Annotated in this window: 107 protein-coding genes, 3 tRNA genes and 4 pseudogenes (2 of these 114 only partly in view); 85 read left to right on the forward strand and 29 right to left on the reverse strand. The window is 69.1% G+C overall.

From position 1 onward, the window contains the following. Both menD and N803_RS07175 read left to right on the forward strand, forming a co-directional pair. Window positions 1–1,632, forward strand: the 3' portion of a protein-coding gene (menD, locus tag N803_RS07170) for a 2-succinyl-5-enolpyruvyl-6-hydroxy-3-cyclohexene-1-carboxylic-acid synthase (RefSeq protein ID WP_035903788.1). 87 nt of this gene lie to the left of the window's left edge; 1,632 of the gene's 1,719 nt are visible here — the last part of the coding sequence; its start codon lies beyond the left edge, outside the window; it ends in the stop codon at window positions 1,630–1,632. 25 nt (window positions 1,633–1,657) lie between these two features. Further along, entirely contained in the window at window positions 1,658–2,890 is a 1,233-nt protein-coding gene (locus N803_RS07175; RefSeq protein WP_035903789.1) for a geranylgeranyl reductase family protein, read from the forward strand. A 470-nt stretch (window positions 2,891–3,360) separates the two neighbouring features. Here the strand turns inward: N803_RS07175 and N803_RS07185 are convergent, their stop codons facing one another. Together N803_RS07185 and N803_RS07190 are read right to left on the reverse strand one after the other, a co-directional pair. Then, window positions 3,361–3,636, reverse strand: coding sequence for a type II toxin-antitoxin system RelE family toxin (locus N803_RS07185; RefSeq protein ID WP_035903996.1), 276 nt, complete (start codon window positions 3,634–3,636; stop codon window positions 3,361–3,363). Then, on the reverse strand, window positions 3,629–3,898 hold the full coding sequence (locus N803_RS07190; RefSeq protein ID WP_035903791.1) for a type II toxin-antitoxin system Phd/YefM family antitoxin: 270 nt from the start codon (window positions 3,896–3,898) through the stop codon (window positions 3,629–3,631). Before N803_RS07190 ends, N803_RS07185 begins: the two co-directional genes overlap by 8 nt. Before the next feature lie 86 nt (window positions 3,899–3,984). On the opposite strand from N803_RS07190, the gene N803_RS07195 reads away from it, so the two are divergent. Beyond that, window positions 3,985–4,350, forward strand: coding sequence for a VOC family protein (locus N803_RS07195; protein WP_035903792.1), 366 nt, complete (start codon window positions 3,985–3,987; stop codon window positions 4,348–4,350). Here the strand turns inward: N803_RS07195 and N803_RS18860 are convergent. The 3 genes from N803_RS18860 to N803_RS07205 all read right to left on the reverse strand — a co-directional run bounded on the left by N803_RS18860 (window position 4,331) and on the right by N803_RS07205 (window position 6,404). Further along, window positions 4,331–4,789 carry a SanA/YdcF family protein gene (locus N803_RS18860; RefSeq protein WP_245617064.1) on the reverse strand — a complete coding sequence of 153 codons (459 nt, stop codon included), beginning with the start codon at window positions 4,787–4,789 and terminating at the stop codon, window positions 4,331–4,333. The genes N803_RS07195 and N803_RS18860 overlap by 20 nt on opposite strands. A gap of 48 nt (window positions 4,790–4,837) precedes the next feature. Further along, on the reverse strand, window positions 4,838–5,044 hold the full coding sequence (locus N803_RS18865; protein ID WP_245617066.1) for a hypothetical protein: 207 nt from the start codon (window positions 5,042–5,044) through the stop codon (window positions 4,838–4,840). 61 nt (window positions 5,045–5,105) lie between these two features. After that, on the reverse strand, window positions 5,106–6,404 hold the full coding sequence (locus tag N803_RS07205) for an isochorismate synthase (RefSeq protein WP_035903793.1): 1,299 nt from the start codon (window positions 6,402–6,404) through the stop codon (window positions 5,106–5,108). Window positions 6,405–6,467: 63 nt separating this feature from the next. Here N803_RS07205 and N803_RS07210 point away from each other — a divergent pair, with 63 nt between their 5' ends. The 19 genes and pseudogenes from N803_RS07210 (at window position 6,468) to N803_RS07295 (ending at window position 26,935) form a co-directional block, all read left to right on the forward strand. Then, on the forward strand, window positions 6,468–7,163 hold the full coding sequence (locus N803_RS07210) for a demethylmenaquinone methyltransferase (RefSeq protein ID WP_035903795.1): 696 nt from the start codon (window positions 6,468–6,470) through the stop codon (window positions 7,161–7,163). A 171-nt stretch (window positions 7,164–7,334) separates the two neighbouring features. Continuing rightward, window positions 7,335–8,597 (forward strand): NAD(P)/FAD-dependent oxidoreductase, encoded by a 1,263-nt coding sequence (locus tag N803_RS07215; RefSeq protein WP_052112000.1) that lies wholly within the window; start codon window positions 7,335–7,337, stop codon window positions 8,595–8,597. Beyond that, complete coding sequence (locus N803_RS07220) at window positions 8,597–8,959, forward strand: NADH-quinone oxidoreductase subunit A (protein WP_035903998.1); 363 nt, start codon at window positions 8,597–8,599, stop codon at window positions 8,957–8,959. The genes N803_RS07215 and N803_RS07220 overlap by 1 nt, the downstream gene beginning before the upstream one ends. Before the next feature lie 37 nt (window positions 8,960–8,996). Then, the gene (locus tag N803_RS07225) at window positions 8,997–9,593 is read left to right on the forward strand and encodes a NuoB/complex I 20 kDa subunit family protein (RefSeq protein WP_035903796.1); all 597 of its coding nucleotides are present in this window, start codon (window positions 8,997–8,999) and stop codon (window positions 9,591–9,593) included. Next, entirely contained in the window at window positions 9,590–10,396 is an 807-nt protein-coding gene (locus N803_RS07230; RefSeq protein ID WP_035903797.1) for an NADH-quinone oxidoreductase subunit C, read from the forward strand. Before N803_RS07225 ends, N803_RS07230 begins: the two co-directional genes overlap by 4 nt. Beyond that, complete coding sequence (locus tag N803_RS07235; RefSeq protein WP_035903799.1) at window positions 10,396–11,790, forward strand: NADH-quinone oxidoreductase subunit D; 1,395 nt, start codon at window positions 10,396–10,398, stop codon at window positions 11,788–11,790. The genes N803_RS07230 and N803_RS07235 overlap by 1 nt, the downstream gene beginning before the upstream one ends. Next, window positions 11,790–12,596, forward strand: a pseudogene (gene nuoE, locus N803_RS19165) (NADH-quinone oxidoreductase subunit NuoE); the annotation flags it as partial. The gene N803_RS07235 and the pseudogene nuoE, both read left to right, overlap by 1 nt. A 375-nt stretch (window positions 12,597–12,971) precedes the next feature. Further along, window positions 12,972–13,124 carry a sunset domain-containing protein gene (locus N803_RS19220; protein WP_483790088.1) on the forward strand — a complete coding sequence of 51 codons (153 nt, stop codon included), beginning with the start codon at window positions 12,972–12,974 and terminating at the stop codon, window positions 13,122–13,124. After that, window positions 13,121–14,434: an NADH-quinone oxidoreductase subunit NuoF gene (gene nuoF / locus N803_RS07245; protein WP_035903801.1), complete on the forward strand. Its 1,314-nt coding sequence runs from the start codon at window positions 13,121–13,123 to the stop codon at window positions 14,432–14,434. The genes N803_RS19220 and nuoF overlap by 4 nt, the downstream gene beginning before the upstream one ends. Beyond that, window positions 14,431–16,923, forward strand: a complete 2,493-nt coding sequence (locus N803_RS07250; protein WP_035903803.1) for an NADH-quinone oxidoreductase subunit G — start codon at window positions 14,431–14,433, stop codon at window positions 16,921–16,923. The genes nuoF and N803_RS07250 overlap by 4 nt, the downstream gene beginning before the upstream one ends. Then, complete coding sequence (gene nuoH / locus N803_RS07255) at window positions 16,920–18,365, forward strand: NADH-quinone oxidoreductase subunit NuoH (RefSeq protein ID WP_084764208.1); 1,446 nt, start codon at window positions 16,920–16,922, stop codon at window positions 18,363–18,365. Before N803_RS07250 ends, nuoH begins: the two co-directional genes overlap by 4 nt. Further along, window positions 18,337–18,978, forward strand: a complete 642-nt coding sequence (gene nuoI / locus N803_RS07260; protein WP_052112032.1) for an NADH-quinone oxidoreductase subunit NuoI — start codon at window positions 18,337–18,339, stop codon at window positions 18,976–18,978. Before nuoH ends, nuoI begins: the two co-directional genes overlap by 29 nt. 76 nt (window positions 18,979–19,054) lie before the next feature. After that, window positions 19,055–19,915 carry an NADH-quinone oxidoreductase subunit J gene (locus N803_RS07265; protein WP_084764210.1) on the forward strand — a complete coding sequence of 287 codons (861 nt, stop codon included), beginning with the start codon at window positions 19,055–19,057 and terminating at the stop codon, window positions 19,913–19,915. Further along, on the forward strand, window positions 19,912–20,211 hold the full coding sequence (nuoK, locus tag N803_RS07270; RefSeq protein ID WP_035903805.1) for an NADH-quinone oxidoreductase subunit NuoK: 300 nt from the start codon (window positions 19,912–19,914) through the stop codon (window positions 20,209–20,211). Before N803_RS07265 ends, nuoK (N803_RS07270) begins: the two co-directional genes overlap by 4 nt. Before the next feature lie 12 nt (window positions 20,212–20,223). Beyond that, on the forward strand, window positions 20,224–22,176 hold the full coding sequence (nuoL, locus tag N803_RS07275) for an NADH-quinone oxidoreductase subunit L (protein WP_035903806.1): 1,953 nt from the start codon (window positions 20,224–20,226) through the stop codon (window positions 22,174–22,176). Further along, on the forward strand, window positions 22,176–23,729 hold the full coding sequence (locus N803_RS07280; RefSeq protein ID WP_035903807.1) for an NADH-quinone oxidoreductase subunit M: 1,554 nt from the start codon (window positions 22,176–22,178) through the stop codon (window positions 23,727–23,729). The genes nuoL and N803_RS07280 overlap by 1 nt, the downstream gene beginning before the upstream one ends. Beyond that, window positions 23,726–25,300 carry an NADH-quinone oxidoreductase subunit NuoN gene (gene nuoN, locus N803_RS07285; RefSeq protein WP_035903809.1) on the forward strand — a complete coding sequence of 525 codons (1,575 nt, stop codon included), beginning with the start codon at window positions 23,726–23,728 and terminating at the stop codon, window positions 25,298–25,300. The genes N803_RS07280 and nuoN overlap by 4 nt, the downstream gene beginning before the upstream one ends. Continuing rightward, a complete protein-coding gene (locus N803_RS07290; RefSeq protein WP_035903810.1) occupies window positions 25,297–26,283 on the forward strand; it encodes a polyprenyl synthetase family protein in 987 nt (328 codons plus the stop codon). The genes nuoN and N803_RS07290 overlap by 4 nt, the downstream gene beginning before the upstream one ends. Window positions 26,284–26,287: 4 nt before the next feature. Next, complete coding sequence (locus N803_RS07295) at window positions 26,288–26,935, forward strand: aspartate/glutamate racemase family protein (RefSeq protein WP_035903811.1); 648 nt, start codon at window positions 26,288–26,290, stop codon at window positions 26,933–26,935. 22 nt (window positions 26,936–26,957) lie between these two features. Here the strand turns inward: N803_RS07295 and ilvA are convergent, their stop codons facing one another. Together ilvA and N803_RS07305 are read right to left on the reverse strand one after the other, a co-directional pair. Continuing rightward, window positions 26,958–28,496 carry a threonine ammonia-lyase, biosynthetic gene (gene ilvA, locus N803_RS07300; RefSeq protein ID WP_035903814.1) on the reverse strand — a complete coding sequence of 513 codons (1,539 nt, stop codon included), beginning with the start codon at window positions 28,494–28,496 and terminating at the stop codon, window positions 26,958–26,960. 45 nt (window positions 28,497–28,541) lie between these two features. Further along, window positions 28,542–29,897, reverse strand: coding sequence for an MFS transporter (locus tag N803_RS07305; RefSeq protein ID WP_084764212.1), 1,356 nt, complete (start codon window positions 29,895–29,897; stop codon window positions 28,542–28,544). A 71-nt stretch (window positions 29,898–29,968) separates the two neighbouring features. Here N803_RS07305 and N803_RS07310 point away from each other — a divergent pair, with 71 nt between their 5' ends. From N803_RS07310 to N803_RS18255, 5 genes and pseudogenes are all read left to right on the forward strand, one after another. After that, window positions 29,969–30,946, forward strand: a complete 978-nt coding sequence (locus tag N803_RS07310) for a GlxA family transcriptional regulator (protein ID WP_211253472.1) — start codon at window positions 29,969–29,971, stop codon at window positions 30,944–30,946. Further along, window positions 30,943–32,112: an amino acid deaminase/aldolase gene (locus N803_RS07315; protein WP_052112003.1), complete on the forward strand. Its 1,170-nt coding sequence runs from the start codon at window positions 30,943–30,945 to the stop codon at window positions 32,110–32,112. The genes N803_RS07310 and N803_RS07315 overlap by 4 nt, the downstream gene beginning before the upstream one ends. After that, a complete protein-coding gene (locus tag N803_RS07320; RefSeq protein ID WP_035903816.1) occupies window positions 32,109–33,431 on the forward strand; it encodes a D-arabinono-1,4-lactone oxidase in 1,323 nt (440 codons plus the stop codon). The genes N803_RS07315 and N803_RS07320 overlap by 4 nt, the downstream gene beginning before the upstream one ends. A gap of 228 nt (window positions 33,432–33,659) precedes the next feature. Beyond that, window positions 33,660–33,707, forward strand: a pseudogene (locus tag N803_RS19170) (hypothetical protein); the annotation flags it as partial. 153 nt (window positions 33,708–33,860) lie between these two features. Next, window positions 33,861–34,526 carry an endonuclease domain-containing protein gene (locus N803_RS18255; protein WP_245617068.1) on the forward strand — a complete coding sequence of 222 codons (666 nt, stop codon included), beginning with the start codon at window positions 33,861–33,863 and terminating at the stop codon, window positions 34,524–34,526. 105 nt (window positions 34,527–34,631) lie between these two features. On the opposite strand, the gene rarD is transcribed toward N803_RS18255, so the two are convergent. The 3 genes from rarD to N803_RS07340 all read right to left on the reverse strand — a co-directional run bounded on the left by rarD (window position 34,632) and on the right by N803_RS07340 (window position 38,600). Next, complete coding sequence (gene rarD / locus N803_RS07330; protein ID WP_245617070.1) at window positions 34,632–35,633, reverse strand: EamA family transporter RarD; 1,002 nt, start codon at window positions 35,631–35,633, stop codon at window positions 34,632–34,634. Beyond that, complete coding sequence (locus N803_RS07335) at window positions 35,605–36,663, reverse strand: 2-oxoacid:ferredoxin oxidoreductase subunit beta (protein ID WP_035904008.1); 1,059 nt, start codon at window positions 36,661–36,663, stop codon at window positions 35,605–35,607. The genes rarD and N803_RS07335 overlap by 29 nt, the downstream gene beginning before the upstream one ends. A 68-nt stretch (window positions 36,664–36,731) precedes the next feature. Further along, entirely contained in the window at window positions 36,732–38,600 is a 1,869-nt protein-coding gene (locus tag N803_RS07340; protein ID WP_035903817.1) for a 2-oxoacid:acceptor oxidoreductase subunit alpha, read from the reverse strand. A 317-nt stretch (window positions 38,601–38,917) separates the two neighbouring features. Here N803_RS07340 and N803_RS07345 point away from each other — a divergent pair, with 317 nt between their 5' ends. The 17 genes from N803_RS07345 (at window position 38,918) to htpX (ending at window position 56,683) form a co-directional block, all read left to right on the forward strand. Next, a complete protein-coding gene (locus N803_RS07345) occupies window positions 38,918–39,145 on the forward strand; it encodes an LppA family lipoprotein (RefSeq protein ID WP_169743061.1) in 228 nt (75 codons plus the stop codon). A gap of 74 nt (window positions 39,146–39,219) precedes the next feature. Then, window positions 39,220–39,579, forward strand: a complete 360-nt coding sequence (locus tag N803_RS07350) for an NADH-quinone oxidoreductase subunit A (protein WP_035903818.1) — start codon at window positions 39,220–39,222, stop codon at window positions 39,577–39,579. Continuing rightward, window positions 39,576–43,451: a Pls/PosA family non-ribosomal peptide synthetase gene (locus N803_RS07355; RefSeq protein ID WP_035903820.1), complete on the forward strand. Its 3,876-nt coding sequence runs from the start codon at window positions 39,576–39,578 to the stop codon at window positions 43,449–43,451. The genes N803_RS07350 and N803_RS07355 overlap by 4 nt, the downstream gene beginning before the upstream one ends. Then, the gene (locus N803_RS07360) at window positions 43,433–44,773 is read left to right on the forward strand and encodes a M1 family metallopeptidase (protein WP_245617072.1); all 1,341 of its coding nucleotides are present in this window, start codon (window positions 43,433–43,435) and stop codon (window positions 44,771–44,773) included. The genes N803_RS07355 and N803_RS07360 overlap by 19 nt, the downstream gene beginning before the upstream one ends. A gap of 106 nt (window positions 44,774–44,879) precedes the next feature. Further along, window positions 44,880–45,470, forward strand: a complete 591-nt coding sequence (locus N803_RS07365) for an NADH-quinone oxidoreductase subunit B (RefSeq protein ID WP_035904011.1) — start codon at window positions 44,880–44,882, stop codon at window positions 45,468–45,470. Further along, entirely contained in the window at window positions 45,470–45,880 is a 411-nt protein-coding gene (locus tag N803_RS17435; protein WP_052112008.1) for a YrdB family protein, read from the forward strand. Before N803_RS07365 ends, N803_RS17435 begins: the two co-directional genes overlap by 1 nt. A 195-nt stretch (window positions 45,881–46,075) precedes the next feature. Further along, a complete protein-coding gene (locus tag N803_RS07375; protein WP_245617074.1) occupies window positions 46,076–47,101 on the forward strand; it encodes an SGNH/GDSL hydrolase family protein in 1,026 nt (341 codons plus the stop codon). A 101-nt stretch (window positions 47,102–47,202) separates the two neighbouring features. Next, window positions 47,203–47,751, forward strand: a complete 549-nt coding sequence (locus tag N803_RS07380; RefSeq protein WP_035903828.1) for an NADH-quinone oxidoreductase subunit C — start codon at window positions 47,203–47,205, stop codon at window positions 47,749–47,751. Window positions 47,752–47,945: 194 nt separating this feature from the next. Next, the gene (locus tag N803_RS07385) at window positions 47,946–48,902 is read left to right on the forward strand and encodes a complex I subunit 1/NuoH family protein (RefSeq protein WP_035903829.1); all 957 of its coding nucleotides are present in this window, start codon (window positions 47,946–47,948) and stop codon (window positions 48,900–48,902) included. Continuing rightward, the gene (locus N803_RS07390) at window positions 48,899–49,471 is read left to right on the forward strand and encodes a 4Fe-4S binding protein (RefSeq protein ID WP_035903831.1); all 573 of its coding nucleotides are present in this window, start codon (window positions 48,899–48,901) and stop codon (window positions 49,469–49,471) included. The genes N803_RS07385 and N803_RS07390 overlap by 4 nt, the downstream gene beginning before the upstream one ends. Beyond that, a complete protein-coding gene (locus N803_RS07395) occupies window positions 49,468–50,088 on the forward strand; it encodes an NADH-quinone oxidoreductase subunit J family protein (protein WP_245617076.1) in 621 nt (206 codons plus the stop codon). Before N803_RS07390 ends, N803_RS07395 begins: the two co-directional genes overlap by 4 nt. After that, the gene (gene nuoK / locus N803_RS07400; RefSeq protein WP_052112011.1) at window positions 50,085–50,417 is read left to right on the forward strand and encodes an NADH-quinone oxidoreductase subunit NuoK; all 333 of its coding nucleotides are present in this window, start codon (window positions 50,085–50,087) and stop codon (window positions 50,415–50,417) included. Before N803_RS07395 ends, nuoK (N803_RS07400) begins: the two co-directional genes overlap by 4 nt. After that, window positions 50,414–52,282, forward strand: a complete 1,869-nt coding sequence (locus tag N803_RS07405) for an NADH-quinone oxidoreductase subunit 5 family protein (protein WP_035903833.1) — start codon at window positions 50,414–50,416, stop codon at window positions 52,280–52,282. The genes nuoK (N803_RS07400) and N803_RS07405 overlap by 4 nt, the downstream gene beginning before the upstream one ends. Further along, the gene (locus tag N803_RS07410) at window positions 52,273–53,772 is read left to right on the forward strand and encodes a complex I subunit 4 family protein (protein WP_035903834.1); all 1,500 of its coding nucleotides are present in this window, start codon (window positions 52,273–52,275) and stop codon (window positions 53,770–53,772) included. The genes N803_RS07405 and N803_RS07410 overlap by 10 nt, the downstream gene beginning before the upstream one ends. Next, window positions 53,769–55,223 (forward strand): NADH-quinone oxidoreductase subunit N, encoded by a 1,455-nt coding sequence (locus tag N803_RS07415; protein WP_035903835.1) that lies wholly within the window; start codon window positions 53,769–53,771, stop codon window positions 55,221–55,223. The genes N803_RS07410 and N803_RS07415 overlap by 4 nt, the downstream gene beginning before the upstream one ends. Next, window positions 55,223–55,738 (forward strand): GNAT family N-acetyltransferase, encoded by a 516-nt coding sequence (locus tag N803_RS07420; protein WP_035903838.1) that lies wholly within the window; start codon window positions 55,223–55,225, stop codon window positions 55,736–55,738. The genes N803_RS07415 and N803_RS07420 overlap by 1 nt, the downstream gene beginning before the upstream one ends. A 54-nt stretch (window positions 55,739–55,792) precedes the next feature. After that, on the forward strand, window positions 55,793–56,683 hold the full coding sequence (htpX, locus tag N803_RS07425; RefSeq protein ID WP_035903840.1) for a zinc metalloprotease HtpX: 891 nt from the start codon (window positions 55,793–55,795) through the stop codon (window positions 56,681–56,683). Window positions 56,684–56,892: 209 nt separating this feature from the next. Here htpX and N803_RS07430 read toward each other — a convergent pair whose 3' ends face one another. Continuing rightward, on the reverse strand, window positions 56,893–57,303 hold the full coding sequence (locus N803_RS07430; protein ID WP_052112017.1) for a type II toxin-antitoxin system VapC family toxin: 411 nt from the start codon (window positions 57,301–57,303) through the stop codon (window positions 56,893–56,895). Then, the gene (locus N803_RS07435) at window positions 57,300–57,548 is read right to left on the reverse strand and encodes an AbrB/MazE/SpoVT family DNA-binding domain-containing protein (RefSeq protein ID WP_035903842.1); all 249 of its coding nucleotides are present in this window, start codon (window positions 57,546–57,548) and stop codon (window positions 57,300–57,302) included. Before N803_RS07435 ends, N803_RS07430 begins: the two co-directional genes overlap by 4 nt. A gap of 134 nt (window positions 57,549–57,682) precedes the next feature. Between N803_RS07435 and N803_RS07440 the strand changes: the two genes are divergently transcribed. Both N803_RS07440 and pepN read left to right on the forward strand, forming a co-directional pair. Beyond that, on the forward strand, window positions 57,683–58,249 hold the full coding sequence (locus N803_RS07440) for an NADPH-dependent FMN reductase (protein ID WP_035903843.1): 567 nt from the start codon (window positions 57,683–57,685) through the stop codon (window positions 58,247–58,249). 76 nt (window positions 58,250–58,325) lie between these two features. Beyond that, window positions 58,326–60,782 (forward strand): aminopeptidase N, encoded by a 2,457-nt coding sequence (gene pepN, locus N803_RS07445; protein WP_035903844.1) that lies wholly within the window; start codon window positions 58,326–58,328, stop codon window positions 60,780–60,782. A gap of 81 nt (window positions 60,783–60,863) precedes the next feature. Here the strand turns inward: pepN and N803_RS07450 are convergent, their stop codons facing one another. Both N803_RS07450 and N803_RS07455 read right to left on the reverse strand, forming a co-directional pair. Continuing rightward, window positions 60,864–61,748: an SGNH/GDSL hydrolase family protein gene (locus tag N803_RS07450; RefSeq protein ID WP_035903845.1), complete on the reverse strand. Its 885-nt coding sequence runs from the start codon at window positions 61,746–61,748 to the stop codon at window positions 60,864–60,866. Window positions 61,749–61,957: 209 nt separating this feature from the next. Next, window positions 61,958–62,452, reverse strand: a complete 495-nt coding sequence (locus N803_RS07455) for a YajQ family cyclic di-GMP-binding protein (RefSeq protein ID WP_035903848.1) — start codon at window positions 62,450–62,452, stop codon at window positions 61,958–61,960. A 94-nt stretch (window positions 62,453–62,546) separates the two neighbouring features. Here N803_RS07455 and N803_RS07460 point away from each other — a divergent pair. Together N803_RS07460 and N803_RS07465 are read left to right on the forward strand one after the other, a co-directional pair. Next, window positions 62,547–62,627: transfer RNA gene (locus N803_RS07460), tRNA-Tyr, on the forward strand. A 95-nt stretch (window positions 62,628–62,722) separates the two neighbouring features. Then, complete coding sequence (locus tag N803_RS07465) at window positions 62,723–64,060, forward strand: Fic family protein (RefSeq protein WP_084764219.1); 1,338 nt, start codon at window positions 62,723–62,725, stop codon at window positions 64,058–64,060. A 30-nt stretch (window positions 64,061–64,090) separates the two neighbouring features. Here N803_RS07465 and N803_RS07470 read toward each other — a convergent pair whose 3' ends face one another. Next, window positions 64,091–65,230, reverse strand: a complete 1,140-nt coding sequence (locus N803_RS07470; RefSeq protein ID WP_035904018.1) for a zinc-binding dehydrogenase — start codon at window positions 65,228–65,230, stop codon at window positions 64,091–64,093. A 123-nt stretch (window positions 65,231–65,353) separates the two neighbouring features. Here N803_RS07470 and N803_RS07475 point away from each other — a divergent pair, with 123 nt between their 5' ends. The 9 genes from N803_RS07475 to N803_RS07515 all read left to right on the forward strand — a co-directional run bounded on the left by N803_RS07475 (window position 65,354) and on the right by N803_RS07515 (window position 75,451). Continuing rightward, window positions 65,354–66,943 (forward strand): choice-of-anchor I family protein, encoded by a 1,590-nt coding sequence (locus N803_RS07475; protein WP_035903849.1) that lies wholly within the window; start codon window positions 65,354–65,356, stop codon window positions 66,941–66,943. Between the two features lie 27 nt (window positions 66,944–66,970). After that, window positions 66,971–67,555 (forward strand): nucleotidyltransferase family protein, encoded by a 585-nt coding sequence (locus N803_RS07480; RefSeq protein ID WP_035903850.1) that lies wholly within the window; start codon window positions 66,971–66,973, stop codon window positions 67,553–67,555. 113 nt (window positions 67,556–67,668) lie between these two features. Further along, window positions 67,669–68,550 (forward strand): AAA family ATPase, encoded by an 882-nt coding sequence (locus tag N803_RS07485; RefSeq protein ID WP_035903851.1) that lies wholly within the window; start codon window positions 67,669–67,671, stop codon window positions 68,548–68,550. After that, complete coding sequence (locus N803_RS07490) at window positions 68,513–69,664, forward strand: vWA domain-containing protein (protein WP_245617078.1); 1,152 nt, start codon at window positions 68,513–68,515, stop codon at window positions 69,662–69,664. The genes N803_RS07485 and N803_RS07490 overlap by 38 nt, the downstream gene beginning before the upstream one ends. Continuing rightward, entirely contained in the window at window positions 69,657–70,772 is a 1,116-nt protein-coding gene (locus N803_RS07495) for an XdhC family protein (RefSeq protein ID WP_035903853.1), read from the forward strand. The genes N803_RS07490 and N803_RS07495 overlap by 8 nt, the downstream gene beginning before the upstream one ends. A 102-nt stretch (window positions 70,773–70,874) precedes the next feature. Further along, complete coding sequence (locus N803_RS07500; protein WP_035903855.1) at window positions 70,875–71,393, forward strand: (2Fe-2S)-binding protein; 519 nt, start codon at window positions 70,875–70,877, stop codon at window positions 71,391–71,393. Then, window positions 71,390–73,879 carry a xanthine dehydrogenase family protein molybdopterin-binding subunit gene (locus N803_RS07505; RefSeq protein WP_035903856.1) on the forward strand — a complete coding sequence of 830 codons (2,490 nt, stop codon included), beginning with the start codon at window positions 71,390–71,392 and terminating at the stop codon, window positions 73,877–73,879. Before N803_RS07500 ends, N803_RS07505 begins: the two co-directional genes overlap by 4 nt. Further along, window positions 73,876–74,730, forward strand: a complete 855-nt coding sequence (locus tag N803_RS07510) for an FAD binding domain-containing protein (RefSeq protein WP_035903857.1) — start codon at window positions 73,876–73,878, stop codon at window positions 74,728–74,730. Before N803_RS07505 ends, N803_RS07510 begins: the two co-directional genes overlap by 4 nt. 7 nt (window positions 74,731–74,737) lie before the next feature. Then, the gene (locus tag N803_RS07515) at window positions 74,738–75,451 is read left to right on the forward strand and encodes an SRPBCC family protein (protein WP_035903858.1); all 714 of its coding nucleotides are present in this window, start codon (window positions 74,738–74,740) and stop codon (window positions 75,449–75,451) included. A 38-nt stretch (window positions 75,452–75,489) separates the two neighbouring features. On the opposite strand, the gene N803_RS07520 is transcribed toward N803_RS07515, so the two are convergent. Next, complete coding sequence (locus N803_RS07520) at window positions 75,490–75,687, reverse strand: hypothetical protein (protein ID WP_035903861.1); 198 nt, start codon at window positions 75,685–75,687, stop codon at window positions 75,490–75,492. Between the two features lie 90 nt (window positions 75,688–75,777). On the opposite strand from N803_RS07520, the gene N803_RS07525 reads away from it, so the two are divergent. The 3 genes from N803_RS07525 to N803_RS07535 all read left to right on the forward strand — a co-directional run bounded on the left by N803_RS07525 (window position 75,778) and on the right by N803_RS07535 (window position 80,207). Then, entirely contained in the window at window positions 75,778–76,734 is a 957-nt protein-coding gene (locus N803_RS07525; RefSeq protein ID WP_035903862.1) for a helix-turn-helix domain-containing protein, read from the forward strand. A 69-nt stretch (window positions 76,735–76,803) separates the two neighbouring features. Next, window positions 76,804–77,517: a response regulator transcription factor gene (locus N803_RS07530; protein WP_035903864.1), complete on the forward strand. Its 714-nt coding sequence runs from the start codon at window positions 76,804–76,806 to the stop codon at window positions 77,515–77,517. Next, entirely contained in the window at window positions 77,514–80,207 is a 2,694-nt protein-coding gene (locus N803_RS07535) for a DUF4153 domain-containing protein (RefSeq protein ID WP_035903866.1), read from the forward strand. The genes N803_RS07530 and N803_RS07535 overlap by 4 nt, the downstream gene beginning before the upstream one ends. Before the next feature lie 158 nt (window positions 80,208–80,365). Here the strand turns inward: N803_RS07535 and N803_RS07540 are convergent, their stop codons facing one another. Next, window positions 80,366–81,106, reverse strand: coding sequence for a VOC family protein (locus N803_RS07540; RefSeq protein WP_035903867.1), 741 nt, complete (start codon window positions 81,104–81,106; stop codon window positions 80,366–80,368). Between the two features lie 95 nt (window positions 81,107–81,201). Continuing rightward, window positions 81,202–82,836, reverse strand: a complete 1,635-nt coding sequence (locus tag N803_RS07545; protein WP_035903868.1) for an alpha/beta hydrolase — start codon at window positions 82,834–82,836, stop codon at window positions 81,202–81,204. A 159-nt stretch (window positions 82,837–82,995) separates the two neighbouring features. Between N803_RS07545 and aroQ the strand changes: the two genes are divergently transcribed. From aroQ to icmF, 5 genes are all read left to right on the forward strand, one after another. After that, window positions 82,996–83,451, forward strand: a complete 456-nt coding sequence (aroQ, locus tag N803_RS07550; RefSeq protein ID WP_035903869.1) for a type II 3-dehydroquinate dehydratase — start codon at window positions 82,996–82,998, stop codon at window positions 83,449–83,451. Further along, window positions 83,444–84,463: a phosphotransferase gene (locus N803_RS07555; RefSeq protein ID WP_035903872.1), complete on the forward strand. Its 1,020-nt coding sequence runs from the start codon at window positions 83,444–83,446 to the stop codon at window positions 84,461–84,463. The genes aroQ and N803_RS07555 overlap by 8 nt, the downstream gene beginning before the upstream one ends. 11 nt (window positions 84,464–84,474) lie before the next feature. Further along, the gene (locus N803_RS18260; protein ID WP_156969685.1) at window positions 84,475–84,648 is read left to right on the forward strand and encodes a hypothetical protein; all 174 of its coding nucleotides are present in this window, start codon (window positions 84,475–84,477) and stop codon (window positions 84,646–84,648) included. 60 nt (window positions 84,649–84,708) lie between these two features. Beyond that, entirely contained in the window at window positions 84,709–84,879 is a 171-nt protein-coding gene (locus N803_RS18265; protein WP_156969686.1) for a hypothetical protein, read from the forward strand. A 96-nt stretch (window positions 84,880–84,975) separates the two neighbouring features. Next, complete coding sequence (gene icmF, locus N803_RS07560) at window positions 84,976–88,218, forward strand: fused isobutyryl-CoA mutase/GTPase IcmF (protein WP_035903873.1); 3,243 nt, start codon at window positions 84,976–84,978, stop codon at window positions 88,216–88,218. Between the two features lie 11 nt (window positions 88,219–88,229). On the opposite strand, the gene N803_RS07565 is transcribed toward icmF, so the two are convergent. Further along, window positions 88,230–89,663: a hypothetical protein gene (locus tag N803_RS07565; protein WP_156969687.1), complete on the reverse strand. Its 1,434-nt coding sequence runs from the start codon at window positions 89,661–89,663 to the stop codon at window positions 88,230–88,232. A 146-nt stretch (window positions 89,664–89,809) separates the two neighbouring features. Here N803_RS07565 and N803_RS19005 point away from each other — a divergent pair. The 4 genes and pseudogenes from N803_RS19005 to N803_RS17920 all read left to right on the forward strand — a co-directional run. Continuing rightward, window positions 89,810–89,914 (forward strand): annotated as a pseudogene (locus N803_RS19005) (methylmalonyl-CoA mutase family protein); the annotation flags it as partial. A gap of 154 nt (window positions 89,915–90,068) precedes the next feature. Then, window positions 90,069–90,356, forward strand: a complete 288-nt coding sequence (locus N803_RS19010) for a methylmalonyl-CoA mutase family protein (protein WP_035903875.1) — start codon at window positions 90,069–90,071, stop codon at window positions 90,354–90,356. Window positions 90,357–90,532: 176 nt separating this feature from the next. Next, window positions 90,533–90,808 (forward strand): type II toxin-antitoxin system TacA family antitoxin, encoded by a 276-nt coding sequence (locus N803_RS19175; RefSeq protein ID WP_425402402.1) that lies wholly within the window; start codon window positions 90,533–90,535, stop codon window positions 90,806–90,808. Between the two features lie 122 nt (window positions 90,809–90,930). Continuing rightward, window positions 90,931–91,317 (forward strand): GNAT family protein, encoded by a 387-nt coding sequence (locus N803_RS17920; protein WP_211253473.1) that lies wholly within the window; start codon window positions 90,931–90,933, stop codon window positions 91,315–91,317. On the opposite strand, the gene N803_RS18270 is transcribed toward N803_RS17920, so the two are convergent. Both N803_RS18270 and N803_RS19180 read right to left on the reverse strand, forming a co-directional pair. Further along, window positions 91,289–92,404 carry a hypothetical protein gene (locus N803_RS18270; RefSeq protein ID WP_156969688.1) on the reverse strand — a complete coding sequence of 372 codons (1,116 nt, stop codon included), beginning with the start codon at window positions 92,402–92,404 and terminating at the stop codon, window positions 91,289–91,291. The genes N803_RS17920 and N803_RS18270 overlap by 29 nt on opposite strands. A 457-nt stretch (window positions 92,405–92,861) precedes the next feature. Further along, a pseudogene (locus N803_RS19180) lies at window positions 92,862–93,589 on the reverse strand (IclR family transcriptional regulator). 541 nt (window positions 93,590–94,130) lie between these two features. Here N803_RS19180 and N803_RS07580 point away from each other — a divergent pair. Continuing rightward, window positions 94,131–94,571: an SRPBCC family protein gene (locus N803_RS07580; protein WP_035903878.1), complete on the forward strand. Its 441-nt coding sequence runs from the start codon at window positions 94,131–94,133 to the stop codon at window positions 94,569–94,571. A gap of 111 nt (window positions 94,572–94,682) precedes the next feature. Further along, entirely contained in the window at window positions 94,683–96,128 is a 1,446-nt protein-coding gene (locus N803_RS07585; RefSeq protein WP_035903879.1) for a vanadium-dependent haloperoxidase, read from the forward strand. A gap of 100 nt (window positions 96,129–96,228) precedes the next feature. On the opposite strand, the gene N803_RS07590 is transcribed toward N803_RS07585, so the two are convergent. Continuing rightward, window positions 96,229–96,417 (reverse strand): DUF6767 domain-containing protein, encoded by a 189-nt coding sequence (locus N803_RS07590; protein ID WP_035903880.1) that lies wholly within the window; start codon window positions 96,415–96,417, stop codon window positions 96,229–96,231. Between the two features lie 364 nt (window positions 96,418–96,781). Next, the gene (locus tag N803_RS18710; RefSeq protein WP_211253476.1) at window positions 96,782–97,192 is read right to left on the reverse strand and encodes a hypothetical protein; all 411 of its coding nucleotides are present in this window, start codon (window positions 97,190–97,192) and stop codon (window positions 96,782–96,784) included. Window positions 97,193–97,355: 163 nt separating this feature from the next. Here N803_RS18710 and N803_RS18715 point away from each other — a divergent pair, with 163 nt between their 5' ends. The 3 genes from N803_RS18715 (at window position 97,356) to N803_RS07600 (ending at window position 98,951) form a co-directional block, all read left to right on the forward strand. Continuing rightward, window positions 97,356–98,027, forward strand: a complete 672-nt coding sequence (locus tag N803_RS18715; RefSeq protein WP_211253477.1) for a phospholipase D-like domain-containing protein — start codon at window positions 97,356–97,358, stop codon at window positions 98,025–98,027. A 129-nt stretch (window positions 98,028–98,156) separates the two neighbouring features. Continuing rightward, on the forward strand, window positions 98,157–98,318 hold the full coding sequence (locus N803_RS18275) for a hypothetical protein (protein WP_156969689.1): 162 nt from the start codon (window positions 98,157–98,159) through the stop codon (window positions 98,316–98,318). A 159-nt stretch (window positions 98,319–98,477) separates the two neighbouring features. After that, on the forward strand, window positions 98,478–98,951 hold the full coding sequence (locus tag N803_RS07600) for an Hcp family type VI secretion system effector (protein ID WP_035903883.1): 474 nt from the start codon (window positions 98,478–98,480) through the stop codon (window positions 98,949–98,951). Here the strand turns inward: N803_RS07600 and N803_RS07605 are convergent. The 3 genes from N803_RS07605 to N803_RS18870 form a co-directional block, all read right to left on the reverse strand. Next, on the reverse strand, window positions 98,938–101,253 hold the full coding sequence (locus N803_RS07605; RefSeq protein ID WP_084764231.1) for a DEAD/DEAH box helicase: 2,316 nt from the start codon (window positions 101,251–101,253) through the stop codon (window positions 98,938–98,940). The genes N803_RS07600 and N803_RS07605 overlap by 14 nt on opposite strands. 255 nt (window positions 101,254–101,508) lie before the next feature. Further along, window positions 101,509–104,310 carry an ATP-binding protein gene (locus N803_RS07610; protein WP_245617080.1) on the reverse strand — a complete coding sequence of 934 codons (2,802 nt, stop codon included), beginning with the start codon at window positions 104,308–104,310 and terminating at the stop codon, window positions 101,509–101,511. Then, a complete protein-coding gene (locus N803_RS18870; RefSeq protein ID WP_245617082.1) occupies window positions 104,256–104,936 on the reverse strand; it encodes a GNAT family N-acetyltransferase in 681 nt (226 codons plus the stop codon). Before N803_RS18870 ends, N803_RS07610 begins: the two co-directional genes overlap by 55 nt. Window positions 104,937–105,041: 105 nt before the next feature. Between N803_RS18870 and N803_RS07615 the strand changes: the two genes are divergently transcribed. From N803_RS07615 to N803_RS07630, 4 genes are read left to right on the forward strand one after another with little or no spacing between them, the layout of a single operon-like run. After that, window positions 105,042–105,803 carry an SDR family NAD(P)-dependent oxidoreductase gene (locus N803_RS07615; protein WP_035904022.1) on the forward strand — a complete coding sequence of 254 codons (762 nt, stop codon included), beginning with the start codon at window positions 105,042–105,044 and terminating at the stop codon, window positions 105,801–105,803. Window positions 105,804–105,814: 11 nt separating this feature from the next. Beyond that, on the forward strand, window positions 105,815–106,675 hold the full coding sequence (locus N803_RS07620; protein ID WP_035903885.1) for a serine hydrolase: 861 nt from the start codon (window positions 105,815–105,817) through the stop codon (window positions 106,673–106,675). Window positions 106,676–106,687: 12 nt separating this feature from the next. After that, the gene (locus N803_RS07625; RefSeq protein ID WP_035903887.1) at window positions 106,688–107,341 is read left to right on the forward strand and encodes a class I SAM-dependent methyltransferase; all 654 of its coding nucleotides are present in this window, start codon (window positions 106,688–106,690) and stop codon (window positions 107,339–107,341) included. Between the two features lie 9 nt (window positions 107,342–107,350). Beyond that, complete coding sequence (locus N803_RS07630; RefSeq protein ID WP_035903889.1) at window positions 107,351–108,121, forward strand: helical backbone metal receptor; 771 nt, start codon at window positions 107,351–107,353, stop codon at window positions 108,119–108,121. A 29-nt stretch (window positions 108,122–108,150) separates the two neighbouring features. Here the strand turns inward: N803_RS07630 and N803_RS07635 are convergent, their stop codons facing one another. Beyond that, window positions 108,151–108,729 carry an ASCH domain-containing protein gene (locus tag N803_RS07635; RefSeq protein WP_084764236.1) on the reverse strand — a complete coding sequence of 193 codons (579 nt, stop codon included), beginning with the start codon at window positions 108,727–108,729 and terminating at the stop codon, window positions 108,151–108,153. Window positions 108,730–108,778: 49 nt separating this feature from the next. On the opposite strand from N803_RS07635, the gene N803_RS07640 reads away from it, so the two are divergent. The 7 genes from N803_RS07640 to N803_RS07670 all read left to right on the forward strand — a co-directional run bounded on the left by N803_RS07640 (window position 108,779) and on the right by N803_RS07670 (window position 112,488). Next, window positions 108,779–109,822 carry a zinc-dependent alcohol dehydrogenase family protein gene (locus N803_RS07640; RefSeq protein ID WP_035903890.1) on the forward strand — a complete coding sequence of 348 codons (1,044 nt, stop codon included), beginning with the start codon at window positions 108,779–108,781 and terminating at the stop codon, window positions 109,820–109,822. A gap of 140 nt (window positions 109,823–109,962) precedes the next feature. Next, window positions 109,963–110,035 (forward strand) — tRNA-Thr (locus N803_RS07645). A gap of 44 nt (window positions 110,036–110,079) precedes the next feature. Next, window positions 110,080–110,153 (forward strand) — tRNA-Met (locus N803_RS07650). A gap of 123 nt (window positions 110,154–110,276) precedes the next feature. Beyond that, window positions 110,277–110,444 carry a 50S ribosomal protein L33 gene (rpmG, locus tag N803_RS07655; RefSeq protein ID WP_009776014.1) on the forward strand — a complete coding sequence of 56 codons (168 nt, stop codon included), beginning with the start codon at window positions 110,277–110,279 and terminating at the stop codon, window positions 110,442–110,444. Between the two features lie 90 nt (window positions 110,445–110,534). Continuing rightward, window positions 110,535–110,990, forward strand: a complete 456-nt coding sequence (locus tag N803_RS07660; RefSeq protein ID WP_035903892.1) for an FAS1-like dehydratase domain-containing protein — start codon at window positions 110,535–110,537, stop codon at window positions 110,988–110,990. 2 nt (window positions 110,991–110,992) lie between these two features. After that, on the forward strand, window positions 110,993–111,415 hold the full coding sequence (locus tag N803_RS07665; protein WP_035903893.1) for a MaoC/PaaZ C-terminal domain-containing protein: 423 nt from the start codon (window positions 110,993–110,995) through the stop codon (window positions 111,413–111,415). After that, window positions 111,415–112,488 carry a UDP-N-acetylmuramate dehydrogenase gene (locus tag N803_RS07670; RefSeq protein ID WP_035903894.1) on the forward strand — a complete coding sequence of 358 codons (1,074 nt, stop codon included), beginning with the start codon at window positions 111,415–111,417 and terminating at the stop codon, window positions 112,486–112,488. The genes N803_RS07665 and N803_RS07670 overlap by 1 nt, the downstream gene beginning before the upstream one ends. Window positions 112,489–112,671: 183 nt before the next feature. On the opposite strand, the gene N803_RS07675 is transcribed toward N803_RS07670, so the two are convergent. Next, window positions 112,672–113,187 (reverse strand): helix-turn-helix domain-containing protein, encoded by a 516-nt coding sequence (locus N803_RS07675; protein ID WP_035903895.1) that lies wholly within the window; start codon window positions 113,185–113,187, stop codon window positions 112,672–112,674. 330 nt (window positions 113,188–113,517) lie between these two features. Continuing rightward, window positions 113,518–113,875 carry the final stretch of an adenosine deaminase gene (locus N803_RS07680; protein WP_425402401.1) on the reverse strand. 704 nt of this gene lie beyond the right edge of the window, so 358 of the gene's 1,062 nt are visible here — the last part of the coding sequence; its start codon lies off the right edge, out of view; the stop codon is at window positions 113,518–113,520.

The raw sequence follows: 113,875 nt of genomic DNA on the forward strand, positions 1-113,875 counted from the left end.
CGCTCCGCGCCCTTGGCGTATGCCGTCCAGCAGGCCGAGCGCGAAGGTCGCCTCCGACTGCACGTCCGGGTGGACGAGCGCACCGCAGGATTCCTGGCGCTGGGACTCGCAAAGGGTTCTCGCACACCGGTTCCCGTCATCACGACCTCCGGGACCGCCGTTGCGAACCTGCACCCGGCGGTGCTCGAGGCACATCACACGGGTGTACCGCTCGTCGTGCTGTCGGCGGACCGCCCGGCTGAGTTACGGGGGACGGGGGCGAACCAGACGACGGTGCAGCCCGGGATGTTCGGCGGGGCCGTGCGGTGGTCGGCGGACCTGCCCGCGCCCGAACTCGTCGAGTCCGTCGGCGCCTTTCACCGCTCGACGGTCTGCAGGGCCCTCGTGGCAGCCCGAGGAACAGCCGCGGATGGCCGCCCCGGCCCGGATGCTGGCCCGGTCCACCTCAATGTCTCGTTCCGCGACCCCCTGACCCCGGACCTGGGCGATGCCTCGGACGTCCATGCCGGGCGTGCCGACGGAGAGCCCTGGGTTCGCAGCCCCTTGGGTGGCTGGTTCGGCGAATCCAGCACTGGTGGTGTCGCGCACGTCCCGCGGACGCTCGTCGTCCTCGGCGACCTCTCACGGTCGCCCGTCTCCTCGGCGCAGGTCGTGGAGTGGGCCGTGTCCCGCGGCTATCCCGTCGTCGCAGAACCCTTCGGCGTGCATGACCGGACGGCCGTCGTGCCGCACGGGCCACTCCTCCTCACCGCGGGTGACTGGCTCGCTGCCCACGTTCCGGAGCGTGTCCTCGTCGTCGGCCGCATCACCCTGTCGCGCGCCGTGGCCGCATTGCTGCGCACGAAGGGCCTGCGCGTCGAGGTGTTCACGGGGGCGCCGCAGTGGCCCGATCCCGGCCACGTCGTCCATGAAGTGCATCCCCTGATGACCTTCGCCGGCGAATCCCCAGACGCGCCAGACCGACAGTGGTTGCAAGGTTGGGTCGGCGCCGGATCGGTTGTGGCACAGGCTGTTCGGGGGCAGAGTGCTCCCTGGGGGACGGGCCTCGCCGTGGCCTCTGTTGTCGGGGAGTCACTACCCGAAGGCGCTCAGCTCTTCGTCGGGTCCTCCAACCCGGTGCGGGACCTTGACCTCGGTATGAGCCGCGAGTCAGCCATCTCCGTCGTCGCCAATCGCGGACTCGCCGGCATCGACGGTTGCCTCTCGACGGCGATCGGGCTCGCCCTGACGACGGATGCACCGAGCTACGCGTGGGTCGGCGACCTCACCTTCCTGCACGATTCCAACGCTCTCGCCATCGGTCCTGACGAGCCGCGACCCGACCTGACGATCCTCGTCGGCAACGACGGTGGGGGCGGGATCTTCCGCACCCTCGAGCACGGCGCCCCCGAGCGGGCCGACGACTTCACCCGTATTTTCGGCACCCCGACGGGAACTGACATCGGGGCACTGTGCCGAGCACACGGCATACGCCATCTCGTCGCGGACTCGCGCGAAGCGGCAGCCGACGCGCTGTCCGCGCGGCCCGAGGGGATCACCGTCGTCGAGGTGCCGCTCGACCCCGAGTCGCACCGCGCCGCGCACGAGGGGCTGCGCGATCTCGCGCGGGAAGCCCTGGCGATTTCGGGCTGACGACGCGGCTTGCGAGAATGGCGGGGTGACCCAGACCCCCGCGCGCACCGATGTCCTCGTCGTCGGAGCCGGCCCCGCCGGTTCTGCTGCGGCTGCGTGGGCGGCGCGTGCCGGGCGTGAGGTCGTCCTCGCCGACGCGGCAGTCTTCCCTCGGGACAAGACCTGCGGTGACGGACTGACTCCCCGAGCCATCGCCGAGCTGCAGCACCTCGGCCTCGAGGAGTGGGTGCGCGGCCACACCGTCAACAACGGTCTGCGCGCGCACGGCTTCGGCCAGACGCTCGAGCTGCCGTGGCCCGGTGGCTCGCTGCCGAGCTGGGGTTCGGCCGTGGCGCGGACCGAGCTCGACGACCATCTCCGCACGACCGCGCTGAAGTTCGGTGCGGTCGGCGTGGAGGGCGCCAAGGCCGTGGACGCGCGCGTCGAGGGTGGGCGTGTCCGCGGGGTGACGTTCCAGCGCGACGGTGAGACCTTCGAGATCGAGTGCGAGCGGCTCGTCGTCGCCGACGGTGTGCGCTCGGGCCTCGGCAAGGTGCTCGGCCGCGAGTGGCACAAGGACACGGTCTATGCGGTGGCGGGTCGTTGCTATGTCGACTCCGACCGCTCGGATGATCCCTGGATCAGCTCGCACCTCGAGCTGCGCGGTGAGGAGGGCGAGATCCTCTCGGGCTACGGCTGGATCTTCCCGCTCGGCGGCGGTCAGGTGAATGTCGGCGCAGGGACTCTCGCCACGACGAAGCGTCCCGCCGAGGTGGCCGTCAAGCCGCTCATGGCGCGCTACGTCGAAGAGTGCCGCGAGCAGTTCGGCCTGCGTGGTGAGGCGCGCATGGCGACGAGTGCGCTGCTGCCCATGGGTGGCGCGGTGAGCGGTGTGGCTGGTCGGAACTGGGCGCTCATCGGGGACGCCGCGGCATGCATCAACCCGCTCAACGGCGAAGGCATCGACTACGGCCTCGAGACCGGGCGCCTCGTCGTCGAACAGCTCGACACCGACCTGTCGGTCACGTGGCCCGCACTGCTCAAGGAGCACTACGGCGAGGCGTTCTCGATCGCCCGCCGCCTCGCCGGCATCGCGACCGTGCCGCGGGTGCTGCCCGCGCTGGGGCCGATCGGCATGCGTTCGGACTTCGCCATGACATTGGCTCTGCGCTGGATGGGCAACTTCGTCACAGACGAGGACCGCGACCGCGCCGCCCGCGTGTGGCGCTGGGCCGGTCGTCGCTCCATCGCGATCGACGCCCGCCCGCCCTTCAGCTGACCATGGAATCTCGACCGGTGGAGTGGCGGGGGGTTGCACAACTCGGGCCGTGCGAGATGAAGGTGTACGCCATGAGCGTCGCTGGCACAGAATGCCCAGAGGCGCTGGACCGTGCCGCGCGCACACTCACGGCGAAGTTCGCTGCGTCGACTCCCGGCAGCGGTGTCGGCTATCTCCTGCTGCACCGTGCCCGGCCCGCGCACTTCGCACTGGCTCACGTGTGGGACGGGGTTGACCTCATCCAGTCCTACTGGACCTCGCCGCTGGATCGTCCCGCCGACTTGGGCCCTCATCGTGCAGGCGGTCGGGTGTGTGTGGGAACTCGAGGTCCTCGCCTTCGAGAGCTTCCTCTGGTCTGACTGTTACGGATTCGTTGACGCCAACGCCCGCTACCTTCGGCGGGACTTCGGTCGACGCGGCCAGGGCGTAGGGGACGGACCGCCAGCCGTGCCCGCCGTCGGTGGCCCTGATCAGGAGCGGTAGGCGTCCCGGCGGTGCTCTATCCGGAGCACCACCACTTCGCCGGCTTCGTCGTTGATCCGATACGGCACCCGATAGGTGCCACGACGTGCCGAGTGGATGCCTTGGAGTTCGCCCCTGAGCGGCTTGCCGACCCGGCGAGGATTGTCCGTGAGGCCCTCCGTCATGAACTCGATGACGGCGGCAGCCACCGCCTCGGGCAGGGCTGTCTGGAGTGCGCGGACCGCGGGTGGAGTGAGGATGAGTTCGTATGGCGCTTCAGCCACGTCGCAGAGCCCGGACCGCGTCGGCGCCTCGAACGACATCGCCGGACGCGTAGGCCTGGTCGGCCTCCCGGATGTCCGCAAGTGCCTCCGGGTCACTGAGCGCCGCGAGCGTCTCCTCAAGCTCACTCAGATCGTCGACGCTGAGGATGATGGCGGCCGCTCGGCCATTCCTGGTCACGATCACTCGCTCATGCTCGTTCTCGACCCTGTCGATGACGTCGCTGAAGTGGTTCCGGACGTCGCGGAGAGGTTCGATGCTCATGCACACAATTGTGGCGCTTTGTTCGGGTGGCCGCAAGTGTGCCGATACTTGACCTTCTGTGCACCTGAGGTTGCAGGGTGTTCTGCATGAACGAGACGCTGCGGATTGAGCTGTTCCCCTCCGATGTCGAGAGGTCGGCGGCGTTCTGCGCCTCGTTGGGCTTCGCAATCTCCGGGCTCGGTGACGAGCCGGTTGCGTATGCCGTGGCGCGGCTCGGTGCCGTGAGCATCGGTCTCTGCCGTGCGCAGCCCGTCAACCCGGCTGCCCGAGCCGTGCCTTCGGGAACCGAGATCGTCATCGACGTCGACGACGTGGACGCGACGTGGAATGCGGTCGTGGCCAGGGGCGTCGACCCGGCGGAGGATCTTGTCGACCGGCCTTGGGGTCTGCGTGACTTCCGAGTGCACGACCCCGACGGCTACTACCGACGCTTCACCAACCGGCGTGGGTAATTCCAGCCCGTGGTCGATCAGGAGGCGGGGGCCAGAGCGTCGCGCACTCCGGTCTCCTGCTGGCCGAGGACCGGATCGCGGCCAGTGACGACATCGCCGACGGCCTTGATGTTGGCGAGCTTCTCGCGGGTCCAACCGATCCACCAGTCGCGCGGGTATCGCCTCGCATCAGGGTGTCTCCCACCCCGGTGGTCGTCATGCCCGCGGCACGACACAGAGCGACGGCGCGCCCGACGTGGTACTTCTGCGAGATGACGGTGACCTCGTCGACGCCGAAGATCCGGTGGGCTCGCTGGCACGAGTCGTAGGTGTCACGCCCGGCGAAGTCGAGGACGATCGCCTCGGTCGGGACTCCGTGCTCCACGAGGTAGTCACGCATCGCCGTCGGCTCGTCGTACGCGTGTGTCCGGTTGTCGCCCGAGACGAGCAGGACCTTCACCGTGCCGGCGTCGTACAGCGCCTTGGCTGCGTCAAGGCGTGCCGCGAGCTAAGGGCTGGGCTGGCCACCCTGGAGGCCGGCACCCAGGACCAGCGCGACCGGCGCTTCCGGCGCGTCGGCCACGTCCGACGCGTCATGGACACGTCCGACCGACGCGATGAGAATCCACGCCCACGGCAACAACACCGCGAGCAGGCCGAGGACGACAGGTACCGACACCAGACGGACCCAGCGGCGCCCCCACAGTCTCTTCACGCACTCAGTGTGCGGGCCGGCATACCGGCGTGTCATGTCCCTAACCCGGGAATTGGGTGAGTCAGGGGCGCGGGGAGGTGAGTGCGTCGCGCATGGGGATGAGCTTGGCGTCCGACTCGGCCACCTCGGACTCGGGCTCGGAGCCGGCGACGATGCCGCAGCCGGCGTAGAGCGACATGCGGTGGTCGTCGTCGTGGTGGACGGCGCCGCAGCGCAGGGCGATGCCCCATTCGCCGTCGCCGCGCGCGTCCATCCAGCCGACCGGCCCGGCGTAGCGCCCGCGGTCCATGTGCTCGAGTTCGGAGATCAGTTCGTTGGCCACGGGGGTGGGTGTGCCGCACACGGCAGCGCTCGGGTGCAGCGACGCGGCGAGGGCGAGCGAGGTCGTGTCGTCGGTGAGGACGCCGGCCACGTCGGTCGCGAGGTGCATGACGTTGGAGAGGTGGAGCACGAACGGCGACTCGGGCACGTTCATCGAGGAGCAGTGCGGGGCAAGGGCGTCGGCGACCGAGCGCACGGCGTACTCGTGCTCCTCGAGGTCCTTCGACGACCGCGCCAAGGAGGCAGCCAACGCCAGGTCGTGTTCGTCGTCACCGGTCCGGCGGATCGTGCCCGCGAGGACGCGCGACGTCACGAGCCCTTTCTCGCGGCGGACGAGCATCTCGGGCGTCGCGCCGACGAGGCCGTCGACGGCGAAGACCCACGTCGATTCGTAGTTCTCGGCCAGCCGCGACAGCAACCAGCGCACGTCGATCGGCTCACTCGTGCGCACGTCGAGGTCGCGGGCAAGGACGACCTTGTCGAGTTCGTCGTTCTGGATGCGGGTCACGGCTTCGGCGACGGCGCCGGCCCACTCGGTCGGCGACAGCGACCCGTCGGCGAACGCCACCTCACCGGGTGCAGTCACGTCGTCGACCGCGGCCGGCAGCACCGACGGCGGCAACGCGTCCGTGGACGTCGTCGTCACCCACCACTGGTCGCCGCGACGACCGATGACGACCGACGGCACGACGAGAGTGGCACCGACAGGCGACTCAGCGGCATACGAGATCGATCCGAAGGCGACCGGCCCGGTGCCGGGGAGGTCGACCTCGTCGCGCACCACGGCCGAGGAGGACACGGAACGCCACCACGCCTCGAGCGCGGCGAAGCGATCGGCGCCGTGCGCTGTCACGGAGGCGGCGCGGCCCCAACCGACGAGGCCCTCTCCGCGGCGCACCCATGACGTGGTGTCGCGCGGGCTCGTCGCCGGCAGCAGTGCCAGCAGGGCCGCGCCGTCCTCGGGGGAGAGGGAGACGGTACGGGTGACGAGCGGCGCGAGAGGCGCGGAGTCCTGATCGGACGTGGGCAGGGACGTCATCACCGGTGAGCGTAACCCCGAGGGGCGCACGTCGCTGAATGGGTGCGGTGAGAGGATGACGACATGAGCCGCGCCTCCCTCGACAAGGACCCCCGCGACGTCGCCGCGATGTTCGACGACGTCGCCGAGAGGTACGACGTCACCAACGACGTCCTCTCCCTCGGCCAGGACCGCCTGTGGAGGCGCGCCGTCCTCAAGGCCGTCGACGCCAAGCCGGGAGAGCAGGTCCTCGACATCGCCGCCGGCACGGGTACGTCGAGTGAGCCGTTCGCCGACAACGGCGTGCACGTGGTCCCCGCCGACTTCTCGCTCGGCATGCTCCGGGTCGGCAAGAAGCGTCGCGACGACCTCGGATTCACCGCTGCCGACGCGATGCGGCTGCCGTTCGCGGATGCCAGCTTCGACGCGGTGACGATGTCGTTCGGGCTGCGCAACGTCGCGGACATCGACCTGGCCCTGCGCGAGTTCGCCCGCGTCACGAAGCCGGGTGGGCGGCTCGTCGTGTGCGAGTTCAGCCAGCCGGTCAACAAGGCGTTCCGCAAGGTCTACAGCGAGTACCTCATGGAGGCGCTGCCCCGCGTCGCCCGCAAGGTGAGCTCCAACCCGGAGTCGTACGTGTACCTCGCCGAGTCGATCCAGGCCTGGCCGGACCAGCGCGCGCTGGCGCAGCGGGTGGCCGACGCAGGGTGGGGCGAGGTGGCCTGGCGGAACCTCAGCGGCGGGATCGTGGCGCTGCACCGCGGAGTCAAGCCAGCTTGACCCGACTTTGGGCCGCTCGACCCTGAGTGCGAACCCGGGCGGAGCGGACCTTTGTGGGGTGACCCGATAAAGGGGCGCGGGGAGGGTTAGGTTCGCCTTAGTGAAGGTGGCGAAAACGGCTGCATAGAGTAGGTCGCTGTTCGTGAAGACTTTCACAAGCAAGGTGTGTCCGTGACCCTCGCCAGCGTGCGCGCAGACGTCGTTGTCATCGGAGCCGGCCCGGCCGGTTCCGCTGCTGCGGCGTACCTCGGCGCAGCCGGTCACGACGTCCTCGTCCTCGAGCGCACGCCCGACACCGTCGACACCGCCCGAGTCGGTGCCGAGGTCGTGTCGCCCCGGGCCGTGGCCGAACTCGAAGCCCTGGGCCTCACCGAATCCGACACCGACGACTGGCACCGCACGAGCGGCGTCCGCTTCGTCGGCGGCGGCATGCGCCTCGCCCTGCCGTGGTCGGACGTCGATGGCCGCCCCCGCCACGGATTCGTCCGGTCCCGTGCCGCTCTCGAATCCAGCCTGTGCGGGTATGCCGTGTCGCGCGGTGCGCAGTTCCGTCGCGGTGTCGAGGTGTCCGGCTTGACGACCGACGACGCCGGGCGCATCACCGGCGTCACCGCCGACGGGCTGACGGTGGAGGCCACCGTCGTCATCGACGCATCGGGTGTGCCGGGCCTCGGTCAGTCGGCCGGGGAGTCCGCGTCCGGGGTCGCCGTCACCGCCGAGTTCGAGAGCCCGCGCCACACCGACGACCACCTCGAGACCTGGCTCGAACTCACCGATTCGGAGGGCAAGCGCCTCCCCGGACACGGCTGGATCGTCGGCGACGGACAGGGCCGGGTCACCGTTGGCGTCGGGGCCCTCGCGGACGACACCCGCGCGACGCCCGAGGCCTGCGCGATGGTCCTGCGGCAGTGGTTGACCGCGTTGCCGGTCAACTGGCACCTGTCGGCGGCGACCATGACCGGCCCGATGGCCGGCGCCCGGCTCGGCACCGGTCGGGCCACCCGCCCCGTGCACGAGAACGGTCTGCTGCGCATCGGTGACACAGGACGTGTCGCCGACGCCTTCACCGGCGAGGGATTCGCGGCGGCACTCGCGTCCGGTCGACTCGCTGCGCACGTCGTCCACCGAGCCCTCGCCCACGAAGGCGCCGCTGAACGCGAAGGCGAGCTCGCGGCATACACGGCTCTGGTCGGTCGCGCGTTCGGCCGCCGCAGAGCCCTCGGACGGGTGGGAGCAAAGCTCATCGATCGCCCGTGGGCGACGCATCTGGCCACGACGTGGGGCCTTCCGCGGGAGGGCCTGATGAAGTTCGCACTCGCGCGTCTCACCACGCCGAACCACACCGAAGTTGAGACCTGCGTCACGACCTCTACGATGGGGCGCGTGACCCGCGCCGCCGCATACTCTGGCACCGAAAGGGGAGTTGATCAGTGATGAGCAACCCCTACGTCCCGATCCTCTTCCTCCTGGCGCTCGGCTTCGGCTTCGCCGCGCTCTCTGTCTTCACGAGTCTCGTCGTGGGACCCAAGCGCTACAACCGCGCGAAGTCCGAGCCCTACGAGTGCGGCATCCAGCCCTCGCCGCGCGCCGAGGGCGGTGGACGCGTGCCGATCAAGTACTTCCTCACGGCGATGCTCTTCATCATCTTCGACATCGAGTCGGTGTTCCTCTACCCCTTCGCCGTCGCCTTCGACCAGCTCGGACTCTTCGCGCTCGTCGAGATGGTCCTGTTCATCCTCACCGTCTTCGTCGCCTACGCGTACGTGTGGAAGCGCGGCGGACTGGAGTGGGACTGATGAGCGGCACGAGCGCAACAGAAAGCACAGGTAAGTAATGGGACTCGAAGAGAAGCTGCCCGCAGGCTTCGTGCTGACGACCCTCGAAAGCGTCGTCGGCTACATGCGCAAGGCCTCGATCTGGCCCGCGACGTTCGGCCTCGCCTGCTGTGCCATCGAGATGATGGCCGTTGGCACGCCGGACTACGACATCGCCCGCTTCGGCATGGAGCGCTTCTCGGCGACCCCGCGCCAGGCCGACCTGATGATCGTGGCCGGACGCGTGTCCAACAAGATGGCGCCGGTCGTTCGTCAGGTCTATGACCAGATGCCCAACCCCAAGTGGGTCATCTCCATGGGCGTCTGCGCCAGCTCGGGCGGCATGTTCAACAACTACGCGATCGTCCAGGGCGTCGACCACATCATCCCGGTCGACATCTATCTGCCGGGCTGCCCGCCGCGGCCGGAGATGCTGCTCAACGCGATCATCGAGCTGCACGACCAGATCCAGAACTCCAAGCTCGGTGTCAACCGGGTCGCCGCGGCCCGCGCGGCCGAGGAGGCCGCCCTGCGCGCGGTCCCGACGTCGCTCATGCCGCCCACCCACGACCACGGCGCCCTCACCGCCACGCCCGGGAAGAACCTCCTTGCATGAGTGACGAGAAGAAGGCCGACACGCCGGCCGAGAAGCCCGGGGAGCCCACGGCCACCGCGCCCGAGCCCACGGTCGACTCCGACGACCTGCACGCCACCGACCTCGACCTCACCGAGGCACGCGCGACCGGTGACACCGCTCCCGTCCAGATCGGCGAGCGCCGCGGCATGTTCGGCCCGACCAAGGGCGGCGACACCACCGGATATGGCGGCCTGCGCACCCCGATCCTCTTCCCCGGCGCCTCCGAGAAGCCCTACGGCAGTTACTTCGACGAGCTGACGGGCACCCTCGAGACGGCTCTTGGTGAAGCCGGCGACACGGCATACGGAAATGCTGTTGAACGCGTTGTCGTCGACCGCGGCGAGCTGACGCTGCACGTGGCCCGCGAGGCGCTGCCGACCGTGGCCCGCGCTCTGCGCGACGACCCGGCGCTGCGCTTCGAGATCTGCACCGGTGTCTCCGGCGTGCACTTCCCGAATGAGACCGGGCGTGAACTGCACGCGGTCTACCACCTGCTCTCGATCACCCACAACCGTCGCGTGCGCCTCGAGGTCTCGGCGCCGGACGGTGACGCGACGATCCCGTCGATCGTCTCGATCTACCCCTCCGCGGACTGGCACGAGCGCGAGACGTGGGACATGTTCGGAATCATCTTCGAGGGCCACCCGGCGCTGACCCGGATCCTCATGCCCGACGACTGGCCGGGCCACCCCCAGCGCAAGGACTATCCGCTGGGTGGCATCCCGGTGGAGTACAAGGGCGGCGTCGTACCCCCGCCCGACGAGCGGAGGTCGTACAACTGATGGCCAGCAACGACACCATCTACGAGGACAGCCCGGGCCTGACCCCCGAGCCCGGCGTCGGCGGCGACCCCTACGCCACGACGGATGCCGACCGCGAGGACGGCGCCCGCGTCTTCAACGCCTCCGGCGGCGACTGGGGCGACCTGGTCGACGAAGCGACCGCACTCCACGAGGAGCGCATCGTCGTCAACATGGGTCCGCAGCACCCGTCGACGCACGGCGTGCTCCGCCTCATCCTCGAACTCGACGGCGAGACGGTGACCGAGGCCCGCGCGGGCATCGGCTACCTGCACACCGGCATCGAGAAGAACATGGAGTTCCGCAGCTGGGTCCAGGGCGTCACGTTCTGCACCCGCATGGACTACCTGACGCCGATGTTCCAGGAGGTGACCTACTGCCTCGGCATCGAACGGCTGCTCGGCATCGAGGACCAGATCCCGGAGCGCGCCAACATCATCCGCGTCCTCATGATGGAGCTGACCCGCATCAACTCCCACCTCGTGTGCCTCGGCACCGGCGGCATGGAGCTGGGCGCGACGACCGTCATGACCGTCGGGTTCCGCGAGCGCGAGCGCATCCTGCGCATCTTCGAGGCCGTCACCGGCCTGCGCATGAACAACGCGTACATCCGTCCCGGTGGTGTGGCGCAGGACCTGCCGCACGGCTGCCTCGACCAGATCAGCGAGACCGTCGGCGACCTGCGCAAGGGTCTGCACGAGCTCGAGTTGCTGCTCAACGAGAACCCGATCCTCAAGGGTCGCACCAAGAACGTCGGCTACCTCGACCTCGCGGGCTGCATGGCACTGGGTGTCACGGGCCCGATGCTGCGCTCGACCGGCCTTCCGCACGACCTGCGCAAGAGCCAGCCCTACTGCGGCTACGAGACCTACGACTTCGAGGTCATCACCCGCACCGGCGCCGACGCCTACGACCGCATCCGGATCCGCCTCGACGAGATGTACGAATCGCTCAAGATCATCGAGCAGACCGTCGAGCGGCTCAAGAAGGTCCAGGGCCCGGTCATGGTCGAGGACAAGAAGATCGCGTGGCCGGCCCAGCTCTCCGTCGGCAGCGACGGCCAGGGCAACAGCCTCGACCACATCCGCGAGATCATGGGCACCTCGATGGAGTCCCTGATCCACCACTTCAAGCTCGTCACCGAGGGCTTCCGCGTTCCGGCCGGTCAGGCCTACGTGCCGGTCGAGTCGCCCAAGGGGGAGCTCGGCTGCCACCTCGTCTCCGACGGCGGCACGCGTCCCTACCGGGCGCACTTCCGGGACCCGAGCTTCAACAACCTGCAGGCCGTGGCCGCGCTGTCCGAAGGCGGCCAGGTCGCCGACGTCATCGTTGCCGTGGCGAGTATTGACCCGGTTATGGGAGGCGTGGACCGCTGATGGAGCACTACGGATTGCAGACGGCTGCCGGTCACCTGACGGTGTCGGCGGAGTCCAAGGAGCCGTATGCCGCGGACGTTCTCGAGGGTCTTCACGCGGACGCCGAGCTGGTCATCGCGCGCTACCCCCAGAAGCGTTCGGCCCTGCTGCCCCTGCTGCACCTCGTGCAGTCGGTCGACGGCTACGTCACCGGTCGCGGGATCGACTTCTGTGCCGAGGTCCTCGACCTGACCCGCGCCGAGGTCTCGGGCGTCGCGACGTTCTACACGCAGTACAAGCGCCACCCCAACGGTGAATACACCGTCGGCGTCTGCACCAACACTCTGTGCGCCGTCATGGGTGGCGACGAGATCTGGGAGTCGGTCTCCGAGCACCTCGGCATCGGCCACGACGAGACGACCGCCGACGGCAGGATCACGCTCGAGCGCATCGAGTGCAACGCCGCCTGCGACTACGCGCCCGTTGTCATGGCGAACTGGGAGTTCTTCGACAACCAGACGCCCGAGTCGACGAACCAGCTCGTCGACGACCTGCGCGAGGGCACCCCGGTCAAGCCGACCCGTGGCCCCAACACGCTGTGCACCTTCAAGCAGATGTCGCGCGTCCTCGCCGGCTTCCACGACGGCCTTGCCGACGAGGGTGTCGGCGCCGGCCCGGCCTCGTTGATCGGCCTCGAGGTCGCCCACGAGAACGGCTGGGAGGCCCCGTCTGCGACGCCCGCCCCGGCGCAGGCCGACGCTCCCGCCACGGACAGCGCCCCCAAGACGGGCGACGAGCACTCGTCGGCGAGCAAGCCGGGTTCGGCCGCCGCCACCGAGACGACGCCGACCCAAGCCGACGACAAGGCCGCTGGGGACAAGGCTGCTGGCGACAAGGCCGCTGGGGACAAGGCTGCCGACGAGAAGGCCGCTGGCGACAAGGCCGCCGACGAGAAGCCTTCCGACGAGAAGGACGAGAAGGCGGACGAGGCCCAGCCCGCGACCCTCTTCGATGACGGCGCCTCGACCGCCGAGGCCGAGCCCAAGGGCGACGCGCCCCTGACGGGCACGCCCGCCTCGGGTGCCTCGCAGGGTGCGCCGACCCAGACCGGCGGTCGTGCCCCCGAGGGCTTCAAGACCTCCTCCTTCGGTGACGGGTCCGTCGACGCGGACGGGACCGGGATCGGCCCGGACGGCTGGGACATCAAGGGCAACGCCAACTCGATGCTCTTCCACACGCCCGAGTCGCCGTGGTACGCCCGCACGAAGGCCGAGGTGTGGTTCCGTGACGAGGACGCCGCCACCGCAGCCGGATTCACCAATGCTCTCGACCGCAACAAGAAGGACGAGTCATGAGCACGACGCTGACCCCGATCCTCACGAAGTTCTGGGACGACCCGCAGAGCTGGACGCTCGAGACGTACGAGCGCAACGAGGGCTACCAGGCCTTCAAGAAGGCTCTCGGCATGAAGCCCGAGGACCTCGTCCAGATGACGAAGGACTCCGGCCTGCGCGGTCGTGGCGGCGCCGGCTTCCCGACCGGCATGAAGTGGGGCTTCCTGCCCCCGGCCGATGGCGGCCCCCGCTACCTCGTCGTCAACGCCGACGAGTCCGAGCCGGGCACGTGCAAGGACATCCCGCTCATGATGGCGGCCCCGCAGTTCCTCATCGAGGGTGTCGCGATCACGTCGTTCGCGATCGGCTGCAACCACGCCTTCATCTATCTCCGTGGCGAGGTCGTCCACGTCTACCGTCGTCTCCTGCGCGCGGTCGAGGAGGCCTACGCGGCCGGACACCTCGGCAAGAACATCCACGGCTCGGGCTTCGACCTCGAGGTCACGGTCCACGCCGGTGCCGGTGCCTACATCTGTGGTGAGGAGACCGCGCTCCTCGACAGCCTCGAGGGGCGTCGCGGCCAGCCGCGCCTCAAGCCGCCGTTCCCGGCCGTCGCCGGTCTCTACGCGCGCCCGACCGTCGTCAACAACGTCGAGTCCATCGCGTCCGTCCCGCCGATCCTGCTCCACGGCTCCGAGTGGTTCAGCGACATGGGCACCGAGAAGTCCCAGGGTTTCGGCATCTTCAGCCTTTCGGGCCACGTCAAGAACCCCGGCCAGTACGAAGCGCCGCTCGGCATCACGCTGCGCGAGCTCCTCGACATGGCCGGCGGCATGCGCGACCCCGAGAAGCAGCTGAAGTTCTGGACGCCCGGTGGCTCCTCGACGCCGCTCTTCACGGCCGAGCACCTCGACACCCCCCTCGACTTCGAGTCGGTCGCCGCGGCCGGCTCGATGCTCGGCACCCGCGCCCTGCAGATCTTTGACGAGACGACCTGTGTCGTGCGCGCCGTCGACCGCTGGACCGACTTCTACAAGCACGAGTCCTGTGGCAAGTGCACCCCGTGTCGTGAGGGCACGTGGTGGCTCAAGCAGATCCTCGGGCGGCTCGAGCACGGTCAGGGGTCCGAGGAGGACCTCGACAAGCTCCTCGACATCTGCGACAACATCCTCGGCCGCAGCTTCTGCGCGCTGGGCGACGGTGCGACGAGCCCGATCACGAGCTCGATCCAGTACTTCCGCGACGAGTACATCGCGCACTTGACCGAAGGCCACTGCCCGTTCGACCCGCGTGAGTCGACGCTCTTCCACAAGGACAAGGTGACCGCATGACCGTCACGTCCGACGCCAAGACCGGCGCAGACAGCGACAAGCCGGCCGTCGAGATGGTGGACCTCACCATCGACGGCATCGACGTCTCCGTCCCCAAGAACACCCTTGTCATCCGGGCGGCCGAGGAGGCCGGGATCGAGATCCCGCGCTTCTGCGACCACCCGCTCCTCGAGCCCGTCGGCGCCTGCCGCCAGTGCCTCGTCGACGTCGCGACCCCCGGCCCGGACGGCACCCTCCGCCCGATGCCGAAGCCGCAGGCGTCGTGCACCATGACGGTCTCGCCGGGCATGGACGTCAAGACGCAGCACACCTCGCCGGTCGCCGAGAAGGCCCAGCACGGCGTCATGGAGCTGCTCCTCATCAACCACCCGCTCGACTGCCCGGTCTGCGACAAGGGTGGCGAGTGCCCCCTGCAGAACCAGGCGATGAGCACGGGTCGCCCGGTGTCCCGCTTCGAGGACATCAAGCGGACCTACCCGAAGCCGATCAACATCTCGAGCCAGGTCCTCCTCGACCGCGAGCGGTGCGTGTTGTGTGCCCGCTGCACGCGCTTCTCGGAGCAGATCGCCGGTGACCCCTTCATCGCCCTCGTCGAGCGTGGCGCCCTCCAGCAGGTCGGCATCTACGAGGAGAAGCCCTTCGAGTCCTACTTCTCCGGCAACACGGTCCAGATCTGCCCGGTCGGCGCCCTGACCGGTGCGGCCTACCGCTTCCGTGCCCGCCCGTTCGACCTCGTCTCGACGCCGAGCGTCACCGAGCACGACGCCAGCGGTGCTGCGATCCGCATCGACCACCGCCGCGGCAGCGTCCTGCGCCGCATGGCTGCGGACGAGCCCGAGGTCAACGAGGAGTGGATCAGCGACAAGGACCGCTGGGCCTTCCAGTACGTCTCGACGCCCACCCGTCTCGAGTTGCCCATGGTGCGCGAGGACGGCGAGCTGCGGGTTGCCTCCTGGCGCGAAGCCCTCGAGGTTGCCGCCGAGGGTCTGCGGGCCGCCTCGGCTGCCGGTGTGCTCGTCGGTGGTCGCGTCAGCGCCGAGGACGCCTACGCCTACGGCAAGTTCGCTCGCACGATCCTCGGAACCAACGACATCGACTTCCGGGCGCGCCCGCACTCGGCCGAGGAGACCGCGTTCCTCGCGTCCCACGTCGTCGCGACCGCGCCACAGGGTGGCGCCGTCACCTACGCCGATCTCGAGTCGGCCAAGACGGTTGTCCTTGCAGGCTTCGAGCCCGAGGACGAGAGCCCGATCATCTTCCTGCGCCTTCGCAAGGCGTCGCGCAAGAACAAGACCGCCGTGTATGCCGTGTCGCCCGTTGCGACGCGCGGCCTCGCCAAGGTCTCGGGTCGCCTCATCCCGACCGCTCCCGGCACCGAGCCGGAGGTCCTCGAGGCCCTCGGCAAGGGTTCGGCCAGCGGTGCCGCCGGCGAAGGGCCCGACACCGTGCGCGAGGCCGCTGAGGCCCTGCGCGGTGAGGGCGCGATCATCCTTGTCGGCGAACGTCTCGCCACGGTTCCGGGCGCCCTGAGCGCTGCGGCCGCCCTCGCGGAGACGACGGGCGCGCGCCTCGCCTGGATCCCGCGCCGGGCGGGGGAGCGCGGCGCCCTCGAGGCCGGCGCCTTCCCGACGCTGCTGCCCGGCGGGCGCTCGGTGAGCGACGCCGCTGCCCGCAGCGACGTCGCCTCGGTGTGGGGCGTCGTCGGTCTGCCCGACACCCCGGGCCGTGATGCGGCCGCGATCCTCGAGGCCGCACGCACCGGCCAGCTCGGCGCCCTCGTCGTCGGTGGCGTCGACCCGCTCGACTTCGGTCGCGCCGACGCGGCTCAGGCCTTCGAGTCGACCTTCGTGGTCTCCCTCGAGCTCCGCGAGTCCGCCGTCACCCAGATCGCCGACGTCGTCCTGCCCGTCGCGGCGCACGCCGAGAAGGCCGGCACGTTCGTCAACTGGGAGGGACGCACCCGTCCGTTCCAGCAGGCCCTCGAGACCGGCTACGTCAGCGACCACCGCGTGCTCGACATGCTCGCCGACGAGATGGGCGAGTTCCTCGGCTGCCGCACGGCCGCCGAGGTGCGCGCCGAGATGGAGCGCATCGGCCCCTCGACGGGTGACCGCGCCGCGGCCCCGACGACGTCGGCCGGCGAGGTGCCCAGCGCCGAGGACGGCCACTTCGTCCTCGCGACCTGGCGCCACCTGCTCGACAAGGGTCTGCTCCAGGACGGCGAGCCCTTCCTGGCCGGCACCGCTCCGAAGCCGACCGCCAAGGTCTCCCCGGTCACGGCTGACTCGCTCGGGGTCACCGACGGCGACACCGTGACGGTGGTCGCGGGCGACGCCACGGTGACGGTCCCCGTCACCGTGACGGAAATGGCTGACCACGTCGTGTGGCTGCCGACGAACTCCGAAGGCTGCGACCTGCGCGGAACCCTCGCCGACGCACCGGCAATCCGTGTCTCCGTCACCAAGGTGGACAAGGTGGAATCAGAGTGAGCACCCTCCTGACCCTGCAACACGCGACGGCGACGTTCGCGGACACGGCGCTGGCCGGCATACAGACGCTTGCGACCGAAGGCAAGGACAACCCCAAGGCGGACTTCTCCGACACGCCGTGGTGGCTGTCCCTGGTGAAGGCGCTCATCATCTTCGTCTACCTGCTGCTGTCGACGCTGCTCGTCATCTGGTTCGAGCGCCGCGTCATCGGTCGCATGCAGCAGCGTCCGGGCCCCAACCGCAACGGCCCGTTCGGGCTGCTCCAGACCCTCGCCGACGGCATGAAGTCGATGCTCAAGGAGGACAACACCCCCGCCAAGGCGGACCGGTTCGTCTTCACGCTCGCGCCGCTCATCACGGCGACGATGTGCTTCATCGGCTTCGCGATCATCCCGCTCGCCGGTGAGGTGAGCATGTTCGGGCACCGCACACCGCTCCAGCTCGCGGACTCCTCGATCGCGGTGCTCTTCGTGCTCGCCATCGCCGGCATCGGCATCTACGGCGTCGTCCTCGCGGGCTGGTCCTCCGGCTCGCCCTACCCGCTCATGGGTGGTCTGCGCAGCTCCGCGCAGATGATCTCCTACGAGATCGCGATGGGCCTCTCCCTCGTCGCCGTCTTCCTCTACAGCGGCTCGATGTCGACCTCGCAGATCGTCGGCGCCCAGGGCAATGTCTGGTACATCATCCCGGCGTTCTTCAGCTTCTTCGTCTACGTCATCACGATGGTCGGTGAGACGAACCGGCTGCCGTTCGACCTCGCCGAGGGCGAGGGTGAGCTCACCGGTGGCTTCCACACCGAGTACGGCTCGATGCGCTTCGCCATGTTCTTCCTCGGTGAGTACATCAACATGTTCACCGTCGCCGCGCTCGCGACGACGATGTTCCTCGGTGGCTGGCAGGCGCCTCCCGGTATCGCGGCCATCAACGACGGCATGTTCAACGAGGGCTGGTGGGGCCTGCTCTGGTTCACCATCAAGCTCTGGATGTTCATGTTCGTCTTCGTGTGGCTGCGCGGCTCGCTGCCCCGCACGCGCTACGACCAGTTCATGCGCTTCGGGTGGAAGTTCCTCATCCCCGCCACACTCGCCTGGGTCGTGCTCGTCGCATTCTTCCGCGGCGCGCAGAACGGCTGGTTCGGTGACGCGGCCCTCGAGTTCGCGGGTCGGCGCTTCCCGGTCTCGTCGCTGGCCATCGTCGCGCTCGTCGCGGTCGGTGCCCTCGTCCTCGGCTGGTGGTGGGACAACCGCGCCATTGCGCGGGAAGCCGCCGCCAGCCAGGCCCCGCCGGAGGAGATCGACCCGTATGCCGGTGGCCACCCGGTGCCGCCGCTCCCCGGCCAGCGCCTGCGCGAGACCGCTCGCGTCGGTGCCCCCGCACTGCCCGAGGCCGACCCGCTCCGCGGGTCCGACGCCGATGCTGACAAGGAGGCCACTCGTGGCTGACGACCAGAAGAAGGGGTCATTCTTCTCCGACCTCTTCGCCCCCGTGGGTGGGTTCGGGGTGACCTTCGCGACGATGTTCCGCAAGGTCGCCACGACCGAGTACCCCGAGGTGAAGCGCCCCACGGCGCAGCGCTTCCACGGCCGGCACCAACTCAACCGTCACCCCGACGGTCTCGAGAAGTGCGTGGGCTGCGAACTGTGCGCCTGGGCCTGCCCGGCGGACGCGATCCTCGTCGAGGGCGCGAACAATGATGATGCAGCCGGCCAGCGCTTCTCGCCCGGCGAGCGGTACGGCCGCGTCTACCAGATCAACTACTTGCGCTGCATCTTCTGCGGCCTGTGCATCGAGGCCTGCCCGACGCGCGCGCTGACGATGACGAACGAGTACGAACTGGCCGACAACAACCGCGCCGACCTCATCTTCACCAAGGAGCAGCTCCTCGCGCCGCTCCAGGGCGGCATGGTCGCCGCGCCGCACCCGATGGTGCACGGCATGGAGGAGCGCGACTACTACCTCGGCAAGGTCTCCTCGGCGACCCCGACCCAGAAGGAATGGGTCGAGGCACACCACGTCAAGGCTGACGCCGACGCGACGAAGGGGGCGGCCAAGTGACCACGTTCTTTGGGCCCTGCTCGTCGCCCTTCCGGGCCTCACTCCTTCGTCGCTCGTGTCCTCAGGGGGTCCTCGCATGACCAGCACAGGAGAAGCCGTCCTCTTCTGGATCCTGGCCCCCCTCGCGGTCCTCGCGTCGATGGGCCTGATCTTTGCCCGCAAGGCCGTCCACGCCGCCCTCGGCATGGCCCTGACGATGATCATCCTCGGCGTTTTCTATCTCGCCCAGGACGCCGACTTCCTCGGTGTCATCCAGATCTTCGTCTACACCGGCGCCGTGATGATGCTCTTCCTCTTCGTCGTCATGCTCGTGGGCGTCGACTCCTCGGACAGCATCGTCGAGACCCTCAAGGGCCAGCGCGCCGCCACGGTCGTGCTGACGCTCGGTCTCGGCGCCCTCCTCATGGGTGCCATCGGTCGGATCACGGTGGGCGACGCCCCCGCCGACCGGCTCAAGTCGGTCAACGGCGAGACGGGCAACGTCTCCGGTGTCGCCGAACTGATCTTCGGCCGCTACGTCTGGGTCTTCGAGGCCACGTCGGCGCTGCTCATCACCGCAGCCCTGGCTGCGATGGTGCTCGCCCACCGTGAGCGTCTCGGCAAGCGCCCCGACCAGAGGGCCTGGAGCGAGCGGCGCGTCCGCAGCGGCGAGCACCTGGCCGGCCTCCCGGTCCCCGGTGTCTACGCCCGCCACAACGCCGTCGACACGCCGGCCCTGCTGCCGGACGGCACGCCCAGCGACCTGTCCATCTCGCGAGTCCTCACCGCCCGCGACCAGGTCGGCTCGGCCACGCCGTGGGTCGAGGCCGAGCGCGAGATCGAGCGCGAGGTGGGTGACGCGCGGTGGTCGGTCGAGGCTCTCAACGACGGGGACGGCGCTGCCGCCCGCACCGACTCTGACGCTCGCACCGACGCTGACCAGGAGGACAAGTCGTGAGCCTGATCAACTACATCTACCTCGCGACGCTGCTGTTCGTCATCGGCGGCGCAACGGTCCTGACCCGTCGCAACGCGATCGTCGTGTTCATGGGTGTCGAGCTCATGCTCAACGCCGCGAACCTCGCCTTCGTCACCTTCGCCCGCATGCACGGCAACCTCGACGGGCAGGTCATCGCCCTGTTCGTCATGGTCGTCGCCGCGGCCGAGGTCGTCGTCGGTCTCGCCATCATCATGGCGATCTTCCGTGCCCGCCGTTCGGCCTCGGTCGACGATGCCAACCTGCTGAAGCTCTAAGGGGCCGCACTCGTGAACTCATTGGCACTGTTCGCCGCGGAAGGTGAGGTGGCCGCGGCCACCGGCCTCACGGCATACGCGTGGCTTCTCATCGCCCTTCCGCTCCTCGGCGCGGCGATCCTCCTCCTCGGTGGCAAGGCCACCAACGCGTGGGGTCACTTCCTCGCCACGGCGCTGTCCTGGGCCAGTTTCGTCCTCGGCTTCCTCATGCTCATCGCGATGATCGGGCGCGGGCACGAAGAACGTGCGATGCACGTGGGCGGTTGGAACTGGGTGCCCGCCGGCCAGTTCCAGCTCGAGACTGGGCTGCTCATCGACCAGCTGTCGATCGCCTTCGTCATGCTCATCACGTTCGTCGGGTCGCTCATCCATGTGTACTCGATCGGCTACATGGAGCACGACAGCGACCGTCGCCGGTTCTTCGCCTACCTCAACCTGTTCGTCGCCTCGATGCTGCTGCTCGTCCTGGCCGACTCCTACCTCCTGCTCTTCGTCGGCTGGGAGGGCGTGGGTCTGGCCTCGTACCTGCTCATCGGCTTCTGGAACCACAACCCGGCATACGCGACGGCCGCCAACAAGGCCTTCTTCGTCAACCGCGTCGGTGACGTGGGCATGTCGATCGCGATCATGTTCATGTTCTTCACGTTTGGCTCGGTCGACTTCGCGACCGTCCACGCCGGTGCGGCCGAGGCCGGTTCCACGGCCATGACGGCCCTGGGCCTGCTGCTCCTCGTCGGCGCGTGCGCCAAGTCGGCGCAGTTCCCGCTCCAGTCCTGGCTCGGTGACGCGATGGCCGGCCCCACGCCGGTGTCCGCGCTCATCCACGCCGCGACGATGGTCACCGCCGGCGTCTACCTCGTCGTCCGCTCGCACGACATTTTCAACGCCGCCCCCAACGCGCAGCTCGCCGTCGCCATCGTCGGCGCGATCACCCTGCTCTACGGAGCGATCGTCGGTTGCGCCAAGGACGACATCAAGAAGGCCCTCGCCGCCTCGACGATGTCGCAGATCGGCTACATGATGCTCGCCGCCGGCCTCGGCCCAGTCGGCTACGCGTTCGCGATCTTCCACCTCATCACCCACGGCTTCTTCAAGGCCGGCATGTTCCTCGGAGCCGGCTCGGTCATGCACGGCATGAAGGACCGCGTCGACATGCGCGGCTTCGGTGGCCTGTCCGGCTACATGAAGATCACGTGGGTCACGTTCGGTCTGGGCTGGCTCGCCATCCTCGGTGTCCCGCCGTTCTCCGGCTTCTGGTCCAAGGACAAGATCATCGAGTCCGCGTTCATCGGCGAGGGCTGGCGTCCATGGGTCTTCGGTGGTGCCGCCATGATCGGTGCGGGCATCACGGCCTTCTACATGTCGCGCCTGTTCTTCATGACCTTCCACGGCAAAAAGCGCTGGGTCGACGAGCACGAGGACGCCGAGCGCGGCGTGCACCCGCACGAGTCCCCGCTCACGATGACCGTGCCGATGATGGTCCTCGCCGTCGGCTCCGGCCTCCTCGGACTCGTCCTCTCGTGGGGCGGCATGTTCTCGCACTGGCTCGAGCCGATCGTGGGTGGCCACGGCGAGGAGCACCCGGTGCTCCCGATCCCCGTGATCATGGTCCTGACGCTGCTGCTGGTTGCCGGCGGCGCGGCCTACGCCTGGATGCTCTACTGGCGCGACGACGTCCCGGAGACGGCGCCACGAGGCTCGCTCCTCACGCAGGCCGCCCGCGCGGACCTCTATCAGGACGCCATCAACGAGGGCCTCTTCATGCGGCCCGGCACGCACCTCACCCGCGCGCTCGTCTTCACCGACGGCAAGGGTGTTGACGGGGTCGTCGGTTCCCTCGCCGCCTCCGTCGGCGGGCTGTCCTCGCGACTGCGCCGCCTCCAGACCGGCTACGCCCGGTCCTATGCCCTGACGATGCTCACCGGTGTCGTCGCCGTCCTCGGAGCACTGTGGGTGATGAACTGATGTCCGGCCTGCCCCTGCTCACCCTGATGCTGGTCGTGCCGCTCGTCGGCGCGGCGGTCATCTGGCTGCTTCCCAACGCGTCGTCCAGGCTGTCCAAGCCGATCGCCCTGGGTGTCTCGCTGCTGACGCTGGCGCTGGCGCTCCTCGCGTGGGCCCGATTCGACTCGGGTTCGAGTGACCGCTACCAGCTCACCGAGACGCACTCGTGGATCCCGCAGTTCGGGGTCTCCTACGCCCTCGGTGTCGACGGCATCGCGCTGTCGCTCATCGTCATGGCGGCGATCCTCACGCCGATCTGCCTGCTCGCGGCCTGGAACGATCTTGGCGAGGACGCTGACCCGAAGCGCGAGAAGACCTACTTCGCGCTCATGCTCGTGCTGCTCACCTTCATGGTGGGTGTGTTCGCGGCGCGCGACGTCTTCCTCTTCTACGTTTTCTTCGAGGCCATGCTCATCCCGGTGTACTTCCTCATCGGGCTCTTCGGTGGGCCGCGTCGCCAGTACGCCGCCGTGAAGTTCATCCTCTTCTCGCTCGTCGGCGGGCTCATCATGCTCGTCGCCGTTATCGCGCTGTACTTCCAGGGCCCGGGCGGGGAACAGGGCTTCCTCTACGAGGCGCTCGAGGGTGCTGTTGGCGGATCGACCGCGACGCAGCGCTGGCTGTTCCTCGGCTTCTTCATCGCCTTCGCGATCAAGGCGCCGATGTGGCCGGTCCACACCTGGCTGCCGGACGCGGCATCCGAGTCGCGCCCCGCGACCGCCGTGCTGCTCGTCGGCGTCCTCGACAAGGTCGGCACCTTCGGCATGCTGCGCTTCTGCCTCGGGTTCTTCCCGGAGGCCTCGAAGTGGGCGACCCCCGTCGTGCTCACCCTCGCCGTCATCTCGGTCATCTACGGCGCGCTCCTGGCCATCGGCTCGCGCGACATCATGCGGCTCATCGCCTTCACCTCGATCAGCCACTTCGGCTTCATCGTCATGGGCATCTTCGCCATGACGACGACGGCCGGCGGCGGCTCGGCGCTGTACATGATCAACCACGGGTTCTCGACGGCCGGGCTCTTCCTGCTCGCCGGGTTCCTCATCTCGCGCCACGGCTCGCAGCGGATCGCCGACTACGGCGGCTGGCAGCGGGTCACGCCGGTCCTCGCCGGAACCTTCCTCGTGTCGGGTCTGTCCTCGCTCGCGCTCCCGGGTCTGTCGAGCTACGTCTCGGAGTTCCTCGTCCTCGCGGGGACGTTCCAGCGCTACAAGTGGGTCGCTGCCATCGCGACGATCGGCATCGTGCTCGCCGCGCTCTACATCCTGCTGACCTACCAGCGGGTCTTCACTGGCCCGCGTCCGGAGTTCGCCGCAGACCGCACGCCGCGTGACCTCGGGGTGCGCGAGAAGGTCGTCGTGGCGCCGATCATCGCCTCGTTCCTGCTGCTCGGGTTCTTCCCGAAGCCGGTGCTCGACCTCGTGAACCCGGCGGTCGAGCAGACGCTCAAGATCGTGGGCGTCACCGATCCGGCCCCGAGCCACCCCACCAACGTCGCCACCGGGAGTGACAAGTGACCGCCGCCCTGACCACGCTGCCCACGGCCTTCGAGGCCGTCAAGGTCGACTACTCGGCCGTCGCGCCGATGCTGGTCGTCGTTGCCGCCGCGCTCATCGGTGTCCTCGTCGAGGCCTTCGCGCCGCGCACGCAGCGGCACGCGATCCAGGTGGGCCTGGCCCTCGTGGCGCTCGTCGCCTCGTTCGCCGTCCTCGTCCTCGTGTCGGTCGATCACCGCACGGTGACCGTGGGCGGTTCGCTGGCCATTGACGGACCCGCGCTGTTCCTCCAGGGCACGCTCCTGATCTTCGCGATCCTCGGTGTGCTCACCATGTCCGAACGCTTCGGTGGCCGATCGGCCGACGCGTTCACCCCGATGGGTGCGGCAACGCCCGGTTCCCCGGCGGAGTCGGCCGCCGACCGCGCCGGCTTCGCGACGTCCGAGGCGTTCCCACTGACGATGTTCGCGGTCTTCGGCATGCTCATGTTCGTCGCCGCCAACGACCTCATCACGATGTTCGTCGCGCTCGAGGTCCTGTCGCTGCCGCTCTACGTCCTGACCGGACTCGCGCGCCGCCGCCGCCTGCTGTCGCAGGAGGCGTCGCTCAAGTACTTCCTGCTCGGTGCGTTCTCGTCCGCGTTCTTCCTCTTCGGTGCCGCCCTCCTCTACGGGTATGCCGGTTCGTCCGATCTCGTGCGTATCGCCCAGGCGATCAGCACGGCCGACGGCGCCTACGAGGGCCTGCTCCTCCCCGGTGTCGTCCTCGTCCTCATCGGCCTGCTCTTCAAGGTCGGTGCCGTGCCGTTCCACTCGTGGACCCCGGACGCCTACCAGGGCGCGCCCACGCCGGTCACCGGGTTCATGGCCGCGGCGACGAAGCTTGCGGCCTTCGGCGCGATCCTGCGCCTGGCCTATGTCGGCGTCGAGGGATCCCGGCTCGAGTGGCGCCTCGGCGTGGCGGCGATCGCCGTCCTCACGATGGTCGTCGGTGCCGTTCTGTCGGTCACGCAGACCGACATCAAGCGCCTGCTCGCGTACTCCTCGATCGCGCACGCCGGCTTCATCCTCGTCGGTGTCCTGGCGTTCGATGTCACGGGCGTCACGGGCGTGATGTTCTACCTCGCCGCCTACGGTCTGGCGACGATCGCCGCCTTCGCCATCGTCTTCCTCGTTCGTTCCGGTGGATCCGAGGCGACGCACCTGTCGCAGTGGGCCGGCCTTGGCCGCAAGCACCCGGTCATCGCCGGAATCTTCGCGCTGCTTCTCCTCGCGTTCGCCGGCATTCCTCTGACGTCGGGCTTCACCGCGAAGTTCGCGGCTTTCGCGCCCGCGATCTCGCACGGTGGCCTCGCCGGGATCATCATGGTCGTCGTCGGTGTGCTCGCCTCTGCGGTGACGGCCTTCGTCTACTTCCGGCTCATCGTGCTCATGTACTTCACCGAGCCCACGGGTGACGACGTCGTCGCTCTGACGCCGTCGATCGCGTCGACCATCGCGATCACCGTCGGGGCTCTCGGCACCGTCATCCTCGGTGTCATCCCGGGCCCGATCCTCGACCTTGCCGGTCGGGTGTCGCAGTTCATCCAGTGACGCTCGCCCTGCCCGAGGTGTCGGCCGGGCTTCAGGAACGGCTCACCGCTGGTCTGGCCCGCGTCGAGGCCCTCATCGAGGAGCGCATCGACCACGAGGACCCGTTCATCGCGGAGGCCAACGTGCACCTGCTCCGCGCGGGAGGCAAGCGGTTCCGGCCGATGCTCACGATCCTTGCGGCCGAACTCGGTGACGGCGTCAACGACGACGTCGTGACGGCGGCGGCCGCGGTCGAGTTGACCCACCTTGCCTCGCTCTACCACGACGACGTCATGGACGAGGCGGCGCTGCGCCGCGGAACGCCGACGGCCAACACGGCATACGACAACTCCACCGCCATCCTCGTGGGTGACCTGCTGTTCGGTCATGCGTCGGCACTTGTCTCCGAGCTGGGACCCGAAGCGGTCCGCATCCAGGCCGAGACCTTCATCCGACTCTGCACGGGCCAGATCCGTGACGACCGCCAGGCGCCCGAGGGTGAGGATGCCTCGGCGTACTACCTTCGGGTCCTCCGGGACAAGACCGGTGTGCTCATCGCCACGGCAGCCCGCTACGGCGCGATGTTCTCGGGCTGCTCGTCCGACGTCGTCGAGACCATGCGTGTCTATGGTGAGCGGCTCGGGATGGCCTTCCAGCTGGCCGATGACCTCATCGACATCGAGTCCAGCGCCGAGGAACTCGGCAAGACGCCCGGGACCGACCTGCGCGAGGGCAAGCGGACGCTCGCCGTCCTGCACGCCCTCGCATCGACTGCACCCGAGGACGCACGCCTCCAGGAGTTGCTGCGATCGGACCTCTCCGGCGACGCCGACCTGGCCGAGGCGCTCGGTCTGCTCCGAGCCCACCCGGCGCTGGCCCAGGCCCGCGACGAGACGCGCGCTGTCGGCGAACAGGCCCAGGACGCACTGGCGGGGCTGCCCGACAGCGAGGCCAAGACTGCGCTGCTCGCGCTGGCCACGTCGGTCACCCACCGCGCCTCCTGACCCGATGGGGACGATCGGCTACCTCCACACCTCGCCTGTTCACGTCCCCACGTTCGACCGGCTCACGCAAGAGCACTCGGCCGAGGCGAAGACCCTCCACGTTGTCGACGAGGACGCCCTCACCCTGGCCCGCGCCGCGAGCCCGTCAGCCGTCGCTGAGGTCGTCGCGGCGCACGTCCGGGACCTGCGCGAGCGGGGCGCGGACGTCATCGTCTGCACGTGCTCGACCATCGGCGCGATCGCCGAAGGGCTCCGTGCCGAGCCCAAGGTCCTCCGCGTGGACCGGCCGATGGCGCGACGCGCGGTGGCCCTGGGCGCTCGTGTCGGTGTCGTCGTGGCGCTCGAGTCGACCGTCCAGCCGACGGTGGACCTCCTCCGAGAGGAGGCTGCTGTGGCTGGCCGTGAGATCGAGGTCCTGGTGGAGCTGGCCGAAGACGCCTGGGACCTCTTCGAGAAAGGCGACCACGCGGCATACCTGACGGTTGTCGCCGAGACCGCACGCGACGTGGCAGCGCGCGCGGACGTCGTCGTCCTCGCGCAGGCGAGCATGCTGGGTGCGCTCGACCTCTTGCGGGACCTCGCGGTGCCGGCTCTGGCGAGCCCGACGACTGCGGTGGACCACGCCGCCGCCATGGTGGACGCGTCGACCTGAGGGTCTGGAGGCAGGCCGCCGGTCAGCGCAAGAGGAAGTACGACAGGGCGGGGGACGTAGACACGTCCTGGCAGGGGTAGCCGAGGTTCGCCACGTGGGCCGCGAACTCGGGGTCGTCCCGCACCCCCTCGAAGGCGCACAGCACTCGGCCGTAGTCCGTTCCATGGCTGCGGTAGTGGAACATCGTGATGTTCCACTGGGTGCCGAGCTCCCCGAGGAAGCGAGCGAGTGCGCCCGGGTGCTCGGGGAACTCGAAGCTGTAGACCTCCTCGTCGCCACCGGGGGAGCGGCCGCCGATCATGTAGCGCACGTGCGTCTTCGCGGTGTCGTCGTCGGAGAGGTCGACGGCCTCGTAGCCGGCGGCGGCGAGGTTGCCGTGGATCTCGCGCCCCTCGGCCGCGCCACCGGAGAGCCTCACGCCGACGAAGATCCGGGCGCGGTCGGTGCCGTCCGAACGGTAGTTGAACTCCGTGACGGCCCTCCCCGCGAGGACGTCGCAGAACTCGAGGAAGGCGCCGGCCCGGTCGGGGATCGTCACACCGAAGAGGGCCTCGCGGTGCTCGCCGATCTCGGCACGCTCGCTGATGTAGCGCAGGGTGTCGAACGGGACGTTGGCGCCGGAGAGGACGTGGGCCAGTCTTTCTCCGCGTATGCCGTGTGCTTCCGTGTACTTCTTGAGTCCCGCGAGCGCCACGGCACCGGCCGGCTCCGCCACGGCTCGCACGTCCTCGAAGATGTCCTTGACGGCCGCGCAGATCTCGTCGGAATCCACGGTGACGACGTCGTCGAGGTAGCGGCGGCAGAGGTCGAAGGTGAGGTCGCCTATGCGCTTCACCGCGACTCCTTCGGCGAAGCGGCTCACCTCGGGCAGCTCGACGGGCGCGCCGTCGTCGAGGGCGGCACTGAGACATGCGGCATCGGCAGGTTCGACGCCGATGACCTTGATGGCGGGCATGAGGTTCTTGATGAGGACGGCGACGCCGGCGGCGAGTCCACCGCCGCCGACGGGGACGAACACGCGGTCGAGGTGGGCGTCCTGCTGGATGAGTTCGAGGCCGATGGTGCCCTGCCCGGCGACGACGAGGGGGTCGTCGAAGGGTGCGATGTAGGTGAGTCCGCGTTCGTCGGCAAGGCGCAGCGCTTCGGCCTTGGCGGTGTCGAAGGTGTCGCCGATGAGCACGACCTCGGCGCCGTGTGCGCGCACCGCGTCGACCTTGATGGGGGCGGTCGTCACGGGCATGACGACGACGGCGTCGACACCGAGGATCGAGGCGGACAGGGCGACACCCTGGGCGTGGTTGCCGGCCGAGGCGGTGACGACCCCACGCGCCCGCGCGTGCTCGTCGAGCGCGCGCATCCGGGTGTAGGCGCCGCGGATCTTGAACGAGTGGATCGGTTGCCGGTCCTCCCGCTTGACGGAGACGACGTTGCCGAGTCGTGCGGACAGCGACTCCATGGGCTCGAGCGGGCTGACGATGGCGGCTTCATAGACGGGCGCGCGCAGCACCGCCCGCAGGTGCTCGGATCCGTTCGTGAGTCCGGAGGGCTCGGGCGTGGACATGGGACAAGCCAACCGCGAGATCGCCTCGCGAGACAGTCCGCCCATCTACCGAGACAGGGCTGTCTCTCTGTCGGTGCTGTCGCGGTGCTTGGGGATGGACAGTGCGACGAACACGCTGGCGAGGCAGAGGCCCGCGGCGAGCAGCCAGGCCGAGTGATAGCTGCCCGACTCGGTCCGGACCCACCCGGCGATCGAGGCGCCGACTCCGGCCCCGACCATGTGCGAGGCGAACACCCACCCGAACACGATGCCGGAGTCCTCGATCCCGAAGTGCTGGCGGCACAGGGCCACGGTCGGCGGCACGGTCGCGACCCAGTCGAGTCCGTAGAAGACGATGAAGACCCAGAGGCCCGGCTGCACGTCCGGCCCGAGGACCGCGTCGATCGCCAACAGCGACAGGCCGCGCCCGCCGTAGTAGATCGCCAGCAGGATCCGCGAGTCGACCCGGTCGGTGAGCCACCCCGAGGCGATCGTCCCGGCGATGTCGAAGATGCCCACGAGTGCGAGCAGCCCGGCGGCGGTTTGCGTCCCCATGCCGTGGTCGTGGGCTGCCGGGATGAAGTGCGTCTGGATGAGGCCGTTCGTCGACCAGCCACACACCCAGAAGGTCAGGAGCAGTGCCCAGAACGTCCAGGTCCGTGAGGCCCGACCGAGGACGGAGAAGGCGAGGCGAGTGGGAGACTGGACCACCACGCTCCCGCCGGCCGCAGGCTCGGGCGACTCCACGGCATACCCCTCGGCTGCCCCGAAGGGCAGCAGTCCGTGGTCCGCGGGGCGGTTGGAGAGGAAGAGTCCGGTGAGGACGGCGATGACGAGGGCCAGTCCGGCGACGACCATGGCAGCCGACCGCCACCCGTGCTGGGTGGCGGCCCAGGCGATGACGGGGAGGAAGATGAGCTGACCCGTGGCGTTGGCCGCCGAGAAGATGCCCGTGACGAGACCCCGGTGGGAGTGGAACCAGCGGTTCGCCACGATCGCGCCGAAGACCAGTGCCATCGACCCGGTCCCGATGCCGATGACGAAGCCCCAGAGAAGCCACAGGTGCCACGGCGAGGTCATGAACGTCGTCGCCGCACTCGCGAGGCCCACGGCAATGAGGGAGATCGTGACGATGCGGCGGATGCCGAAGCGCTCCATGAGGGCTGCCGCGAACGGGGCCGTGAGGCCGTAGATGATGAGGTTGAGGCTCACCGCGCCCGATGTCGTGGCGCGCGACCAGCCGAACTCCTGCTCGACCGGCTCCATGAGGACACCCGTCGACGACCGGAACGCGGCGGCGGCGACGAGCGCCCCCAGCGTCACGGCGGCGACGATCCAGGCGCGGTGGATCGGCCGGCGCGGCGGGTCGCCGATGAAGGGGTCGCGCGAGGCGTCGCTCGTCAGGGCCAGATCGTCGGTCACCCCGCGATCCTCGCCGAGGATCGCCCGCTAGGGCTAGTGGCTGAAATGCCACAATGTGCAAAGATTCTGCCATGACACATCGTGTGGTTGTGCTGCTCCTCGCGCCACTCGTCGGCTACGACGCGACGATCCCCAGTGCCGTCCTCGGCTCGGCCCAGGACGTCGCGGGACAGCCGCTCTACGACGTGAGGATGGCGTCTCTCGATGGCGGGCCGGTCCAGACGACGACGGGTTATGCCGTTGTGCCACACGGCGATTCGTCTCTCCTTGCGATCGCTGACACTGTGATCGTGCCCGGGACGAGGATTGCCGACCCTCGGCACAATGGGCACCTTTCCGACGACCTCCGGGCCGCGTTGGCGACCATCCGCCCGGGCACGCGAATGGTGTCGATCTGCACGGGTGCGTTCGTCCTCGCGGCGGCCGGTCTGCTCGACGGGCGCCGGGCGACGACGCACTGGCAGCACACCGAGAGTTTCCACTCCCTCTATCCGCAGGTCGAGGTCGACGAGGACGTGCTCTTCGTCGACGACGGGGACGTCCTCACGTCCGCCGGGCTGTCTGCCGGCGTCGATCTCTGCCTGCACCTCGTGCGCCGCGATCACGGTTCCGTCGTCGCCAACGATGTCGCGCGCTACTGCGTGGTGCCGCCGTGGCGCGACGGGGGGCAGGCGCAGTTCATCGATCGACCGGTGCCGGTGGTCGACGACGCCTCCACGTCGAGCGTTCGGGCCTGGGCCGTGAGCCACTTGGGCGCCGACCTCTCCGTGCCCGTCCTCGCCCGGCGTGCCCGGATGAGTGAGCGCACGTTCGCTCGCAGGTTCCGCGAGGAGACGGGCCTGACCCCTGCGATCTGGGTCACGCAGCAGCGCATGCGGGAGGCCCAAAACCTGCTCGAGACAACGGATCTCACCATCGACGTCGTCGCGACACGAACGGGCTTCGGCACCGGCGCCTCGCTCCGCAAGCACTCTGCTGCGACGCTGGGGGTCTCACCCAACGCCTACCGTCGCACCTTCCGCGGCACGAGCGAGAGCAGGACCGCATGAGCCGTTCGCAACCGTTCGTCGACATCGACGCTCTCGAGTCGGCGACTGCGGGCCTCCCGGCTCCGCTCGTCACGGTCGACCTCGCGGCGTTCGACGCCAACGCCGACGACCTCGTGCGGCGTGCCGCCGGGCGTCCGATTCGCGTCGCGAGCAAGTCGGTGCGTTGTCGGACGCTGTTGCGTCGCGTCCTCGACCGACCCGGCTTCGCCGGGATCATGGCGTACGCCGTCCCCGAAGCCGTGTGGCTCGCTCGCCAGGGCTTCACGGACGTCTTCGTGGCCTACCCGAGCGTGGACGCGGAGTGGATCCGGACGGTCGCGGAGGACGAGGCGCTGCGCTCCGAGATCACCCTCGCGGTCGACAGCGTGGAGCACGTCCGCTTCCTCGCCGACCTGCTCGGCGCGGACAGTGGCGTGCGAGTCGCGCTCGACGTCGACTGCTCCCTGCGCATCAAGGCCCTCCACCTCGGGGTGAGGCGTTCCCCGCTCCGCACTCCGGCCGACGCCCTCGCCGTGACCCGGGCTGGGCTCGACGCTGGGCTGCGAGTCGTCGGGCTCATGTTCTACGACGCCCAGGTGGCCGGACTGCCCGATCGCGGTCCGCACCTGCGGCAGCTCAAGCAGCGATCGCTCGCTTCTCTCGCCGAACGCCGTGCCCCGTTGGTCGAGGCCGTCCGTGCTCTCACGGATCTCGAGTTCGTCAACGGTGGCGGCACGGGCAGCCTCGGACGCCTCGCCGCGGCCGACAGCCTCACCGAGTTCGCGGCGGGGTCGGGTCTCTACGGACCGACCCTCTTCGACGCCTACGACGACTTCAGCCCGCGGCCTGCGATGACCTACGCCCTCCCGGTGGTGAGGCGACCCGGGAAGGGGATCGTGACGGCATACAGCGGCGGTTATGTCGCCAGCGGCGAACCCGGCTGGACGCGCGTACCCAGCCCCGTCGGAAGAGCCCTCAAGCTGATCCGCACGGAAGCCGCCGGCGAGGTGCAGACTCCGCTGCGGGGTCGGGCCGCGGATGGCCTGGCCCTCGGCGATCGCGTGTGGATGCGCGGCGCGAAGGCGGGGGAGCTGCTCGAGCGGTTCGACCTCGTGCACCTCGTTGACCGGGGGCGGCTCGTGGAGACCGTCCCGAGCTACCGCGGAGAAGGACAGAACTTCGGATGAGCACCACCGCCCCATCGTGGAGCAACTGGGCCGGCAATGTCACGGCGTCACCCTCCCGGGTCCACGAGCCCCGATCCGTCGAGGAAGTCGCTCACGCGGTGCAGCGCGCCGCCGACCGGGGTGAGCGCGTTCGGGTGGTCGGCGCCGGGCACTCGTTCACGCCGCTCGTGGCCACGGACGGGACGCTGCTGCGACTCACCCACCTGTCGGGGATCCTTGACGTCGACCGCGCACGTGGGCGCGTGCGCGTCGCCGGTGGAACGCCTCTCCACGTCCTCAACCCGCTCCTCGACGGGCTCGGCCTCGCGCTGCCCAACCTCGGTGACATCGACCGGCAGTCCATCGCTGGTGCGATCGCCACGGGGACGCATGGGACGGGTGTGCGGTTGCAGGGCATCGCGGCGGCGGTGACCGGGCTGACGCTGGTACTCGCCGATGGATCCGTTGTCTCCGTTGGGGATTCGTCGGTCGGGGACGATGCGGAGTTGTTCCGGGCGGCGACAGTTGGTCTGGGCGCTTTCGGGGTCGTGACGGAGGTGGAGTTGCAGTGCGTGCCGGCGTTCCGGCTGCGCGCGCTTGAGTCGCCCGCGCGACTGGGGGAGGTGCTCGACGGTTATGAGGCCCTCGTTGCGGAGCACGACCACGTGGACTTCCACTGGTTCCCGCACACGGATCGCGTTCTCCTGAAGCGCAATTCGCGGGTTGGCGCGGACGATCCCGGTCAGCCGCAGCCTCGCTGGCGGGAGTGGCTCGACGAGCAACTGCTGAGCAACACCGTCTACGAGGGGCTCAACCGAGTGGCGGCCTTGCGGCCCGGGGTCGTGCCGCGCCTCAACGCCGTGAGTTCGCGGGTCCTCGGGGCGAAGGAGTACACCGACACGTCGTGGAAGGTGTTCTGCACCTCTCGAGATGTCCGCTTCCGGGAGTCGGAGTATGCCGTCCCGCCCGCTTCGCTGTCGGCTGTCGTCGGGGAGTTGCGCACCTGGATCGACAGCCACGACGTGTCGCTGCCGTTCCCCGTCGAGGTGCGCTCGACGGGAGCCGACAACGTGTGGCTCTCCACGGCATACGAGCGTGAGAACGCGTATGTCGCGGTGCATCAGTACCACCGGATGGACGACGGGGGAGTGTTCGCCGCGTTCGAGGCGATCGTGCGCGAGCACGAGGGGCGGCCGCACTGGGGGAAGCTGCACACGTTGGTGGCTGAGGACTTTGCCAGGCTGTATCCGCGGTTCGGTGACGTGCAGCGAGTCCGCGACCGCGTCGACCCCGAGCGGCGGTTCAGGAACGAGCACCTCGCCCGCATCCTCGCCCCCTGAGCCCCAACTTTCCCGCCTGAAGTGGGTTTCTCTCGCTTCGCTTGATCGCCGCGGTCAAGCGAAGTGAGAAGTTGATCCAGCCTGGCGCTATCCACAGCCAGACGGAGCGTCCCGAGTTGTCCACAGATTCGCTTCAGGGGGGAGCGGCCTCAACGGTGGCGCGGTCACAGTCGTCGCATGACTTCACTCGAACCGCTTCTCCTCAACCTTGCCGCCGGGCAGCACGGCATGTTCACCACGGAACAGGCCCACCGCCTCGGGATGGACAAATCGGCGCTTGCCCGCGCCGTCGTCGACAAGGAGCTCCGTCATCCCATGAGATCCCTGTATGCCGTCTCCGACCTTGTCGATGAATCCTCACCTTTGGCTTGGCATCACCATTTGGCACGCGGGGCGCAACTGATCTACCCCGACGCAATGTTGGGCAGCGTGACCGCTGTGCTTGCGTATGACATCGCCGTGTGGGGGTGTGATCTGACCAAACCCCAGGTCTTCCGGCCGATCAGTCGATCTACGGGCGTGCGCGGACTGCGTGTCCGACCGATGCGAGGTGAGGTTGGCGACTCCCCGTGGGGCAAGGCCGCTACTCCGGCCGACGCTCTCGTGCAGATGGCGATGGACCACGGCATCGAGGCCGGCGTCGTCAGTGCCGACGACGCGCTGCGCCGCGAGAAGGTCACCCAGGACGAGCTCAAGGGTGCCGTAGAGCGAGTGGAGAACTGGCCCGACGCACACAAGGCTCGCTCGATGCTCGCTCTGTGCTCCGGCCTGCGAGAGTCCGTTGGCGAGTCACGGTGCGGGATTGCCCTGGAACTCGCCGGCATTCGGGTGACGCCTCAGGTCGAGATCAAGGACGCTTTCGGGAAGCTCGTCGGGCGCGTGGACTTCCTTGTCGAGGGAACGAAGGTCATCGTCGAGTTCGATGGAAAGGTGAAGTTCGAGTCGGGTAATCCTGAAGTGCTCTGGGCGGAGAAGACGCGCGAGGATCGACTGCGCCGACTGGGCTACACAGTTGTCAGGCTCACCTGGGCCGACCTTGAGAGGCCCGGAGCCGTGGCGGCCAAGGTGCAGGCAGCGATCCGCGACGCCGCCTGATTGACCGACTGACCTGCGCGCGCTGCATCAAACTCTCACTTCGCTTGACCGCGGCGATCAAGCGAAGTGAGAGAAACCCACTTCAGGCGGGAAAGTTGGGACGGGTCAGGGGCAGGGTTCGGTGGTGGCGAGCTCGGGGTCGCGCCCGGCCACCCGACGCGAACGCCGGACGACCCGGGCCTGGCGCACGGAGTCCACGGTGAGCAGCACCAAGGCCACCCAGACGATGCCGAAGCCAACCCACAGCGCGCCCGACACATGTTCCCCGAGCAGCAGGACGCCGCACAGCAACTGCAGCACCGGCGTGATGAACTGCACCAGCCCGATCGTCACGAGCGGCACCCGCCGAGCAGCAGCGGCAAAGAACAGCAACGGGATCGCGGTGACGACACCGGCAGCGACGAGCAGCCCCGTGTGCACGCCACCCTCGGACCCGAACGTCAACGAGTCGCGCCCCGCCAGCACGAACAGCACCACCACGGCAATCGGCGCGAGCACCGTCGTCTCCGCAGCCAGCGAATGCATCGCATCCAGCGACGCGCCGATCCGCTTCTTCACCAGCCCGTAGAACGCGAACGTGAACGCGAGCGACAGTGCGATCCACGGGAACTCGCCACCCGCGACGGCCAAATACACGGCTCCCAAAGCACCGACGACGACCGCCGCCCACTGGAGCGACCGCAACCGTTCGCGCAGCACGACGACTCCCAACCCCACCGTGACGATCGGGTTGAGGAAGTAGCCGAGTGCCGCGGCATACGTCCGCCCGGTCAGGACGGCGAGGACGTAGACGACCCAGTTCACCGCGATGAGCAGGGCCGCGAGCGTCAGCCCACCGGCCAGCCGCGGCCGCCGCACGACCGAGCGCACCCATCGCAGGTCGCGCCGCACGAGCAGCACGAGCGCGCAGAACGCGAGCGTCCAGAGGATCCGGTGCGCGAAGATCTCGAACGCACCCGACGGCTTCAGCGCGTGGAAGTAGAGCGGGAAGAGGCCCCAGATGCCATAGGCGGCAAACGCGTATGCCGTGCCGCGGCGAACCTCGTTGTCGTCACCTTCCAGCGGAGTCACCGTCGGGTCACGCGACCGTCCAGGAGTCGCGGCCACGGAGGAGCGCCGCGAGGTCATCGTCGGTCGCCGGTCCGCCAGCCGTGTCGATGGCGGACCGAACCTGCGCCCGCACCCCGTCGTCGTAGGTCGGACGCGACACCGAGCGGAAGATGCCCATCGGCACGTGCGTCATCTCGGGGGAGTCGAGCCGCGACAACGCGAACGCCTGGCTCGGGTCCTCGGCGCCGGCGTCGTGGACGACGACCTCGAGGTCCTCGGCCTCCACGGAAGCGGCGGCGACGAACTCGAGGCGACCACCCGGCATACGCACCAACGTCTTTCGGTCGTCCTCGGGGCCGACCTGCACCGGCTCCCCGTCGCGCAGGTGGACGACGCGCGCCTCCTGCTGGGAGCGATCCTTGATGAGGTCGAAGGCGCCGTCGTTGAAGATCGGGCAGTTCTGGTAGATCTCGACGAGCGACGTGCCCCGGTGCTCGGCGGCGGCGCGCAGGATGCCGGTGAGGTGCTGCCGGTCGCTGTCCATCGTGCGCGCCACGAACGTCGCCTCGGCGCCGAGCGCGAGCGACACGGGGTTGAACGGCTGGTCGACCGACCCCATCGGCGTGGACTTCGTGACCTGGCCGACGCGCGACGTGGGGGAGTACTGGCCCTTGGTCAGCCCGTAGATCTCGTTGTTGAACAGCAGGATCGTGAGGTTGACGTTGCGACGCAGGGCGTGGATGAGGTGGTTGCCACCGATCGACAGTGCGTCACCGTCACCGGTCACGACCCAGACGTTCTGGTCCGGGCGCGACGTCGCGAGGCCGGTCGCGATCGACGGCGCACGGCCGTGGATCGAGTGCATGCCGTAGGTGTCGAGGTAGTACGGGAAGCGGCTCGAGCAGCCGATGCCCGACACGAACGTGATGTTCTCGCGCTTGAGTCCGAGCTCGGGCAGGAAGCCCTGCACCGCCGCGAGGATCGCGTAGTCACCGCAACCCGGGCACCAGCGCACCTCCTGGTCGGAGGTGAACTCCTTCTTGGTCTGCTTTGCGGCGTCAGGGGCAAGCAGCGGTATGCCGGCCAGCCCGCTCGGGCGGGCGGCTGCGCCGTTCGTGGTGGTCGCGTCCGGGGTGGTCCGGTTCTCGACGGTGGTCACTTCAGCTCCTCGAGGTGGGTGAGGATGACGTCAGCGAGGTCGACCGTGGAGAACGGCAGGCCACGCACGGAGGTGTGGGGGCGGACGTCGACGAGGAACTCGGCGCGCAGCAGCATCGACAGCTGGCCGAGGTTCATCTCGGGCACGACGACGCGGTCGTAGGACCGCAGCACCTCGCCGAGGTTGGCGGGGAAGGGATTGACGTGGCGCAGGTGCGCGCTGGCGACGTTGTGTCCCGCGTTGCGAACAGCCCTCACAGCAGCGGCGATCGGGCCCTGCGTCGAACCCCAGCCGAGGATGAAGAGGCGCGCCTCGCCGGACGGGTCCTCGACGGCCAGGTCGGGGATGCCGGCGATGCCCGCGACCTTGGCGGCGCGTAGTCGCGTCATCTTGTCGTGGTTGTCGGGGTCGTACGAGATGTTGCCGGTGACGTCGGCCTTCTCGATGCCGCCGATGCGGTGCTCGAGACCGGGCGTCCCGGGGATGGCCCACGGGCGAGCGAGTGTCTCGGGGTCGCGCAGGAACGGGTGGAAGACCGGCTCGCCCTTGTCGTCGACGCCGTTGGGGGCGGACGCGAACTCGACGCTGAGGTCGGGGAGGTCACTCACCTCGGGGACGGCCCACGGTTCGGAGCCGTTGGCGAGGTAGCCGTCACTGAGGAGGAAGACCGGAGTCCGGTATGCCGTCGCGATCCGGACCGCTTCGAAGGCAGCGTCGAAGCAGTCGGCCGGGGTCGACGGCGCGATGACGGGGACGGGGGACTCGCCGTTGCGGCCGAACATCGCCTGGAGCAGGTCGGACTGCTCGGTCTTGGTGGGGAGGCCGGTCGAGGGGCCGCCTCGCTGGACGTCGACGATGACGAGGGGCAGCTCGAGGGAGACGGCGAGGCCGATCATCTCGGACTTGAGGGCCACGCCCGGTCCCGACGTCGTCGTCACGCCGATGGCGCCGCCGAAGCTCGCGCCGAGGGCGATGCCGATGCCGGCGATCTCGTCCTCGGCCTGCATCGTCGTGACGTCGTGGCGCTTGAGGGCGGACAGTGCGTGCAGGATGTCCGACGCCGGCGTGATCGGGTAGGAGCCCAGCACGAGCGGCAGCTTGGCCTTGTGCGCAGCGGCGACGAGGCCGTGGGCCAGAGCGGTGTTGCCCGTGATGTTGCGGTAGGTCCCCGCCGGCATGGTCGCCGGCGCGATCTCGTAGCTCGACGCGAAGTCCTCGGTCGTCTCGCCGTAGTTCCAGCCCGCCTTGAGGGCGGTGAGGTTGGCCTCGAGGATCTCCGGGTGGGCGCCGAACTTCTTGGTGAGGAAGGCCTCGGTGCCGGTCGTGGGACGCGTGTACATCCACGACAGGAGACCGAGCGCGAACATGTTCTTGGCGCGCTCCTTCTCCTTGCGGGTCAGGCCCTCGAACTCGGCGAGCGCCTCGACGGTGATGCTCGTGAGCGGCACGGCGTGGACGTGGAACGACTCGAGCGTCCCGTCCTCGACCGGGCTCTCTGCGTAGCCGACCTTGGCGAGGTTGCGCTTGGAGAACTCGTCGGTGTTGACGATGATCGTCGCGCCGCGCGGGACGTCACCGAGGTTGGCCTTGAGCGCCGCCGGGTTCATCGCGACGAGCACGTCGGGGGCATCGCCCGGCGTGAGCACGTCGTGGTCGGCGAAGTGGAGCTGGAAGCTCGACACTCCGGGGAGCGTGCCCTGGGGTGCGCGGATCTCGGCCGGGAAGTTGGGGAGCGTCGACAGGTCGTTGCCCATCGCAGCGGTCTCGGACGTGAACCGGTCGCCGGTGAGCTGCATGCCGTCACCGGAATCCCCAGCAAATCGGATGACCACACGATCGAGTTTCTGAACGGTCTTGCTGGACATGAACACCTGACTCGAGAGACGTCCGTCGGGCCTGATTCTGTGATACCCGCCGTTCACTCCATCGTACGACCGAGGTAAGGCAAGGCTATGGAGGTGTCCACGATCCAATGACGGGTGTTGATCGCGTGGGGAACGTCCCCGAGGGCGGGGTGCCTCGGATCCTGAGACGATGGGCGCACCTCGGGTGAAGGTCACCCGATCGTGGTCGTCCGGGGTTGGGATGAGCGTGGGGACGAGGATGCGCACGAAGGTGCGGATGCAAGTTACGAGTGCAGCGGCAGTCGCGGCTCTGGTGATGGGCACCAGTGGATGCGACGGTGGTGCGGAGCGGCGCGAAGGGTCCCATCGTCGACGCCGATTGGCCCAAGGCGTGGAAGGCGGTTCAGGACGTCGCTGGCAAGCGTGGCTTCGGCGACCCTCACCTCGTCGTCGACAAGCCCGGGCACCACGTCGCCTCGCTCTACGACGCCGACGGTGCCGAGCTGTCGATCGGGACGAAGGTCAACACCGTCCTGTCGATCGATGGGGCCTGCCACCTCGGGTGACCCGCAGGTCGTGACCGTGACGTGCCCTCGGGACGGACACCTCTTGTTCACCTGCGGTGGCTAGGCTGCCCGCCATGACCGGATACGTTGCCGCTGCCGCCGTGCTGGCGACCGGCATCCTGCTCGTGATCGCCGCGTCGGGTGCGCGCCGGCTCCTGGCCCCCCGCGCGGCAACCGCCGCCAAACTCACGACCTACGAGTCCGGTGTCGACCCGGTCGGAGAGGGCTGGGCACAGAGTCAGGTCCGCTACCTGTCCTACGCCTTCCTCTACGTCGTCTTCGCGGTCGACGCGGTCTATCTCTTCCCGTGGGCCTACGTCCTGCGCGACAGCAACCTCGGCGTCGCCTCGCTCGTCGAGATCGCGGTCTTCATCGGCATCATCGTCATCGGCCTGCTCCACGCGGCCCGTCGCGGACTGCTTCGCTGGACGTGACCGATCCGCTCCTCAGGGGAGGTGAGGCTCCGGACCCGCGCACCCTCGTCGATATCCTGCGCGCCACGATCGAGGCGCACCCCGACGCTCCGGCCATCGACAACGGCACCAGTGTCCTGACCTACGGCGAGTTCGCCGACGCCGCCGAGGAGGTCTCGGACGCCCTCCGAGCCGCGGGTGTCGAGCGCGGCGACCGCGTCGGCATCCGCATCCCGAGCGGGACCCTCGACCTCTACGTCGCCATCGCCGGCATCCTCTACACCGGTGCCGCCTATGTGCCCGTCGACTTCGACGACCCCGATGAGCGGGCCCGGGTCGTCTTCGGGGAGGCCGACGTCGCGGCGGTGATCACCACGGATCTCGTCGTGCGCGCTGTCGGCGAGCACCCGGCATACGAGAGCAGTGACGACGCGCCGCCACGCGAGGATCCGACGACGGAGGACGACGCCTGGATCATCTTCACGTCCGGCTCGACCGGCACCCCCAAGGGCGTCGCGGTCACGAACCGCAACGCCGCAGCCTTTGTCGATGCCGAGTCGCGAATGTTCCTGCAGGACAGGTCACTTGGTCCGGGAGATCGGGTCATGGCCGGGCTCTCCGTCGCATTCGACGCGAGCTGTGAGGAGATGTGGCTGGCGTGGCGCTACGGCGCATGCCTCGTCCCCGCGCCCCGTTCGCTCGTGCGGTCGGGTGTCGAACTCGGACCATGGCTCACCGCCAACGGCATCACCGTCGTCTCGACCGTCCCGACCCTCGTCGCGCTGTGGCCGACCGAGGCGCTCGCGGCAGTGCGCCTCCTCATCCTCGGCGGCGAGGCCTGCCCGCCCGAGATCGGCGCACGCCTCGCCAACGAGAACCGCGAGGTCTGGAACACCTACGGCCCGACCGAGGCCACGGTCGTCGCGTGCGGCGCCCAGCTCGACGGGACGCCGCCGGTGCGGATCGGCCTGCCGCTCGCAGGCTGGGACCTCGCCGTCGTCGACGAGGCCGGCAATCCCGTCCCCGAAGGTGAGAGCGGCCAGCTCATCATCGGCGGCGTCGGTCTCGCCCGATACCTCGACGAGGCGAAGGACAAAGCGGCGTATGCCGCGATGCCCACCTTGGGCTGGGACCGCGCCTACCGCTCGGGAGACATGGTTCGGCGGGACTCCGCCGGGCTCGTGTTCCTCGGGCGGATCGACGACCAGGTCAAGGTCGGTGGTCGACGGATCGAGCTCGGCGAGATCGACTCCGCCCTGCTGTCCCTGCCCGGGGTGAGTGGCGCGGCAGCCGCCGTGCGCAGGAGCGAGGCAGGCAACACCCTGCTCGTCGGCTACGTCACGGTCGAGGACGGGTTCGACACCAAGGCATCGGCCGAGTCGCTGCGCCAGTCGATGCCGGCTGCACTCGTGCCCCGTCTCGCGGTCGTCGACACGCTGCCGACGCGCACCTCGGGCAAGATCGACCGCGACGCCCTGCCGTGGCCGCTCCCGTCCGCGACGTCTGCCCCGGGCGCCGGTGCGGGAGCCGACGCGAGCGACACCGCCGGTTGGGTATCCGGACTGTGGGCGAGCATCCTCGGTGGCCCGCCCGGAGACCCCGACGAGGACTTCTTCGACGTCGGCGGTGGGTCCCTCAGTGCCGCTCAGCTCGTGAGCCGCCTGCGGGAGCGGTTCCCGGAGGTGACGGTCGCCGACATCTATGAGAACTCCTCTCTCGCAACGCTTTCGGCCGCGCTGGACGAGATGGAGACCCCCACCGGTCGACTCAACCGCGACGTTCCCCCGGTGCCGGGCAAGACGCAGGCGGCTCAGATCCTCGCGACCGTGGCGCTGCGCAGCATCGCCGGACTGCGGTGGCTCACCTGGATCGGTCTCGGCAATGCGGTGGCACGCAATCTCTTCGACCTCACGTGGTTGCCGACGGTGCACTGGTGGTGGCTGGCCCTGGGGTGGCTGCTCCTGATCTTCCCCATCGGACGAATGGCCCTGTCCGCGTTGGGTGCTCGCATCCTGCTGCGCGGACTGACGCCGGGCGAGTATCCCCGTGGCGGCGCCGTCCACCTCCGCATCTGGCTGGCGGAGCGGCTCGTCGACGAACTCGGTGCGACGAATCTGTCGGGTGCGCCGTTCATCAAGGTCTATGCACGGTGGCTCGGCGCGCGCATCGCCAAGGACGTGGACCTCCACACCGTGCCGCCCGTGACCGGCATGCTCGACCTCGGCCCCGGCGCATCGATCGAGCCCGAGGTCGACCTGCGCGGGCATTGGATCGACGGGGCCAAGCTCCTCGTGGGTCCGGTGCGGGTGCGTGCGGGGGCACGGGTCGGTGCGCGTTCGACCCTGCTGCCCGGTGCGGATATCGGCAAGCGTGCCGAGGTGGCACCGGGGTCGGCCGTCTTCGGCGCGGTGCCGGACGAGGAGTCCTGGTCCGGGGCCCCTGCCGAGCCGTCGGGCGCAGCGCGTGGCCCCTGGCACGACGCCGTCGCACCGAACCGTCCGGTCTGGCAGATCGCGTATGCCGTGTCGGCCGTTCTCGTTGCCCTCCTGCCGGTCGCCGCGACCCTGATCGGCGCCACCGTGGTGCTCTCACCGTTGTCCGCGACGACGTCCATCGGTGACGCGCTCAGGACAGCGCTGCTGTGGATCCCGGTCGCGGTGACCGCCGGCTTCGTGGCCCTCGCCCTCCTCGTCCTCGTGCTCGTCCGGCTGCTCTCGATCGGGCTCCACGCCGGCGCGCACCCGGTCCACGGGAGGCAGGCCTGGCAGGCGTGGACGACCTTGCGCATCCTCGACGACGCCCGGACGTGGCTCTTCCCGCTCTATTCGAGCTCGCTCACGCCGGCGTGGTTGCGCGGTCTGGGCGCCGACCTCGGGCCCGACGTCGAGGCGTCGACCGTGCTGCTCATCCCGAAGTTCGCCCGGGTCGGTGAGGGAGCGTTCCTCGCCGACGACACCCTCGTGGCCGGCTATGAGCTCGGCTCCGGGTGGCTGCGCGTCGAGAACGTGCGCATCGGCAAGCACGCCTTCGTCGGCAATTCCGGCATGGCCGCTCCCGGCCGCAAGGTCCCCAAGAAGGGCCTCGTCGCCGTGCTCTCCGCGGCACCCCGGCGCAAGAAGGCCAAGGCCGGCACGTCCTGGCTGGGATCACCCCCGCGCCCACTGCGCCGCGAGGGCACCGAGACCGACTCCGGTCGCACCTACGCCCCGGCGACGAAGCTCCGGGTGGCCCGGGCCTTCGTCGAGGCGCTGCGCGCCATCCCCGTGTGGCTGCACATCGCCCTCGTGGTGCTCGTCGTCGCCGCGATCGAGTGGCTGTTGGCGCAGGGCCTCTTCTGGGCCGTCCTGGCCAGCGGACTCGTCCTCCTCGCTGCCGGTGCCGTGGCTGCCGGGCTCGCAACTGCGGCCAAGTGGCTGCTCATCGGCAAACTGCGCCCCGGCAACCACCCACTCTGGTCCTCCTTCGTCTGGCGCAACGAGCTTGCCGACACGTTCGTCGAGGTCATCGCCGCACCGTGGTTCGCCCGCGCCGCCACGGGCACGCTCGTCCTCAACGAGTGGCTCCGGTCCATGGGGGCCAAGATCGGCGACGGGGTCTGGCTCGAGACCTATTGGCTGCCCGAGGCCGACCTCGTCCGCCTCGACGACGGAGCCTCGATCAACGCGGGCACGGTCGTCCAGACCCACCTTTTCCACGATCGCGTCCTTTCGATGGACACGGTCACGGTGAAGCGCGGCGGCACCCTCGGCCCCAACTCGGTCATCCTGCCGGCGGCGCAGATCGGCCGGCACGCAACGGTCGGACCGGTTTCTCTCGTCATGCGCGGCGAGTCGGTCCCGGATCGGACGCGCTGGATCGGCAACCCTGTCGGACCATGGGTGGACGACGAATGACGGGCGACGCGACCAGCGCGGAGGCCGATCCCTACGTTCCGAAGCACGGCGACCCGGCATACGGGGTCGATCGCTACGACCTGGACCTGACCTACAAGGCGGCCGGCAACCACCTCTCCGGGCGTGCACACCTCACCCTGACCACGGAGCGGGAGACCGACGCGATCGCGATCGACCTGCACGCCCTGCGGGTCACGAAGGTCGAGGTGAGCGGAGCCACGGTGAAGCGCTGGGCGCACCGAGCCTCGCGACTCACCCTCCGCTTCGACGCGTCCGTTCCCGCCGGAACCGTTCTCTCGGTGTCGATTTCGTATGCCGGCACACCCCAGACCGTCCCCGGTCCCGATGGTCGCGCCGGCTGGGAGGAACTGGCCGACGGGGTGATCGTCGCGTCGCAGCCGCACGGTGCACCGTCATGGTTCCCGTGCAATGACCGCGCCGCCGACAAGGCGACCTACCGGATCAGCGTGACGACCGACGCGGCATACACGGTCGTCGCGAACGGCACGCTCACGAGCCGGCGCAAGGTCGGTCGTGGGACCGAGTGGACGTATGCGATGGACGAGCCGATGGCGCCGTATCTCGCGACGGTGCAGATCGGACGCTACGAGACGACTGAGCTCAGTGCCAGCCCGGTGCCCGTTCGTGTGATGCACCCGGCACGACTGAAAAGCGCTGTGGCAGAAGCCTTTTCGGACCAGGTGCGGATGATCGAGGTGTTCGCGGACCTGTTCGGGCCCTATCCGTTCACGCAGTATGCCGTCGTCGTCACCGATGACGACCTCGAGATCCCGCTCGAGTCGCAGGCGATGTCGACGTTCGGGTCGAACCACTGCTCCCGCTCCTGGGAGGCGCAGCGACTCATCGCCCACGAGCTGTCGCACCAGTGGTTCGGCAACTCGGTGACGGCGGCGCAATGGCGCGACATCTGGCTGCACGAGGGTTTCGCCTGTTACGCCGAGTGGCTGTGGTCCGAGGCTGCGGGGATCTCGACGGTGGACGAGCAGGCGGCGATCCACCACGCCCGCCTCGCCGCCGAGCCGGAGGACCTCGTCGTGGGTGCGCCGGGCCCGAAAGACATGTTCGACGACAGGGTCTACAAGCGCGGTGCGCTGACCCTGCACGCCCTGCGGTGCGACGTGGGGGATGATGCGTTCTTCGCGATCCTGCGCGACTGGGTGGCTCGACACCGGGGTGGTGTCGTGACGACTGCTCAGTTCGAGGCGTTGTGCGACCGGACGGCCGGGCGACGGCTCGGCGAACTGTTCGAGGCCTGGCTCCGCAACGAAGCGCTCCCGCCGCTGCCCACCCGGCGTGCCTGACTCGCTCACCCGTCCCCAACTCGCCAATTCCTCCCCTCCGGGACATGACGGACCCGTATGCCGGCCGCTCACCTAGAGTGGGGCCGTGACCGCCGACCAGCCCGTGATGCTGCCGATGCCGCGCGTCGGGCCCGTCGCAGAGCACGCGCCCAAGCCGATCCGGGTCGTCCTCAACTGGGGCCGTCGCTACTCGCTGTGGGTCTTCAACTTCGGCCTTGCCTGCTGCGCGATCGAGTTCATCGCCGCGTCGATGGGCCGCCACGACTTCATCCGCCTCGGGGTCATCCCGTTCGCGCCCGGGCCGCGCCAGGCCGACCTCATGGTCGTGTCCGGCACGGTGACCGACAAGATGGCGCCGGCGATCCGTCGCCTCTACGACCAGATGCCCGAGCCGAAGTACGTCATCTCGTTCGGGGCCTGCTCGAACTCCGGTGGGCCGTACTGGGATTCGTACTCCGTGACCAAAGGTGTCGATCAGCTCATCCCCGTCGACGTCTATGTCCCCGGGTGCCCTCCGCGACCCGAGGCGTTGCTCCACGGCATCATCCGGTTGCAGGAGCAGATCGCCGGCGAGAAGCTGACGGGTCGCGCCATCGCCGAGCGCCTCGGTGCGGGTCAGGATTCGCCGCGCTACACCGCGCACCGCACCGCATCGGCAGGCGAGGTGACGCGAGGACGGGTCGAGAGGCCGAGCTGATGCTCATCGTGCTGGGCCTGCTGGCGTTCCTCATCGAGTTCGCATTCATGGTGGGCGTCTTCATGTTCGCGTCCGCCATCGTCGGAGGTGGCGCCGGCGGTGCGGTCGTGGGGGTCCTCGCGGTGATCCTCGTCGCCGGACTCTGGGGTCTCTTCATCGCGCCGAAGGCACGCCGTCGAATCCCCAAGGTGCCTCGAGCCCTGGCCTCCGGAGGTGCCGTCTCCGTCATCGGTGCCGGCCTGCTCGGGTTGGGACACAACCGATTTGGGCTCGTGCTCATCGGATCGGGTCTCGTCCTCGTCCTGGCCCAACTGGCCCTCGACGAGAGCCAGCCGCCCGTTCGGCGCCCGCGAGCTCCCCACGAAGAGTCCCGCCGCAACATGTCCCGCGGCTCGCGCCACCGTCGCTGACCCAGGGCCCTTCACTCAACGGCGCACGACCGCACGGGTGAGCCGACCCACGGGGGCGGGCGGACGGCATACCGGTTGGTAAGAACTTGGCAAAATCCTGTGACGCGAGTCACTGCGGAAGGTGCCCCCGGCCCTAGGTTGCGATCACCCCACCCCTGCCAACCACGGGAGATGTCAATGTCGACAGTTCGTGTGATGGGCCTGATCGCAGCGGGAGCCGCTGCGACGAGCCTTGCGTTGAGTGCAGTTCCAGCACAGGCAGCAAGCTCCTACGTCGCCCTGGGCGACTCCTACTCGTCCGGGACCGGGACGAGGGACTACATCAATGACGGCACACAGTGCCTGCGCTCCACCAAGGCGTACCCGTCGCTCATCGCCGCGGCGAAGGGCTACTCGCTGAACTTCCGAGCCTGCTCGGGCGCGACGATCCCCGACGTCACCAACACCCAGCTGAGCGCGCTGTCGGCGTCGACGACCCACGTCAGCATCTCCATCGGCGGCAACGATGCGGGCTTCGCCGATGTCCTCACCGAGTGCGCGATGCCCGGTTGGGCGAGCAACTGCAACGGCGCCATCAACACCGCGCAGAGCTACATCACCAACACCCTGCCCGGGCGGCTGTCGACGCTCTACACGTCCATCCGCAGCAAGGCCCCGAACGCGCGCGTCGTGGTCGTCGGCTACCCGCGGATCTTCATGGGGGAGGACTGCAACGCCTTCACGTGGTTCTCGCCCAGCGAGCAGTCGCGGCTCAACCAGACCGCTGACCTCATCAACAGCAAGACGTCAGCAGCGGCTGCTGCCAAGGGTTTCAGCTTCGCCAACCCGACGTCCCGCTTCGTCGGGCACGCCGTGTGCGACTCCCCGGAGTGGCTCAACGGACTGTCCAACCCGATCGTCGAGAGCTACCACCCCAACGTCGCCGGGCACCGTGACGGCTACACGCCGACGGTGAGCACGCCGCTCACCGGCTCGACGGTCAAGGTCAACGGCAAGGTGGCGCGTGCGGCCGACGCGTCGGCAGAGCGCCTTGCCGCGCGACAGCGGACGTATGCCGGCCAGGACGCCTCGATCACGCCGAAGCAGTTCCGCGTCCCGGACCTCACAACCGCGGCGGTGAAGGCTGCGGCTGCGCGAGCGGGTGTCAACCTGAACTCGCGGGCGAGCATCGACGCTGCGGACCGCGTGTGGTCGCAGCGCCAGGCGGTCTCGAACAACTGACCCCGCTGAAAGCCCCGTTTCGCAACTGATTGCCCGTTCGGCCCCCGTCGCAGCCCTCCTCACCGGCCGAACGGGCAATCAGATGCGTTTAGGGTGAGCGCGTGAGCACCGATGAGCTGCACGACGTCGCGCCTGGCGAGTGGCACGAAGCCGTGTCTGCTGCCCAGGCCACCGGGTTCACCTTCTTCGACTGGCTGAGCGCTGTCGACCGGACCTATGACGAGGCCAACCCCGGTTACGACGTCGTCCTGCGGGCCATCGCGCTCAACCGCCGCGACCCCGTCGTGGGCGAAGGCGTCGAGGGTCTGCACGCCATGCGCATCACGACCCGCGTCCCCGAGGGCGTTGCCCTGGCTTCCGTCACGGATGTGTATGCCGGGGCGGCCTGGCACGAGCGCGAAACTCACGAGATGTTCGGGGTCGAGTTCGACGGGTTCGACGACGGGTCCGGGTCCGGGCTGCGACCGTTGCTCCTGCCCGAGGGGTTCGAGGGAACGCCGCTGCGAAAGTCGTTCGTGCTCGCCGCGCGAGCGTCGAAGACCTGGCCGGGCGGCAAGGAGCCGGGCGAGGGCCATGACTCCGCGAAGTCGCCGTCGCGCCGGCGCGTCCAGGCGCCCGGTGTGCCCGACCCCGAGTGGGGACCTCGCTGACGACCACGCCTGTCGTCATCGAGCGGAGCCGCGTCAAGACGGCCCTCGTCGGTCTCGGCTGTTCGCTTTTATCGTGGCTCGGTGTCCCGAACCCGGGAATTGGGTGACTTCGGGACGGGCGCACGGGAATTGCGAGATCCCGTGCCTGAGCGGTGCCCACCGTCGATGCTCCCCGCCGTCTAGGCTGCGTGACGATGAGCGTGCTCGAAGTGGTGCTGAGGTCGGTGGCCGTGCTGGCCGCCTTCCTCGTGTTTCCCCTGCTCGTCGGGCAGGCCGAGCACAAGCTCATGGCGCACATGCAGGGTCGTCTCGGACCGATGTATGCCGGTGGGTTCCATGGGTGGGCCCAGCTCGTTGCCGATGGGGTGAAGTTCGCGCAGAAGGAGGACATCACTCCGCGTGCTGCGGACCGGTGGATCTTCCGGATCGCGCCGTTCGTCGCTCTCGTGCCCTATCTCGTGGCCATGGGGGCACTTCCGTTGCAGGCGGGTGTCGTCGGCATCGACGTCCCGGCGAGCGCGGTCCTCGTCCTCGCGGCGACGAGCGTGGGTGCGCTGGGGACGCTCATGGCCGGGTGGGCGAGCGCCAACAAGTACGCCTTGCTCGGTGCGCTGCGGTCGGCTGCCCAACTCGTGTCCTACGAACTGCCGCTCGTTCTCGCCGTCGCCTCGGCGTGCCTGGCCGCGGGGACGCTCAGCCTGTCGGGTGTTGTCGAGGCGTGGTCGCCGTGGTGGTTGCTGTGGCAGGCGCCGGGGGCGCTGGTCTTCCTCGTCGCGGCGCTCGCCGAACTGCAGCGGCCGCCGTTCGACATGCCGATCGCCGACGCCGAACTCGTCATGGGCCCGTGGACGGAGTACACCGGGCTGCGCTTCGCGTTCTTCCTGCTCGCGGAGTATGCCGGGATCGTCGTCTTCTCGTTGCTCTTCGCCGTTCTCTATCTCGGCGGGTGGCGAGGGCCCTTCGACGACTCGCTCGGCTGGCTGTGGACGCTGCTCAAGGGCTTCCTCGTCGCCGTCCTCGTCATCTGGTTCCGCGTTGCGTGGCCGCGCATGCGTGAGGACCAGCTGCAACGGCTGGCCTGGCTTCGACTCCTGCCCCTGGCGCTGATCCAGCTGGCGCTCACCGGAATTGGCGTGGTGATGACCTCATGAGCACTCCCCAGAACCCCAGCCAGAGCGGCAGCAAGCCGACGAGCAAGAGCCTGCTGCCCGGCATACTCAAGGGCTTGGCGACCACCGCCAAGACGGCGACGCGCAAGACGCACACGCACGAGTACCCCGACGTCGCGCCCGACCTCCCCCCGCGCAGCCGCGGCGTCATCGCGCTCATGGAGGAGAACTGCACGAGCTGCATGCTGTGCGCGCGCGAGTGCCCCGACTGGTGCATCTACATCGACTCGCACAAGGAGACGATCCCGGCGACGACCGAGGGTGGTCGCGACCGGCAGCGCAACGTCCTCGACAACTTCTCGATCGACTTCTCCCTGTGCATGTACTGCGGGATCTGCATCGAGGTCTGCCCGTTCGATGCGCTCTTCTGGAGCCCGCAGTTCGAGTACGCGGAGACCGACATCCGCGACCTGCTCCACGACAAGGAGCGGCTCGGCGGGTGGATGGAGTCGGTGCCGCCGCCGCCCGCGCTCGACGAGCGTTCCGCGGAGCCTGCGGAGATCGCCGCCGCGAACAAACCGGCCCGTATGCCGCGGGGTCGCCCGAAATGACGTCTCTCGACCTCGCGTTCGCGGCGTGCGGAGCGCTGGCCGTCGTGGCCGGGCTCCTCGCGGTGAGCACCCGGCAGGTGGTGCACGCCGCGCTGTGGCTCGTCGTCGCCCTGCTCGGGGTGGCCGGGTGCCTCCTCGTCCTCGGGCACGAGCTGGTGGCGCTGGTGCTCGTCCTTGTCTATGTCGGCGCGATCGTCGTGCTCGTCCTCTTTGCGCTGATGCTCACGCGCGCGCCGATCGGTCCGGATCTCGTGCACGCCGTGCCGGCGTGGCGGCGCGTGCTCGCGGGACTCGCCGGTGCCGCGACGACCGCGCTGCTGCTCGCCGCCCTGCTCCCGCTCGCCGACGGTGCCGTCCAGCGGCGCGAGATCTCCAACAAGGCCGTCGCGACCGAGCTGTTCGGGACGTGGGTGTGGCCGTTCGAGGCGCTGTCCGTGCTCCTGCTCGCGGCCCTCATCGCCGCGCTCGCCGTCTCCCGCGGTGCCGGGGCCGGTGTCGACACCTCAAGCGACCGACTTCTTGCCCGTTTGGGACACGTCGACCCGGCCGAAGGCCGCTCCGACGTGTCCCAAACGGGCAAGAAGTCGAAAGACGGGTCGGGGGAGGAGGCTCGATGATCCACCTCGCCGGTCCCCACATCGTCGCCGCGTTCCTCGTCGGGCTCGGCGTCATGGGCGTCACCGTGCGTCGCAACGCAGTGCTCCTGCTCATCGGCGTCGAGCTCATCCTGTCCGGCTCTCTCATCCTCCTCGTCGCGTCCGGTGCCGCGAGTACGTCCCGGTGGGAGGCGTCGAGCATCCTGCCGCTGTTCGTCATCACGATCGCCGCGGCCGAGGTCGTCGTGGCGCTCGCGATCATCCTCACGGCCTTCCGCCACCGCGGCTCGATCGACCTCGACGAGCCCCTGCCTGCCGACGACTCGAGTGATGGGAGGGGTGCGATGTGAGTGCCCTGACTGTCTCCCACTGGCTCGTCGGACTACCCGTGCTCGCCGCCCTGGCGACGCTGGCGCTGCGTCGCACCCCGCACCTCGCCGCCCTCGTCGCGGTGCTCGCCTCGCTGGCGTCCGTCGTCCTCGCGACCATCGGCCTCTTCGTGGCGCCGACCCGTTTCCAGGGGATCATCCAGGTGCGCGAGCCGGTCCAGGTCGGCGGGATCGAGATGCCGTTCGAGCTCGGCGCCGGACCCGCGACGGCCGCCGTCGCCGCAGTGGTCGCCCTCGTGGCCGCCGCCGTCCTCGTCTTCACCCGCTGGTACCTCGAGGACGACGACCGCCTCGCCCAGTTCGCCGCGACCGTCTCCCTCTTCACGGCGGCGATGATGCTCGTCGTCCACGCCCGCGACCTCGTCCTCACCCTCATCGGTTGGGAGGTCATGGGGTGGTGCTCCTACCTCCTCATCGGCCACTGGTCCCGCAAGGAATCGGCGCGCCGCGCGGCATACAAGGCCTTCATCGTCACCCGCGTCGCCGACATCGGCTTCGTCCTCGGCATCGTCGGGCTCGTCGCCGGTGCGGGGTCGACGGGTCTCGACGCCGTCATCGACGCCTGGAGCGGCCCGGACACGCCGGCCACGCCCGCCGTCCGCTCGGCACTCCTCGCGCTCGTCGTCATCGGCGTCCTCGGCAAGTCCGCCCAGTTCCCGTTCCAGGACTGGCTGCCCGATGCCATGGAGGGCCCGACCCCTGCCTCCGCGCTCATCCACGCCGCCACCATGGTCGCCGCCGGAACGGTCGTTCTCGCCCAGCTCTTCCCCGTCCTCGTGCATGCCGACGGCGCACGCTGGCTGCTCGGTATCGCGACCGCCGTGACGATGGTCGGCGCGGCTGCACTCGCCCTGGGACAGTCCGACCTCAAGCGACTCCTCGCGTGGTCCACGGTCAGCCAGGTCGCCATCATGCTTTCGGCGCTCGCGACGGCCACCGAGGAGATCGGACCCGACCCGGCGCTGTTCCACATGTGGTCGCACGCGGTCTTCAAGTCGCTCCTCTTCCTCACCATCGGCTGGCTGTCCGTCGTCGCGGGGTCGACCCTCGCGGTGGCGCTGCGCGGTGCGGGCAACGTCCACCAGCTCGCCCGCGTGGCGTGGCTGTTCGGTCTCCTCGCGCTCGCCGGTGCGCCCTTCGTCGTCGGTGGGTTGTCGAAGGAGCACGTCCTCGTCACCGCCTATGAGGGGGCGATCGGGTCCGGCGGTCCGGGCGTCATCGTCCTTGCCGCGCTCCTCGTGACCGTGGTCCTCACCGCCGCCTATGCCATGCGCGCGCACCTCGTCGTCACCGCGCCGCTCGAGCGCGCCGAACCTTCGGCTGCCGGCGACGACCACCCCTCGGGTATGCCGTCCGACGCGGTTCTCGCGGCGCTGGCCGTTCTCACTGTGCTCACCGTGGTCGGTGGGTTGATCCTCATCACGGGCCTCTTCGACATCCACCGCGCCTCTCAGTGGTGGATGCTCCTTACTCTGCTCCTCATCAGTATCGGTGCCGGGGTCTCGTGGCTCGCCCGCAGTTCGGGCGACCCGCGGGATGCGTTCGTCCGGACCCGGCGCCATCGCGCCCTGGCCGATCGGGGACTCGGCTTCGACACGGCATACCGGCGTCTGATCGCCGACCCGGTGCTGGGACTGGCCCGGGTCGTCGCGTTCCTCGACCGTGAGGTCGTCGACGGCTACGTCCGCGGTGCGGCCGCGTCTGCCGGGATCGCTGGTTGGTTCGCCGAGCGAGGGCACCGACGCGAAGCCCCGTCGGCCGGCGTCGGCCTCGTTGCGCTCGGACTCATCGTCGCGGCCGGAACGGCGGTGCTGACATGGCGCTGATCGCGATGCTCGTCGTTCCGGGTGCCGTCGGGCTGTGGCTCATGACCGGTGGTCGTGCCCTCGATGTGGCCACGGCCCGCGTCATCGCCCTCGTCGCCGCTGTCGTCGGTGGCGCGGCGGCCGTCGTCGCGAGCGCACAGCGGCCGGTCATCGACCGCGCCTGGATCCCTGACCTCGGCGTGCGGTGGCACTTCGAGATCGACGGGATCAGCGCACCCCTCGTGGCCCTCACGGCCGTGATCGGAGTCCTCGTCGTCGCTCACGCGTGGGCGGAGCAGCCGTGGCTCGACGCGTCCGGAGGGGAGCGGGGGAGTGCGGCGACCTATCTCGGCGCCCTGTTGCTCGTGGTGACCGGAGCCTTTGCGGCCTTCTCGGCGCGAGACGCGGTCCTGTTCTTCATCGCGTTCGAGGTCGTGCTCGTGCCGATGTGGGTGCTCATCGGCCGCTATGGCGACCCGCACAGCGAGGCGAAGCGGGCCGATGCGTCCGCGCGGTTCATCCTCTATACCGCCATCGGTTCGACCCTCATGCTCGTCGGGATCCTGCTGCTCGTGTGGCAGGCGGGAACGGCCGACTTCGCCGAACTCCCCGCGGCCGCAGCGGACCTCTCCCTCGGCCAGCAGACCCTGATCGCAACGCTGCTCACGCTCGGACTCGCCGTCAAGGTCCCCGTCTTCCCACTCCACACGTGGCTGCCCGCGGCGCACACGACGGCGCCCACCGCAGGCTCGGTGCTGCTCGCCGCGGTCCTCCTCAAGCTCGGCACCTATGGCCTCGTGCGGCTGCCGTTGGCGAACGTGCCCGACGGCTTCTCGCGCATCGCACCAGTGCTCGCCATCGCGGGCGTCATCGGCATCCTCTGGGGCGGACTGATCTGCCTCGTCGAACGCGACCTCAAGCGACTCATCGCCTTCTCGTCCGTCGCGCACATGGGCTTCGTCGTGCTCGCACTGGCGTCCGGCACCGAGACCGGGGTGCAAGCGGCCCTCATCGGCAACATCGCCCACGGCGTCATCTCGGCGCTGCTCTTCGTCATCGTCGGCGGCCTCAAGCACCGATGGGGATCGGTCGACCTGGCCATCGTCCGACCGGCACTGCGCGAAGTGTCGCCACGGCTGGGGTTCGCGCTCATCCTCGGGTTGGCCGCAGGCCTGGGTCTGCCGGGACTGGCCGGCTTCTGGGGCGAGTTCGTCGCCCTCGTCGCTCCGTGGAATCCCGCTCAGCACACCGGAATCCTGCGCACCTGTGCCGTCATCGCCGCGGTCGGCGCGGCCCTCGCCGCGGCGTATTCGCTGCGCGTCGCTCGCATCGTCTGGGTGGGCGACGAGGTCTCGGCCGACGCGCCCCACCGGGCCGCTGACACGCGCGGGCTGGAACTTGCCGTCGTCGCCGTCCTCGGCGCTGCCGTCGTCGCCATCGGTGTCGCGCCCGTGATCGTCTGGTCGGTCACCGCTGACGCCGTCTCCGCGCTCGTGGGAGGAGCCCCATGACCCTGACGATGGACTGGGGTCTGCTGCTCCCGGCGCTCCTCCCTGTCGCCGCGCTCGCGCTGATCCTCGTGGTCGAGGCGATTGCCCCGACGGCGCGACCGGTGCTCGTGGTCCTCGCCGGCTTCGGCCTCGTCGCGGCGGCGGCCGAGACGATCCCGGGACTCGTCGGCGACGACGACCCACGGCTCACGCTCTGCACGCCGGCCCCCGACGGTCGATGCATGTGGGACGGGGGCGCGCTCACGAGCACGCTCCAGCTCGCCATCCTGCTGTCGACGCTGGCGGTGCTCGCCCTCATCTCGGTGCGCCGGGCCGGGGTCATCGAACTCGTGATGCTCCTCGCCTCGGCCTCCGGTGGCGTCGCGGTCGTGGCTGCGCGAGACCTCGGCACGTGGCTCATCACGCTCGAACTCGCCACCCTGCCCGTCATCGCCCTCGTCGCCTGGCGCGACCGCAGGGCGGCGGCCCACGGAGCCCTCACTCTCCTCACGACGTCGCTCGTGTCGTTCGGTCTGCTCGTCCTCGGCACTGCCCTGTGGGTCACGGCCACCGGCGACCCCACCCTCACCGGCGAGTCGCTCGCCACGGCGTGGGCCGTCCCCGAGCAGCGCACCCTGGCCGGTCTCGCCACCGTCGTGCTCCTGGCTGGTCTCGCCTTCAAGCTCTCGGCCGTCCCGTTCCACGCCTGGACCCCGACGACGCTCACGTCCGGCCCGCTCCCAATCTCTGCGCTGCTCGCGTCGTCGTCGAAGCTCGCCGCCATCGGCGCGCTCATCGTCGTGCTCGCGCCGTACGACGCGGTCGTCGACCTGTCACCGGGCCCGCACGTCGTCGTCGCCGCGCTCGTCATCCTCACCGTCGCATCGATGCTCACCGGCACCGTCATGGCGCTCCGCCAGACCGAGGTCGTGCGCCTGCTCGCGTGGTCAACCGTGGCCCAGGCCGGATGGATCCTGCTGCCCCTCACCGCCTTGACCGTCGCCGGTCGTCAGGCTGCCGCGGTCTACACCCTCGTGTATGCCGTGGCCGGCCTCGTCGCGTTCGCTGCGGTCCGCGCCATCCACGGAAGGCGAGTGGAGGACGGACGGGAGCTCACGGCATACACGGGTCTGTTCCGGCGCGACCCGCTCACGGGAGGGGCACTCGCTCTGGCACTCCTCGTCCTCGCCGGACTGCCGCCCGGCGTCATCGGACTCGTCGCGAAGATCGTCGCGCTGCGCCCCGCCGTCTCCGCAGGGCTGTGGCCGGTCGCGGTCGTGGCCGTTGTTGCGGCCGTGCTCGGCATCGCGGTCTATGTGCGGTGGTTCGCGGTGCTGTTCGGTGAGCCGACGATCGATGCGCCGGCGCGTCCGGCCCAGCGTCGCGCGAGCCTCGGAGTCGCCCTCATCGGGTCGGCCGTCCTCGTCGTCGCCAGCGCGCTCCCGCAACTGCTCGTCGGCCTCGTCTCCTGATGCCGTCGACGACGATCCGGCTCGTGCGGCCGGACGACACCGACGCGCTCCTCGAGCACCTCGTTCGGGACCGCGGGGCGTTCGAGCGTTGGGAGCCGGCGCGCCCGGACGACTACTACACGCCGCTGGGCCAGCGGCAGCGAGTCGAGAGCTATCTCGAGGCCTTCGAGGCGGGACGCATGTGGCCCGGCGTGGTCCTCTCCGGCACGGAGGTCGCCGGCTTCATCACGGTGAGCGACATCCGGCGTGGCCCCTTCCAGGCTGGATCCGTCGGCTACTGGATCGGGACGAGCCACCAAGGGAAGGGTCACGCCCAGCGGGCGCTCGGCCGACTCCTCGACCTCATGGCCGGCGAGCTCGACCTGCACCGGGCCGAGGCGAGCACGGCCCTCGACAACGGTGCGTCGCACCGGGTGCTCGAGTCGCAGGGTTTCCGGCGCATCGGCACGTCGACCTCGTCGTTCCACGGACCGGAGGGGTGGCGCGACAGCGTTCTGTGGGAGCGCGTGCTCTGAGAAACGTTCGCGATGGCCCGGAACGTGGGCCCGCGGGTCTGCGTTAATAGGAGCATGCACAACCATTTCAACGGCCTGAAGACCGCTGGACTCTTCGGCCTCATCTGGGCTCTGTTCCTCGGTCTCGGCTGGGCTGCCGCGGTCTATTTCAACCGCAGCATCTTCATCGTGATCTTCGCGCTCATCGGTGTGGCGACGACGTTCTATTCGTACTGGAACAGCGACAAGCTGGCGATCAAGTCGATGCACGCCTACCCGGTGAGCGAGGCCGAGGCGCCGGCGATGTATCGCATCGTCCGCGAGCTCTCCACCAAGGCCGGGCAGCCGATGCCGCGCCTCTACATCTCGCCGACCGAGGCGCCGAACGCCTTCGCCACTGGCCGCAACCCGCAGAACGCGGCGGTGTGCTGCACCCAGGGCATCCTCAACCTCCTCGACGAGCGCGAGCTGCGCGGCGTCCTCGGGCACGAGCTCATGCACGTCTACAACCGCGACATCCTCACCGGCTCGGTGGCCGCGGCGATCGCCGGTGTCATCAGCACCGTCGGCCAGATGCTGTCCTTCGGCGCGATGTTCGGTGGCGGCAACCGCGACAACGACAACCCGGGTGGAGCGGTGGCCGGGCTCGCGATGGCCTTCATCGCGCCGATCGCGGCGATGTTCATCCAGCTCGCGATCTCGCGCACCCGGGAGTACGACGCCGACGAGGACGGCGCCAAGCTGACCGGTGACCCGCTCGCGCTGGCATCGGCGCTCGGCAAGCTCGAGGCGGGTGTCTCGAGGGCCCCGCTGGCGCCGACGAAGGACGTCGTCAACGCGAGCCACATGATGATCGCGAACCCGTTCCGCGCCCAGGACATCTCGCGCCTCATGGCCACGCACCCGCCGATGGCCGATCGCATCGCGCGCCTCCAGGCCATGGCCACGGGCTACCGCGGCTACTGACGCTTCACGGCCGGCTCACGGCCGGCTTCGCGCATCGCGCGGTGCCCACTTCGCGCGACTCCGCGCACCCACTCGGTGCGCGCTCAGTTGCTCCTTCGTCGCAAACGCACGCACCGAGTGGTGCGCTTCGTCGCGAACCCAGACACCGATCTGTGCGCTTCGTCGCAAACGCGCGCCTCCCGATGCGCTCCGTCTCGGCCCTCCAGAAGCTAGAGCAGGGTGTAGGCCACAGCGACGGCGTCGTAGGTGGCGGCTGCGCGTCGGTCCCGGGTGAGCAGCGTGAGCCCGTGGTGGGTCGCGGTCCGGCCGACGAGAGCGTCGTAGATCGCACCCCCACGCAGGCCGCGGTCGGCGAGGGTCGTGACGAGCCCTGGGTGTTGGGAAGCGGGCAGCGTGACGACCTTGAGGGAGAGGGCTCCGAGGACGCTCGAAGCATCGGCAGCCGCGATCCGATGGGGGCTCGGAAGGCGGGTCAGGACGCTGAAGGTTTCGAGCAGGACGTGCGCGGGCACGTGGTCGACGGCGTCACGCAGTCGTGCCCGGCTCGGCTCGTGCTCGGCATGCCACGGGAGTAGCGCCGGGACCAGGACGCTCGTGTCACAGGCGATGCCAGCGGTCAACGGCGCGTCGCTTCCAGCACGTCGCGAACGTCGTCGTCGGACAGCGAGGGGAGATCGTCGCTGCGGGGGACGAGTCGAGGGGGCCCGGACTCCGTGTCGAGGTCGACCTCGACCGGGGCCAGTTCGATCTGGATCAGTCCGTCGGTGAACACCACGTCGATGGCCCTCCCCGCCGTGAGCCCCATGCTGTCGCGCATCGCCTTGGGCACGACGATGCGCCCCGCTGCGTCGATGGTGGTACGCATGGCAGAAAAATACCACCGGGCGCCGACAAGAGGTCGGCGTCGGACTCTGGCCCGGGCGGGGGTGGAGTGACAGGCTGTGGATCGTGGTCCGGGACCGGGCCGTCGTGGCAGCAGCTCTTCACCAGGAGGTCAGCGTGGCGCGCAAGGTCGGATACATCGTCGGAAGCCTGTCCAAGGACTCCATCAACAGAGTCCTCAGTGCCTGCCTCATCGCGGTCGCGCCCGATGACCTCGACTTCACCGAGATCCCGATCGGCGACCTGCCCCTCTACAACCGTGACCTCGACGGCGACTACCCGGCGTCGGCGACAGCCCTCAAGGACGCCATCAACGCCTCCGACGCGATCCTCTTCATCACCCCGGAGTACAACCGCTCCATTCCCGGGCCGCTCAAGAACGCCATCGACTGGGCCTCCCGCCCGTGGGGTCAGAACTCCTTCGACCACATGCCGGCCGGTGTCATCGGCGCGTCCGTCGGAGCCATCGGCACCGCGGTGGGACAGCAGACGCTCCGGCTCTGCCTCAGCTTCTGCAACGCCCGGCAGATGACGGCGCCGGAGGCCTACATCCAGTTCGACCCCGAGGTCTACCTCGCGAGTGGTGAGGTCACGGACGAGACCTCCAAGGAGTTCCTCACGTCCTACATGCAGGAGTTCCGTGACCACGTCGAGCGAGTGCTCACCGTCCTGCCGCGCAACTGAACTCAACTGACGGCGCTGCGATCGCGAGGCCTGCCATCGGCCCGGGCGACTCGCGAGGGTGTGACACGATCGCGGCGTGCCATCACTGACTCGCGACGAAGCCCGGCAGCGGGCGCAGCTCATCACCGTCGACCGCATGGAGGTCGACCTCGACCTCGACCGGGGTGCCGAGCACTTCGGGTCGACGACCCGAATCCGGTTCTCCTGCAGCACTCCTGGCGAGTCGACGTTCCTCGACGTGCGCCCGGTGAGCTGCGAGCGGATCGAGCTCAACGGCATACAGGTCGATCCGGCAACCCTTTTCGAAGGGCGACTTCCGCTCACGGATCTCGGGGCCGAGAACGTCGTCGAGGTCGTCGCGACGATGGCCTACTCGCGCGACGGGCAGGGGCTCCACCGCAGCACCGACCCGGCGGACGACGAGGACTACGTCTACGGGCACCTCTTCCTCGACGCGGCGCCGACGGTGTTCGCGTGCTTCGACCAGCCCGACCTCAAGGCGCCCTACGCCGTGACCGTGCGCGCCCCCGAATCGTGGGTCGTGCTCGGCAACGGCCGCGCCACCCGCGGTGACGACAGCACCTGGCAGCTGAGCGAAACCCTGCCCCTCGCAACGTATTTCGTCACCGTCTGCGCAGGGCCCTACGTCTCCGTGCATGACGAGCACGACGGCATCCCGCTCGGCATCCACGCCCGCCGCTCACTGCAGCCCGAGCTCGAGCGGCACGCGCCTCAGATGTTCGAGGTGACCAAGCAGTCCTTCGACCACTACCACCGCACCTTCGACGTGCGCTATCCGTTCGGCGACTACGACCAGGTCTTCGTGCCCGAGTTCAACGCCGGCGCGATGGAGAACCCGGGCTGCGTCACCTTCCGCGACCAGATGCTCCACCGTGGCGCGGCGACGCGCGAGCAGGTGCTCCAGCGCAGCAACACCATCTCCCACGAGATGGCGCACATGTGGTTCGGCGACCTCGTGACGATGCGCTGGTGGGACGACCTCTGGCTCAACGAGTCCTTCGCCGAGTTCATGGCCTACACCTGCACGAGCGCCGCCACCGAGTTCACCGACAGCTGGGTCGAGTTCGGGATCGCGCGCAAGCAGTGGGGGTATGCCGCGGAGCGCGCTCCGTCGACCCATCCCGTTGCGGGGTCCCCGGCTCCCGATGCGCAGAGCGCGCTCGCGAACTTCGACGGCATCTCCTACGCCAAGGGTGCGTCCGTCCTTCGCCAACTCGTGGCGCACATGGGTGAGGCGGCCTTCAACGCCGGCGTCACGGCATACCTGCGTTCGCACGAGCACGGGAACGGGCAGCTGTCCGAGTTCCTCGCCGCAATGGAGGAGGCGCACGGCGAGTCGCTCGCCGACTGGAGCGCGGCCTGGCTCGAGACGGCCGGCGTCGACGTCATCGCGCTCGACCGCGACGGCACCCTGACCCGAACCGCACCCGACGCCCACCCCGCCAACCGCACGCACACGCTCGACGTCGCCGGCTTCACCGACGGGGCGGAGGTGGCGCGAGAGAGCGTGCGGCTCGACGGTCCGTCGGTTCACGTAGACCTCGCCGACGCCACGGTGCGCCTCCCCAACGCCAGCGACCTCACGTGGGCCCAGGTCGACCTCGACGCCGCGACCCTCGCCGCGTTGCCGACCGACCTCGCCCGCATCGCGGACCCGGTGGCGCGCTCCGTCGTCTGGGGTGCCGTGCTCACCGGTGTGTACCGATCGACGGTCGATCCCGCCGTGGCACTCGACGTCTTCACCGCCACCTGGCCGCATGAGTCGCACGACGCGCTCATGACCCGAGTCGCGCACGCCTTCGACCACCGGATCGTCCCGCAGTTCGTGCGCGACGAGGCTCGTGGCGACGCCGCTGCCCGCCTGGGGGTGGCGGCGCTCGCGGCCTTCGAGAGTGCCGAGCCCGGGTCGGACCGTGCCCTCGTCGCCGCGCGTTTCCTCGCGGAGACGAGCACCGACTCGGAGCGGCTCACGGCCTGGGTCGAGGCGCGTTCGCTCCCTGCCGGTCTCGAGGGTGACTCTGACTTCCGTTGGCTCGTGCTGCAACGTCTTGCCAGGCTCGACCTGGCGCCCGATGACCTGGTCGACCGGGTCTCCGCCGACGACACCACACTGTCGGGGCACCTCGCCGCGCTGGCCGCGCGAGCCGCGCGACCCGGCATACGCGACAAGGAATGGGCGTGGGGTGAGATCACCACGAACCGGGAGCGGTCGAACTACGAACTCAACGCGCTCGCCGCCGGCTTCTGGTCGAGCGGAGCCGTGGACGACATGCGTCCGTATGCCGGCCGCTACGTCTCCGACATCCCTCGCCTTGCCGAGTGGCTGGGTGCCGATGCGCTCGATCGCGTTGCGACACTTGCCTTCCCGTCACGCGTGGTCGAGGACGCGACCGCCGAGCTGGTGCGTTCGGCGATGGGTCGACCCGATGTGTCGAGTGGGGTGCGGCGTTCGATGGGTGACGAGCTCAGCAAGCTCGAGGAAGCGCTCACCTCCCGCGCCCGCTGGGCCTGAGGCTGCCCGCTGCTGCGACTGATTGTGAGTTGGGGTAGTGCTCGCTGCCCTCGCAACTACCCCAACTCACCAGTCGGAATCTCAGAGGTTGACCTTGGCCATGATCTGGTCGGCGTAGGCGCGTTCGCCCGCGGCGTTCGGGTGGACCGGGACGAACTGCAACGACCCGATGGCCGGCTCGACCCAGCGCACCCACGGGAGCTGGCAGGCGTCGCGTCCGGCTGACGGCGCCCACATGTCGACGAACGTCACCCCGTTGTCCCTGGCGGCCTGCTCGATGACGCCGTTGAGGATCTGCTCGATGCCGTTGACGTAGGGGACGTCGCCCGACGCGATCGGCATCGCGAGGTAGCAACCCTTGGTCGGGGGCAGGACCTGCGGGTAGCCGGCCACGACGATGGTCGCCTTCGGCGCCTTGGCCCTGGCGTCGGCGATGGCCTTGCGGACGGCAGGGTAGGTCTTCGTCTGGATCGTCGTGGCGTACGACGAGCCGTACTTGTTCTTGCACGGGCTGCCGAAGCCGAGCGTGGTGAGGCCGGCGGTCATGCAGTTCTGGATGATGCTCGTGAAGACGCTGGAGTCATTGCCACCGATGCCGATCGTGACGAACCGGGCGTCGGACGCGAGGCGGCTCAGCTGCGCGGGAGTGCCGGGGTATTGGGCGCTGTAGAAATCGTTCGTGTCGGCGCCGCCGCAGGTCGCGTCAGTGAGGGCACGCCCGGTGCGCTGCGCGATGAGGTGCGGGTAGTTGAGCGCGGACTGCGCGCAGAGCGGGTTGGCGCTCGTGAGGGGGAGGACGCCCGAGCCGGCGGAGAAGCTGTCGCCGAGCGCGACGTAGGGGCCGGGGGCGACCTTGGGGGCCGGCTTGGCGGCCTGGGCCGGCGCGGCGAGGCCGAGCGCTAGAGCAGCGGCCGAGGCTGCGGCGAGGGCGGCAGTGACGATGGCAGGGCGGTGCTTGCGACGCATCTGAACTCCGTTGTTCGATCCGACATGACCCCACATCCGTGTGGGGTTACCGAAGCGTAGCCAGTGCGTGCGCGCCTCCGGGGGTCTCGCTCGGGGATTCGTGAGCGCGTGGGCCGGGAACGCGACCGGAGGGAACATGAAGGGTCCGGAGGGCACATAACCCTCCGGACCCCTCAGGTGCCCTCATGGGGCGGGAAAGTGGTGACCGGTCAGCGGTAGTTCGTGTACTGCAGCGCCACGTCGAGGTCGGCGCCGCTGAGCATCCGCTGCACCGCCTGCAGGTCGTCGCGCGACTTGCTCGACACCCGCAGCTCGTCGCCCTGGATCTGCGACTTCACACCCTTGGGGCCCTCGTCGCGGATGAGCTTGTTGATCTTCTTGGCGTTCTCCTGCGAGATGCCCTGCTTGAGACCGACGTCGAGCTTGTACTCCTTGCCCGACAGGCGCGGCCCGGCCTCGGGCACGTCGAGGTGCTTGAGCGAGACCTTGCGCTTGACGAGGTGGGTCTTCACGACGTCGAGGATGGCGAGGACGCGCTCCTCCGAGTTGGCCTGCATCGAGATCGACTCGCCGGACAGTTCGACCGAGGCGCCGATGTTCTTGAAGTCGTAGCGGGTCGCGACCTCCTTGGCCGACGAGTTCACCGCGTTGGCGATCTCCTGCTTGTCGTAGTTGCTGACGATGTCCATGGAACTGTCGGCCATGGGTCCTCCTCGGGTTGTGCCGGTGGGCAAGTGCGCCCACCGGACCGCTCGGTTTCGTTTCTGGGTGCTTGGCTTGCTATCCTTCCACGCGCACGGCAGGTTGCCCGAGCGGCCAATGGGAGCGGACTGTAAATCCGTCGCGAAAGCTTCGAAGGTTCGAATCCTTCACCTGCCACCCGTGTGGAAAAGCCCCTGATCGGCGTATGCCGGTCAGGGGCTTTTCGCTGCCCCCGGGCTTTCCAGGGTTGAGCATGAGTTAAGGATAATAGTATGATCCTTAACTCTGGCTGGGAGGCATCCATGGCGCACTGGGAAGACGTCGTCGTTCGCCCTGACTTCCGGGGCGTGAGTCGCAGAGAGCGTCAGGGCGGGCGCTACCGGCGATACCACCCGGACCTGCTCACGGCTGCCTCCACATCGAACTCGCTCACCCCCGCGCTGACCGAGTACGCAGCCGACGTCACGACTGGGCTCGCCCGCCTCGGCGAGAGCCTGCGGGCCACACCGTTCCCCATCCTGTACGCGACGTCAGTGCGCTCGGAGGCGATCTCCTCGTCGTGGATCGAGGGAGTGCGGGAGACGCCGCGTGCCGTGGCCGTGGCGCAGATCGGCTATGCGGTCGCGTCCCACGTCGCCGGGCAGATCGTGCGCAACGTGTCGGCGATGCAAGACGCGATCGAGCTGCTCGGCAAAGGGGACTGGAAGCATGAGCACCTCTGGGCGATCCACCACGACCTTCTGCCCGACGAGCCGTTCGGCTACCGGGACGGCCAGGTCTGGGTGGGCGGCAGCAGCCCGCTCACGTCGCAGTACGCCGGCCCCCCGCACGAGGTCGTTCCGGAGCTCATGGACGACCTGCTGACCTACGCCAACACCTCGGGCGACCTGCCGGTCATTCAGGCCGCCGTCATCCACGCGCAGTTCGAGACCGTGCACCCCTTCAGTGACGGCAACGGTCGGACCGGTCGTGCTCTCGTCCACGGTGTGCTCGCGCGCTCGGGCCTCGTCGAGGGCGGGGTCATTCCACTGTCCACCGCGCTGCGGCGGGACGTCGACGGCTACATCCGCGCGCTGACGGCCTACCGTTACGACGGCGACGCACGGGCGGACGGAGTCGAGTCGTTCGTTGGCGCCTTTCTGGCCTACGTCGAGGAGGCGACGGTGACGGCACAGACCTTCGTCGCCGCAGCCCGACGGCTTCATGAGCGGTGGCAGCAGTCGATCTCCGGCGTGCGCAGTGACGCCGCCCTGCGACGGGCCGTCGACCTCGTCGTCGAGAACCCGGTCGTGTCCGCGCCCTTCGTCGCCGAGCGGCTCAACGTCTCCACCGTGACCGCGAACCACATCGTCAAGCAGCTCGTCGAGGCCCACATCCTCAAGCCGGCCACCGGCCAGTACCGCCGCGCAGCGCTCTTCCAGGCCGACGACGTGCTCTCGCTCCTTCAGTTCGGTGCAGAGGCCGGACCCACGTCGCGCGCCCCCGCGCTCGCAGGTTCAGCGGACGCAGAGCGCACCCTGATCCACCGATGCGGGGTGACGACAGTCAGAGGCTCCTGCGGCAACCGAGTCGCACACGCGGACGACCTCTGCTGGCGCCACCGCACCTGAGGGCAGAGCTGTCGGGCGGACCCGTTCGAGTCAGGCGCCCGGCGTGATGATCTGGCGCACCTCGGAGCCCGCGTGCAGGCGGTCGAGGGCGACATTGAGGTCGTCGAGCGGCACCGAGCGCGAGGTGACGAGCGCGTCCGCGCGAAGCAACCCACCGGCATACAGGTCAAAGAATCGCGGCAGGTCGCGGCGCGGCACGGACGAGCCCATGTAGGAGCCGAGGATGGCCTTCTCCTCGCCGACGAGGGCGGCGATCGGGACGTCGATCGTGTGGCGGGGGTGGGGGAGTCCGGCGACGACGACGCGACCGCCGACCCGACATGCGGCGTATGCCGTGGACAGTGCCGTTGGGTGCCCCGCCGCCTCGATCGCCACCGCGGCACCGCCGCCGGTGAGGTCGCGCACCTTCTCGGCGGCGTCGTCAGCCGCGAGGACACCGTGGGTGGCGCCGACCTCCCTCGCCTGGGCGAGCTTGGACTCGACCGTGTCGACGGCGATGACGGGATGCGCACCGGCCATCGACGCGGCCATGATCGCCGAGAGGCCCACCCCGCCGAGCCCGACGACGACAACGGGTTCGCCCGGTCGCACGACCGCCGTGTTGAGCACTGCGCCCGCGCCCGTCAGCACGGCACACCCGAAGACCGCGGCGACGTCGAGCGGCACTTCATCCGGAACGGGCACGAGCGAGCGCGGCGAGACCACGGTGAGCTCGGAGAACGCCGAGACGCCGAGGTGGTGCTGCAGTTCCGCACCTGTGCCGTCGCGGAACGGTCGCCGACCCGTGACGAGCCGGGCCTCGCGGTTCGCGGCCTGCGCGTCAGCGCACCGCACCGGATGTCCGCCGGCGCAGTCACTGCACGATCCGCACGACGGGACATAGGAGCACACGACCCGGTCGCCCACCGCCACGTCCGTGACGCCGGCCCCGACCTCCTCGACGACACCGGCCGCCTCGTGGCCGAGCACCATGGGCAGCGGACGCGGGCGGTCGCCGTTGACGACGGAGAGATCCGAGTGGCACAGACCCGCGGCGACGATGCGCACGAGGACCTCACCCGGCCCCGGCCCGTCGAGCGTGACCTCCTCGATGCTCAGCGGTCGCAACTCGGCGAACGTGTGTGCGTCGGTCGAGGCGCGCAGCACCGCGGCTCGCGTCGTGAGGGTCACAGGGTCACCTTCCGTCGGGTTCGCGCCCATTCCACCGCACCTGCGACAAGCCGTCGACTGCTGCTCATCGAGTGTTCACCTGAGAGCCGGTATGCCGGTCGGTCGCCTCCCTAGGTTGCGCTCATGTCATCCCGCCGCGCCCTTGCGCCCCTCGCCGTCGCCGCTGTTGCCGCGGCCGCGCTCGTCCCTGCCGTCTCCGGAGCTGCTGTTGCCGCTCCGCCCGCTCCCGAGGTGACCCTCACGCCGCTCGGCACCTATCGCACCGGCGCCTTCGACGAGGGTGCTTCCGAGATCGTCGCCCACGACCCCGAGCGTCAGCGCCTCTTCGTCGTCAACGCCCACGCCGGCACGGTCGACGTCCTCGACATTCGCGACGCGCGCAACCCCGTCAAGCTCGCCTCCCTCGACACCCCGGGCGCGAACAGCGTTGCGGTGCAAGGGAATCTGGTCGCAGTGGCCGAGCAGGCCGACGAGAAGACGGGCCCGGGCACGGTCTCGTTCTTCGACGCCACGACGTTCGCCAAGGTCTCGCAGGTTCCGGCCGGGGCCCTCCCCGACATGGTGAGGTTCACGGGCAGCGGCGACTTCGCGCTCGTGGCCAACGAGGGTGAGCCCGAGGGCTACTGCGAGGGTCAGGTCGACCCGGAGGGCTCCGTCTCTGTCATCGACCTCCGTGCCGGCGCCGCGAAGGCGACGGTTCGAACTGCCGACTTCACGGCATACAACGCGCAGGTCGACGCGCTCCGCGCGGAAGGTGTGCGGATCTACGGACCGAACGCAAGCGTCGCCCAGGACCTCGAGCCCGAATACATCACGACCTCGACCAACGGGAAGACCGCGTGGGTGACGCTCCAGGAGGCCAACGCGGTTGCCACGATCGACGTGCGCACCGCCCGGGTCACGGACATCGCGCCCCTCGGACTCAAGGACCACTCGGTCGCCGGTCAGGGCCTCGACGCCTCCGACAAGGACAAGGCCATCAACATCGCGCAGTGGCCGGTCAAGGGCATGTATCAGCCCGACTCGATCGCGTCCTACGCCGTGAAGGGCCAGACCTACCTCGTCACCGCCAACGAGGGTGACGCTCGTGACTGGGACTGCTACGCCGAGGAGGAGCGCGTCAAGAGCCTGACCCTGGACCCGGCCGCGTTTCCCAATGCCGTTGCGCTGCAGAAGGATTCGGCTCTCGGACGACTCACCGTCTCGACTGCGACGTCGAAGACGTCGGCCGCCGGCATCACCGAACTCCACGTCCTCGGCGGTCGGTCGATCAGCGTCCGCAGCGCCGACGGCACCCTCGTCTGGGACTCCGGTGACGCGTTCGAGCAGCTCACCGCAGCGGCCGACCCGGAGCTCTTCAACGCCGACAACGCCGAGAACGACTCGGCCGACACGCGAAGTGACAACAAGGGCCCCGAGCCCGAGGGTCTCGACCTCGGCAAGCTCGGCGGACGCGCCTACGCGTTCGTCGGCCTGGAGCGCACGAGCGGCATTGCCGTCGTGGACGTCACCAACCCGGCCGCCGGTCGGATCGCCGGCTACGCCCACAACCGCATCGCCGACGGCGACCCGGAGGCGGGCACGGCTGGCGACCTCGGTCCCGAGGGCGTGCACTTCATTGCTGGTGAGGACAGCCCCACGGGCACGCCTCTGCTCGCCGTCGGCAACGAGATCTCCGGGACGACAACTCTCTGGGAGATCTCGACCCACTGACGCCCGGCCGGATGGCAGAGTGACCGAATGGCTGATGGTGGGGTGGCGGGGCTCGTTCTCGCGGCGGGGGCCGGGCGACGCATGGGTGGACCCAAGGCGCTGCTCCGGCTCTCTCCGACGGGCCCATCCCTCGTCGAGTCGACCGTGACCCACCTCCACGACGCGGGCGTCGCCGACGTCCACGTCGTGGTGGGGTCGGCGGCGCCCAACGTGAGGGCGCGCGCGGAGCGGGTCGGCGGACTCGTCGTCGAGGCCGAGGACTGGGACGAGGGCATGGGTGCGTCGCTCCGGCGCGGCCTCGACGTCCTCGCGACGACGGACGCGCGTGCGGCCATCCTCATGCTCGTCGACCTCCCGGACGTGGGGCATGCCGTGCACGAGCGGATGCTCACCTGCGTTGACGGTCAGCTCGAGGGTGCCCTGGTCCGGGCGGCCTACGACGGGCGGGCCGGGCACCCCGTGCTCCTCGGCCGCGACCACTGGGCTCGGGTCCGACAGCACGCAGTCGGCGACCACGGGGCCCGGACCTATTTCGACCTGCACCCGCCCGTGCTCGTGGAGTGCGGCGACCTCGCGACCGGCCGCGACATCGACCGCCCCCACGATGTCTGACTGATTCTTCCCCACTGATTGCCCATCGGTGCGGGGTCCGATATCGGTGCGCCGCGCGAGAAGGCGCGCCGATGGGCAATCAGTGGGGGTGAGCTCGTGTGACGATGCTCGGTATGGGTCTGGACTTCAGCACAGCCGCTGACCTGCGGGAAGCCGTCGCGGCCACGGGCTACCTCGCCGACGACGAGCTCGCGACGATCGCCTGGCTTGCCACGCGGTTGCACCGCCCGCTCCTCGTCGAGGGTGAACCCGGCACCGGCAAGACAGCGCTCGCGGAGGCCCTGGCGTCGGCCTGCGGCGTCCCACTCATCCGGCTCCAGTGCCACGAGGGCATCGACGCGAGCCAGGCGCTCTACGACTGGGATTTCCCCCGCCAGATCCTCCACCTGCGCGCCATCGAGGCGGTCGACGGCACGCGCTCGCTCGAGGACGCCGAGTCAGGGCTCTTCGACGAGCGCTTCCTCGTCGCGCGGCCGATCCTGCGTGCTCTGAGGGAAGCGCCGGCAGTCCTGCTCGTCGACGAGATCGACCGCGCGGACGACGAGTTCGAGGCCTTCCTGCTCGAGGTCCTCTCGACGTGGCAGGTGAGCATCCCCGAGTTCGGAACGGTGCGCGCGACCACGCCTCCGCTCGTTGTCCTGACCTCCAACCGCACCCGCGAGGTGCACGACGCGCTCAAGCGGCGATGCCTCTATCAGTGGCTCGAACACCCCTCTCTCGAGCGTGAATTGGCGATCGTCCGCTCCCGCGCGCCGGAGGTCTCGGAGGAGCTGGCCGGGCAGGTCGTCCGCGTCATCCAGGGCATCCGCACGGATCGCGAACTCCTCAAGCCGCCGGGTGTCGCCGAGACCCTCGACTGGGCGCGCGCACTGCACGAGCTCGGCGTCCGCGACCTCGACACGGAGTCGGCGGCGGCGTCCTTGGGGGTGGCCGTGAAGTATCGCGAGGACTTCGACCGTGTCCGCGCCGCCCTCGACCGGCTCATGGCGCGGTGACGCTGCCGTGAGCACCGTCCGCCCCGCCGAGGAGATCCTGCTCGGCTTCGCGCGCGCCCTGCGGGCCGCGGGGGTGGCTGTCACGGCCGATCGTGAGCGCACCTATCTGGGTGCCGTCGCGACCGTGGGGCTCGAGGACCAACCGGCCGTGTATGCCGTGGGGCGGGCGACGCTCTGCGGCTCACCTGCCGACCTCGAGAGATACGACCTCGTGTATGCCGCGTGGTTCGGTGCCGAACGGCCGGTCGCTGCCCGTCGTGCGCCGCATCGACCGCAGGAGGTCATGGCCGATCTCGAGGCAGGGCAGGGTTCCTCGGAGAGCGATGGGTCCGAGGACGAGGTGGTGCGAGCGGCCGCGAGTGCGACGGAAGTGTTGCGGCACAGGGACATTGCGTCCCTGTCGGCGCGTGAGCGGGCTCAGTTGGCGCGCCTCTTCGCCGCGCTCCGTCCGAGGCCGCCGCGCCGCCGGACCCATCGGCTCACTCCTGCCCGCCGCGGAGTCGTGGACGGTCGGGCGACCCTGCGGGAGATGCTGCGCCGGCAGGGCGAGCCCGGTGTGATCCGTCGACGCCACCGCGCCGAGCGGCCGCGCCGCGTCGTCCTCCTGCTCGACGTCTCGGGTTCGATGAGCGCCTATGCGGACGCCCTGCTGCGCCTCGCACACGTCTGGTGCCGGGGACCGGGGCACGTCGAGGTCTTCACCCTCGGCACCCGACTCACACACCTGACCGCTGCACTCGCCCAACCCGACCCGGACCGGGCACTCGTCGCGGCCGGTCGCACGATTCCCGACTGGTCCGGTGGCACGCGCCTCGCGCACGGGATCAAGGCGTTCCTCGACCTGTGGGGTCGGCGCGGGATGGCCCGAGGTGCCGTCGTCGTCCTCGTGAGCGATGGGTGGGAGCGCGACAATCCCGAGGGCCTGGGCGAGCAGATGCGTCGCCTCCACGGGCTCGCGCATCACGTGGTCTGGGCGAACCCCCACCGAGGGCACGAGGCCTATGAACCCGTCCAGCAGGGCATCATCGCCGCCCTCCCGTACGTTGACTCCTTCGTGGCCGGGCATTCGCTGGCCGCGTTCTCCGAGCTGATGGAGGTCGTTGGCGATGCGTGAGGTCCTGCCGGAGCTGCGCCGTTGGTGGGAGGCGGGCGAGGAGATCGCGCTGGCGACCGTCATCGACACCTTCCGGTCCTCGCCGCGGCCACCGGGTGCGTCGATGCTCGTGGGTCCCGATGGCACCGCTGTCGGGTCCGTGTCGGGCGGGTGTGTCGAGGGTGCCGTCTATGAACTCGGGCAGGACGTACTCCGCTCTGCCACACCGGAACTCACGCGATACGGCGTCTCGGACGACACGGCATACAGCGTGGGTTTGACATGCGGCGGACAACTCGACGTCTTCGTCGAGAAGGTGAGTCAGGAGACCTTCCCGGACCTCGGATCCGTCGCCGACGACATCGACGAAGGGCGTGCGGTCGCGATCGCAACCGTTGTCGCACACCCGGATTCGTCGTGGGTGGGGCGCCGGCTCGTCGTGCGACCTGACACCGCGATCGGCAGTCTGGGCAGCGAGCGCGCCGACCAGGCCGTGACGGACGACGCGCGGGGACTGCTCGCGCAGGGACTCACGGAGACGCTGACCTACGGTCCGGACGGGGAGCGGCGCGGGGAGGGCATGCGGGTCTTCGTCAGCTCGCACGCGCCCAAGCCGCGCATGATCGTCTTCGGCGCCATCGACTTCGCGGCTGCGGTTGCCGAGGTGGGGCACTTCCTCGGGTATGCCGTGACCGTGTGCGACGCGCGGCCGGTCTTCGCGACGCCGGCTCGGCTCCCGGCGGCGGACGAGGTCGTGGTCACCTGGCCGCACACCTATCTCCGCGACGAGGTCGAGGCCGGACGCATCGACGGGCGGACCGTGCTGTGCGTGCTCACCCACGACCCGAAGTTCGACGTGCCGTTGTTGGAGGTGGCGCTGCGGGTGCCCGAGGTGGCCTATGTCGGGGCCATGGGGTCGCGGCGCACTCACGACGACCGGATGGCCCGGCTGCGCGAAGCGGGGCTGACCGACGCCGAACTCGCCCGGTTGTCGTCACCGATCGGCCTCGATCTCGGTGCCCGCACACCGCAGGAGACGGCCGTGTCCATCGCCGCCGAGATCATCGCGCTGCGCTGGGGCGGACGCGGCGATCGCCTCGTCGACCGGGACGGTCCCATCCACGGGTGACGCGCCTGTGCGGCCTGTGAATATCGGCAAAGCCTTGTCGGCATCGGCTGGTTCGTGAAAGATCAGGTGCATCCGCATCCGCCACGGCGAGGAGAGTCAACGATGACTCGGATCACGGTCACTGTCGACGGCACGTCCTACAGCGACGAGGTGGAGCCACGCATGCTCCTCGTCCACTACCTGCGAGAGGTGGTGGGCAAGACCGGGACCGTGATCGGCTGCGACACGAGCAACTGCGGTGCGTGCACCGTCCATCTCGACGGTCGCAGCGTCAAGTCGTGCAACGTCCTCGCCGTGCAGGCGGACGGACACGAGGTGACGACGATCGAGGGGCTCGCCGTCGACGGCGAGCTGCATCCGATGCAGAAGGCGTTCCACGAGTGCCACGCCCTCCAGTGCGGCTACTGCACGCCCGGCATGATCATGCAGGCGATCGACGTCCTCAACGAGAATCCGAACCCGTCCGAGGAGGAGATCCGGGTCGGGCTCGAGGGCAACCTCTGCCGGTGCACGGGCTACCACAACATCGTCCGCGCCGTGCAGATGGCGGCGGGTCAGGAGCCACCCGGTGATGCCGGTGCTGGCGCCACGGCGGATGCCACGGCGGGAGCGGCGTCATGACCACCGTCGACGACCGTCCTGCCGAGCAGACCGCCGAGATCGGACGCGACCGGCGCCGCAAGGAGGACCAGCGCCTCATCACGGGTCGGACCAAGTGGACCGACAACATCACCCTCAACGGGATGCTCCATCTCGCGATGGTCCGCAGCCCGCTCGCCCACGCCAAGATCGCGGGCATCAACACCGACGAGGCGCGGTCGGCGTCGGGCGTGATCGCCGTCTTCACTGGCGCCGACATCGCCGACATCCAGGGCGTCAACATCACCGCCTGGCCGCTCTCGGCAGAGCAGAAGACCCCCGACCACCTCCCCATGCCGCTCGAACGGGTTGCCCATGCCGGAGAGATCGTGGCCGTCGTCGCGGCCCGGTCCGCGGCCGAGGCGCGCGACGCCGCCGAACTCGTCGACGTCGAGTGGGAGGAGCTGCCCGCGGTCCTCGACCTCAAGGAGGCAGCGACCGACGCGGTGCTCGCGCACCCCGGGCTGGGCACGAACAAGTCGGCGTTCTGGCAACTCGACTCCCTCGAGGGCGGCACCGGCGGTGACGTCGACGAGGCCATCTCGGCGGCGCGGGCCGACGGCATCGTGATCGAGCGGGAGTACAGGCAGCAGCGACTCATCCCCGCCTTCATGGAGCCGCGGTCGACGGTGGTCGACCCGACCGGCGAACAGGTGACGATGTGGTCCGCGACCCAGATCCCGCACGTCCTGCGGTTCTGCATCGCGGCCACGACCGGCCTCCCGGAGTCGAAGATCCGGGTCATCGCACCCGACGTCGGCGGAGGTTTCGGCGGCAAGCTCCAGTCGACGCCGGAGGAGTTCATCACCCTGGCCGTGGCCCGCAAGCTCGGTCGTCCGTGCAAATACACCGAGACGCGCTCCGAGACGATGGTGTCCGGCCACCACGGTCGTGACCAGTGGCAGCGGCTCACTCTCGCGGCACAGAAGGACGGCACGGTCACCGGGCTCAAGGTCGAACTCATGGCCGACCTCGGCGCCTATGCCGCACTGGTGGGTGGTGGCGTGCCGGTGCTCGGGGCGTGGATGTTCAACTCGATCTACAAGTTCCCCGCCTACCGGTTCAACACGACGAACTACTACACGAACAAGACGTGGGTCGACGCCTATCGCGGCGCCGGTCGCCCGGAGGCGACCTATGCCATCGAGCGACTCATGGACGAGCTCGCGGTCGAGGTCGGCGTCGACCCGCTCGAGATCCGCGAGAAGAACTGGATCAAGCACGAGGAGTTCCCGTTCACGACCGTCGCGGGCATGACCTACGACTCCGGGAACTACGAGGCGGCGACGGCGCGGGCGCGTGAACTCTTCGGCTACGACGAGCTGCGCGCCGAGCAACAGCAACGCCGCGAGTCCGGTGACCCGGTGCAGCTCGGCATCGGCGTCTCGACCTTCACCGAGATGTGCGGCCTCGCACCCTCCCGCATCCTCGGTGCACTCAACTACGGCGCGGGCGGATGGGAGTCCGCCTCGATCCGGATGCTCGCCACCGGAACCGTCGAGGTCATCACCGGAGCCTCGGCCCACGGGCAGGGCCACGAGACGGCGTGGAGCCAGATCGTCGCCGACCGGCTCGGCGTCCCGTTCGAGAACGTCGAGGTCCTCCACGGCGACACGCAGATCGCACCCAAGGGCATGGACAGCTACGGGTCGCGATCCCTCGTCGTCGGTGGCGAAGCGCTGGTTCGGGCCGCGGACAAGGTGATCGAGAAGGCGCGGCCGATCGCGGCCCACCTCCTCGAGGCCAACGTGGACGACCTCGACTTCGCCGCGGGCCAGTTCACCGTCAAGGGCACGGACACCAGGATCGGGCTCACCGACGTGGCCCTGGCGACCTTCGCCGCGCACAACCTGCCCGACGACGTCGAACCGTCGCTCGACGCGGACGCCACGTACGACCCGGTGAACTTCTCCTTCCCGCACGGCACCCACCTGTGCGCCATGGAGGTCGACACCGAGACCGGCGCGACGAAGATGCGCAAGTACGTCTGCGTCGACGACATCGGTGTCATCGTCAACCCACTCATCGTCGAGGGCCAGGTCCACGGCGGACTCGTCCAGGGCATCGCGCAGGCGTTGTGGGAGGGCGCGGAGTACGACGAGCAGGGCACCTTGGTCACCGGCTCGTTCGTCGACTACACCCTCCCGACGGCGGCCGACACGATCAGCTTCGTCACCGACCACACGACGTCGCCCTCGACCTACAACTCCTTGGGGACCAAGGGTGTCGGCGAGGCCGGCACGATCGCCTCGACACCAGCGGTCGTCAACGCGATCGTCGACGCGCTGCGGCCCATGGGCATCAACGACATCGCGATGCCCTGCACCCCGGAGCGGGTCTGGACCGCGATCCAGACGGCTGGAGCAACCCAGGACGCGGACATGCCATCCGACGCCCAGCCCCACTTCGATGCCGACGCGCCCAACCAGGATGATCCCGGCTCGACGACGGAAGGAGCCGGCCAGTGATCCCCGCATCGTTCGATTACGTCGCGCCCACCTCGGTGGCCGAGGCTCTCGCAGCCCTGGCCGAGGCCGGTGACGACGCCAAGGTGCTCGCCGGTGGCCAGAGCCTGTTGCCGATCCTGCGCATGCGCCTCAATGCGCCCGAGAAGGTCATCGACCTCGGCCGCATCGAGGAGTTGCGTGGCGTTCGCGAGGACGGCGAGCACATCGTCATCGGCGCCATGACGACCTATGCCGACCTCCTCGACAGCGACCTCGTCCGCGAGCACGCCGCCGTCCTGCATGCCGCAGTGAAGGAGGTCGCCGACCCGCAGATCCGGCACCGCGGCACGGTGGGTGGCGCGCTCGTCCACGCCGATCCCGCCGGCGATGTCGGTGCCCCGGCGCTCGCGCTCGATACTGAGTTCGTCATCGCAGGCAGCGGGGGAGAGCGGTCCGTCCCCGCCGGCGAGTTCTTCCACGACCTTTTCGAGACGGCCGTCGGCGAGGGCGAACTCCTCACCTCGATCCGTGTCCCGAAGCACACTGGCTGGGGTGGTCACTACGAGAAGTTCGTGCGCGTCGCCCACCAGTGGTCGATCGTCGCGGTCGCTGCCGCCGTCCGTGTCGAGGGCGGGACGATCGCCGAGGCCGCCATCGGACTCACCAACATGGGCTCGACGCCGCTGCGTGCATTGGCAGTCGAAGCCGCGCTCGTCGGTGCCGAGGCCACAGACGAAGCCATCCGCACGGCCTGCGCCGCAGCCGCCGAGGGCACCAACCCACCCTCCGACCTCAACGGCAGCGCCGACTATCGCCGCGCGCTCGCGCCCGTTCTGACCCGTCGCGCCGTCCTCGCGGCCGCGGGAGGCTGAGGCCGTCGTGGAGCTGACGCACCAGTTCACCGTGCCCGCTGGCGTCGACGAGGTGTGGGAGACGCTGCTCGACCTGGAACGCGTCGGTGGCTGCTTCCCCGGCGCCACCGTGACCGAGGTGACCGACGACGGCTTCTCCGGAACCGTCAAGGTCAAGCTCGGTCCGATTGCTCTCGTGTATGCCGGTTCGGGCAGCTTCCTGGAGCGCGACGCCGCAGCCCACCGCGCGGTCATCGACGCGCGCGGCAAGGACAAGCGGGGCAACGGCACGGCCGGCGCCAAGGTCACGATGCAGCTGACGCCCGATGGTGACGCGACGCAGGTCGACGTCGTCACCGATCTCGCGATCACCGGCAAGCCCGCCCAGTTCGGTCGGGGCGTCATGCAGGACGTCTCCGACAAGTTGTTGCGGCAGTTCGTCGACTGCATCGAGAGCCAGTTCGCTGCGCCGGCAGTGGCCGAGGACGCGTCGCCCGCAAGCCCTGACGCTTCCGAGAGCCCAGCGACGGAGCACCCGAGTGCCGCCCCAGCAACGGCGGCCGCAGCAGCCCCGAGTTCACCCGCGAGGGCCGCGAGCAGTCGACCGGCACCTCCGCCGGTCGACGATGCGATCGACCTGGGAGCGGTGGCCCTTCCGTCGGCGGTCCGGCAATGGGGTCCGTATGCCGCGGCGGCCGTTGTCGGTGTCGTCCTCGGCTACGCGGCCGGTCGCCGACGCTGAATCACTGCCGTTGAGCCGATGCCGCTGAGCTGGACGGGTCAGGCCGCTCGGCCGTAGGCGTCCATGTCGTGCTCGCTGCGCCGGTGGTCGGCGTCGTGGTCGACGTGGTGCCGCCAGTCGTCGCCCCAGGGGGCGGTGCCGTGCCGGCGGTTGCTGCGCTCGAGCGCCCAGACGAACAGGGCCGCGAGGACGAGGGCGGGGAGGACGGGGGCGATGGTGGTGATGAAGGAGGTCATGGCACGAGTTTGTCGCCCCACTACATCCTGCCACGAGTGGCAGTCCTGACACTCTTGCACAAGATGCTGCCAACCTGTCATGCTCGACGAATGGCCCTCCGCTCCGTCGCCGTCATCCTCCAGGACCCCGTGGCGCTCTTCGAGTTCGGCGTCCTCACAGAGGTCTTCGCAACCGACCGCACCGAGGAGGGCGTCCCGCCCATCGACTTCCGTGTGTGCACAGAGAATCCCGGTATGCCGTTGCGTTCCGACGGCGGGACCGCTCTCGTCGCGCCGTACGGCCTTGAAGGCGCCCACGACGCAGACCTCGTCGCGATCCCGGCGAGCGACGCGGCATACACACCGTCGGAAGCGGTGACCCAGGTCGTTCGGGACGCGGTCGACCGAGGTGCCCACGTGCTGTCGGTCTGTTCCGGGGCGTTCACGCTCGGCGCCGCGGGAGTCCTCGACGGGCGCGAGTGCACGACCCACTGGCTGCACAGTGACCGCCTCGCTGCCGAATACCCGCTCGCCAAGGTCAACCCGGACGTCCTCTATGCCCACGACGGCAACATCATCACGAGCGCGGGCACGGCCGCCGGGATGGACGCGTGCCTCCACCTCGTTCGCGCCGAACTCGGTGGCGCCATCGCCAACCGCATCGCTCGTCGCATGGTCGTCTCGCCGCACCGCGACGGGGGTCAGCGCCAGTTCATCGACCGGCCCGTCCCGGTGACTGAGGCCGACAGTCTTGGTCCGGTCCTGCAATGGATGCTCGAGCACCTCGACGAGGCGCACACCGTGGCCGACCTCGCCCGGCGCGCGGCGATGTCGTCGCGCACCTTCGCCCGGCGGTTCGTCGCAGAGACCGGGACGACGCCGCACCAGTGGATCACCGACCAGCGGGTGCTCCGGGCGCGCGAACTCCTCGAGGAGACCGAGCTGTCGATCGAACAGATCGCGACCGACGTCGGTTTCGGCAGCGCGGCGTTGCTGCGGCACCACTTCAGCCAGTGCACGGGCCTCACTCCCACAACGTTCCGGACCCGGCACCGCGCGTCGGCCTGAGCCGATCTTCACGACTTCTCCACAGGTCGTGCCCGCGCGCACCACCGCTCGACTCCTACTGTCAGTGGCATGAGTGGAACTGGCGTGGGAGCTTCCGGCGGAACGGGCAGGACTGTGCTCGTCGTGGAGGACGAGCCGACGATCAACCAGGCCGTGACCGACCGCCTTCGGGCCGAGGGCTACACGGTGCACCAGGCCTACGACGGGCCGGCTGCTGTTGAGGCGTTCGGTGTCCACGAGCCCGATGTCGTCGTCCTCGACGTCATGCTCCCCGGCTTCGACGGTCTCGAGGTGTGTCGCCGCATCCAGGCCGTCCGCCCTGTCCCGGTCCTCATGCTCACCGCTCGCGACGACGAGACCGACATCCTCATCGGCCTCGGGGTCGGCGCCGACGACTACGTCACCAAGCCGTTCCGGATGCGCGAGGTCGTCGCAAGAACCCACGCCCTCCTGCGCCGCGTCGAGCGAGCTGCCGAACTCGCGGCCGCGCCCGCCGCGACGACCGATCTCGGGGCGCTGCGCATCGACGGTCCGGCCCGCCGCGTGACTGTTGACGGAGCCGACGTGCACCTCACCCCGCTCGAGTTCGACCTGCTCGCCGCGCTCGCCGCGACACCCGGTGCGGTCCGCTCGCGCGAGCAGCTCATGTCCGAGGTGTGGGGCTGGTCCGATGCCTCCGGAACTCGGACTCTCGACAGCCACGTCAAGTCGCTGCGCGCCAAGATCGGCGCGGCTCGCGTGCGCACCGTCCACGGCGTCGGCTACGCCCTGGAGACCCCGTGATCACCGACGAACCCCTCGAGCGGGTTGGCTCGATCAAGGTCAAGCTCGGGCTGCTCGTCGGGGCGACCTGCATCGTGGCGGCCCTCTTCGCGACGATCGGCGACCGCGCCGGCATGCCGCTCTGGCTCACCCTCCCCGTCACGGTGGCGGCTGCGCTCCTTGTCACCCAGTGGTTGGCGCGGGGGATGACCGCGCCGCTGCGCGAGATGACCCAGGCGGCGAGCCGGATGGCCGCGGGCGACTACGGGCAGCGCGTGTCGACCGCCTCTACGGACGAGGTCGGGGAGTTGTCCCGAGCCTTCAACGCCATGGCGTCCGACCTCGCCGACGCCGACCGGCAGCGTCGCCAACTCATCGCCACGGTCTCGCACGAACTGCGGACGCCGCTGACTGCTCAGCGTGCGCTGCTCGAGAACCTCGTCGACGGGGTCGTTCAGCCCGATGACGCAGCGCTCAGGGGTGCGCTCGTCCAGTCGGAGCGTTTGAGCGACCTCGTCGGCGACCTCCTCGACCTCTCGCGGATCGACGCGGGCGTCGCTCCGCTCCGCCTCGAGGAGGTGTCGGTCGGTGAGGTGCTGGCTCGCGCGGTCCGTGAAGCTGAGCTCGGGTCGCGTCCCGTCACCCATGTATGCCGTGTGCTCCCCGAGGATCTGCGCGTCACCGCCGACCCCGCTCGCCTTGCCCAGCTCGTCGCGAACCTGCTCGACAACGCCGCCCGGCACAGTCCGGCCCACGGTGAAATCCGCCTCACCGCAACCGAATTCGACGACGAACGCTGGGCGCTCGAAGTGTCGGACGACGGTCCGGGCATCCCGGCCGACAAGGCCGCCGACGTGTTCCGACGGTTCGGGACCGGCGACGACTCCGGGGGCGGCACCGGCCTCGGACTCGCGATCGCGTCGTGGGTCTGCGAGCTCCATGGTGGTTCGATCCACGTCCTTCCCACACCCGACTGTGGCCGCGGTGCACGGCTGCGGGCGGTCCTGCCGCGACACACGACGGCCCACGCGAGCGTCACGGCGGCTTCGGAGTCTGCCCCCGCTGGCACCCCCATCTCCAGTTCGACTCCCAGTGCGGCACGACTGCCCCAACCGACCCGGGAGGTCACCATGACGACGACACCCGCTCCGCCACCGGCAGCCGCGAAGCCTCCAGGCCGGGCGACGGACACGGTCACGGCGGTGGCCTGCCCCGACGTGCCTCCGTTCACCGACCAGCTCTTCGGGCGCTTCTGGCCGGAATCCGGTCTCGGCCCGCAGCCGATGCTGCTCATCGGTGCGCTCGGCCTGGGCCTGCTCGCGTCGATCACGTTGCCGGACAGGCGAATTGGTCTCGCGGCTGGCCTGGTGGCCCTGCTCGCTGCGGCGCTCATCCTCAAGTCCTGGCGTTCGCCCTGGACTCCGTGGGCGATGGGCTGCGTCGCGATCGGCGTGGGGTTGGCGTCGATGACCTTCCTCCGGGCAGCCGAGTGGATCGCGGTGCTGTCGGCGATGCTTGCCGCCCTGCTGCTCGCCACGACGGTGACCCGAGCGCGGTCCTTCGTCAGCATCCCGCTGTCGGCGATGTCGTGGGTGCTGGCCGGCCTGCGGGGCCTGCCGCTGCTGGGCCGCACCCTCACGGCCACGAGCAAGATGCCGTTGTTGTGGCCGGTGCTGCGCACGGCTGCGATCGCCTCGATCGGGCTCGTGCTCTTCGGTGGACTCTTCGCGTCGGGTGACGCAATCTTCGGGTCGTGGGCGCAGTCGATCGTGCCGGACCTGCGCTGGGACAACATCATTGCCCGGATCTTCGTCTTCGTCTTCGTCGCGGGTGTGGCCCTCGCTGGGGCCTACCTCGCCCTCAACCCGCCCAAGATCGCCGACCTCGATGTGCCTCGCGGTGCGGCGGTCCGGCATCGCTGGGAGTGGCTCGTGCCGCTCGGCGTCGTCATCGCCCTCTTCGCGGCCTTCCTCGTGGCACAGGCGACCGCGATGTGGGGTGGGCACGAATACCTGCGCGAGACAACGGGATTGACCTACGCCGAATACGTCCACCAGGGCTTCGGCCAACTCACCACCGCGACGTTCCTGACGCTCGTCGTCGTGGGCATCGCCACCCGCAAGGCATCGCAGGAGACGGCGTCAGATCGACTGGTGTTGAGGGTCGCGCTGCTGACGCTGTGCACGCTGACGCTGGCGGTGGTGGCCTCCGCGCTCTACCGGATGAGCCTCTACCAGGAGGCCTACGGCTACACCGTGCTGCGCGTCTTCGTCGACGGGTTCGAGTTGTGGCTGGGGCTGCTCATCGTCTTCATGATGGTGGCGGTCGTGCGACTCAAGGGCACGTGGGTGCCGCGGGCCGCGCTGCTCTCGGGGGCGCTGTTCTTCCTCGGCTTCGGGCTGATGAACCCCGACGGCTGGGTCGCCACGCAGAACATCGAACGCTTCCACGCAACCGGCAAGCTCGACACCGCCTATCTCGATCGGCTCGGCGTCGACGCCACCCCGGCGATCATCAAGGGGCTCGACGCGAAGCAGGCGGCCTGCGTCCTCTCGTGGGACATGGAGCGCAGCCACGACCTCACGGACGACGTGCTCGAGTGGAACCTCGGTCGGTCCCGCGCGTTCGGTGCCGCCGAGGGCATCGACCTCCAGCGCGACGCGTCGTTCTGCTCGAGCTTCGGCGGCGACGTTGGTTCTCGCACCGACTGATGCACGGATTGTGGGTTGGCGTAGTGCGGTGGCGCGGCACTGATTGTGAGTTGGTGCAGCGCGGCAACGACTTATTGCGATTTCGTGCCCCCTTTCAGCAGCGGTGAGACGGCCGCGGTAGGCGCACGAAATCGCAATAAGTCGCGCGGTGGGCGGGCTCAGTCGGTCGTGGGGATGGCGGAGGTGTCGACGCAGAGGACGCCGCGGTTGCCCTCCTGGTCGGCGATGACGGTGAGGCCCGGTGCCTGGCTGTCATCGACGACCGTCCCACCGGCTGCGACGACCGCGGCGATGCGGGAGTCGCGCGCTTCAGGAGCGACATAGACCTCCACGTGGAATCGCTCGCCCGTCGGTGCGCCCGCATCCGAAGCGGCGTCCTCGATGGCAACTTCGTCGCCCTCGTCGAACCACAGGTTCGGCACCCGCACCGTCGCGTCTCGAACCTCGTCCCCGGGCGTACCCCGCCCCTGCGACTCGGCATCACCGGTCAGCAGCGCCGCCCACACGGGCGCGACAGCGGCAGACGAGCCCACGTCCAGTCCGAGCTCGAGCTCGCTCACCGCCGCAGGGTCGGCCGTCAATCCCTGCTCGGCTGCGATCTCGGTGATCCGCCCCGCGAGATCGATGTCCTGTTGCGTCACCCACTCGACGACATACTCGGTCCCCTCGTCGTCGCGATAGATGGCATCGGCCGTGACGAGTTCGAGGTCGACGTGCCCCGACCCGACGACGACGCGCGGATGGTGCCCGACCTCGTCACCGGTCGCACCGATCGCCGCAACGAACCGCGCCGCCGCCCCGAAGTCCCCAACGACGTATCGCGCGTGCAGACCCTGCGCGAGCTTCCTCCACTCGACGAGACCCGCCTTGCCGATCGCTTCACCTCTGAGCATGTCCATGCCCAGCGACGCTATCGGTGATGGCGCGCCAAAAGGGCGCAAGGCCCCTCGCACCGAATGGTGCGAGGAGCCTTGCCAACGATCGGGCGCGAGGGTCAGTGACCGACGGCCCGCATGATCGTCTTGCGCAGGTCGGAGCTCAGACCCTGGTGGGCCGAACCCGACGTGCGGGCGCTGGCGTCAACGGCCGTGGCGTCCGGTGCCGGCACCGGGTCGCACTGGACGTCGCTGCCGTCGCCGGCCTTCCGCGGGTCGAGTGCACCCGTGAGGAGGTAGTCGGCGATGCGGTCATCGGTGCAGGAGACGCCGGACAGCGAACCCGAGTGGGTCGTGCCTCCGACGCCTTCGATGAGGACCGACTTCGGGAAGCGCTTGCGCACCTCGAGAGCGCCCGGGAAGGGCGTCGCCGCGTCGTTGGTCTCGGCGATGAGGAGGATTCCGTCGGACACCTTCGAGCCGTCGACGTTGGTGGGCGTGCCGGGTTTGGCGTCCCAGTAGCGGCAGGGCGCGTTGTACCAGGCGTTGTTCCACGCGAGGAACGGGTGCTCGTCGTGGATGGCCCACGTGTCGGAGTCCCACTTGCCCCAGCTCTTCGTCCACGAGACGTCGCTGCACTGGACCGCGAGGTAGTTCGCGAACGTGTTGTCCGAGCCCGGGCCGGTCGGGTCGCCGTAGTAGTCCTGCGCCGGACCGAAGTCACCGTTCACGGCCGCCGCGAACATGTGCGCGGTGCCGTCCCAGTCGTAGACGTAGTAGCCGGCTCCGACGAAGATGTCGTTCCACTCGGCCGCACCGAAGTTGCCGATCGGCTCGTCGGTGAGCTGGTCGAGGATGTCGTAGTACTTCTGCAGCAGCGCCGCACCGTCGGTGCCCAGGCCGTACTCGGCGTCGTGCTCGGCGATCCAGTCGAAGTACGTTGCGATGTTCTTGTCGAACTGCACGTCCTGGTTGAGGTTCGCGTCGTACCAGACGTCGGTCGGGTTCACGACACCGTCGAGGACGAACCGGCGGACGTTCTCCGGGAACATCGTCGCGTAGACCTGCCCGAGGTAGGTGCCGTACGAGAAGCCGTAGAAGTTGATCTGGTCGGCGCCGAGGGCCTTGCGGATCGAGTCCATGTCCTGGACCCAGTCCGTGGTCTTCGTGTGGTCGAGGATCTTCGCGCCGGGAGCGTTGGAGCAGTCGCGCGCGTACTGGCGCGTCTTGGCCCACCACTCACGCTTGATGCTCGGCGAATCCGGAACGTATGCCGGTCGGCCGGCTGCGAAGTAGTCGTCGTCGCAGGTGAGCTTCGGGAGGCTTTCACCCACGCCACGCGGGTCGAAGCCGATCCAGTCGTAGGGGTCGCCGCCCTGCTTCGGGATCGCGCCACCGAGGCGGGCGAGCGAGAGGCCGGAGCCACCGGGGCCACCGGGGTTGACGAGCATGACGCCCTGGGCGTCGGCGTCGGAGGTCTTGTGCGCGATGCGCGAGACCATGATCTGGATCTTCTCGCCGGACGGCTTGGCGTAGTCGAGGGGGACCGTGAGCAGTCCGCACTTCGCGCCGGCGGCTTGCAGGCTCGCCTTGACGCAGGTGCCCCAGTCGATGGGTGGCGGCGTGTAGCTGCTCGCTGCAGTCGTGGTGTTCCCGGCGGGCCGTGCCTGCGGCGCGGCAAGGGCACCCGACGCCGTGCCGACGCCGATGCCGAGGATCCCGACGGCGGCCACTGCGGTGACCAGTTTCCTCATTGAAACTCTCCTCTGTGCGTGAGTGGGCCGTCTCGTGGCGGTCCTCGGGACACGTTGCCGCACCCCGGCGCTCATCGGGGCGATCGCACAGAAGTTTTTGAGATTCGGGCGCGGTGGCGGCGGAGCGAGCGCGAGGTGGGCGGACGGCATACTCGGCTCATGGAATCCGGCGCGCTCGACTCGACCACGGTCCTCGTCCTCAACGGACCCAACCTCAACCTGCTCGGGGAGCGCGAGCCCGAGATCTATGGCCGCGAGACGCTCGCCGACGTCCACGCGATGTGCCTCGACGCGTGCACGCGCGCGCGGCTGACGCTCGAGTTCCGGCAGAGCAACCACGAGGGCGTGCTCATCGACTGGATCCAGGAGGGGCGGCGCGGCATCGCGGGGCTCATCCTCAACGGCGCCGGCTATACGCACACATCGGTCGCGATGCGTGATGCCCTTTCCGCGGTCGAGGTGCCCAAGGTCGAGGTGCACATCAGCGACATCCACGCACGCGAGGAGTTCCGGCACTTCAGCTACCTCACCGACGTCACCGACTTCCAGATCATCGGTCGCGGTGTCCGCGGCTACGTCGAAGCCATCGAGTGGGTTGCGGCACAGCGTGATTGACCTTCCCGCGCGCTGGAGCAGCGATGCCTGGCGGGCCGAGCTCGAGGTCTGGCTGCTTCCCGCGATCGAGGCCACGGGTCGTGTCGTCACGGGTGAGCTCGTGCAGGAGCGGGTGCGCTTCTGGTCGACAGTGCTGAGCATCGAGACCGATCAGGGCAAGGTCTGGGTCAAGGAGAACGCACCCTCGCAGGCGTTCGAGGCCGCGCTGGCGCAGGCCGTCGAAGCCATCGCGCCCGGGACGGTCGCACCGATCGTGGCCCTCGAACCGTCCCGTGGATGGCTGGCCACTGCAGATCTGGGTATGCCGTTGTGGCACGACGACACGATGCCTCCCCCGAGTGAGTGGTTGCCGATGGCGCGCCAGTTCGCGTCGGCTCAGCGTGCGCTCGCGGCTCACGAGGACGCCCTGTTGGCAACGGGATTGAGCCGCTTCCCGAAGGAGCCGGACGACGTCGTGGCGTGGGTCGAGCGGCTGCTCGCCGAGCTCGTCCACCTGCCCGACGAAGATCCGCGACGTCCGAGCGCGACGGAAGCGGACGGCATACGCGATGGTTTGGGTCGCGTCCGCGACGCCGCCGCGACTCTTGTCGCGAGCGGGCTGCCGGATTCGTTGCAGCACAACGACCTTCACCTCGGCAACGCATTCCGGCTCGGTGACGGGGCGGCGTTCATCGACCTCGGTGACGCGCTGTGGACGCATCCGCTGACGGTCGCGCGCATCCCGGTGTGGATCCTGCGCGGCCGGCGCGAGCTTCCGGCGGATCACCCTGACCTCGTGGCGCTGACCGATGCGTTCCTCGAACCGTGGACCGACCTCGCCGACCTGGACACCCTCCGTGGGCTCATGCCGGCGGCTGACCGGATCTCGTGCCTGCATCGGGCCGAGTCGTGGCGGCGCCTCATCGCCGACGTGCCGCTCGAGTGCGTCGACGAGCGGTTCAGGCGCTCCGTGACCGAGTGGCTCATTGACGCGACCGCGCCCGATCCCTTCTCCTCCGCCACCTCTCACTAGACACTGAAGTCATGTGGTGGATCGTCATCGGTCTGGTGGTCGTCATCGCGCTGCTCGTGTGGTGGCTCGACCGGCGAGGCAGTACGGGGATGAGCCAGAACGGCTCGACGGACACTGTCGCGGGTGCCGTGGGCCAGGTCTCGCACAAGTACGGTCCCGACCGCGGCGGCTACGGCGGTTTCTGACCTGCGCGGGTCTAGATTGAGAGTCCGCAGCCCACTCCGGGCTCGGGGAGGGGAATCGTCATGAAGTGGTTGATCGTCTTCGTTCTCGTCATCGCGGCTCTCGCGTGGTGGCTCAACCGTCGCGGCTCGACCGGCATTTCGCAGAACGGGTCGACCGACACCACTGCAGGGGCGCTCGGCTCCCATGTGCACCGGGACAACAACGGTGCCGGCATGGGCGGCGGCATCTGACCTGCCCAAGGCGGTTCGCGAACCGCTTTGTGCTGCCCTGAGCAGGGGCAACGCTCGTGACTTCTCAGTATTAGTAGGACGTCCTACTATTTCGGTATGACACAGACGTCCCCTGAGCTGCACGTGCCGACGAACCCGGTCCGCATCGTCACCGCATCGAGCCTGTTCGACGGCCACGACGCGTCGATCAACATCATGCGGCGGATCATGCAGAGCCAGGGCGCCGAGGTCATCCACCTCGGCCACAACCGCTCCGTGCAGGAGGTCGTCGACGCGGCGATCGAGGAGGACGTCCAGGGCGTCGCCGTCAGCTCCTATCAGGGCGGCCACGTCGAGTACTTCGAGTACCTCGTCCAGCTCCTCCGCGAGGCCGGCGCCGGCCACGTCAAGGTCGTCGGCGGTGGCGGCGGCGTCATCGTCGCCGACGAGATCGCCCGACTTCGCGAGGCGGGCGTGACGATCTTCAGCCCCGAGGACGGCCAGCGCCTCGGCCTCGTCGGCATGATCAACACCGTCATCGAGGACTGCGACACCGACCTGTATGCCGTCCGCTCGGCTTCCGTCGCCGGCGTCCTGTCGGGCGACCGGGCCGCCGTCGCCCGCGCCATCACCGGCGCCGAGACGCACAAGCTCAGCGACGACGACCGCGCCGAGCTCGCGCGCGCCGCAGAGGCAAGGCACGTCCCCGTCCTCGGCATCACCGGCACCGGTGGCTCGGGCAAGTCGAGCCTCACCGACGAGCTCGTCCGCCGCCTGCGCGTCGACCAGCAGGACAAGCTCCGCGTGGCGGTCGTCGCCGTCGACCCCACCCGCCGCAAGGGCGGCGGCGCATTGCTCGGGGACCGCATCCGGATGAACTCGCTCGACGGCGACCGCATCTTCTTCCGCTCCCTCGCGACCCGCGGCGGCCGCGAGGTGCCCGAAGCGCTCGAGGACGTCATCACGATCCTCAAGGCGGCGGCATACGACCTCATCGTCATCGAGACGCCCGGCATCGGTCAGGGCGACGCGGCGATCGTGCCGTTCGCCGACGTGTCGATGTATGTCATGACGCCCGAGTTCGGCGCGCAGAGCCAGCTCGAGAAGATCGACATGCTCGACTTCGCCGACCTCGTCGCCATCAACAAGTTCGAGCGGCGCGGCGCCATGGACGCGCTGCGCGACGTCGGCCGCCAGCTCGTCCGCAACCGCAACGCCTTCGGCAAGAAGCCCGAGGACATGCCGGTCTTCGGCACCTCCGCCGCGACGTTCAACGACGACGGCGTGACCGCGCTCTACCAGGAGCTGCGGCGCCTGCTCTCCGAGAAGGGCCTCGAGTTCTCCGAGGGCGTCCTGCCGCCCGTCTCAGTGAGGCATTCGTCGGTGCTGCGCCAGATCGTTCCCGCCGCGCGCGTGCGCTACCTCTCGGAGATCGCCGATACCGTCCGTGGCTACCACTCGCAGACCGAGGCGTATGCCGCCCACGCGCGTCGCGTGCAGCGGCTCGAGTTCGTGGACGACGAGCTCGCGGCGGCCGGTCACGAGGACCACGCGGTCGATGCTCTGCTTGTCGAGGCGCGCAAGGCGCTGCCGACCGAGGTGGGCGAGGCGATCGAGAACTGGCCCGCGACCGTCGAGGCGTATGCCGGTGACGAGCAGGTCGTGCGGATCCGCGACAAGGAGCTGCACACGTCGCTCGTCAAGGAGTCGCTGTCGGGCAACAAGATCCGCCGCGTCTCGGTGCCGTCGTTCGCCGACCACGGAGACCTCGTGTCGTTCCTGCGGCGCGAGAACCTGCCGGGCTTCTTCCCGTTCACCGCGGGCGTCTTCCCGTTCAAGCGCGACAACGAGGACCCGGCGCGCATGTTCGCCGGCGAGGGTGACCCGTTCCGGACGAACCGCCGCTTCAAGCTGCTGTCCGAGGGGCAGCCGGCGACGCGTCTGTCGACGGCGTTCGACTCGGTGACGCTCTACGGCCGCGACCCCGACCCGCGCCCCGACATCTACGGCAAGGTCGGCACGTCCGGTGTCTCGATCGCGACGCTCGACGACATGAAGGCGCTCTACGACGGGTTCGACCTCACGTCACCGTCGACGAGCGTGTCGATGACGATCAACGGCCCGGCGCCGACGATCCTCGCGTTCTTCCTCAACACGGTCATCGACGGTGAGCTGGCGAAGTTCAGCGAGCGCGAGGGGCGCGAGCCCAACGCGGAGGAGGCAGCCGGCATACGGGCGCATGCTCTGGCGTCGGTGCGCGGCACGGTCCAGGCGGACATCCTCAAGGAGGACCAGGGGCAGAACACGTGCCTGTTCTCGACCGAGTTCTCGCTGCGGATGATGGCCGACATCCAGGAGTGGTTCATCGAACAGCAGGTGCGCAACTTCTACTCGGTGTCGATCTCGGGCTACCACATCGCCGAGGCGGGGGCGAACCCCATCAGCCAGCTGGCCTTCACGCTGGCGAACGGGTTCACGTATGTCGAGGCGTACCTTGCGCGCGGCATGGACATCAACGACTTCGCGCCGAACCTGTCGTTCTTCTTCAGCAACGGGATGGACCCGGAGTACTCGGTCATCGGTCGGGTGGCTCGCCGGATCTGGGCGGTCGCGATGCGTGAGAAGTACGGCGCAAACGAGCGGTCGCAGAAGCTGAAGTACCACGTGCAGACGTCGGGTCGGTCGCTGCACGCGCAGGAGATGGACTTCAACGACATCCGCACGACGTTGCAGGCGCTCATCGCGATCTATGACAACGCGAACTCGTTGCACACCAACGCTTTTGACGAGGCCGTGACGACCCCGGGTCCGGACTCGGTGCGTCGGGCGCTGGCGATCCAGATGATCATCAACCGTGAGTGGGGGCTTGCGATGAACGAGAACCCGCTGCAGGGCTCCTATGTCATCGACGAGCTCACCGACATGGTCGAGGCCGCGGTGCTGGCGGAGTTCGACCGGATCTCCGAGCGCGGGGGAGTGCTCGGGGCGATGGAGACCGGCTACCAGCGCGGCAAGATCCAGGACGAGTCGATGCTCTATGAGCACCGCAAGCATGACGGGTCGCTGCCGATCATCGGCGTCAACACGTTCCGCAAGCCCGACGCCGAGGGTGGCACCCCGCAGCACGTCGAGCTCGCTCGTGCGTCGGAGTCCGAGAAGGAGTCCCAGCTGGCCCGGGTTCGGGCCTATCGCGAGGCGCACTCGGTCGAGGCCGAGGAGGAGCTGGGCCGGTTGCGTGAGGCGGCGATGTCAGGTGACAACGTGTTCGCGGTGCTCATGGACGCGGCGCGGGTGTGCACCCTGCAGCAAGTGACGGACGCCTTCTTCGAGGTTGGGGGCCAGTACCGCCGCAACGTCTGAACTCGGCATTGCTAACTGTTCTGTTGCTGGAGGTTGGTCACCACCGTGTCCATGTCGAGCGTTTCGATCTGCTCGAACCGGAGTCGTAACCGGCGACGCCACAGTGCTCCGAGGATTGCTTGAGGAAGAAGCCAACCGCCGGACATGCCAAGCCACAACAGACCCGCCGCCAGCGAGAGCCAGCCCGAGGCTGTCTCAGGGTCGACAACAATCAGCATGATCAGGAGGACGAGCCAAATCACGGTCGCAATCAGGGTCGTCTTGGGGTAGAAGCCTCCGAGGTCGATTCCGCCTGCGGACGAGACAGCTTGGTACTCACACCACACCTTCTTGCCCCACAGGATCCCCGACTGGAGGCCCCAGAGCATAGCCACTGCCGTGACGGCCAGACCGACTGCGAGAGTTACAGAGCGGACGCGGTCAACGGTGAACCAGCGCGATCCGAACAGCACCCAGATGACCATGAATGTAAAGAGTGCGTACGTAGCGGATGGCAGCCAGAGTGAGGGTCGGCGCCAATTGGCTCGGCGCCAGTTGGCTCGCGCGACGACGACGACGCGCCAGAGCACCCAGGAGGCGAACAAGCCTGCAATCACCCAAGTCAGCACATCCTGCGGGGTTCGACGCATCCAAGCGTCGATCCAAGACGAGACCTGTTCGAGCACTCCGAAGTATTGAGCGGCAAAGATGAGCACTGCGAAACCGAACACGCCGATGGTGAGTGTCCTGCTCGGCACCTGGTTTTCGCGTGGGATCGCAGAGAAGATCCGAATCGTCTCGCGCAATAGTGGCACGACAACGCCGATGACTGCCGCGACCGCACACACCCACCCGACGTGTGCGATCCAGTCGCCGGCTGCGTCGCCCCGCTGAGGGGAAAGGCCCCAGATCGCGAGGGCGACCGCCGGCGCCCAGGCCAGCACGGGAGCGCCGCCCTCACAAAGTTTGTCGGTTAGCGACATCAGAGCCGGTCTGCCGACGTATCGCACCCCGACCAGCGAGAGGCTGCATCTCTCACGCAACGATCGCCACCACCAGTTCCTCAGAATCGCGTCGACCGATGTCTGGGTGTCAGCCCATTCGTGCAGGCGACGGAGGGCGCGGAACTGGACTGCGTTCAGGCGTCGCTCCCACTGCTCTGGCGACGACGAAACGTCAGACGGCCGTTGGGCGAACGCGACCGTCACGGCGCGCCACTCGCCCACAGACAATGCTGGGTCGGTGCTTTCCACCGCGAAATAGCGCCGCTCCCAGAAGCGACGCTCTGATGTCTTGGCGAGTCCGTCCTCCCACCTCCACCGAAGGAGGTGGATGCCTAGGAGAGCCTTGGACTCAGCGCGCCAGCCGATGGCAAACGCGTTGGTGGCGATGTAGCCACCGATCAGGAACAGTGCCATCACGGCTGACGCAACCAGTGCGCCGATGAATGACCAGAGTTCAGACATGCCGATCACCCCTTTCTGAGAAGAGGCTGACATCCGCCACTGACAGGGGCGATTTGCGGACTAGGAAGTCTGCCTACGCCAAAGCTGCGTCCATCAGACTGTCATGAATCAAGGCAAGGTCATCACGCCCGACATCGCCCCCGACGCTGCAGGCGCTCATCGCGATCTATGACAACGCGAACTCGTTGCACACCAGCGCTTTTGACGAGGCGTTGACGACGCCGTCGGCGGACTCGGTGCGTCGGGCGCTGGCGATCCAGATGACATCAACCGTGAGTGGGGATCGCGATGAACGAGAACCCGCTGCAGGGGTCGTACGTCATCGACGAGCTGACCGACATGGTCGAGGCGGCGGTGCTGGCGTAGTTCGACCGGATCTCGGGGCGTGGGGGAGTGCGCGGGGCGATGGAGACGGGCTGCCAGCGCGGGAAGATCCAGGATGATTCGATGCTCTATGAGCACCGCAAGCACGACGGGTCGCTGCCGATCATCGGTGTCAATACGTTCCGCAAGCCCGACGCCGAGGGTGGCACGCCGCAGCATGTCGAGCTCGCGCGGGCGCCGGAGTCCGAGAAGGAGTCGCAGCTGGCCCGGGTCCGGGCGTACCGGGAAGCGCACTTGGTAGAGGCGCAGGAGGCCTTGGGCCGGCGGTGCTCATGGACGCGGCCCGGGTGTGCACCCTCCAGGAGGTGACAGACGCCTTCTTCGAGGTCGGAAGTCATTGCCGCCACACCGCCTAGAGCCCGCGTCGACGTCACGTGGCGACGCTAGGGAAGTTGACGCCGTACGCACATCGTATGTACACTCCTTTAATCCAGTAATTAAGGAGAGTCGCCATGCCCAGCGAAAACCCGTTGGCGGAAGTTCCGATGAGTCGAGAGTCGCGGCTAAATCTACGCGCCACTACGAAGCAGGACACCCTCATTCGTCTCGCGGCCAAGGCGAGCAGTAAGACAGTGACTGATTTTGTCCTGGACAGCGCTAGTGTCGCAGCCGAGCAAATACTTGCTGATCGCAGGTGGTTTCTCTTGGATGAAGCGGCTTGGGCTGCATTCGAAGACTCGTTGGAGCGGCCGGTGGTCCTAAAGCCCCGACTTCGGGATCTTGTGTCTGACCCTGCTAATCATTTCGCTTCTGACGAATGAACAGAGAGTTTGCGCGACCCCGGAAGCTTGTGGCGGCCGATGGGGTATCGTCATTTGATTGCGGCCAACTGGACCTGAATGAGTGGATTCAACGCCACGCACTCACTAGCCAAAATGCAGGCATGTCCACTGTCTTCGTATCGTCAGACTTGGAAACACGCAAGATCCAGGGCTTCTATGCGCTAGCGACCGGCGGCGTGGAGAATGCGGCGGCGCCGGCACGTATTACCAAGGGCGTCCCTAGGCATCCTGTTCCCGTTATTCTTCTGACTCGGTTAGCCGTCGATTCAAGTGCGCAGGGTAAGAACTTGGGCCGCAGCTTGCTAGTGGACGCCTTGGCCCGGGTCAACGCGGCAGCGGACGAGGTAGGCGTTCGCGCTCTTCTAATTCACGCAAAAGACGACGATGCACGTGCCTTCTACATGCACTTAGCGGAGTTTGAGCCCTCACCTACCGACCCACTTCATCTCTTCCTGCTAATCAAAGATCTTCGGAAAGCTCTGCAGTAGCCTGCAGAGGATCTTGGCGACTAGTCCAAATACCGGCGCCGCCATTGGAGCTTTCGATTCTCGCTCCTAACTCGACGATCCAGTCCGCGGGCATCACGTGATCAACAAACCAGTCCGAAGGTTCGCGACGCAATCGCCAAAGGTAGGCGCCTAAGGTCCGCTCGCCTACAGAATCGAATGCAATATCGGCAAATTCGAGAGCCCTCTCATTATCGCCGATCAAGTGATGGGCCAGCATAAGGTTGCAGAGCACCACCGTGGAGTCAACCACGCGTCCGGACAGCGACTCCTCGAGAAGAGGGACCGCCTGAGTTGGCTTGTCCAGAATGATGCAAAAGGCATAGTTGTTTTTAAGTGTTGGGTCCTTGGGGCTGAATGTTCGTGCAGCCTCAAACAGTGCAGCCGCTGCGGTCCTGTCTCCACCATGCAAAAGCTCTAGTGCTTGCTCCGTGAGGGCAGCCGTGATACTCGGGTCCGTGCCGGACTCAACTGAAATCGTAGATTCGGCGATTGCACGGGCGACACGGTCAACATGGACGGGTCGTTCTCGCAGTATTTGCGTTTCTATCGGAGAATCCACTTGCCCTGAAACAATCAGGTACTCACGCCGAAGGCTGGAAGGTGCCCAAGATGCCAGATAGGTCTGCGTGAAGCGGTCTACGAACCATTGCCAGGTCTCGACGGCCTCTTCGTCGCGTTTGACCGGCCTTATTTCGTCGAATGTTGGTCGCCACGCGATCAGATCCTCCAACGGGGCCGACTCGAGCCATGAGTCGATATACCGTTGCGCTTCGCCCTGAATGGCCGAACGAAAGTATCCCCCGACCTCAGAGGCATTATTTTCGGATTCACCGAATATGCGTCGCCACCGGAGGTAGTGAGGCCAACTGTCGGCGCGCTCATCAGGGGACCGATCTTGGTACGTGAGGAAACTTGCCAAGCCAACCTTTACTCTGTCACCGAAGCCATGGCGTACGAGCGAGTCGAGGTCGATGCCGCGCTGCCCTAGTGCCGCTAGTGCAGATGTCGCAAAGACTTGGCGTTTCAGAACGAGACGCCCGGACGAATTGTACGGATGGGTGCGCATGCATCGGTCAACTTCTTGGAGGAGCGAAGACGTATGCCATAGCGCATCGGGATGTCTAGTCGGCTCACTCAGCGCGATTCGCTTCGCATCAAAGTCGTCGGCCTGAGCCGAGGGTGCGCTTCGTCCCCGACGAAGCAGCCCAGCAAGCGCTTCTCGACAAGCCGGATGGCAAGTGGGCGGTGGAGTTTCGCTCGCGTTTGCGATGGGGCAGTCCTCGTGAGGGCGGGGTCCCGACCCGCACTCGTCGACGTAACGGAGCAGTGCAACGGTCTGCAGTTCCAAGGGATCAACGGCCACGTCGATACCTTTCCACAAGTCTCATGCGGAAGGGTTCAGTACACGGCTCCCCATGGAATGGTCGTCGAGTCTCGGACTGCGTGACCACCGGGCGCCGGGCGTCTGCACGTTGGTGCGTGTCCACTCTTCCCAAGTGACACACCATCGGAGCTTCTCGACACTAAAGCAGTGCCGACGTGGTGGCAGAGGCGAATCTCAGGGCGGCGTCGAGGCGGAGGAGTTGTTCGGGGTCGCAGCGAGCGGACGGCATTGAGATGGAGAGGCCAGCGACGGCTTGACCTGATGAGTCGCGAACTGCTCGGCCGGTGGCAACGACGCCTTTCTCGGAAATTCCGCGGTTGACTGCCAGACCTCGCGCACGGATCCGGGCAAGCCTGCGGAGCAAGCGCGGCACGGCAGGGCGCTCGGTCTCGCGGCCGGCATACCGTTCCGCTGAGGACAGCTCCTCCACCCTGGCATCACTCAGTTCAGCCAGCAGGATCTGCCCGCCCGTCACCCGATGAGCCGGGAACACCATCCCTCCCGTGAACCCACCCGCAGCGCCTGCGGCGACTCCACCGAGGCGATGAACCGCGCAGTGTCCTCGGTGCGGATCGTCAGGTTCACCGTCTCACCGACCAGCGCCACCAGGTCGTGCATCGGCCCCAACGCTGCCGCCCGCAGAGCGGACGTCTCCGACGGCGAGTTCCCCGCCAGTTCAAGCACCGGCCCCGCCCGATACCCACGGTCGGCGTTCTGCACCGCGAAGTCGCGATAGACGAGCATCGCCAGCAGCCGGTGTGCCGTGGACCGCGCCACCCCCAACCGCTCAGCCGCCTCCGCCACCGTCAGCCCACCTTCGAGCTGCAGCCACGTCGCAAGCCGCAGCGCATGGTCGACGGAGGTCACGGCATTCGTGGGTTTGGGTCTTGAGCTTTCGCGCGCTCACGACCACCAGTCATGCACCAGCCATTCTGCTAGGCAGAATTTGCTGTTCCGCTTCACGGGACGAGCCCACTCTCGAACGCATGGCAACGGCGCCCACCCCCACCCCACAGCCCATCCGAGTACGCCCGGCCTGGCTCGTGATCCCGCTCTGCTGGGTCATCGTGGTCTTCGACGGCTACGGACCTCATCGTCTACGGGACGACACATCCTCGATCCTCGCCGAGCCCGGTTGGGGCTACCACCGCCACCACCGCCGGCGTCATCGGGAATCTCGCGTTCCTCGGGATGCTCGTCGGGGCCCTGGCCCCCGGCCGCCTCGCCGACGCGCTCGGCCGCCGCCGCACGATCCTCTGGTGCATGCGTGGTTCTCGCTCTTCACAGCTCTTTGCTACGTCGCCCCGACGCTGAGACGTTCGGCGCCGGCATCGGCGCGGCGTTCGAGGGCCGTGCGGGGATCCCTGCTGATGGGTGCCACGTCTGAGGACTGCGGGATGATCACCGCATGACCGTGGACGTGCAGGTGGAGATCGTTATCGACCGCCCCATCGCCGAGGTGGCCGCGTACGCAGGCGACCCGAGCAACGCCCCCGAGTGGTACTCCAACATCACCTCGGTGGTCTGGCAGACGCCACCGCCCGTCGCAGTCGGCTCGACCATGGACTTCGTCGCCCAGTTCCTCGGTCGCACCCTCTCCTACACCTACCGCGTCGTCGAGCTCGAGCCCCAGCGCCGACTGGTGATGCGGACGACCGACGGCCCCTTCCCGATGGAGACGACCTACGCCTGGACCGAGGTCGGCGAGACGCGAACCCGCATGACGCTGCGCAACCGCGGTGAACCTGCCGGGTTCGCGAGGCTCACCGCGCCCATGGTCGAGCGCGCCATGCGACGTGCGACGACGAAGGACCTCGAGAGGCTCAAGGAGCTTGTCGAGAACCGATAGGTCATCAGCCCGTCGCGAGGGTCGGGGCCAGCCCGGGCCCCGTCCGACGGGCTCGCCCACCCGGAGGGTTGCCGGACCGTCACCGATGCTGGGTTACTGGTTTGGTGCCGCGTGTCCCCCAGCCGGGGTGACACCGCCCAGATCGACGATGTCTCCGAATGCGACGCACGCCCATGCTCCAGTGCGCGCAGGAGGAGTCATGCACCACCCACGTCGTCGTACGCCGCAGTTCTCACAGCGGTCGGGGCCCTGCTCGGCGCCCTCGGCACGTCGAGTGCCACCGCCGCCGCTCCACTGTCGACCGACAGCAGCGAGGTCGTCCACTGGAACCAGGTCGCGGCGAGCACGCTCGGAGCGATCCCCGGTCCCGACGGCGGTGCGCCGCCCGCGTTCCAGATCAACATGGGCATGGTGCAGGGCGCCGTCTATGACGCGGTCAACGCGATCGGACGAGTGACGTACCGTCCCTACAAGCTCGAGACCCGGACGGGAGCGCGAGCCTCCGAGGACGCGGCAACCGCCACTGCGGCATACGACGTCATCACGTGGCTGCTCTCCACGGCACCGGAGCGGGTGCCCTTCCCCACGCGGGCCGCGCTGATGGGCACGGTGAACTCGGCCTACGACGCCTCGCTCGACGCCATTCCCAACAACGCCTTCAAGCGTCAGGGTGTGGCCGTCGGCCACGCGGCGGCGGCGGCCATGCGCGCCGCGAGGGAGGGTGACGGCCGCTTCGGACCGTCAGCGTGGGTGTCGAACACGGCTGCAGGACACTGGCAACCGCTCGTCGTCAACGGCGCACCCGCACTCGACCCGACCCCGTGGGCGGGCAACGTCACGCCGTTCCTGATGACGAGCCCCTCGCAGTTCCGGTCGGCGCCGCCGCCCGCCCTGGGCAGCATGCAGTGGGCCAACGAGTTCAACGAGGTCATGGCGCTCGGCAGGGGCACGGACTCGACCCGCACCGACTTCCAGACCTACATCGCTAGGTGGTGGCAGAGCGCACCGGTCTTCAGCTGGAACGAGGTGGCCCGACAGCTCATCACCCGGGCCGGTCTCAACGCCGAGGACAGCGCCCGCCTGCTGGCGCTGCAGAACATGGCCGGCGCAGACGCCGCCATCAACTGCTGGAACGACAAGTACCACTTCGACTTCTGGCGGCCGTGGAACGCGATCCCCGCTGACGCCACCCACGACGACGACAACCCGCTGACCCAGGAGGACCCGACATGGACCGCCCTCATCACTGCGCCCTACCCGGAGTGGACCTCGGGACACAACTGCCTCGACGCCTCGCACGCCCTGGTGCTGCGGGCCTGGTTCGGTGACGACCCCGTCGGCGGACCGTTCCAGATCACGAGCACGGCAACGAACCACGGCGGTGCCGCCGTCCGCACGTTCGACACGTTCACCCAGCCGCTCACCGAGCTCATCGAGGCGCGGATCTGGGCAGGTCTGCACTACCGCAGCGCCGACGTGGCCGGGCAGCTCCTGGGCCGCAACGTGGCGAGCTCCGGCATGGCGCACTACCTCCAGCCCGTGGGATCCGGTGGGTGACCGCCTCTGATCCGTATGCCGCGCGACGGGGTCCGCTTCCAGCGGGCCCCGTCGTCGTGCTCACCGAGCGCCGGTCGCAGACCCGGCCCTCGAGTCGCGGCTAGTCGAACGCCTGACCGGCGGCAGCCTTGCGCTCGGCGCGGTTCTGCGCGAGCAGGTCGCGCAGCTCCGGGTCGGACTGCACGAGGTAGACGAGACCGCAGTTGTGCGGCCCGTCCGCCCCCGGGAAGCACAGACTGCACGGGTCGCCCGGCCGGATCGGGCAGGCCGGTTGTGGACGTCGGGACATGGCACCTCCTGCTCCACCCACGCTAAAGAGAAGTGCGCGAGCCGACCCGGGCCCTTCGTCCCGTTCTCTGCGACGCGCCGCCGCCAGACCTCGCGAACCCGCCCGCCCATCGGCTCCGCCCCATCCCAGTCCGCCGGCTGACAGAGTGACGTGGGTGAGCGAGTGGTTCCTCCCCACCTCGGAGCGGCCGTGGACGGCCGGGAACCTCGTCGTCCCCCGGGTCCACGGAGCCGGCTACTTCGCCCGGCTGCTCGAGCTCGTCGAGGCGACCACCAACGGCGACCGGATCTTCCTCACCGACTGGCGCGGCGACGCCGACGAGCGCCTCACCGCCGACGGCCCGACCGTCGCCGACCTCCTGAAGTCAGCGGCCCACCGCGGCGTCGAGGTCCGCGCCCTTCTGTGGCGCTCGCACCCCGGCCGGCTCAACAGCGAGGAGAACAACGAGCTCGGTCAGGTCATCAACGAGGCCGGCGGCGAAGCCCTTCTCGACGAGCGGGTGCGCCGCGCCGGGTCGCACCACCAGAAGCTCGTCGTCGTCCGCTTCAAGGGCCGGCCACAGGACGACGTCGCCTTCGTGGGCGGCATCGACCTCTGCCACGGCCGACGCGACGACGCCGACCACCACGGCGATCCGCAGGCACCGCCGCTCGACGAGCGCTACGGTCCGACCCCGCCCTGGCACGACGCGATGGCCGAGATCCGCGGACCGGCCGTGGCCGACGTTCTCGAGACGTTCGCCGAGCGCTGGGACGACCCGACCCCGCTCGACCACCGCAACCCCTACCGGGCGGTGCACCACCGCATCGTGCGCATGCCACGTCACCCCGAGCCGCTGCCGCAGCGCTGGGACTCGCCGCCGGAGGCAGGCCCGCACCAGGTCCAGGTGCTGCGGACCTACCCACGCAAGCGGCCGGCATACCCGTTCGCCCCGGAGGGTGAGCGGTCGATCGCGCGCCTATACGCGGGCGTGCCAGCGGGCGCGTCGACTCATCTACATCGAGGACCAGTACTTCTGGTCCGACGTCGTCGCGGCAACCCTCGCCGAGGCGCTGCGACGCGAGCCGGAGCTGCAGGTCATCGGCGTCGTGCCGCGCTACCCGGAGGAGGACAACCGGGTCTGCGGCCCACCGATGATGTACGCGCAGCGACTCGCCTGGGACGCGCTGCACGAGGCGGGCGGTGACAGGTTCGCGCTCTTCGACCTCGAGAACGCCGAGGGCACACCGATCTATGTCCACGCCAAGGTCTGCGTCGTCGACGACGAGTGGATGACCATCGGCTCCGACAACCTCAACCGCCGATCCTGGTCGCACGACTCGGAGGTCACCTGCGCCGTGGTCGACGAGGACGGAGAGCTGCCTCGCTCACTGCGGACCTCGCTCTGGGCCGAGCACCTCGGCCTGCCCGACGACGACCCGCGGCTGGCCGACCCCAGCACAGCCATGGAGCTGTGGACAGAGCGCGAGGGCGCCCCCGGTAGCCGCATCCACCGGCACGTCCCGCCCGTCCTGTCGCGGCGCACGCGCGCGTGGGCGCGACCGGCATACCTCGCGCTCTACGACCCGGACGGCCGGCCGCGCAGGCTCCGCGGGACGACCGACTTCTGAGCAGGGTCGGGGGAGGGTGAGCCCACCCGGGCCGTGGGTCCGTGGCACCGACGGTGCCGACGGACCATCGACGCATACCCCTGCTTGGGTCGACACTGGAGGCGACTTCGATGTCAGGAGGTTCGGGCGATGAAGAACATGCGATGCCTCATGGGACGCCACACTTGGGAGCGACACGTCACCCCCGGCATGGGTGGACCGAGCGCGGTCTTCCACACCTGCAGTCGGTGCGGCACCGAGAAGCCGGTGCACGAGCCCGCGAAGTACCTCTCGCGCGTGATCCCCGGCTGACCCGGCCCACCGTCCGCAGTCCAAACCACGACGTATGCCGGTCGCTCACGGCATACGGCAATCGTCACGTCGGCGACCCGAGCGACACGAGGCGTTGACACGACTGGCGCGCGGGCGTCACCGTGGGCGAAGCGTCAACGCCCACTCGGGGAGGCCGTCATGTCCACGTCGATCTTCGTCCGCATCGACTCGATCAAGGGGGAGTCGCGCGAGCGCGGCCACGAGGACGAGATCGAGGCGGTGTCGTGGTCGTGGGGCGTCGCCCAGGCGACGGGCGCGGGTGCCGCCGGGCGCGGTGCCGGCCGGGTGGGGCGACCGACGTTCTCGGAGTTCACCTTCGCGCACCACCTCGACGCCGCCTCGCCGCTGCTTCTGAAGGCCTGCGCGACCGGGCAGCGCGTCCCGAAGGCGCGGGTCACGGTGCGCAGGGCGGGTCACGGGCAGCACGACTTCCTCGTCATCGACCTCACCGAGGTGGGGGTGGCGAGCGTCGCCACCGCGATCGACACCAATGCCACCCACGAGGTCGTCGTCCTCACCTTCGCGAAGGTCAGCCTCGACTACGTCCCTCAGGGAGCGGACGGCCGGCCCGAGCCCGCCATCCGCTTCACCCACGACCTCAGGACGCGCTGAACGGACTGAAGGGGCTGAACGGGCTCACACTCGGCGCGGCCAGCGGTGCGGCCGTCGCCTCGGCGGCAGCGTCACCCGCCGGACCCGAGACCCCGGTTCCAGCAGCCGACGTCGCGTTCTCCTTCTCGAGCGCGTCGGTGAGCAGCGACACGAGCGCCTCGAGCTGGACGTCCGCCGACGACCCGACCTCCTCATCGGACCCGTCGAGCGCCCGAGCAGCCAAGCCAGCCTTGTCGTCGATCAGCTGCGCCAACTGCGAGTCGATCGTCTGCGCCGCGATGATCCGCCACGCCGTGACCGGCTCGGTCTGGCCGATGCGGTGCACGCGGTCGATGGCCTGGGTCTGCTCGGCCGACGTCCACGACAACTCGGCCAGGACGACGTTGGACGCCACCTGGAGGTTGAGACCAACACCCGCCGCGGTCAGCGAGCAGACGATGACCGAGACCGACGGGTCCTCGAGGAACGCCTCGATGTTCGCCTTGCGCACCTTCGGCGTCTGGTCGCCGCGGATCGAGGCGTAGCCGATGTCGCGCTTGGCGAACGTCGCCTCGGCCACGTCCATGACGTCGAGGTGCTTGGCGAAGAAGACGACCTTGCCGACGTTGCGCGCGAGCTGTGCGGCGTAGTCGGCGGCGAGTTCGGCCTTGGCCTGGCCGATCTTGCGCATGAGGGTGAAGACGTTGTCGCCCTTGTCGACGCCGTTGCCGGTGTTCTTGAGCTCGGCAGCAGCCACGCGTCGCACCAGCCCGAGGTCGATGCCATCGACGAACGCGCCCGAGTCCGCGCCGCCGCCCACACCGCTGAGCGACGTCGCCTGCGCACGCGCCGCCAAAGTCGACTCGTAGCGCTCGACCAGCCGCGCCGCCAGCTCCGCCTCGGCCGCCCGGATCGAGCGACCCATCGCACCATCGAGCTCGACCGGGAGGTCGGCCACGCGACGGGCCGGGATGTCCGCAGCCACGTCGACCTTGCGCCGGCGCACGATCCCCTGGTTGATGACGGCCGTGCGGGCTGCCGAATAGAAGCCCGGATCGGACGGCGCAAGCCCCGTCGCCTCGAGCGCGGCCATGAGCGCGGGCCGCGGCTTCTTGTCGTCGATCCAACCGAGGAACTGCCAGATCGCCCGGAAGTCCTCGATGTCGTTGATGAGCGGCGTACCCGTCAGCGCCATGAACAGCGCCCGCGGGATGCGCTCGCGGATGCGTTCGGACAGCGCCAGCACGTGCTGCGACCGCTGCGACGTCTTGTTCTTGATGAAGTGCGCCTCGTCGACGACCATGCCGCGGAAGCCGTGCGACCCGAGCCAGCCGACGTGCCGATCGAGGATCTCGTAGTTGACGATGACGATGTCCGCGAAGCCGTCGATCGAGTCGCCGTCACCGTGGACGACGGTCGCCGTCCGCCGCGGCGTCCACAGCGCCGCCTCGTGTGCCCAGTTGGCCTTGACGACGTTGGGCACGACGACGAGCAGCGGGAACGCGTCGGCCGCATTCGCGGCGAGCAGCGCCTGCGCCGTCTTGCCGAGACCCGGCTCGTCGGCGAGCAGGAACGTCCGGTGCCCGTCCGCCGCGGCACCGACAAGTTCGGCCTGGTGCGGCATGAGCACCAGGTCCTTGATGCCGTGCACGACCTCGGACGCCTCGGGCAGCGGCATCGACGTCGCGTCACCGCCGTACTCGAACGACCGGAACAGCGGGCTCAACAGCTCCCAGCTCGCGAGTCGGTTCGTCGCCGGGCGCGGCGTACGCGCCGCCGAGAAGTCCGGCGCGAGGAACGGATTGGCCAGCTGGCGCGCGATGACCGTCGCGGGGACGGCGCGTCGGGTCGCCACGGCGGGCAGCTCACCCGACTCGGCCTCGGGCTCCGGCTCGGGCTCCTCCTCGACCTCACGCCCGGCCGCGCGGAGCATGTCGTTGCGCATGCTCGCGGCCGTCGGCGACACGGTGGCACCGTCGGCGAGCAGCGCGAGCAGTGAGGTGTCGCGCGCAGCGGTCTTCGCGAGAATCGTCGCGATGCCGTCGAGCCGCGTCATGACGTTCGTACGCTCGGCCTCGGAGATGGTCGCGTCGGTCTTGACCCGCGCCCTTTCCTCCCGCACCAGAAGAGCAACCACTTGGTATGCCGTCCGCTGCGTCGGGCGGATCTTCCCCCGTTGCGCTGCCGCTTCCACCTGACGAACCGTCTTCGCGAGGACGGGGATGATGCCCTCGCCGTCGCGGGGGTCACGGGTGTCGGAACGACGTCGATCGCGCGACGATGCCTGCGTGGCACCGCCTCGTCGAGCTGCTCGCTGAGCCAAGCGAATCCTTCTTCGTCTCGGACACGGTGCGTGCCTGCGCAGGCAGACCCGGCGACCGTGTGAGGGGCGACGCACCGCCGAGCCGAGAGAACGGCATACCGGCCAAGAAACTGACGTGCGCCGGGTCGGTGTCGATCACGACCGAACACGACCCCGCGGCCCCATGTCGCGGATGCGTCCTCGTCGAACAACGGGACGCACCCCCAAGGTTACGCGTTCCGGGCCGAAATGGCGCACTTCCGCCGTTCTGTGGTGTCAGGAGCGCACGAGCTGTCCGACCCGGCCGATGGCGAGGTCGACGTCCCAGTCCGGCGGGGGAGCGGTGCGGTCGACGGACACCACCGCCTCGGCCACCATGGCCGCCAGCGCCGGGGGCAGCTCCTGACCGGAGGAAGCCAGGAGGAAGTCACCGAGCCCGAGCAGCTCCCCGGCCCGCTCGGCGTCCGAACCGGCCAGCGCACAGCCCGCGCCGCACGCGGCCTCACCGACGGTGCCGGGGGCCGTCGCCGGGTGCGGACCCGACAGCGACCTGCGGAACCACCCGAGGGCCTCGTCGGTCCGGCCGACGAGCAGCGCCGACCACCCGGCGTTGACGGCTGTGGCGGTGGTCGGTTCGATGCCGAAGCGCTCGCGTGCGTCCTGTGCTGCCGCGGTGAGGAGGTCGAGCGATTCGGCCGGCTGTCCGGCGTCGAGCAGGGCGAGGGCCACCTTCGGCACCACCGTGACGGAGTGGACCGCCGACCGGATCAGGCCGATGCGCGCGAGGGCGTCGTGCGCCCCTCGGACGGCCGCGTCGGTCTCGCCCGCGGCGGCGTCGACGACTGCCCGCGTCGCGATGATCTCCGGGAGCAGGCTCGTCCCGGCTGCCGCGACCCGCCGTCCCTCGTCGAGGTGGGCGCGCGCCGCGTCCAGATCCCCGGAGACGTATGCCGTGATCGCACCCAACAGGGCCAACATCCCCATCCATTCCGGGTCGCCGACCAGGACCCGACTGAGCCGGTCGTGGTGCGTGGGGCTCCAGTCCGGCTCGAGGCGGAACGCGCCACGACAGATCTCGAGGCGGGCCCGTTGGCGCTCCGACAGACCGGGTCGGGCGAGCACGATCGCGGTCCAGTGCAGGCCGATCCCACTGGCCTCGACGAACTGCCACCGACGGCACAGCGCCAGCGCGATGTCGCCGGCCGCGCGGTCGTCGCCCACCTCGAGGGCGTTCGCCAGAGCCTCCATGTGGTCCTCGTGGGTCCGGCCGACGTGCTCGACGAGTTGGTCGGACAGAGCGGCGTCGCGCCACACCCCGGCAAACCATCGGCGGTGCAGGCGTCGGGTTCGCTCGACCTCCTCGGACCGCTCCAGTTCGTCGAGGGCCAGGTCGCGCACCGTGCGCAGCATCAGGAACGAGAGGCGCTCCGGCTCCCGCACCACGCGAATCAGGTTGTGCCGAGCCAGTTCTCGCACGGCATGACCCGCATCGCGCACGCCGTCACCGATCACCGCCTCCGCCGCAGCGACGGTGAACGGCCCCGCAAAGACACCGAGCCGCCGCAGGACCACGCGGGCATCGGGTCCCAACCGTCCGATGCCCCAGTCGAGCGCCTCACGCAGGGAGCGATGGCGCTCGTCCCGCCCGTGGTCGACCGAGGTGATGTCGAGGGCGTGCGCCGCAACGTCCCGCAACGACGCGAGGGGGGCGGACCCAGCGGCGCCGGCGATGAGCTCGAGCGCCAACGGCAGCCCATCGAGCCGTCGCGCGACCTGAGCGATCATCCGCAGGTCTGCCTCGGCGACGTGGTCGGCGTCGGGCAGGTCGCCCCGGTCGACGAGGTGCTGGGTGAGGAGTTGCACCGCGGGCGCCTCGCGCAACGCCTGCAGTGGACCTGCGGGGTCGGCCGTCGGCAGGGGATCGACGACGATCACCTGCTCGCCCACGACGGAGAGTTGCACGCGTGAGGTGACGACCAGCCGCACCCCGGGACAGTGGGCGAGGACGAGGGCGATGAGCTCGGCGACCGAACCCAGGACCCACTCGGCTTCGTCCACGAGGATCGTCGCCGTCGACGTCCGCAGCGTCGCGAGCAGTGCCGCGACCGGGTCGTCGCCTGTGAGGGACAGCCCCGAGGCGAGGGCGACATCGGCGGCCAGATCGTCGATCGGGAGGCCCGCATGGGCTCCGAGCGCGACGTGGGCCACCTCGACCGTCGGCATGAGCGCTCGCCCCACCTCCCCGAGCAGTCGGGACTTGCCGACCCCGCCCGGGCCGGTGAGGGTGACGAGACGTCGACCCGACTCGAGGGCATCGAGGACCGTGCGCACCTCGGCGGCCCGGCCCACTGTCAACGACGTCGCCGCGGGGATCTGGCGACCGGGGTGGAGTGCGACGAGGCGCGGGCCTGGCGGCGTTGTTGGGTTGCGGTCCAGCGACGGGTCCTGCTGGAGGACGCGGGCGTGCAACTCCCGGATCGTCGGCCCGGGCTGCACGCCGAGCTCGTCGCGCAGCGCGCGGCGGAGCGTGTCGTGGACGTCCAGGGCTTCGCCCTGTCCGAGAATCCGGTATGCCGCTCGCATGGCGAGGGCGGCCGCCTCCTCATCGAGGGGGTTGGCGAGGAGGAGGGACTGGGCGAGGTCGCGGGCGGCAGTGTCCGATTCCCGTTCGCCGAGGCCGAGCATCAGGTGGCACAGGTCGGCGCTCGCCTTCCGCCGCAGGTCCTCGAGGCGGGTGCGTTCGGCGACGACGAGGTGGTCCGCGACGCCTTCGTAGGCCCGCTCGCCGTGCCACAACCCCAACCCTTCCCGGAGGGAGGCGATGGCCTCGTGCGCGTTCGGCGCCTTGTCGGGTGAGGCGCCCGCACCGACGTTCGCGCCCGCCCTCGCGACGAGGTCCGCGAAGACGTCGGCGTCCGTGCTGACGTCCGCGGGCACGGCATAGCCGAGGTCTCCGCTCACCACGAGGTCGGCGCTCGTCTGGCGTCGGAGCCTCGCCACGGCAGTATGGAGGGCCGTCGCCGTCAGGCCGAGTGCCTCGTCACCCCAGACGAGGTCGAGGAGGGTCTCGCTGGCCACCGCCGTCCCCCGACGCGCCACCAGGACGGCGAGGAGGTCGCGCGACCGAGGGCCGCGGGGCGTGACGACCCCGGCGTCGACCTCGGCCCGAAGGGGCCCGAGCACCCCAACCCGCACCGGCCCATGCAACCACACGTGTGCGCCTCCACGGCCTCGGTCAGGGAAAGCCGGAACGGTGCCTCGGCATCGCGCGGGGGAGCGGCGCCGAGACGTCGCAGCCAGGCGATGACGGGCCGGTTGTCCGGGTGCACGTGGGCATGGATCTCCCGGGCGCCGGCGCTGCGGGCCTCGTGCGTGACCCGCTCGAGGAGCCGCTTCCCGATGCCCTGCCCCTGCACGCAGTCCGCCACCTCGACGGCGACCTCCACGGCCAGTGGATCGTCCGCGAGCCGGATCCAGCGCGCCAGCCCCACCGGGCGTCCGTCGACCCGGGCCACGAAGACCTCGTGCCGTCCCGGTGACACCTCCGACAGGCGAGCGGCCATCGACGCGGTGAGACGCGGCATACCGGTGTGGAATCGCAACCACACCGAGGCGGGAGACAGCTGGCCGAAGACCTCGTGGACGGTGCGGGTGTCTCCGCGGGCGAGGGCGTCGATCATCACGGGGCGAGTCGTCGTCGTCATGACCGCGAGGGTGGCGAGGTGACCTGTCGTCGACCTGTCGCGACCGGGACAGGTGTCGCCGAACCGGACACCCGCCACCCGTCGCGCAATGACAGGATGACGACCATGCAGATCGACAAGACCTCCGCCATCGTCACCGGCGGTGCCTCCGGCCTCGGCGCCGCGACGGCGGCCGCCCTCGCCGCCAAGGGTGCCCACGTGTACGCGCTGGACCTCCAGCAGAGCATCGAGCAGGCCCCGCAGGTGGACGGCGTCACCTACGTCCCGACCGATGTCACCGACGAGGAGCAGGTGCGCGCAGCCGTGCAGCAGGCCAGCGCCGACGCCGAGGCGCCGCTGCGCATCGTCGTCAACTGCGCCGGCATCGGCCCGAGCGCCCGCATCCTCGGCAAGAAGGGCGTCCATGACCTCGCCCTCTATCGCAAGATCATCGAGATCAACCTGATCGGCTCGTTCACGGTCCTCGCCATCGCCGCCGAGGCCATCGCGACCACCGAGGCCGACGAGCATGGCCAGCGCGGCGTCGTCATCAACACGGCGAGCATCGCCGCGTTCGATGGTCAGGTTGGCCAGGCGGCCTACAGCTCGTCCAAGGGCGGCATCGTCGGCCTTACGCTCCCGGCGGCACGCGACCTCGGTCAGTACGGCATCCGCGTCTGCACCATCGCCCCCGGCATCGTCGAGACGCCGATGCTCGCGACGGTCGCCGAGGAGTTCCGTGCGGCCCTTGCCGCCGGTGTGCCGTTCCCGCAGCGCCTCGCGCGCCCGGACGAGTACGCCCAGCTCGCGCTCTCGATCATCGACCACGACTACCTCAACGGCGAGACGATCCGCATGGACGGCGCCCTCCGGATGGCCCCGCGCTGACGCTGCAACCCATGACGTTGCACCTCGAGCTGCTGCCCGAGGTCGACTGGTCCGTCCGGATCGTCGACCTCGGCAGCGGCTCGATTCTGTTCTCCCACAACGAGAACCAGCTCCTGTCGACGGCGAGCATCGGCAAGGTCTTCGCCCTCATCGAGCTGGCCGAGCGCCTGCGCGACGGCACCTTGGCGCTCGACCAACCGCTCGACCGGCGTCGGGTCACTCCGGTCGCCGACTCGGGGCTGTGGCAGCACCTGACCACCGACGTGTTGCCCCTCACCGACGTCGCAGCCCTCGTGGGTTCCGTCAGCGACAACTGGGCGACGAACGTCCTCATCGATCTCCTCGGCCTCGACGCCATCCGTGCGCGTGCGCGTGAGTGGGCACCCGGTGGGTCCGACCTCGTCGACGTCGTCCGCGGCCTGCGCGGCCCCGACGACCCTCCTCACCTCAGCCTCGGCTGCGCCGCCGACCTCACGACCGTGCTCGCGCGGCTCTGGGCCGACCGAGCCACCCCCGACGCCACGGGCAGTCGCGTCCTGGCCTGGCTCGCCCCCGGCATGGACCTCTCGATGGTCGCCTCCGCGTGGCACCAGGACCCGCTCTCGCACGCGGAGGAGTACGCCGGCCCGATCCTCACCCACAAGACCGGCACCAACCTCGGCGTCCGCGCCGACATCGGCATCATCGACAGCGCCGCCAACAACGTCGCCAACGGAGCCGCCCACAGCAGCACCGGCGCCGACACCACAAGCCGCGCCGCGGCATACGCCGTCCTCGCGAACTGGACCGAGAACCCACCCGGACACCGCCGCGACGAGGTGATGGACGCCCTCCACACCATCGGCCGGACCCTGCGTGCGCACCTCGCGTGACAGGCTGACCGCATGAGCGAGCACGGCCACACCCACTCCCACTTCGATGACGCGGCCGCGACGTGGGACGACGACCCCGCCAAGGTCGAACGCGCCCGCGCCACCGCCGCCCTCCTGCGCGGTGCCCTCGGCCTCGACGGCACCGAACGTGTCCTCGAGATCGGCGGCGGCACCGGCCAGCTCAGCCTCGCGCTCGCCGACGCGGTCGCGTCCGTCGTCATCACCGACGCCTCCACCGGCATGGTCGACGTCGCCCGCGCCAACATCGAGCGCGCTGGGCTCGCCGACCGGCTCACGGCGGAGCGCCTCGACCTGCTCGCCGACTCTGCCCCTGAGGGCACGTTCGACGGTGTCTGGTCCCAGCTCGCGATGCATCACGTCCATGAGCTCGACGCGCTGCTCACCCGCGTCCGCGCTCTCCTCGCTCCCGGTGGCTGGCTCGCCGTCATCGAGCTGGACGACGACCGCGCCCACGCCTTCCACGCCAGTCACACGGACTTCGACGGACACCATGGTTTCGATCGTGAATCGTTCGCAGATCGGTTGCGCGCCAACGGTTTCCGCGATGTCACGGTCCGTGATGCCGGCTCCGTCGAGAAGGAACTTGGTGGCGACGACCAGGGCCGCGGGACATTCGGCATGTTCCTCGCGATCGCGCACGCCTGACTACCGCTCATGTCCCGCACGCTGCGCGACGACCTCGGTCACGACGTCGTCCTTCCAGACCATCCCGTATGCCGGGTGGTCTCGCTCGTGCCCTCCCTCACCGAGGCGGTGGCCGCGACCGCACCCGACGCGCTGGTCGGTGCCACGGACTGGTGCACTCACCCGGCGGACCTCGACGTGGCCCGGGTGCGTGGCACGAAGAACCCCGACCGTGCCGCCATCGCCTCCCTCACGCCCGACCTCGTCATCGCCAACAAGGAGGAGAACCGCGAACTGGACGTGCGCCGGATGCGCGAGACCGGCATTCCCGTCTGGGTGACCGATATCGAGACGGTGCCGCAGGCGCTCACGTCGATGCGTCGACTCCTCGTCGAGGCCTGCGGCTGGGACGAGCCGGAGTGGCTCACCGAGGCGGCGGCGCTCTGGGCCGGTGACGTGCCCGAGCCGCGGGCGCGTGTTGTCGTCCCGATCTGGCGCGACCCGTGGATGGTCGTCGGGAGGCCGACCTTCACCGCCGACCTCCTGGCCCGGCTCGGGCTCGAGGTGACCACGGCAGGGGAGGAGGGTCGGTATCCGCACGTCGACCTCGCCGCCCTCGACGCAGCCGGTGCCGACCTTGTGCTCCTGCCCGACGAGCCCTACGTCTTCACTGCGGAGGATGGGCCAGAAGCGTTCTCCGCCACCGCAACTCGCCTCGTGAACGGCCGGTTGATCACGTGGTACGGCCCGTCCCTCGTCGACGCCCGCCATGCATTGGCTGGCCTCGCCGACGGGAACTGACCCGGCGGGCGTGTGGCGGGGTTGGGGCGTCAGTCCGAGTAGAGGACCTTGAAGCGCTCGCACACGACGGGCATGTCGCGGATGAACCCGTGGTCGTGCGTCGCGTGCTCGGTGAAGAAGCGCTCGTGCACCTCACGCCAGTGCTCCAGCGACCGGTCGCCCTCACCTTCGAGGAACGCGTGCTCCTCGCTCACCTCGTCGAACGGGACGAGGTCAACCTCGGTTGTCTCGATGAGTGCCCGCGGTCGGCCCTCGCCGTCGAGGATGATGCTCAACGTGCCCGGCTCGGGGAGGGTCTCGTCCTCGGCCTCGTAGTCCCACACCGCGCTCGCCGTCGCGGTCTTGGTGCCCTCGAGGACCAGCGCCAGCAGCTCGTCGTTGTGCTCGGGCGTGGCACCGAAACCCCAGGCCGGCGGCGGCACGGAGTCGAGGGGCGTCGGGCCGAAGTAGGTCGGCACCGCGTTGAGCTTGGCGTAGTGGCGGGCCGTATCCCAGAACTCGTGCACGGCCGCGTCGACCTCGGCGGTGTCGACCTCGCTCGCGTCGGCCTCCGGCTCGGGTCCGTCCGGGAGGTGGTCGTCGGCGGGCACGTCGTTGGGCTCGGTCATGTGCCAAGACTGCCATTCACACGACGCGCCTCCCGGCGAGACTGGCCCCGTGAAGGCCGTCGTCTATGCCGCCATTGATCAGCTCCCTGTCGTGCAGGAGGTGCCCGAACCGGTCTGCCCACCGGATGGTGCCGTTATCGCCGTGCGAGCAACGGGGGTGTGCCGGTCGGATTGGCACGCCTGGAAGGGGCACGACCCGGTCGACCTGCCGCACATCCCCGGGCACGAGTTCGCCGGCGTGGTCGTCGAGGTCGGGGCCGACGTGACCGGTTGGCACGTGGGCGACCGCGTCACGGCGCCCTTCGTGTGTGGGTGCGGGGTGTGCGAGTACTGCCTGGCCGGGGACGCCCAGGTGTGTCCGGATCAGACCCAGCCCGGGTTCACCGGCCCCGGATCGTTCGCCGAAAGGGTCGCGATCCGCGCCGCCGACACGAACCTCGTCGCCCTGCCCGACTCGATCGATTTCGTGACGGCTGCCTCGCTGGGGTGTCGGTTCGCGACGGCGTTCCGCGCCCTCACCGTCCACGGCCGGCTCCGCCGCGGAGACTGGTTGGCCGTCCACGGCTGCGGCGGAGTCGGGCTGTCCGCGGTGATGATCGGCGCGGCGCTCGGAGCCCGGGTCGTGGCCCTCGACATCTCCCCGGCGGCCCTGGACAAGGCCCGCGAACTCGGCGCTGACCACGTCATCGACGCCTCGACCGAACCCGACGCGGCAGCGGCCGTCCGCGACCTGACCGGTGGCGGAGCGCACGTCTCGCTCGACGCTCTCGGCCATCCCTGGACCGCGGCCGCCTCCGTCGCCTCACTGCGCCGACGCGGCCGCCACGTCCAGGTCGGCCTCCTCCTCGGGCCGGACGCGGCCGCACCCCTGCCGCTGGACCGGGTCATCGCCCACGAGCTCGAGGTCCACGGCTCCCACGGCATGGCGGCCCACGAGTACCCCGCAATGCTGGCCCTCATCGAGGACGGAACGCTCCGTCCCGAGCTGCTCATCGGGCGCGAGCTCACCCTCGACGAGGCCGGTCAGGCGCTCGCGGACATGGACCGTCCCGCGGCCACGCCGGGGCTCTCGGTCGTTCGCATCCGCGGGTGAGCGGACGGCATACCGGCGTCTGATCGGTCGGCCACACGCCCGTGACGGCGGCCTCGTCGGGGGCGGATTTCGTTCCCGCCCCGGTGTCCGTGTAGCATTCCCGACGCACTCAGGCCGGGTCGTGAACCGGGTCTGAAGACGCCCCCTTAGCTCAGTCGGCAGAGCGTTTCCATGGTAAGGAAAAGGTCGTCGGTTCGATTCCGACAGGGGGCTCTGGTCAAGGTCATCGCCACCGTGTGGTGGCCTCCGACCCCCAAGGCGGGGTAGCTCAGCTGGTTAGAGCGCACGACTCATAATCGTGAGGTCGCGGGATCGAGCCCCGCTCCCGCTACTCAGCGCGATTTCGGGGAATACCCGAGGTTGCGTATTCTGTTGTGCTGGCGTCGCACCCTTCACCTGTGGAGCGACACAGTCACACTTCACACGATCCACTTTTCGAGAGCAGGTTGCCCCGATGGCCAAGGCCACTGACGTCCGCCCCAAGATCACCCTGGCGTGCACGGAGTGCAAGGAGCGCAACTACATCACCAAGAAGAACCGTCGGAACGACCCCGACCGTCTCGAGCTGGCGAAGTTCTGCCCCCGCTGCAAGAAGCACACCGAGCACCGCGAGACCCGCTGATCCAGCGACTCGCACGCTGAGCTTCGACGAAGCCGCCCCACCATCCGGTGCCGGGCGGCTTCGTCGTTCCCCTGTCTCTAGAGTGTCCGCATGAGCGAAAGTTCCACGGTCAACGTCGCCTTCGAGGGACGCACCTACCCACCGAGTGGCCCGTATGCCGTGACCGCGGCTCAGATTGCCGCGTTCGCCGACGCCGTCGGCTCGGATGACCCGATGCACCGCGACCCCGAGGTCGCCCGCGCTGCCGGGTACGCCGACGTCATCGCGCCCCCGACGTTCGCCGTGAGCCTGTCGCAGCAGGCCGACCGGGCCTATGTCACCGACCCCGAGGCCGGCATCGACTTCAGCCGGGTGGTCCACGGCGAGATGCGGTTCGCCCACCACCGTCCGATCACGGCCGGGGACGAGATCCTCGCCGAGCTGACCGTCGACTCGATCCGCATGGCCGGCGGCCACGCGATGATCACGACCCGGGTCGAGCTGACGGCGACGGGTGAGCCGGTGTGCACGGCCACGTCGACCATCGTCGTGCGAGGAGGGGAGTGACCATGGCCGTGCGCACTGCTGCCGAGACCGAGGCCGGGGACGTCTTCGGGCCGGTGACCGTCCCCGTGGGTCGCGAGACGCTCGTGGCCTACGCGAACGCCTCCGGCGACCAGAACCCCATCCACCAGGACGAGCACTTCGCGAAGTCGGTCGGGCTCCCCGACGTCATCGCTCACGGCATGTGGACGATGGGTGCGGCCGGATCGGTCGTCTCGGACTGGGCTGGCGGCGCCGGCCGCGTCGTCGAGTTCGGTACCCGCTTCACCAAGCCCGTCGTCGTGCCCGCGTCGGGTGCCGAGGTGGTCATCGACGGTGTCGTCAAGGCCGTGGACCCTGAGACCGGTCGGGCAACGGTCGAGGTGACCGCGACGGCCGAGGGCGCCAAGGTCCTGGGTCGCTGCATCGCGATCGTCCAGCTCGACTGATGCGCGAGCTCCACGACGCACCCCTGGCCGAACTGACGACGATGCGGGTCGGGGGCCCGGCTCGTCGACTCGTGGTGGCGGAGTCGATCGACGAGATCGTCGACACCGTCCGCGAGGTCGACGACGCCGAGGAGCCGCTGCTCGTCCTGGGCGGTGGCTCGAACCTCGTCATCGCCGACTCCGGCTTCGCCGGGACCGTCCTGCGCATCGCGACGACGGGCATCGAGGTCGAGTCCGACGACTCGTGCGGCGGCGCGATGGTCCGGGTTGCTGCCGGCGAGGTCTGGGACGACGTCGTGGAGCGGGCCGTCGCGGAGGGATGGTCCGGGATCGAGGCCCTCTCCGGCATACCCGGTTCTGCGGGTGCGACGCCGGTGCAGAACGTCGGTGCCTATGGCCAGGAGGTCGCACAGACGATCGCCCGGGTGCGGGTCTGGGACCGGCAGACGCAGGAGGTGCGGACGCTCAGCGCGCCGGAGTGCCACTTCACCTATCGGCACTCGATCTTCAAGGCGAGCGCGCAGTACGTCGTGCTCGACGTGACCTTCCAGTTCCGCACGAGCGAGAAGTCGCAGCCGATTGCGTATGCGGATCTGGCGACAGGACTGGGGGTTGAGGTGGGTGCGCGAGTTCCGCTGGTCGACGCGCGCGAGGCGGTGCTCGAGCAGCGGCGTCGTCGGGGGATGGTGCTCGACGCCGGCGACCACGACACGTGGAGCTGCGGGTCGTTCTTCACCAATCCGATCATGTCCGCGTCGAGGTTCGACCAGTTGTCCGAGCGCGTGCGCTCCGAACTCGGTGACGACGGGCCGACGCCGCCGCGCTTCGCGGACGCGAGTGGCGACGTGAAGACGAGCGCCGCGTGGCTGATCGACAAGGCCGGTTTCGGAAAAGGCTTCGGTATGCCGGGTCCCGCCGCCCTGTCGACGAAGCACACGCTCGCGGTCACCAACCGTGGATCGGCGACGGCTGCAGACGTGGCCGCGCTGGCGCGCGAGGTGCGCGACGGAGTGCATGACCGCTTCGGCGTCACCCTCGTCAACGAGCCCGTCTTCGTCGGCCACGAGCTCTGAGGCGGTCGCTCGACGGGCGTGTGTCGCGCGGTGAGGGCCGGGCGTCGCGCTGTGGGTGGCCGCAGTCGAGCGGTGCGGGCAGTACTCGTCGGGTGTCGGGAAATGACGTGCCTTTGCTGCGCCAGGTGACGCAAGGAGGAACGGCGCACGATCTCGTCAGGCGGGCTCACGTCGTTGTGGTGTTCAGGCAGCGTCCTCCGTCGGGTCGTCGGGGCGGGCCGGTGACGGGCGGGGTGCGTACCAGAGCGGCTCCGGCCCCTTGTCGACGAAGAACTCCCGGTGCCACCACCAGTTGGGTGGATTGATCACGGCGCGAGTGTCGTGGTGGGCGGGAAAGCGTCGGCTCCCGTTCCGTATGCGGGCGAGCAGTTCGGTCTCGGACCACGACGATGGCTCGACGATGGTGGGTGAACCCGACTCGCCAGCCTGTTCGTCGGCGCAGCGGACCAGAGCGAGGGCGAAGCCCGTGCCGTCGAGGGCCTCCACGATGTCGTCGAGCTGGAATCGACCGGCGGCGCTCTCGAGCCGAGCGATGACGCTCGGCGAGCGCTCCCGCATGGCCGCATAGGCCCGTTGCGAGAGGCCGAGTCGGCGGCGATGGTCACGCAGGGCCAACCCCACCATGCGCGCGACCGTCATTTCCTTGATGGCGGTCGCGAGGTCAGCCCGGCGCCGCTCTTCCTGCTGTTCGGGTGTCATGCATCGAAGGTCACCCAGCCCGGCCGCCCGCGCCAGAGTCAACGACGCAATCTGTGGACAGTTCCACCCACCCCACCCACCTGTGGAGAACCTCGACCCTTCCCGACCTCCTCGTCCCGAAGCAAAGGCACCCCCATTCACCCCACCCTGTGCAGCACACCGCGACTGCTCCCGGAGCAGGAGCAAACTTCGATTGCTTCGCATGGTGAAGCACACCGCGGTTGCTTCGCGTTGCGGAGCGAAGGGGAGTGTCTTTGCTCCAGCAGGGGGAGCAAAGACACGTCTGTGGCTGATACCCCGTGAGGGTGCCGGCCACGCCCCGGCGGGCGCTCAGGTCGGGGTCGCCGCCAGCCAGGTGTCGATGTCGGCGAATGCCGTCTCGCGCACCTCTGTGGGCGCTCGCGACGCGCGCAGCGACGCGCGCGCCAAGGAGGCGAGCTCGGCGTCCGAGAACTCGAGCAACCGCGCCACTTCGTACTGCGCCACGAGCCGCGAACCGAAGATCAGCGGGTCGTCCGCCCCCAGCGCCACGGTCGCTCCAGCATCCACGAGGGTCCGCAGCGGGACGTCCTCGATCTCGTCATAGACGCCAAGCGAGAGGTTGCTTCCGGGACACACCTCCAGCGCCACCTCGTCCTCGACGACACGAGCCAGCGTGCGCGGATCCTCGACCGAACGGACACCGTGC

It is taken from the genome of Knoellia subterranea KCTC 19937 (assembly GCF_000768685.1).
Classification (GTDB): domain Bacteria; phylum Actinomycetota; class Actinomycetes; order Actinomycetales; family Dermatophilaceae; genus Knoellia; species Knoellia subterranea.

Coding starts and splice junctions, on each gene's coding strand:
- N803_RS07410 (WP_035903834.1), top strand. CDS start 52,273: ATGGCGCTGATCGCGATGCTCGTCGTTCCGGGTGCCGTCGGGCTGTGG.
- N803_RS07205 (WP_035903793.1), bottom strand. CDS start 6,404: ATGACGTCCCTGCCCACGTCCGATCAGGACTCCGCGCCTCTCGCGCCG.
- N803_RS19175 (WP_425402402.1), top strand. CDS start 90,533: ATGAGTCGAGAGTCGCGGCTAAATCTACGCGCCACTACGAAGCAGGAC.
- N803_RS07600 (WP_035903883.1), top strand. CDS start 98,478: ATGTCCACGTCGATCTTCGTCCGCATCGACTCGATCAAGGGGGAGTCG.
- N803_RS07315 (WP_052112003.1), top strand. CDS start 30,943: ATGAGCCGTTCGCAACCGTTCGTCGACATCGACGCTCTCGAGTCGGCG.
- htpX (WP_035903840.1), top strand. CDS start 55,793: ATGCACAACCATTTCAACGGCCTGAAGACCGCTGGACTCTTCGGCCTC.
- N803_RS07675 (WP_035903895.1), bottom strand. CDS start 113,187: ATGACACCCGAACAGCAGGAAGAGCGGCGCCGGGCTGACCTCGCGACC.
- N803_RS07320 (WP_035903816.1), top strand. CDS start 32,109: ATGAGCACCACCGCCCCATCGTGGAGCAACTGGGCCGGCAATGTCACG.
- N803_RS07280 (WP_035903807.1), top strand. CDS start 22,176: ATGTCCGGCCTGCCCCTGCTCACCCTGATGCTGGTCGTGCCGCTCGTC.
- N803_RS18260 (WP_156969685.1), top strand. CDS start 84,475: ATGTGGTGGATCGTCATCGGTCTGGTGGTCGTCATCGCGCTGCTCGTG.
- N803_RS17435 (WP_052112008.1), top strand. CDS start 45,470: ATGCTCATCGTGCTGGGCCTGCTGGCGTTCCTCATCGAGTTCGCATTC.
- nuoK (WP_052112011.1), top strand. CDS start 50,085: ATGATCCACCTCGCCGGTCCCCACATCGTCGCCGCGTTCCTCGTCGGG.
- N803_RS07620 (WP_035903885.1), top strand. CDS start 105,815: ATGACGTTGCACCTCGAGCTGCTGCCCGAGGTCGACTGGTCCGTCCGG.
- N803_RS07235 (WP_035903799.1), top strand. CDS start 10,396: ATGGCCAGCAACGACACCATCTACGAGGACAGCCCGGGCCTGACCCCC.
- N803_RS07670 (WP_035903894.1), top strand. CDS start 111,415: ATGCGCGAGCTCCACGACGCACCCCTGGCCGAACTGACGACGATGCGG.
- N803_RS07615 (WP_035904022.1), top strand. CDS start 105,042: ATGCAGATCGACAAGACCTCCGCCATCGTCACCGGCGGTGCCTCCGGC.
- N803_RS07265 (WP_084764210.1), top strand. CDS start 19,055: ATGACCAGCACAGGAGAAGCCGTCCTCTTCTGGATCCTGGCCCCCCTC.
- N803_RS07390 (WP_035903831.1), top strand. CDS start 48,899: ATGAGCACTCCCCAGAACCCCAGCCAGAGCGGCAGCAAGCCGACGAGC.
- N803_RS07415 (WP_035903835.1), top strand. CDS start 53,769: ATGACCCTGACGATGGACTGGGGTCTGCTGCTCCCGGCGCTCCTCCCT.
- N803_RS07365 (WP_035904011.1), top strand. CDS start 44,880: ATGCTGCCGATGCCGCGCGTCGGGCCCGTCGCAGAGCACGCGCCCAAG.
- N803_RS07195 (WP_035903792.1), top strand. CDS start 3,985: ATGAACGAGACGCTGCGGATTGAGCTGTTCCCCTCCGATGTCGAGAGG.
- N803_RS07660 (WP_035903892.1), top strand. CDS start 110,535: ATGAGCGAAAGTTCCACGGTCAACGTCGCCTTCGAGGGACGCACCTAC.
- N803_RS07385 (WP_035903829.1), top strand. CDS start 47,946: ATGAGCGTGCTCGAAGTGGTGCTGAGGTCGGTGGCCGTGCTGGCCGCC.
- N803_RS07210 (WP_035903795.1), top strand. CDS start 6,468: ATGAGCCGCGCCTCCCTCGACAAGGACCCCCGCGACGTCGCCGCGATG.
- N803_RS07625 (WP_035903887.1), top strand. CDS start 106,688: ATGAGCGAGCACGGCCACACCCACTCCCACTTCGATGACGCGGCCGCG.
- N803_RS07225 (WP_035903796.1), top strand. CDS start 8,997: ATGGGACTCGAAGAGAAGCTGCCCGCAGGCTTCGTGCTGACGACCCTC.
- N803_RS07505 (WP_035903856.1), top strand. CDS start 71,390: ATGACCACCGTCGACGACCGTCCTGCCGAGCAGACCGCCGAGATCGGA.
- N803_RS07540 (WP_035903867.1), bottom strand. CDS start 81,106: ATGGACATGCTCAGAGGTGAAGCGATCGGCAAGGCGGGTCTCGTCGAG.
- N803_RS07340 (WP_035903817.1), bottom strand. CDS start 38,600: ATGTCCAGCAAGACCGTTCAGAAACTCGATCGTGTGGTCATCCGATTT.
- N803_RS07190 (WP_035903791.1), bottom strand. CDS start 3,898: ATGAGCATCGAACCTCTCCGCGACGTCCGGAACCACTTCAGCGACGTC.
- N803_RS07500 (WP_035903855.1), top strand. CDS start 70,875: ATGACTCGGATCACGGTCACTGTCGACGGCACGTCCTACAGCGACGAG.
- N803_RS18265 (WP_156969686.1), top strand. CDS start 84,709: ATGAAGTGGTTGATCGTCTTCGTTCTCGTCATCGCGGCTCTCGCGTGG.
- N803_RS18275 (WP_156969689.1), top strand. CDS start 98,157: ATGAAGAACATGCGATGCCTCATGGGACGCCACACTTGGGAGCGACAC.
- N803_RS17920 (WP_211253473.1), top strand. CDS start 90,931: ATGTCCACTGTCTTCGTATCGTCAGACTTGGAAACACGCAAGATCCAG.
- ilvA (WP_035903814.1), bottom strand. CDS start 28,496: ATGTCCACGCCCGAGCCCTCCGGACTCACGAACGGATCCGAGCACCTG.
- N803_RS07525 (WP_035903862.1), top strand. CDS start 75,778: ATGGCCCTCCGCTCCGTCGCCGTCATCCTCCAGGACCCCGTGGCGCTC.
- N803_RS07230 (WP_035903797.1), top strand. CDS start 9,590: ATGAGTGACGAGAAGAAGGCCGACACGCCGGCCGAGAAGCCCGGGGAG.
- N803_RS07475 (WP_035903849.1), top strand. CDS start 65,354: ATGTCATCCCGCCGCGCCCTTGCGCCCCTCGCCGTCGCCGCTGTTGCC.
- N803_RS07310 (WP_211253472.1), top strand. CDS start 29,969: ATGACACATCGTGTGGTTGTGCTGCTCCTCGCGCCACTCGTCGGCTAC.
- N803_RS07250 (WP_035903803.1), top strand. CDS start 14,431: ATGACCGTCACGTCCGACGCCAAGACCGGCGCAGACAGCGACAAGCCG.
- N803_RS07495 (WP_035903853.1), top strand. CDS start 69,657: ATGCGTGAGGTCCTGCCGGAGCTGCGCCGTTGGTGGGAGGCGGGCGAG.
- icmF (WP_035903873.1), top strand. CDS start 84,976: ATGACACAGACGTCCCCTGAGCTGCACGTGCCGACGAACCCGGTCCGC.
- N803_RS07465 (WP_084764219.1), top strand. CDS start 62,723: ATGATCCTTAACTCTGGCTGGGAGGCATCCATGGCGCACTGGGAAGAC.
- N803_RS07375 (WP_245617074.1), top strand. CDS start 46,076: ATGGGCCTGATCGCAGCGGGAGCCGCTGCGACGAGCCTTGCGTTGAGT.
- N803_RS07435 (WP_035903842.1), bottom strand. CDS start 57,548: ATGCGTACCACCATCGACGCAGCGGGGCGCATCGTCGTGCCCAAGGCG.
- N803_RS18270 (WP_156969688.1), bottom strand. CDS start 92,404: ATGCGCACCCATCCGTACAATTCGTCCGGGCGTCTCGTTCTGAAACGC.
- N803_RS07630 (WP_035903889.1), top strand. CDS start 107,351: ATGTCCCGCACGCTGCGCGACGACCTCGGTCACGACGTCGTCCTTCCA.
- rpmG (WP_009776014.1), top strand. CDS start 110,277: ATGGCCAAGGCCACTGACGTCCGCCCCAAGATCACCCTGGCGTGCACG.
- N803_RS07455 (WP_035903848.1), bottom strand. CDS start 62,452: ATGGCCGACAGTTCCATGGACATCGTCAGCAACTACGACAAGCAGGAG.
- N803_RS07665 (WP_035903893.1), top strand. CDS start 110,993: ATGGCCGTGCGCACTGCTGCCGAGACCGAGGCCGGGGACGTCTTCGGG.
- N803_RS18870 (WP_245617082.1), bottom strand. CDS start 104,936: ATGACGACGACGACTCGCCCCGTGATGATCGACGCCCTCGCCCGCGGA.
- N803_RS07580 (WP_035903878.1), top strand. CDS start 94,131: ATGACCGTGGACGTGCAGGTGGAGATCGTTATCGACCGCCCCATCGCC.
- N803_RS07480 (WP_035903850.1), top strand. CDS start 66,971: ATGGCTGATGGTGGGGTGGCGGGGCTCGTTCTCGCGGCGGGGGCCGGG.
- N803_RS07395 (WP_245617076.1), top strand. CDS start 49,468: ATGACGTCTCTCGACCTCGCGTTCGCGGCGTGCGGAGCGCTGGCCGTC.
- N803_RS07530 (WP_035903864.1), top strand. CDS start 76,804: ATGAGTGGAACTGGCGTGGGAGCTTCCGGCGGAACGGGCAGGACTGTG.
- N803_RS07350 (WP_035903818.1), top strand. CDS start 39,220: ATGACCGGATACGTTGCCGCTGCCGCCGTGCTGGCGACCGGCATCCTG.
- aroQ (WP_035903869.1), top strand. CDS start 82,996: ATGGAATCCGGCGCGCTCGACTCGACCACGGTCCTCGTCCTCAACGGA.
- N803_RS07220 (WP_035903998.1), top strand. CDS start 8,597: ATGAGCAACCCCTACGTCCCGATCCTCTTCCTCCTGGCGCTCGGCTTC.
- N803_RS07295 (WP_035903811.1), top strand. CDS start 26,288: ATGGGGACGATCGGCTACCTCCACACCTCGCCTGTTCACGTCCCCACG.
- N803_RS19010 (WP_035903875.1), top strand. CDS start 90,069: ATGGAGACGGGCTGCCAGCGCGGGAAGATCCAGGATGATTCGATGCTC.
- N803_RS07485 (WP_035903851.1), top strand. CDS start 67,669: ATGGGTCTGGACTTCAGCACAGCCGCTGACCTGCGGGAAGCCGTCGCG.
- nuoI (WP_052112032.1), top strand. CDS start 18,337: ATGCTGACAAGGAGGCCACTCGTGGCTGACGACCAGAAGAAGGGGTCA.
- N803_RS07545 (WP_035903868.1), bottom strand. CDS start 82,836: ATGAGGAAACTGGTCACCGCAGTGGCCGCCGTCGGGATCCTCGGCATC.
- N803_RS07450 (WP_035903845.1), bottom strand. CDS start 61,748: ATGCGTCGCAAGCACCGCCCTGCCATCGTCACTGCCGCCCTCGCCGCA.
- N803_RS07360 (WP_245617072.1), top strand. CDS start 43,433: ATGGGTGGACGACGAATGACGGGCGACGCGACCAGCGCGGAGGCCGAT.
- N803_RS07520 (WP_035903861.1), bottom strand. CDS start 75,687: ATGACCTCCTTCATCACCACCATCGCCCCCGTCCTCCCCGCCCTCGTC.
- N803_RS07590 (WP_035903880.1), bottom strand. CDS start 96,417: ATGTCCCGACGTCCACAACCGGCCTGCCCGATCCGGCCGGGCGACCCG.
- N803_RS07420 (WP_035903838.1), top strand. CDS start 55,223: ATGCCGTCGACGACGATCCGGCTCGTGCGGCCGGACGACACCGACGCG.
- N803_RS07635 (WP_084764236.1), bottom strand. CDS start 108,729: ATGACCGAGCCCAACGACGTGCCCGCCGACGACCACCTCCCGGACGGA.
- N803_RS07565 (WP_156969687.1), bottom strand. CDS start 89,663: ATGTCTGAACTCTGGTCATTCATCGGCGCACTGGTTGCGTCAGCCGTG.
- nuoF (WP_035903801.1), top strand. CDS start 13,121: ATGAGCACGACGCTGACCCCGATCCTCACGAAGTTCTGGGACGACCCG.